Genomic DNA, 93,520 nt, shown 5'->3' on the forward strand with positions numbered 1-93,520 from the left:
ACAAAGTATCGCATGAAGCCTTCCTTTGGCGGAGACAAAGATAGAAAAAATATTTAATTTAATTTGGAATTCAACACAGTACCTCTGTGTTTTAATTTTAGTTCAACTCAGTCTTTAACCGAACCAAACTCTGTGATAAAATCATATTATTATTGCTCAAAAAACATAATTCTGTGCATTATTTCAAAACTTATTCTTGTCAATACCAAGTGTTTGTTTAAATTTGCACCGGAATTAGTTTTGAATTTTGGGTTATGAGTTTTGAGTTCCGTGCGGCATCGCCAACTCAAAACTCAAAACTCATAACTCAAAACTCAAAACTCAATTTAGAAAGTTTCTAATACCAAAATATTAATAAACATGAGTTTGAAAATTGTTGTTTTGGCAAAACAAGTACCCGACACTAGAAATGTAGGGAAAGATGCCATGAAAGCCGACGGAACAGTAAACCGTGCGGCGCTCCCTGCGATCTTCAACCCGGAAGACTTAAATGCACTTGAGCAAGCCCTCCGTTTGAAAGACGCCCATCCAGGCTCTACCATTACCATGTTAACCATGGGACCGGGACGTGCAGCCGATATTATTCGTGAAGGATTATACCGTGGTGCTGATAATGGTTATCTGTTAACCGACCGCGCTTTTGCCGGTGCAGATACACTTGCCACATCGTATGCACTTGCAACTGCAATCCGCAAAATCGGTGATTTCGATATTATCATAGGTGGTCGTCAGGCTATTGATGGTGATACAGCACAGGTAGGCCCACAGGTTGCCGAGAAACTTGGGTTAACACAAATTACTTACACAGAAGAAATCTTAAAGGTTGAAAACGGTCGTATTACAGTAAAACGCCACATTGATGGTGGTATTGAAACTGTTGAAGGTCCGCTTCCTATTGTTCTTACAGTAAATGGCTCAGCAGCGCCTTGCCGTCCGCGCAATGCAAAATTAATACAGAAGTATAAACACGCTAAAACCATTACCGAAAAACAACAAGGTGATCTTGATTACACCAACCTGTATGAAAGATGCGACTATCTCAACCTGGTTGAATGGAGTGTTACCGATGTGAATGGCGATCTGGAACAATGTGGACTATCGGGTTCGCCAACAAAGGTGAAAACAATTCAGAACATTGTTTTCCAAGCTAAAGAAAGCAAAACACTTACCAGCAGCGACCGTGATGTTGAAGATTTAATGGTTGAGCTTTTGGCTAATCACACAATAGGATAAGTAATGAGTAAGGAGTAATGAGTGGTGAGAACGATGCCGTTCCCAATAACTCAAAACTCAAAACTCAAAACTCAAAACTTTTAAATTATGAATAACTTATTTGTATATTGCGAAATTGAAGATAATACCATTGTGGATGTTAGCCTTGAACTTCTTACAAAAGGTCGCTCATTGGCTACCCAACTCAACTGCCAGCTCGAAGCAGTTGTAGCAGGTACTAATCTTAAAGATATAGAAAAACAGGTACTCCCTTACGGAGTTGACAAATTGCATTTGTTTGATACAGAAGGATTATATCCTTATACATCTCTTCCTCATACTTCGATTCTTGTAAATCTTTTCAAGCAGGAACAACCTCAGATATGTTTAATGGGAGCTACGGTTATTGGCCGTGACCTTGGACCAAGAGTTTCATCGGCGTTGCACAGTGGTCTTACTGCCGACTGTACTTCGCTGGAAATTGGTAACCACGAAGATAAGAAAGCCGGAGTAACGTATGAAAATTTGTTGTATCAAATTCGTCCTGCTTTTGGTGGTAACATTGTAGCTACTATCATAAATCCTGAACACCGCCCACAAATGGCAACTGTTCGCGAAGGGGTGATGAAGAAACAAATCCTGAGTCCTGATTATAAAGGAGAGGTGATTAATCACGATGTTAAAGAATATGTATCCGATTCGGATTTCATTGTTAATGTAATCGAACGTCACATAGAAAAAGCAAAACACAATCTGAAAGGTTCACCTATTGTTGTAGCCGGAGGATATGGTGTAGGTTCTAAAGAAAACTTTGATTTACTGTTCGACCTGGCAAAGGTACTGAATGCTGAAGTAGGTGCTAGTCGTGCCGCTGTTGACGCAGGATTTGCCGATCACGATCGCCAGATTGGTCAAACAGGGGTTACAGTACGCCCTAAACTATACATAGCGTGTGGTATATCCGGACAAATACAGCATATTGCCGGTATGCAGGAAAGTTCAATGATTATTTCAATCAACAACGACCCTGATGCACCAATCAATACCATAGCTGATTATGTGATTACAGGTAGCATTGAAGAGGTTGTACCTAAGATGATTAAGTATTATAAGCAAAACAGTAAATAAAGGAGGGAAGGAGTTAAAGGGAGTTAAAGGAGTTAAAGCTTAAAAACAATGTATACTCAAAGTTTTAAAGATATTACTGCTTGGCAAAAAGCACATCAATTTGTATTGATGACTTACCAGACAACAAACTCTTTTCCCAATTTCGAACGATTTGGATTATCTTCTCAATTTCAACGAGCAGCTGTATCAATTGCAGCTAATATTGCTGAAGGGTATAAGAAAAGAGGTAGTAATGACAAGTTGCGTTTCTTTAATATATCTCAAGGTAGTCTCGAAGAATGTAGATATTATATCCTTCTTTCAAAAGATCTAAATTATATTACTGAAAAGAAGTACAATGAATTAACTGAGAGACTGGAAGAAACAAGTAGACTCCTGAATGCCTATTGTAAAGGTATCCAAAAGCTTTAACTCCTGAATGAGCAAAGCGAATGGTAACTCCTTTAACTCCTTCTCTCCTAAAAAAAATAATATGGCTAACTTTTATACCGATACTCCTGAATTGCGGCATTATCTTGACCATCCGCTCATGAAACGGATTGTTGAACTCAAAGAGCGTAACTATGCCGACAAAGATAAATTTGATTATGCTCCTGTAGATTTTGAAGATGCAATGGACAGCTACGATAAAGTACTGGAAATTGTAGGAGAAATCTGTGCAGAAATTGTTGCTCCAAATGCAGAAGAAGTGGACCATGAAGGCCCAACAGTAGCCGATGGACGAGTAACTTATGCAAGTGGTACAGCTAGAAATCTGGATGCTACAACAAAAGCCGGATTAATGGGTATGGCTATGCCACGCCGGTTTGGTGGTTTGAATTTCTCGAATGTACCTTATATGATGGCTGCCGATATGGTGAGCCGTGCTGATGCCGGTTTTGAAAACTTATGGGGATTGCAGGATTGTGCCGAAACAATTTACGAATTCGCTAATGAAGATCAGAAACAAAGATACATCACCCGTGTTTGTGCCGGTGAAACTATGTCGATGGACTTAACCGAACCCGATGCCGGATCGGATCTGCAAGCTGTTATGCTTAAAGCAACTTACAGCGAAAAAGATGGATGCTGGTATCTGAATGGTGTTAAGCGCTTTATTACAAATGGTGATGCTGATATCCACCTTGTACTTGCACGCTCGGAAGAGGGTACTCGTGATGGTCGTGGATTATCTATGTTTATATACGACAAACGTAACGGTGGTGTAACTGTGCGTCGTATTGAAAACAAAATGGGTATCAAAGGATCGCCAACTTGTGAATTGGTTTATAAAAATGCCAAAGCTGAGCTTTGCGGAGACAGAAAACTTGGTCTTATCAAGTATGTAATGGCATTAATGAATGGTGCACGTTTAGGTATTGCAGCACAGTCTGTTGGACTTTGCCAAGCTGCATACAACGAAGCACTGGATTATGCTAAAGACCGTAAACAGTTTGGTAAAGCAATTATTGAATTTCCGGCTGTATCCGAAATGCTTTCATTAATGAAAGCTAAACTGGATGGTGCCCGTAGCCTTTTGTACGAAACAACTCGTTTTGTTGATATCTACAAAGCACTCGATGATATTGCTAAAGAACGCAAACTTACTCCGGAAGAACGTCAGGAACAAAAGTTATACGCTAAGATGGCCGATAGCTTTACTCCGCTTTCAAAAGGTATGAGTAGCGAATATGCCAATCAAAATGCATATGATTGTATCCAGATACACGGTGGTTCGGGATTCATGAAAGATTATGCCTGCGAACGTATTTATCGCGATGCACGTATCACATCTATCTATGAAGGAACTACTCAGTTACAGGTAGTGGCTGCTATTCGTTATGTTACTAATGGGGCTTATCTGGCCCGAATCCGTGAGTACGAAGCGCAAGAAGTAGCTCCTGAACTGGAAGGTTTAAAGAACCGTTTGAAAGATATGGCCAGCAAATATGCAGCCGCTGTTGAACAGGTAACAGAAGATAAAGATCAGGAATTCCTTGATTTCTGTGCACGTCGCCTGGTTGAAATGGCTTCTCATATTATTATGAGCCACTTATTGCTTCAGGACGCTTCTAAGAATAGCGAATTATTCTCTTCTTCGGCTAATGTATACGTTCGTTATGCTGAGGCAGAAATAGAAAAGCATATCAACTTCATTCGTAAGTTCGATAAAGATGCGTTAGCGTATTATAGGAAGTAAAGGAGGTAAAGAATAGAAGGAGGTAGAGTGAGGTAAAGGAACGATGCCGCATGGCTTCTTTACCTCCTTTTACCTCACCTCTACCTCCTTTACCTCACTCTACCTCCTTTATCTACTAATCACCTTCGTATTCAACCTTAAATTAATTCCAAAGCTATAATCAAACTTATTTAGCTTTATATCAAAATAACTTTCCGCCTGCGCACCAATAGAAAATGATTTATGTAACTGCTTAAAATAGGATACTTTAGCAGTAAACAGTTGACGGGTTTTGTGCACTTCATCCGGATATCGCAGATTAAACGAACTGAACAGAGGATCTCCGTCTACACTATAAAATTGGCAGCCATGATAATACCCAGCCATCAGATCAATGTATTTAGTCTCGGCCTTGAAAACAGGATAAACAGCCCATCCATTATCATAAGGGCGAAGTTCTTTGTTCGAAAGTTTATCGTAATAGCCTAATAAATAGGTATCGAACCCTAAAGAGCGAATGGTGCGGCCATGCAATTTCCATTTCATCTTAAGGCCGGTTGCTACATTTCCGGTAACAATCATTTTTTCGTCGGAGGTATCAATCTGTCCACCTTGGTGATAAATTAGCAGTTGAAAGGGTAGTGTCAACTGAAAATCGTTCTCTTCCGGGCTTAACCGTGCAGAAGCCGATAAACCAAAGTTCAATATTTCAGGCACAGAATCACCATGTTCAATATACCGTCGCCAATCAACCCATACATCTGCAAAAAACCGATCGTCTTTGTATATTACCTGCAAACCACTTTCTTGTTTTTCAACCAGTTGATTATCCCATCGGTATAATGGCTCTATTAACCTATGATTGGCACCACCATAAAGATTACCAAAAACCAGATGTAAGTTAGGACGGATAGCATATTGAATCCGGGCATAGAATTCGTTGAATGTAGAAAGTACATCATCGTCTTGATTACCAGAAAGATAAAGACCCAACACCCCCAGCTCAAACCGAAGTTTATTATCAATCTGGTAACCTGCCTTGGGTATAAACCGTATTCCGGGAAAGGTTTGTCCTTTCGATAAAGGGCTGAAGTATTCGTTATTCTTAAAGAACCCAACAGCATCTATATCAAGCGTTAACTTGTTATTATTCTCTTCTTTAATATCCGGAGAGGTAGTCAGAAACTCTGGAATCCATTGCGCATAACCATTAACAACCCAACAAGCAAGTAATAGTAAAATCAATATTTTCTTCATGTAATTTAAGCTTAAGAAAGTTTATGATAAAGAGCCAGAAAGTCATCAATATCTTGTTGGGTAGTATCGAACGAAGTAACCAAACGTATTTCGTTCTTTTCTTCATTCCAGAAATAAAAGAAGTACGACTCCAATAATTTATCAATAATTGCACGAGGCGCTGTTAGAAAGAGCTGGTTACTTTCTACTTTTTGTGTAAAATGTATTTCGGGATATGCTTTAAGTGCAAGATATAAACGATTTGCCATGCTGTTGGCATGAACAGCATTTTTTAGCCAAAGGTTATCTGTGAGATAAGCCGTGAACTGACAAGACAGATAACGCATTTTGGATGCTAACTGTGCTGATTGTTTCCGGATGAATAGTGCTTCCTGTTTTAATGCCGGATTAAAAACAACAACACATTCGCCCATCATTAACCCGTTTTTTGTACCCCCAAAGCTTAGTATATCAATACCACAGTTCACTGTTAATTGGCGTAATGATACATTTAAAGAGGCACATGCGTTTGCTATGCGGGCACCATCCATGTGCACATACATGCCATGTTGATGTGCTAAAGAGGTTATTGCCTGCAGTTCATCTACCGAATAAACTGTTCCCAGCTCGGTACTTTGCGATAAATAAATAATGCCGGGTTGCGAATGATGCTGATCGCCAAAACCATGAAGATAAGGTTTTATAAGATCAGGAGTTAATTTCCCGTCGGTAGTAGCAATCGGCCGAATCTGGCAACCTGTGCTTTTTACAGGGCCCCCACATTCATCTACATAAATATGAGCTGTTTCGGCACATAGAATTGAATTGAATGGGCGGGTAAGGAGTTGTAACGCTATTATATTACTACCGGTTCCGTTAAATACAAAAAATGGTTCACACTCGGCAGTAAATGTTTCTTTAATCTTTGCAGTAGCTTCTACTGTCCATTTGTCATCACCATAGCCAACTGCATGATCAAGATTGGCACTTAAAAGTGCATCCATAACTAAAGGATGAACACCGGAATTATTGTCGGAGGCAAAACTTCTCATAAGATAATTCTAAAATTTCGTTCAAATTTAGGAACTATTTCTTTGAAATGAATTGATATTTCCTTTTTTTTGCGTTCTACGGGCTGTAAGCCCGAGTAAGAGGGTGTGTCAAAACTCCAATCGGTCTTTGATTTAGTTACAGTTTGTAAGCAAGGGCTGTAAGCCCGTTCGATTTAGCCCAGGGTTTTAACCCTGGGTAAGCTATCAATCGCCAACAATGAAGTGCTGTAAGCACGATCCTAGGCTATTCGTTCGTGCTTACAGCACTCTGATTGGTGCTTTTCGTACATACCCAGGGTTAAAACCCTGGGCTAAATCGAACGCACTTTCAGTGCTTAACTTACAATTCGTTACTAACTCTAAGAACACGTTCTATTTTGACACAGCCTCTTATAAATCGTAACTAATTCAAAGAACACTCTCACTTTTGACCCTCTTATAACAGCAACCACGCCCTAACGCCTCACATCGAAAGGTTAAAAGTAAGCTTCCTTATAAGATTGTTTTTAATTTTTCTTTAAGTTTGCAAATAAATTGATACTTCAGCGTATGCTTAATAATATAAACCGGATTTGGCTGATTTTTCTGCTACTAATTTATTCTCTTTATACAGAAGCCTCCGAACGTTCTGTATACAATGTTCTTTTTGTACAATCTTACACAGAGAAAGATACAGGAAGTGAAGAATTATCAGAAGGATTAAAAAATGGGTTTAATGCTAATTCCATATCAGCAAATATTGAGGTTAAATATCTGAATAGCCGGTTGTATAACTCGGACGAGGAAGAAGAACTGATGCGTAAATTCTGTAAAGAAGCTACAGCCCGTGGTGCAGATTTGATTGTTGTATCTAACGATGAGGCTTTGTACAGCTTGCTTAACTGTGGTGACTCTTTGCCTTTTCGGGTTCCTGTGGTTTTCTTCGGGGTTGCTTTTCCCAATCAGCCTTTAATGAGTAAATATAAAAACATTACAGGTACTACCTTGCCACATCCTTATGATGTTGTGCTCGAAACAGCAAAAAAAGTTTTTCCGGAGCGGTACAAAGTTGTAATGGTAAGTGAAGATACTGTATTAGGACGTAAAGGAACCGGAATGTTTCAGCGTTATTGGCCCGATTTCTTCAACAAAAATACAAACTACGAACTACAAACATATAACATAACACATGATCCTTTGACAGATATTCTTGGTGATATTCAAATATCCCAGGATGCACAGAAATCAATTATGGTTGTTCCGTATTGGGGGTTATACATGACTTCAATATCGAAAGTATCAAAAGCTCCCACTTTTACTCTTTGTGGTACAGCCTTACTCAATGGAGTGTTTTGTGCCATAGGTCCGGATATGTATAAGGATGCAGTACAAGCAGCAAACATTGCCAGCCGTGTTTTATTGGGCGAGAAAACGTATAATATTCCAGTAACCGAAAGCAGTTTCCAACTAACATTTGATTATAAGCAATTGAAGTTTTTTAATGTAAAGAAAGATCAGTTGCCCCGTGGAAGTGTGATTATAAATGAACCTTACATAGAAAAGTATGCAGTAATCATAATTCTGTTCTATACTCTTCTTCTGGGTTTACTTGTATTTATTGTAGTAAGGTTGATCTTGAAATATCGTCGCGAATCCCGCAAGCGAATACATGCCCAAACAAAACTGCTTGTTCAAAACAGATTGATTGCACAAAGAAATGAATTCGATCACATCTTTCACTCAATTCGCGATGCTGTGGTTACCTATGGTACCGATTTTAGGATACATTTTGTAAACAAGGCATTGCTACAAATGCTGAATATTCAGGAAGATATTGATGCAGTTCCTTCACGCCCTTTCGAAGGACAGGAGGCACAGACCTTGATTGCTCTCTATAATAATGGTACAGATATCCTTATGCCCTTATTGCAAAAAGTGAGTAAGGAAGGTGTAAATCTAATTATCCCCGAAAATAGTTTTATTAAAGATGTACATAGCAACAATTACTTTCCTGTATCCGGCGAGATTGTTCCTTTATACGATAAAAACAAGCAAACAGGTTTGGTTTTTACTTTCCGTAATGTATCGGAGGTTGCTATGCAGAAGCACTTTTTCAGCTTGGCAGTTGAAGAAAGCTCCATCTATCCCTTACAATATAGTACTGTTACAAATACATTTATTTTTCCTGTGGGTTATATGAACCACATGGGATTTGAAGGAACTTTTCTTTCCAAAGAAAAAATGAACAACAATATTCATCCGGCCGATTTGCCCGAGGTGTTAAATGGTTTTGAGGATATTCTAGGTGGAAAGAGATGTACAAACCGGTTAACTTTCAGGCAACGGAATAATACAGGCAATTATGAATGGTGGGAGTTTCGTCTTTCAGTTCTTTCGGGCTTAACCATAGATTCGCCTTATAGTATTTTGGGCGTTTGTCAAAGTGTACAACGATACAAATCAACCGAAGAAGAATTAATTGCAGCACGAGACAGGGCGTTGGAATCCGATAAATTGAAAACAGCTTTTCTAGCCAATATGAGTCACGAAATACGGACCCCATTAAATGCTATTGTAGGATTCTCCGATTTGTTGAAGAACTATAAAATGTTTACCGATGAAGAGATTCGTGAGTTTGTTGTAATTGTGAATGATAACTGTGAGTTGCTGCTGACACTGATAAATGATATCCTCGACCTGTCGAGAGTAGAAGCTGGGAGCATGGATTTCCAACTATCACCTTATTATCTGCCTCTGATTATGCAGGAAATATACGATTCGCAAAAATTATCCATGCCCCAAGGCGTTGAACTAGTACTGCAAATCCCCGAGAATAGCGAAAGAACAATATTAACAGACTGTGTTAGGCTGAAACAGGTAATCAATAATTTAATAGGTAATGCAATAAAATTCACCTTGCAAGGCTCTATTGAATTTGGATACACCGAAGAGGAAGAGCATTATACTACCTTTTTTGTAAAAGATACAGGGGCGGGTATTTCGCAAGAAGATCAGGAACGTATTTTTGAACGCTTTTATAAAGTAGATAGTTTTACTCAGGGAGCCGGATTAGGGCTTAGTATTTCTCAAACCATTGTAAATAGATTAAAAGGAACCATAAATGTAACTTCGCATATAGGCAAAGGTACCTGTTTCACTGTTAGAATACCCAATAGTTGAAAGTTGATTCTGAACAAACTGTTCATTTTCGGACATGTGGTTCAGATGTCAATGTGCAGATAATTAGTGTGTTATCTTTTTGGCATACCGTTTGACTCATCTTTTTCATAATTAGTAAAACACCGAAATAAATCCATATATGAAAAAGAAGATACTTTTTGCATTGTTAGTTTCGTGGCTTGCATGGCCATCTTATAGTCAAAACGAACGGAAGATAACCTTGCCCGAAGCAATAGCATTGGCTCGTGTACAATCTGTAGATGCAGCAGTTGCGTTAAACGAGTTAAAAACCTCTTACTGGGAATACAGAACTTTCAGGGCCGATTTATTGCCCGAAGTAAATTTTACAGGTACACTACCCAATTACAATAAATCTTATACACGTTATCAGCAGGAAGACGGTTCGTACACATTTGTGCGTAATAATTCTTTAGGCATATCCGGCGAGTTGTCCATCGATCAGAATATATGGTTTACAGGGGGTAAACTGTCAGTGTCGTCGTCTTTAGATTATATCAAGCAAATGGGAGCGAACGGGAAAGAAGTGTTTATGTCTATCCCTATCGGCTTAAAACTTACCCAGCCGATTTTTGGAGTAAATCATCTTAAGTGGAGCCGCCGGATTGAACCGGTTAAATACGAAGAAGCCAAAGCCGGTTTTATAACAGCTACCGAAGAAGTAACTATGCGAACCATTAATTACTTTTTTAATCTTTTGCTGGCTAAAGAAAACCTGGGAACCGCAAAACAAAATGAAGAAAATGCCAATCGGTTGTACGAAGTAGCTGTTGCCAAACGAAGAATGGGACAAATTTCAGAAAATGAATTGCTGCAACTTAAACTAGCTTCGCTTAAAGCTCAGGCATCGTTAACAGAAGCCGAAAGCAATTTAAATGCGAATATGTTTCAATTACGTGCCTTCTTAGGATTGTCGGAAACGGAAATACTTGAACCTGTATTACCCCAATCGGCACCAGCTTTACGAATGGAATATAACGATGTGTTGGATAAAGCTCTGCAAAGAAATTCTTTTGCACAGAATATTCGTCGCAGGCAGTTGGAGGCCGATTACAGTGTGGCCACCGCAAAAGGTAACATGCGCGAAATTAACTTATATGCCAGTGTAGGCTATACCGGACAAGATAAAACGTTATCTTCCTCCTATCGTAATTTGCTGGATAATCAGGTTATTGAGGTAGGTGTTACAATACCTCTGCTTGATTGGGGCAAACGGCGTGGAAAAGTAAAGGTAGCCGAAAGTAACCGGGAGGTAGTGTTATCGCGTATACGTCAGGAGCAAATGAATTTTAATCAGGATATCTTCTTGTTGGTAGAGAAGTTTAATAATCAGTTGGCACAGCTAACCATTGCAGATGAGGCCGACCAGATTGCACAAAAAAGATACAAAACCAGTATTGAAACATTTTTGATAGGCAAAATCAATACACTTGATTTGAATGATGCACAAACATCGAAAGATGATGCCCGCCAAAAACATATACAGGAAATGTTTTATTATTGGTACTATTATTATCAACTCCGTAGCCTCACACTATGGGATTTTGAACGAAACACTCAACTGGAAGTTGATTTTAAGATGAGTATTGAGCTGTGATGAGTATTGAGTTATGAGTTTTGAGTTTTGAGTTTGCTCTGCGGTATGTGTGGTATAATGAATTTAAAACTCAGAACTATTTTGTACTTTTGTACCAACTCATAACTCAATACTCACAACTCAAAACTCACAACTCAATACTCACAACTCATAACTCAATACTCAAAATGATACTAATAATAGATGACGACTCTTCCATACGTTCCTCTCTTAGCTTTATGCTGAAGCGAGCCGGATACGATCGCCATGCAGTTTCTACACCCAAAGAGGCGATTGAAGTTGTACGATCAACCCAACCAGATTTAATATTGATGGACATGAACTTTACCTTGTCTACCAACGGAGAAGAAGGATTAACACTTCTCAGGCAAGTTAAGATTTTCCATCCCGATGTTCCGGTTATTTTGATGACTGCCTGGGGAAGCATAGAACTTGCTGTACAAGGAATGCAGGCTGGTGCTTTCGACTTTATAACCAAACCCTGGAACAATGCTGCGCTGTTGCAACGTATAGAAACAGCTTTAGAATTATCTACTTCCGAGAAAGAGACCACCAAAGAGCAAACCTCCTTGTTAAAAAGAAGCAACATTATAGGAAACTCCAAGGAGCTGAATGATGTTTTAAATACAGTTGCCCGGATTGCTGCTACCAATGCTTCGGTATTAATAACAGGCGAAAGTGGTACAGGTAAAGAACTGATTGCCGAAGCCATTCACAAAAACAGTCAACGGGCCAAACAAGCATTTGTAAAGGTAAACCTGGGAGGTATTTCTCAAAGTCTTTTCGAAAGTGAAATGTTCGGGCACAAAAAGGGAGCTTTTACCGATGCTACATCCGATAGAATTGGGCGCTTTGAACTAGCCGATAAAGGTTCTATCTTTCTGGATGAAATAGGTGATCTGGATTTATCTTGTCAGGTTAAACTCTTGCGGGTGTTACAAGATCAAACCTTCGAGGTATTAGGCGATAGTCGTCCACGTAAAACAGATGTCAGGGTGATAAGTGCTACCAATGCCGATTTACGTAAAATGGTTACTGCCCATACTTTTCGCGAAGATCTTTTTTACCGCATCAATCTGATAACCATACATCTGCCTGCACTTCGCGAGCGTAGGGATGATATACCGTTACTGGCTCGTCATTTTGCTGATAACTTATCAAAAATGAATGGCCTGCCTTTGGTTGAATTTTCATCGGATGCAATAACTTTCCTTACCCGGTTACCCTATTCGGGAAACATCCGGGAACTTAAAAATCTGGTTGAAAGAACCATCCTGATGAGTGGTAAGTCGCGTGTAGACTCTTCCGATTTTGAACAACAGCATATTTATAGGGATGAGCAAGTAGGAAATACCAATCTGGCAGGAATGACATTAGACGAAATTGAACGTCAAACCATTGTTCAGGCTCTTGAACGGCATAAAGGCAACCTTAGTAAGGTAGCTACAGCATTAGGTGTAAGTCGTGCTGCTTTATATCGCAGGCTAGAGAAATATGGGATAAAAGAGGAATAAAAGTAGATAAAGATGATAAAGGACCCCCATGCGTATAAAAGGACTATTCGTTATTTTAGCAATTTTGATTTTAGCAATTATGGGATTGCTGGCATATATCGGTGCCCATTCTAAACTCTGGTTGTTTTATACCATAGAGGCTGTTATATTGATAACAATCGGTTATCTGGTATTCTTTTATCGGAAAATAGTTAAACCGTTGCATACAATAGGAAACGGAATGGAATTATTACGTGAACAGGACTTCAGCAGTCGCCTGACACGAGTAGGAGAGGAGGAGGCAGACCGTATTGTAGCCGTTTTCAATAAAATGATGGAACAACTAAAAGAAGAACGTTTGCGATTGCGCGAGCAGAACCATTTCCTCGATCTGCTTATTGAAGCCTCTCCAATGGGGGTACTTATTGTTTCGATGGATGGTGAGATTACACAGTGTAATCCTATGGCTTTGCGAATACTTGGTATATCCAATACCGAAGTTAACGGCAAATATCTCTCGGAAATAGACTCTCCATTAGCTGCCGAATTGTTAACTATTCCCCGTTCCGAAACCAGAACAGTGCGTTTGAATGATGCTAATATTTATAAGTGTACCCATTCTTCGTTTATTGATCATGGTTTTCCACATCCGTTTTATCTGGTTGAAAGCTTGACTGATGAAGTTATAAAGGCAGAGAAAAGAGCTTATGAAAAAGTAATCCGCATGATAGCACATGAGGTAAATAATACTACTGCCGGCATAACCTCTACATTAGATACAGTAGATGATGCCTTATCGGAAGTAAGTGATACCGAAGATATTCGCGAGGTTATGAGTGTTTGCATTGAACGTTGTTACTCGATGAGTCGTTTTATAACCCGTTTTGCTGATGTGGTTAAAATACCCGAACCTCATTTATCACCGGTTAACCTCAACGATCTTGCTTTTACCTGTAAACGCTTTATGGAAGGCATGTGCGCAGAAAGGAATATAACCATATCTTTAGATACTGCTAAAGTGCCCGAAGTTTATTTAGATCATTCTCTCTTTGAACAGGTATTGGTAAATATAATAAAGAATGCAGCCGAAAGTATTGAAAGCAACGGAGAGATAATTATTCGTACAGCTTCACCTGCATCAATTGAAATAATTGATAATGGAAAAGGTATTTCTAAAGATACAGAAGAGAAAATATTCACACCTTTCTTTTCAACCAAACCAAACGGACAAGGTATTGGACTTATTTTTATTCGTGAAGTTCTTACCCGTCATAATTGTACCTTCTCTCTCCGTACTTACAGCGATGGGTTGACTAGGTTTAAAATTAGTTTTGAGTTTTGAGTTTTGAGTAATGAGTTTTGAGTAGTGAGTTTTGAGTAATGCATGCGGCATCGGTTGGTAACGATGGAAGATTTTGAAGAGTAAAATTAGGCAATGTTGGTTAAAGTCGTTTGGTAAAGTGAGGTAAAGGAGGTAAAGTGAGGTAGAGTAGGTAAAGTAGGCGATGCCGCATGGATTCCCCGCCCTTGAGGGGCGGGGTGGCCTTTAGGCCGGGGCGGGGAGTGAAAACATACCGCATGGAAAATCGGTTGCACAACCTTTGAGTCCCCCCTCTCCGCCCTAAAGGGCACCTCTCCCCTCTAGGGAGAGGAATTCCATGCGGCATCGCACTACTCAACTACTTTACCTCCTCTACCTCACTTTACCTCCTTTCCCCTCTGATTTGAACCAAATATAACTCAAAACGAATACTGCATCAGCAAACTAACACGATTAGCTGAATTTGTTTCATTAAAATCGGTTTTCCATCCTCGCAGATATTCAGCACCAAACTTCATGTTAGAATTAATATTCCAAAAAGTGTTGGCAACCAGATATTGTCCGTAACGGTAAGTGTTGCTGTTGGCTACCGGATATCCGTTGTTCGTATATATACGGGACTGACTGTATGTTCCCGAAACAAATACTTTAGGGGTAATATTGTATTGTAAACCGGCATACCAGCCAAGCATGGGTAAGATCTGCATTCTGCCAGGTCTGTCAGGGTCTGGTACAAGGTCCATATTTAATTTGCCCAGGTCGTTATATGCATAACCTATTCCTTTACCGTAAGTTATCTGTCCAACAAGTTTGAGGTTCTTTAATGGGTAGGTCGACATACCTCCCTGAACACCCCATCCTGTTTGTGAGTATGCCTTTTGATCGATAATACTGCTATACGTCATTGTACGGACGATACCTGCTACCCGGAAATGACTGCTTTTCCCCCAATTGTATTGAATGTATGCAGGGAAATCGGGTGCGCGCTGAGTTTTTACAGTTGTATTATCGTTGGTAATAGCATTTACTTGTGGCACCTCTACTGCAACTCCAAAACTCCAGTTCCTTGAAAGCACCCGTGCATAACGTAATAGAGTTGTGCGATAAAGCACCTGACCGGCAGGTCCTTCAAAATCTACAGTTGCCGGTGCAGCATTGGCATCGGTAAATGTTCCGTAATCGTATCCGGCAGTGAATCCCAGAAAAGCAACATAGGCATGATGTAGCTTGAATGTGCTGTTGCTTCCACGAAAATATCCGTTTACATATACAGTGAAGTTTCCCAATGTTTTTGTTTTACCCACAAGTTTCACAAACAAACTCGATGAAGAGGCATCCATCTGAAATTTATTTCGGGCATAATCGCCGTTGGTACCCGGAGTTGTAATTAACGACGGATAAAAGTCTACATTATCTACCACACCACCAAAATCATATTCGGCCACAGCTCTTACATTTCCACCAATCCCTAATGAAAAATTCCCATTGCTGTCTACTAAAACAAAACGAGGGGCTTGTGGATCGTGAAAACGTATTTGCCGGGTTACATCTGTTACATCAATAACTTCCTTTCCGGCTTTGTTGTACGATTTAAACAAGAGGTAATTGGACTCATTATCATTTTGGGCAAGGCAATTTAACGAGAATAAGCCCATTAGTAGTAATGAGCAAATTATTTTAAATTTTACTTTCATTTCAAATAGGTTTTGTTGTTATAGGGTTATAATAATGGGGCAGGTTAAGTAGATATGGAGGCCAACGGCCTCAGGAATTATTTCTTAGCTTTCCACTCAGCCGCGTACTCATCCAGAATGCTCCTTATCCCTTTACCAATAACTACATAATCCTTTTCATTGAGATTAGCCAATGATGCACGGATGCTCCATTCAGGCCCATCGAATCCGCCACCATTCAGCAGAACCAGTGAGGTTTCGTTTGCCAGGCGGAATACCACATCAACAGGTTCGTAGTTTGCTTTCAGGTATTTAACAAAATCAGTTCCGTATAGTTTCTCGGCCCATACAATCATATCAATTTCGGCATAATATCCTGCACGTAACGGATCATCAGTGAAGGTAAAGCCTGTATTTTCCCAAAGCGCTTTTAACCGGCTTTGGATAATTTCCTGCATCTTGATTTTATATTTATCTTCTTTATCTAACAAAGAGAATGCAGCAAACAAAGTCATCTGAATTTGTTGAGGCAGCGATAAACCGGCTGTATGGTTCAGGGCTATCTGACGGCTGTCGGCTACCATGCGGTCAATAAACTTCATCTTTTCCGGATGCAGTGTTAGGCTCTCGTACCGGTTGTGTAATGCTTGCTTTTTGTCATCGGGCAATTGAGCAATCATCTTATCGTAAATATTGTCTTGATGCAGGGCAATTACAGCATCTCTCCATCCTGTTGCTCCAAAATATTTAGAGAATGAATATACACACAGTGTGTTGTGTGGTAAAACCTTCATGAACGATTTGAAGTGAGGAATAAATGTTCCATAAACATCATCAGTAATAATCATCAGGTTAGGATTATCATTCTTTACAATATCAGCAATTTGTTGCATGGTATCGTTGTCCATAGCATAACTTGGCGGGTTGCTTGGATTGATCACAAAGAGCGCTTTAATCTTTGGGTCCTTTATCTTATCTATTTCTTCTTTGCGATATTGCCATGTGTGGAAACCATCCTTTGTCATTTTATCGGCACAGATTTCAATCATATTGAAGCTGTATCTGCTTAAATGAGGAATCTCAATATACGGTGTAAAGGCAGGTGTAAGAAGTGCTATTCCATCGCCTTTGTTCAATAAGAAGTTCTCCTGCAACGAATCGAAGAGGTAACACATTGCTGCGGTTCCGCCTTCGGTAGCAAATAGATCGAACTTACCTTTAGGCGCTTTACGGTCGCACATTTCCTGAATCAGATAATCGTGAACTATCTGTTCTGTAAATTTCAATATGCGGTCGGGTACCGGATATTGATCACCAATAACCCCTTCGGCCCACTCATGAATAAGATCGTCCGGGTCGGCAGCATGTTCAAGTAACATATAGTTGTAGGCACCAATCAACAACTCGGCACCAGCTTCTTTTTCGTGTTTTTTGATGAATGCTTCGAAACGTGATGCTATTCCATCCTTTTCGGGGATACCTGCAATACCTTCTTTTAACAACATAACTCTTTTACATTCTTCAAGGCCAAACCGGCCAAGAAGGAAAAAGGCTTCTCTGGGTACTGTTGCAATCCAGTTAGGATTACCACGCCCTGCATTAAGCATGGTGCGGGTTATTTTCTTAATACTAACATCTGCCAGTTCAATTAGCTTGTTTTTTAATTCAAATGGGCTAATGCTTTCCATCTGTTTTTGGTAGCTTCTACCTGTAATCTGATTATCCATAATTTTAAAGTTTTTGAGTTGAATTATTCATACTTGTTTGGTTCAGTTAGGGGCTTTTTTGAACTAAAATTAAAACACAGAGTCACAGAAACACTGAGCTTTTCCTTGTGCTGAACACAGAGTTATTGTATGACAAAAGCGAATCCTCGTGAGCTTTGTTTTCTCTTTGCCACGTAGTGGCTATCTGTTCATAGCCCCGTGCGGGAGCGCGGGGTCTTGGTTGTGGCACCTTTCCTTGCGCCCCTATCGGGGTGCTATATGGAAAATAACATAGCACCCCGATGGGGCGCTTGCCATATTTGCTTTTGGGGTCCCCGCGCTCCCGCACGGGTCTATGAACAGATAGCCACTACGTGGCCCTCCGTGTTCAGCACAAGGAAAAGCTCCGTGTTTCTGTGCCTCTGTGTTTTAATTTCAATCGTCTAAATCCCATTACATCATTAATACAATTGCCACTCCCCATATAATTAACAGTGTATTACCTACTGCATAAGTTACGGTATATCCCAGTGCAGGGGTCTGACTTTCTACTGCATCCTGAATAGCACCCAATGCAGCTGTTGTTGTACGTGCGCCGGCAGTACATCCCAGTACATAAGCAGGATGGAATTTAAAAATGTATTTGGCCATTAATAAACCGGCAATAAGAGGTATGGCAGTTGCAAGTGCTCCAACTACAAACAGGCTGATACCTACTTGTTGAAAACCAGCTACGAAACCCGGACCAGCCGAAATACCTACTACAGCAATAAACATATTAAGACCTACATTATTAAGTATCCATTGAGCAGGTTCGGGAATACGACCAAATGTTGGATGCTTACCACGAAGCCAACCAAAGATTAATCCCATAATCAAAGCGCCACCACTGGTACTTAAGCTTAAAGGAACTCCACCAAGGTGTATGGTTAACGCACCAAACAGTCCTCCCAAAAGTATTCCTAATCCAACAAAGATCATATCTGTTTGATTGGTAGGGCGGTCTACATATCCCATTTGTTTGGCGGCTACTTCTACATCTCTTTTCATACCCACAAGTTCAATAACATCACCTGCATCAATAACCGTTTTAGCTAGTACCGGTATTTTTACTCCGGAGCGGTTAATGCTTTTAATGCTTACCCCATGCATAAACTTTTGGCTATTAATGTATTCCACATTCCTGGTAGCACAGGTTTTGCGGGTAACCATAACCGGTAATGTTTCGGCTGGGAAATCTAATAAAAGAGCATCCAATACTTCCGGACCAATCCAATCTTCTTCTCCAATAACAAACTCTCTTCTTCCACTGAGCACTACCTCATCGTTTTTCTTGAGTATCAAATCCGGGCTAACTTCTTTTATGGTGAGTTGTCCTTCCTGTCTTACTCTTTCAACAAAGAGATTCTTGTTTTCTTTCTGAAAATGTTTTTCCAGTTCGGCAATTGTTTTACCATTTCCAAACCAATCGTTTGTTATTTTATAAGCGCGGAATACAACCGGACGTGCAGCTTCCATAAATCCGGGCTCGTCGGCATCCGTTTTTCCCATTTTACCTTCCAGCTCCTTACATGCGGCTTTTACTTTATCTAAACCGCCCAACATACGCGGACCAATGGAAGCTAATATCCATGCCGAACCTGCTGTACCAAAAATGTAAGTTACAGCATACGCAACAGGTATTATATTAATATAGCTGGCTTGTTCGGCGGCACTTAAGCCTAACCCTTTAATCGTGTCTTCGGCTACACCGATAACAGCAGATATGGTTTGCGAACCGGCAAGTAAACCGGCAGCTTCGCCAGCATTGTAACCCATAATTTTTGCTAAAGCCCATGGTGCTAAGAGGCATATAATACACATAAGTGCGGCAAATCCCATCTGTGGCAAACCGTCCTTCTTGAGTCCGCGAAAAAACTGGGGTCCAACTTTATAACCGATTGCAAAAAGAAAAAGAAGAAAGAACACCGATTTTATAGGGCCGTCTACAGTAATGTTTAACTGCCCAACCAATACTCCAACAAGTAATACACTTGTAACTGTGCCCAAGCTGAACTTTCCGATTTTAAGTTTTCCAATCCAGAAACCAGCAAAGATTGTCAGGAATATGGCTAATTCGGGATGTTCTCTGAGTTGATTTACAATCCATTCCATAAATTAAAATTAGTTTGTTATTAGTAGTTAGTACTATAACAGAATAGAATGAAAAGTGTTTGATTGGGAATGAGAAAATATATTGAGATTTTTTTTAGACAGAAGAACAAAAGAACATATAGCCTGAATTATTCATGTTTTTTGTTGTAGGCTAAAAACATTTGCGAAAAACGTGTTTTTGGGATGTATTTGATTATGAGGCAATTATTGAAAACAGGAGAAATTCTTTCGCGAAAAAAAGTTCGCAAGAGGTTTGTTTTATAGGTTTTGAAAAATCTCTTGCGAAAATTAACAAACGTTTGCTAAATGTCCTTTGGTTTAATGTATTGATTATTAAAGCTTTGCGTAAATAGTGAAAAGCCTGTTTTTCGAAAGTGACAGGTGTTACTGCTCTGGCATTGAGCTTTGCGAAAAAAATCTTATTTGTATGCGGTTGATTACCAGATAAATAATGTGTTTGCGACGAATAAAGGGCTTGTTTTATAAGAAAAAATATAGTAGATTTGCGAAAATAACAACAGTAATCTAAATGAGACTGGTATACAGGTGGTTATGAAAGGATTGGAAAATAGTGGTTTTGTTAAGTTGTTGATAATGAGACAGAATGTTGTTGTGACTGCGTAAGCGGTATTGAGACACATAGGGTTAAATGAATATATATAGTTTATATGAATGTTGTTGTGACTGCGTAAGCGGTATTGAGACTAATCCTGCAATAATCAGTACTATTTTTATATTTGAATGTTGTTGTGACTGCGTAAGCGGTATTGAGACTTACTTTCATACACCATTAAGGCTTTCACGCCTTCGAATGTTGTTGTGACTGCGTAAGCGGTATTGAGACTCTTGTCAGAAAGAATCATTGCCTTTCCATCTGGAATGTTGTTGTGACTGCGTAAGCGGTATTGAGACACATACATTGCATTTTTTGCGGTGTTTTTGTTGAATGTTGTTGTGACTGCGTAAGCGGTATTGAGACTCCTCCAAAAACATTTTTGATACTGTTTCAAAACGAATGTTGTTGTGACTGCGTAAGCGGTATTGAGACTAGATTCAACATCTACAATCACTTCCTCAGTTTGAATGTTGTTGTGACTGCGTAAGCGGTATTGAGACTGGACTTGGTTTGCAGTAATATTTCCCTATCTCGAATGTTGTTGTGACTGCGTAAGCGGTATTGAGACGACGATGTAAATATCTCCACAATTATATCCCAGTAGAATGTTGTTGTGACTGCGTAAGCGGTATTGAGACCTCCGAAGAGTCTGTTTGTAACTCCACTAAACGTTGAATGTTGTTGTGACTGCGTAAGCGGTATTGAGACCTTAAAACCCATTGTCCTGCAAGTTTGTGGTTTGTGAATGTTGTTGTGACTGCGTAAGCGGTATTGAGACTCTAACGCTATTTCTTCTTTGAATTCCATATTGAATGTTGTTGTGACTGCGTAAGCGGTATTGAGACGCTAACGTTCTCTTAAAATAAGCGTTGTTGTTTTGAATGTTGTTATGACTGCGTAAGCGGTATTGAGACATAGTTAACAAAATAATAAACCATAACGATTAATATACATGTAACCATCAAGTTTGATTACATTACTATCGGTTCAACCAGAAGGTAGAGACGCAATGCATTGCGTCTATTATCAGAATTATCTGGCAAGGTTATAATCCCACAATGTTAACAGACGCAATGCATTGCGTCTCTACTTTTAAAAATCCCCATCTTCGGGCCGTAGGCCCAGCTCAATTCAGCCCAACGCAACGCGTTGGGTAAGATAACCACCTTATACACAGCGCGTCCTGAAAGGACAGCTCAATAAAAATTATACTATTAATACAACAACCTTTTTGCAATCCCCTACAGAAGATTTATCGCAAAAAAACCATCATAACTATCATAACGTACTTATCGAACTGTATTTCAATATATTACATTATGACAGATGCCCAAAAAGTAAAACATAAGTACCATTCGAAGTATCATAGAACAAAAACAGTTTCATTATAACTTGATCTAAAAAAACAAGTAGTTTCATTTTGTTTTCTACTAATGAAACTATTAGTTTTCTATATAGGAAACAACTAGTTTCATACGTAGAAAACAAGTAGTTTCCTATATAGAAAACAGTTGGTTTCCTACCGTGAAACCGTTGGTTTCCTACTGTGAAACTGTCAGTTTTGTATAGAGAAACAAACAGCATCCTACAGAGAAGCAAAAACCACATAACCGCATAACTAAAATAACCCCAAATACATGAAAGTAATTAGCATAGCCTGAATTATTCATATTCCAGAATGGAAGGAGTTAAAGGGAGTTATCAGGAACTTTGCTCCTTAGGAGTTATAGCAATCACCGGCAAATATAATGCATGTAGTTGTGTATTAGATAGTTAAGAGTGGTTTGTGGCGATTTTGAGTGAATGGTTATGATACTTGCAATGGTACTTATGTTTTACTTTTTGGGTATCTATCATAGTGTATCATATTGAAATTCAGTTTGATAGGTGTGTTATGATACTTATGATAGTTTTTTGGGCAAAAATCTTCTGTAAGCGATAAGGTTTACACAGAAATTCAAAAATTCAAAACGGTTTCTAACCATATTTAGGATGAAAAGAACTATTTTTGTATTCAACAATTTATTATTGGCAAGCAATGAAAGAGGACGAACCATTAGAAGGAGAATCTGGATTAGATATAACTGAAGAGGGCTCTATATATCCAAATACGGAAGTTAGGGTAGAAAAAGCACAGTATAGTATATTGCACTTGCAAACACTGTGCGAAAAAAGAAAAGAACTGATCATTGCTCCGAACTTTCAGCGCAACGAAGTGTGGAAAACCAAACAGGCTTCGGAACTGATTGAATCTATCTTGATGGGGATACCCATTCCACTGATGTATCTTTTTGAGGCAAAAGATGGAAAGAAACAAGTGGTAGATGGACGTCAACGCATTACTGCGATACTGGATTTCATGAATAACAAACTCCGTCTGGAAAATCTAAAGATATTAAACGGTCTTAATAAAAAATATTTCTCTGATCTGGAACCTAAATTGCAAGGCATATTTGAAGATTACCAGCTCTCGTTTTATATCATTCAACCACCAACACCCGAACGAATCAAATATGACATCTTTGATAGGGTGAACCGTGGAGGAACAAAACTAAACAATCAGGAAATGCGCAATGCCCTTTATCAAGGAAAGGCAACAGAACTGATTGATGCCATTTGCGAGTCGGAGGAGTTTAAAATAGCCACTGACTATGGGGTAAATCCGGCACGAATGAGAGATAGGTATATTGTGTTGCGTGCCATTGCCTTTTATTTTTTATTTGACGGAACGCTAAAACATGCCGATGTTGGCGGACAGCCAATAGAATACAAAAGTGACATTGATGATTTTTTGGCTAAAGTGATGATTTACATAAATGAGAAGAAAAGCAATGATGAAATCGAAAGTCTTAAAGACCTCGTTCTTGGTGTATTAAGAGATATACATCTTATTCTTGGAAACAACGCATTCAGGTTTGAGAGTAAAGGAGGCAATAAACGAAGACCGATAAATATGCCATTATTCGAAAGCCTCATTTATTTGTTTCTTTATGAATGGGATATGACAGACAAAGAATATATTCGAAATGAAATAAATAAGCTCAAAAGAAAATTTGATTTAAGTGGTCTTTTCAGCAACACAATAGACTCTACCAACAGTGTAGAATACCGGTTTGGCGAGATAGATCTGTTAATAAGAACTTTATCGGATAAAGAATGATACAAAATATAGAAATAGAAGGGCTTAAAAGCATTGAACAGCAAGAACTTACAATTAAGCCGTTAACAATTCTCACGGGATTGAATTCAACAGGTAAATCTACAGTATTGCAAGCAATACTATTGGTGAGCAAGCATATTACTAAAAATAGAACAGTATTTGATGCGCACAATATACTGAGCTCATTTCAAACCTTACGGAATATTTATAAAAGATCAAAAGAAATAAAGATTGAGTTGAAGATATCAGGCGAGGTTATTCGTCTTGTTTTGAATGATGACGATAGTGTATTGATTCAAGCCAATGAAAACCAGACTCTTTCCGAACTGGAAAAAAACCTCTATTACCTATCTGCTGGTCGAATCGGTCCCGAAGAGGTAGCACGCATGGACAACCAGCACATTTATTGTGGCGAAAATGGTTCGTATCTGTTTGGTACATTCGAGAAAGAGAAATCAACGCCTGTTGCCGAAAAGCTGATTAAAGAAACAAGCTCATACACATTGTCTACCCAGTTAAACTACTGGTTGAGCTACATTCTTGACATAAAGCTGGAACTAAATACAGAAAAACGGACAGAGCAATCTACCGAAGTCAGATTCAAAAGTGATGGTATTCCCAACCTTTTACCAACTCAACTGGGAGCAGGTGTAAGCTATTTAGCCAAAATACTCATCTTATGCCTGCGCGCCAAACCCGACGATACAATTATGATTGAGAATCCGGAAATACATCTGCATCCGGCAGCACAATCACGTTTGGGAGAATTCTTTTCTTTCATTGCCCAGGCAGGCATTCAATTAATTATTGAAACCCACTGCGAGCATCTTATCAATAAAGTGCAGTACGAGATATTCAAAAAAAAGATAAAAGCAGAAGATGTAGCTATCTACTACAAAAAAGGTATTACAATTCCTTATGTAGAAATTGTATTAAACGAAAATGGTAGATTCAATGATGAGTTTCCTGAGGGTTTCTTTGATGCAACTCTGGCAGAACTTTTAGAAATGGAATAAGAAGATGGCAAATGAATATTGTTTAGTACTGAGTGATGAGCTACAGGCCGAATATTATAAATTTGAAAGAGGGGAAACGTGTGATACTGAAATGGTTAAAAGACTTCTGCACTATTACAAAGCTCCTTTTCTTACCAATATAGCCCAGATAGAAAGAACCGGAGTGAAAATCGGGAAAACGCTTGAAGTAGCTCTTCGTAAAGCCGGATTTAAACAACAATCGCTGGAAGACTTAGCAAAGAAAACAGTTTATAAGGTTATACTGACTACAGGCAGTGACCAATTCCCCTATATCAATATATATAACGATAAAATAGAGAATAATTTTTGTGGTTGTTTCTTTAGAAATGAATCGCGCTCAAAAGCTATTGATCATATTAAGGCTTTATGTGAGGATGCATTAGAGATATGTATTTATGACAAATACTTCTCCCAGAAAAACGGAATGCAGAACCTGCGATTATTAAGCAGTTTACTACCCAACAAGAAACTGGAAATAGTGTGTGATAGTAGACATATTGAAGCCGATGATATAGTCTGGTTACAGAGGTATTGCAGCTATTGGGTTTTTAATAAACAAAGATTGGATTCGTATCACGATCGCTACTTGGTAATCGATAAAAGAACAGAGGTTATCCTAACCAGCGGTTTTGACCATCTGGGTAGTACTACCAACGAATTTTCTTATATTGTCCGGCCTGTTTCGCAACAACGTTTCGCTATTTAGCTAGTAGTTAGTAGTTGATTGCAAATTATCATCAGGGCACCCACAGGGGATGCCTACATTGTATATCCATTCTTACATTGTTTATAATCCGCGCTCTACGGGCTGTAAGCCCGGTTTAATTCAGCCCCAGGCATCGCCCAATGTCATCAAGTTAAGAAATCCCGAAGGGATTGAATTTGAATAACCCCCAGTGAAGGGCGAAGCCCGACTGGGGGGATGCGTATCCCTATAACTCACAACGCCGAAGGTGTTGAACCCGCTATCGGGGTTCAGACTGTGTATGTATTGACTTGCCCCCAGTTGGGCTTCGCCCTTCACTGGGGGTTATTCAAATTGAATTCCAAGGGATTCACCATGCGGATAGCATACAATGAATCCCTTAACTTGATGACATTGGGCGATGCCGGCATCGCCTGGGGTAATGGGAAACACTGCCTCTGTGTTTTTACACCAAATATTCCCCTTTGTAGTCGATTATCCACTAGGAAAACACAATTGTCCACCTCATTATGCAATTGTCCACCTATATTTGCGGTGTAGAATTTACACTTAATTTAATTACTAACCATAAACAATCGAGTATTATGAAGACAAGAAAGTGGCCATCACTTCTTCTTACGATGGCAATCTCAGTTTTCTTTTTCTCTTCCTGTAAAGACTGGGGGCAGATGGACCCTCCAGCAGGGAATCAGGTTTATCCTAAATTGGAGAAAGTTGCCAATTACACGTTCGACGAGGAACTTGATCCAACAGTGATCCAATATTTTGCTTATACAAATGGCGAAGCGCCGGATTTGTACAATGACAATGATCGTGGTAGTGTACTTTATTTAAATGAAGGATATGCCCGTATTTCTAATCCATTGAATAATGTGAAAGTGCAAAACGCTGTTTCACTTACTTTTTGGGTAAAGCAAGCTATCCAAACAGACGAAGAAACCAAAGAAGAATTACCTCAGGATTTGGAAGGGGCTCTCTTCTCTTTCCAAAATGAGAATGGTGCACAACGTATGTTTTTCACTGCTAACGGATGGCTTCGTTATGAAGGTTTAGATGGAACTTACGAAGATAATAATCCGGAAATAGATAAAACCGGATTAATCACTGCCGGCGAATGGCACTTTGTAGCAATATCCGTAACCAACAACGGTTATTTTGTGTATGTTGACGGTTTGAAAAAGATTTATCGCAATGTAACTGATTTCGACTGCTCAAAAATTGTTCAGTTTATGGCTTCTGTACCTTATTTATATATAGGATATGGTTCGGATACTCAAACAAACGAGATGATGATTGATGATTTGATGATTTACAGGAATACGATTACAAAAAAAGAGTGGAGTCCTATAATATCAGAAGAAGGTGCATTCGAATACGTTGTGGGTGACCCTATCCTTACTGTAGGAGCAACAGACAATTCGTCAGCTTGGTGGACAACATTCTCTAACTATTTCAGAATACCTGCCGAAAGTAAAATGAATTTCAAATTCACCAACCACACCAACGGTGTTGGCAACTGGAATAACTGGAACTTCTGCCTCAGCACCGATGGTGAACGCGACGGAACCGGCTATACCGAATACTTTGTTATTCGTTCCGACCTCTACGGATGGGGTGATGCTTATGCAACAGGCACATGGACCAGCGAAGGATATGGCGATTGGGATGCTTTCCGTGTTGATATGGAAGGTGCAGAAGTAACTGTAACCATTGAACGCAGTGGCTCCAAAGTAACAGTAGATGCAGTAGCCAAAGCCCTCAACGGCAATGTATATAGAGAAACATTCACTACTGTTTGCGGTGATGGTACACAAGTGGTACGAGGTTTCTTTATCATGGACAGTTCGCACATTGTATTCGACACTGCAGAAACAAGTGTACTCACCAACGTGCCGGTAACAAAAACCACTATCGGCGCCGAAGACTGTTCAGCTCCCTGGTGGACAGAATTCTCAGACTATTTCCAGATTCCTGCTGAACAGAACCTGCATCTCGAATTCGAGAATCACACCAACGGTGTTGGCAACTGGAATAACTGGAACCTCTGCCTCAGCACCGATGCCGAGCGCAACGTAGACGGCTATGCCGAATACTTTGTTATCCGTTCCGACCTCTACGGATGGGGTGATGCTTATGCAGCAGGCACATGGACCAGCGACGGATATGGCGATTGGGATGCTTTCCGTGTTGATATGGAAGGTGCACAAGTTACTATCGACATCTTGCGTAGTGGGGCTACAGTAACAGTCACTGCAATAGCTACCTCTAAAAACGGCAATGTGTATAAAGAAACCTTTGTGACAGAGTGTGGAGATGGAAATCAGATGGTACGGGTATTCCTTATCGTAGATGGAGCTTATCTCAATATAGATAGTTCTAAATGCTATCTGTACGCTCCGTTATTCAAGTAATAACCTTTATAAAATTACTATAATTATGGACAACAAAAAAATCACAATATCAGCAGCCCCGCGTTTAGCGGGTATGCTGCTGGCATTTGCCTTCTTGCTGGCTGGGCAAATAGTTTTTGCCCAAACCAAGAAAGTAACAGGTGTTGTAAAAGATAATACCGGCGAAACCATCATTGGAGCAAATGTAATAGAGAAAGGAACTGGTAATGGTACCATAACCGATTTTAATGGTAATTTTGAACTAACAGTAACTCAAAATGCTATACTCGAAATAAGGTATGTGGGATACAAAACACAGGAAGTTGCAGTAGATGGAAAAACTTTCCTGAGCATTAGCATGAAAGACGACTCCGAAATGCTTGATGAAGTAGTTGTGGTAGGCTACGGTGCACAAAAGAAAGAAAGTGTAGTAGGAGCCATCTCGCAAGTAAGCTCAAAAGAACTGCTCCAGTCGCCGGCTGCTAACGTGTCGCAAGCTATTGCCGGTAAAATACCGGGGGTTATTACATCGCAAACTTCGGGTGCTCCCGGTTCCGACGATACAAAGATTTATATCCGTGGTCGTGCCACATTTGCAGGCGATGCTCAACCACTTGTTTTAGTAGACGGTGTGGAACGTGAGTTTTCTCAAATTGCTCCCGACGATATTGAAACAATTTCGGTACTGAAAGATGCATCGGCAACAGCTGTTTATGGTGTACGTGGTGCAAACGGTGTAATGTTGATTACAACCAAACGTGGTAAAGAACAAAAACCGGAAGTAAGCCTAACAGCAAACTGGCAAATACAAAGTCCAACCCGAACAGATACATACCTGAACTCGTATCAATCTGTTACTTTATTGGAAGAAGCTCTTGCCAACGACGGACTGCCTTCTCAGTTCTCGGCCAATGATATAGAAATGTTCCGCAAATCATCTGCCGGCGAACTGACCGGATTAGATGCAATGTTATATCCTAATGTAAACTGGTACGACGAAATACTGAAGAAATCATCTCCTGCTCAGCGCTATAATATTAGTGTGCGTGGTGGTACCAAACGTATGCGTTATTATGCTTCGGGTGAGTTATACGACCAAAAAGGATTGATTAAGAATTTAAGCAATGATAAATATGGTAATTCGTCAAGCCCAAGTTTCCGTAGATACGCTTTCCGTGCTAACATGGACTTATTCCTGACAAAAGACCTTACCTTCTCTGTTAACTTCGGTACTCGTTTCGAGGAACGTAGAGGCTCCAATACAGCAGAAAGTTCAAACTACAGTCAGATATTCTACGAAATGAATCACACTCCGGGATGGTTATTCCCTGTATCAACAGTAGTACAAAACGGCGAAAAACAGGAAACAATCTATGGAGGTAGCTCGCAATATCAAAATAATATTGTAGCAGCGTTAACAAAAGGTGGATATTACAAAGCTACAAATACCATTAACGAAACCAATTTTATTCTTGATTACAATATGGATTGGTTAACCCAAGGATTAAGTGCAAAAGGTATGGTATCTTTCGACTACAACTCGTACGATAAAACCCTTTACAGCGCAAGTTTCGCAACATACGAATTGAACGATCGCAATGACTATGGTAATATTGATGCTTATAACCGCTTCAACTCCGACGGTGAATTAACTGGTGGTAAAGACTCGTATACCATATATAAACTTTATATGGAAGCGCAGATTAACTATGCACGCACCTTTGGTAAACACGATGTAACAGCCATGGTACTTTACAACCAGAATGATTATCGTTACAGAGCCGATTTGGCAAAACGTTATCAAGGTTTGGTGGGTCGTGCTACTTATGGTTACGACGATCGTTACCTGGCCGAAGTAAACTTTGGTTATAACGGTTCGGAAAACTTTATGCAAGGTAAGCGTTTTGGTTTCTTCCCAGCTTTCTCTCTGGGTTGGCGCATCAGCAACGAATCTTTCATGGAAAATACAAAAGATTGGTTGAACAACCTCAAGCTTCGTGCATCTTACGGACAGGTAGGTAACGATGTTTATACAGTGAATGGAGTAGCTCAACGTTTCCTTTACGAAGAAAAATGGAGCCAGATCAGCAATGATTATATGTTTGGCAAGGACGGTAAACCCGGTATCTACGAAACACAATACCCCAACTATGGTGTTACTTGGGAACGTGCACACAAATATAATTTTGGTGTAGACTTTGGTTTGTGGAACGGATTATTGAATGGTAGCATCGACCTCTTCCACGAAAAGCGTAATGATATCCTGACCAATTACCTCACACGTCCGGAATGGGTAGGGGTAACTATGGCTGCCGGTAACCTGGGAGAAACAGTAAACAGTGGTCTTGAAATTGAATTAAAACACCATAATCGTATTGGTAAAGACTTTTCGTACAACGTAGGTCTCACATTCTCTCATGCAAAAAATGAGATTAAGAACATGGACGAACCTGCTTTGAAAACCGGTTATCGCAAACGCGAAGGTCACCCTATTGGTCAATACTACGGACTGGTATGCGATGGCTTTGTAACCTCTGCCGATTTGGCCGATCCTAACTTCCCTACATCAACCTTTGGTAATGTACAGGTAGGTGATTTGAAATACCGTGATATGAATAACGACGGTTTTATTGACGAACGCGATGAAACATTTATTGGTTACAGCGACGTACCCGAAAATACATACGCACTTACCCTAGGATGCAACTATAAAGGCATTGGTTTTAGTGTAATGTTCCAAGGTGTAGACCATGTAAGTAGATATTACGATGCTGAAGCTATGTTTGCGTTTGTTAATGGTGGTAAAGTAAAAGAACATCACTTGGATCGTTGGAATCCCACAAAATCGGAAGCCGAAAATATAGCAAACGCCAAGTACCCATTGTTGCACTATGATAGTTATGGCAACCACAACCAACGTGGAAACTCTTTCTTCCTGAAGAATGGTGCATTTATGCGTTTGAAGAATATTGAGTTGAGCTATACATTGCCTACAGAATGGATAAAAGTGGTAGGAATGAGCGACTGCCGAATTTACGTAAACGGTAACAACCTCATCACTTGGGATCATCTGGGTGATTTGTGCGACCCCGAGAGCAACGGTTCCAACCGCTATCCGATTATGAAGACTGTGAACTTTGGTGTAAACATTAAATTCTGATAGAAGATGAAAAAGACATTATTATATAGCATTTTTGCTCTGAGCATTGCTTCGGCTACGCTAACTTCTTGCGAAGATATGTTTGGAGACTTCCTCGATAAGCAACCCAGCAATGAATTGACTGGCGAAGAGGTGTTCAGCGACTGGAACTTAATGCAACAGTTCCATATCGATACCTATAACTTTCTGCGTCATGGTGCCGGCCGTATTAATAGTTCGTGGTTAGATGCCGCAACCGATTTGGCAGAGAACAGTTCGGCAAACGGTGGAGTACGTACCACATTTAATATTGGCAACTATTATGGTGGCGGTGGTGCAAGCGAGTTAAGCGGAACCTGGGAGCACTACTACCGCGGTATTCGCAAATGTAACATGATAATTGCACGTATAGAGAGTGTACCTAAAAATCCGGATTTAACGGAAGAAACTTATCTTGTACACAAAGCCAATATAACCTCCGAAGCTCGTTTTCTGCGTGCCTGGTTCTATTGGGAACTCTTCTTGCGCTACGGTCCGATTCCGATTGTAACAGAAGTGCTTGATCCAAACGGCGACTTGTTGAGTAACTATACTGAACGTCCCAGTATAAAGGAATATGTTGTTGATTTCATTCTTAAAGAGTTAAATGAATGCGAAGCCGGATTGATGAGTTATGCAGAAGCTACCGATGTTAGTCTTGCCGGACGTATTGGTCAACCCATGGCAAGTGCGCTTTATAGCCGCATTATGCTTTACATGGCAAGTCCACGTTTCAGCAGCGAGGCAGGCATTACATGGCAACAAGCAGCCGATGCAACTAAAAAGTTCATTGATGCTCACGGTAGTAACTATGAACTGATGCAAGGAACCAATTCAAAATCCGCATTAACAAATGCTTGGTTAGTGGAACCCTATGATAAATCAGCTAACAAAGAAATCATTTTTTACCGCAATGATGGTACTATTTCATGGGGTAGTATTGCAAACGATACTCCGGTAGGCGAAGGTGGTAATGGTGGTCTTTGTCCATCGCAGAACCTGATTGATATGTACGATATGATTGATGGTAGTTCACCTTTTCAGGGGTACGATGCAACAGGTGCTCCTATTTACAATGGCGTGAACCCAACTGTTAACACAACAAGTGGCTACAGTGATGCCAATATGTGGGCGAATCGTGACGGACGTTTGGCGGCATCTATACTTCATCATGGAACAACATGGAATAACAGTGTGATCAATGTAATTAAAGGCCAACGCGATAATCCGGTAGGTAACGCCAATGCAACTCCTACTGGTTATTACGTACGCAAATATATTCCCGAAACAATTTTGAGTGCTAACCATACAGGTAGTTCACGTCGCCTTTGGACTATTATTCGCTATGCAGAGATCTTATTGAACTATGCCGAGGCGTTGAACGAAGTACAAGGTCCATGTGAGGAAGTATATGGCCTGCTCGACCAGATTCGTCACCGTGCAGGTATCACAGGAAACGTTGCAGACCGTACCGATTTGAATACTAAAGAAAGCATGCGTAACTTTATTCATAAGGAACGTACAATAGAATTGGCATTCGAAGAACATCGCGCATGGGATGTACGTCGTTGGAATGTAGCCGAAGAAGCATTAGGACGCGACATCATTGGTATTGATGTAGCTGCCAATGGTACTATTACCCGCAAGGTAGCCCAGAACCGTGTATTCCAGAAGAAGATGTACCTTTATCCTATTCCTGAAGGAGAATACTGGAAAACAGGAATTGAGAACAATCCAGAATGGTAATCCTTAAATCGTATAATAGAATATGTATAATTTAAATCATATCATAAAGAAATTAACAGAAGCAGGCAAAGTCTTGCTACTGGTTACTTTACTTTTAGCAACCGGTACTGTTTATGCACAGAACGCCCAGACACTGAGAGGCCGTATTGTGGATGCTGATGGTAATCCCATTGCCGGGGCAGTGGTGAATATAGCCGAAGAAAGCCGTATTGCACTGTCTGATGTAGATGGCTATTTTGAATTGAAGCTTGTTAGAACTTCCGACGAAATCTGTGTCAGCAGTGTGGGATACAAAAACATACAAGTACCAGTTAACTTTACGCCCGGTTTCGAGGTTGAATTGGAATCCGATCTTGATGAGTATCTTCATACTACACCTGTGGCTTTTGGACGCAAAACCAAGAAACTGGTAACCGAAGCTACTTCTGTAGTAACGGGCGAAGAACTTCAAAAGCACCCTATAACTGTGCTTCAGAATGCGTTTACCTCTACCGTTACTGGTATGCAAACCTACGAATGGTCTAGCGAACCGGGGTGGACAGAAACAGCTATGTATATTCGTGGTATCCGTACCATGAACAGTGGTGCCCGTGCTCCGTTGGTTATGGTAGACAATGTGGAACGCGACCTTTCGTTTCTTGATGCATTCCCAATTGAAAACATTACTATACTGAAAGATGCTGCCGCCACTGCTATTTACGGTATGCGTGGTGCCAATGGTGCTATTGTGGTAACAACCAAACGTGGTAGTGCCGGAAAAACCAACATTGATTTTACACAAGAGGTAGGTTTCCAGATGTTGAGTAACAAAATGGAAAACCAAAACTCCTACAACATGGCACTAACACGTAACCAGGTAAAATACCTGAGCGGGCAAGATCCAATGTACACCGACGAACAGATTGAAATGTATCGCCGGGTGTCAAATGGCGAGAAACTGGAAGGTATTGACCAATACAGATACTTCAACACAAATTGGTTTGATGAACTTTATCGCGAAACAGCTCCAATGTATAAAACCAACCTGCAAATAAATGGTGGTAATGAAACTGCCCGCTACTATATTTCGTTCTCTTACCTCCGTCAAGAAGGTATGTGGAACGATAAGTGGACCGGTTACAGTAAGAATTACAATACCGGGCACACATTGAATCGCTGGAACTTGCGTTCAAACATCGACATTGATGTAACAAAACACTTGAATGTATCTCTTGATTTAGGTGGACGTATCGACAACATTACACAGCCTACCGAAGGGGTATTTAACTTAACTACTTTCGGAGCAGTTGAGGCCAATCCGATGGAGCCGGTATATACACCCGATGGCCGAATTTACGCCTCGAGTACAGCAACAAATGCGGGCCGTTTACTAGCATCTTCTGGTCAGGAAAAAAACCGTCGTCGTAATTTATACTCTACAGTAAACATCAATGGCGATTTAAGTCCTATACTGGAAGGGTTAAAAGTGAATGCAACTGTAAGTTTCGACTCATACGAAACATTTGAGTCTACTCAGAGAAATGCTGTTAATTCGTACAACTATGATTATATGAATATGGATGTAACCGATCCGTCGCAGTTTAAATACGCCCAATTCTCTACCTATTCGGCATTAAGTGATCCAACTCCTAATCAGCGTGAGTTTTATTACAATTTGAATTTAATCGGTGGTTTGAGTTACAGCAACAAGTTTGGTCAACACGCTATCGAAGCCCGGGCCTTTGCACGTGCTTATCGTAATCAAACAAAAGCGTATGAGTCTTCCAATCGTTATCTTTCATACAACGCACAGGTAACATACGATTATGCCAACCGTTATGTGTTTTCCGGAAATATAGCACGTATGGCTTGCGACAATTTCAGTGAAGACGAACGTTGGGGTACTTTCTATGGTGCATCTGCCGGTTGGATTGCTTCCGAAGAAGCATGGTTAAAGAATGAGAATATCAATCTGTTGAAACTCCGCGCCTCTTATGGTCGTGCCGGACAATCTACCACTGGTGGAGGTCGTTATGCATATCAAAACACATACGGCTCGGCTACTGGCTATGGTTTTGGCTATTCGGGTTCTTATGTTAATGGATTCTCGGAAACAATGGCGGGTAATTCCAATAACAAATGGGAAATATCAGACATGTTGAACGTTGGATTGGAATTTGATTTCTGGAACAAAAAACTTTATGGTGAAGTAGATGTATTTAAAGAATGGCGTTCGAATATCCTGGTTACCCGCAACAGTGTACCATCACTCTTAGGTATTTCTGTAGCAAAAGATTCTTATGGAAAAGCCGAAACAAAAGGTTTTGAAGTAAGCCTTGGCCATCGCAACCGTATTGGTGATTTCAATTATTATGTAGAAGGTATGCTTACCTACAACACCAATAAAATTACCGAAATGGACGAAACTGAACCCAATGTGGAATGGCAACGTAAAACAGGGAATCGTATTTATGACTACACCTCTGTTATCGGTTTATACGAAAGTTCGTTCAACAATGGTATTGGTGGTTGGAACCGCTACAAATTTACACAATGGGCCAGCGATCCCAGTTTGATTGCAACCAGTCAGCAAGATGCTATTGATCATCCGGAAAAATATCCGTATAACACAGCATCTAATGGGTCGCAACAATTGGGTACAGCTGTATTCAAAGATTTGAATGGCGACCGCCAGATTGATGCTAACGATATGGTACCGGATACCTATACCATTATCCCCGAATTGATACCAACACTTACACTTGGTTTTGAGTGGAAAGGTTTCGACGCACGTGCTGTACTCACAGCTTATATGAATCGTGATGTATTCCTTTCGCCGGCAGTGTCTTGGTCGGGATGGGGTAATCAAGGTACACACGAAGTTGTTAACGCATGGGGTTATTACACCGACGATCCACTTGATTCGCGTAACATAAATGCCAAATACCCACGTCCGGCTTATGGTAGTTTCAATGCCATTGACAGCGACCGCGATACAGGTACTTATCAAAACGATATTTGGATTGTAAACGGTAATTTCTTATCTCTTCGTAACGTTGAAGTAGGATACTCATTACCCAAACGATTGATAGCAAAAGCCAACCTAACCAAATGCCGTCTTTATTTCAGCGGTTATAACCTTTGCACATGGAGCAGCTTACCCGATGGCGTTGATCCGGAAAAGCCGATGAGTTATGTGTGGTGGTATCCTAAAACCCGGACATTTACATTTGGTATAAACATTGGTTTCTAATCATATAAAATAGAAAACATGAAAAAGATATTCAAATATATGGCAGCCGCACTGCTGGCTGTAAATATTACTTCTTGCAGCGATTTCTTAGACAAAGAAGTAGACTTGACTTTGGATGCAGAACAGGTGTTCCAGAAATTTGAAAACACCCGTGGTTACCTGGCAAACATCTATACTTACCTGCCCGATGCGTTTGTTGGATATACAGATGGACAGTACCGCGGTGCATCACGCGACTGTATGACTGATAATGCGCTTTCTTTTTGGAGTGCGCATTTCTACCACAGTGTATTAACCGATGCTTATGCAGCAACCAATCATTCGCTTGCTAATGATTTGTGGCCTAGAAACTTCAAAGGTATTCGTGCAGCCAATTCATTCTTGAAATATGCCCGCGAAAGTGTAGTGAAAAACACAGAAATGGAAGGCGACGACAATCGCTTGTACGATCGTTATATGGCCGAAGCCCGTTTATTGCGTGCTATTTTTCACTTTGATTTGTTGGGCTGGTTTGGCGATATTCCTGTAATTGGTGAAGACGAAGAGGGTGTACCCATTATTTTTGAATACACCAAACCCGAGGAGATGAACATGGCGCGTACCAATACTGCCGAAGCATTGAAATGGATTGCCGACGAGTGTGATAAAGTAAAAGATGTATTACCTTTCAGATACACACAAGAAGAATTGAACTGGGGCCGTGTGAATGGAGCTGCTGCGTATGCTTTAAAAGCCAGAGCTTTGTTATACAGAGCATCGGCTTTGCATAATCCAAGTAACGAGGCTTCCAGATGGAGAGAAGCAGCAACAGCTGCAACAGATTTTATAGCTAAAAATAAAACTATAAATAATCCATACAAGCTGTACACTACTACAGACAATGATCCAAATCAAAACTATTACCAATGTTTTATTTCGACCCCTCACTTGAATAACGAATATATTCTGAGTCGTTCGGAGTGGCAGACTCGCGAGATTGAATTGTTTCTAGCTCCTTGTGGATTCAGTGGAAACGTAAATTCAACAGGACGTACCAATCCAACACAAAACCTGGTAGATAGTTATGAAACCATAAAAGGGTTGCCTATTGATCAGGATCCATCTTACGACCCACAAAATCCTTATGCAAACCGTGACCCTCGTTTGGAACAAACCATTCTGCACCACGGTTCTGTTTGGGGAGATGCAAAACAAGATGAAGAACGTGAAGTAGATGTAACCTATGGATCGGGTAAAGATTACCAGGAATTGCATGGCGGAACACTCACAGGTTATTATACAAAGAAATTCCTGAACAATATGTCGTTCAAGAGTCCGAGTACATATACACATGCCTGTCCTATCTTCCGTTATGCCGAAGTATTGCTGAATGCAGCCGAAGCTATAAACGAAGCAGATGGTCCGGAAAAAGCTTATCAATATGTAAATGAAGTACGTGGGCGTGTAGGTATGCCTGCTTACAGTGGAATGAGCCAAACACAGCTTCGCGAACGTATCCGCAACGAACGTCGTATTGAACTTTGTTTTGAAGATCACCGCTTCTACGACGAACGTCGTTGGAAGTTGTTTGAAGGAAAAACTGCTGCCAGCGAAAAGAATCAGCCATACTACCAACAAGTTTATAACATTTATGGAGTATCGGTAACACCTTCGCAGGGTACCATGTTTAATTATGGTCCGGCCGAAATGCATAAATCACGCGCATTCAACAGTCCGAAGAACTACTTCTTCCCCATACCGGATGCCGAAATCAAAAGATTACCTAACTTAAAACAAAATCCCGGCTGGGAATTAGGTTCGAGTTCGGGTAGTGGAAACGAGACTGAAGAATCTGCAGAATAATTTAAAAACGTTCAATTATGAAAATGAATAAATGGTTAAATATACTATTGGTGAATTGTTTATTATTGACCGGCTTTACAGCTTGCAGTGATGACGATGATCCTACCGAACTATCTTTTAATGTACCTGTACTAACTGATATTGTTACTCCAACTGCTGTAGTTACAGCTGATCTAATTGTAAATCAAGATGATCTGGACGAAGGTCGTATCAGGGTTATGAGTTATGGTTTCTGTTACAGTACCTCAAATAATCCTACAATTTATGATGCCACTGTAACAGCTGCTCCTGAAAATAAAAAGATGGAAGCAACCTTAACAGAACTTGAGGACAATACAGTATATTATGTACGTGCTTTTGCTACTTTATATCCCAATGGTGTAGTATATTCGCCAGAAGTAGAAATGAAAGTAGGGGTAATTGAAATACCTTCTGAAGAAACACCTGCAGAATAAGACTTGTAAATCACCCGCATGGATTGAGGGTGTTAAAAGTGATCGTTCTTTAAGTTACGATTTATAAGCAATTACCCCGAAAGGGGGCTGTTAAGTTCTCTGCTCTGAAAGAGCATCCTTTCGATAACCCCGGACAAGCTTGCCTTGCGTAGTCCGGGGTAGATAAACATCAAAAGCATTAAAACTCTGAAAGAGTTTCCCTCCTTATTCAGGGACAACTCCTTCAGAGTTGAACTCACTTTGGCATGTCGCCACCCCGGACTGCGCAGGCAGGCTTGTCCGGGGTTATCGAAAGGATGCTCTTTCAGAGCAGAGAAAACTTTACTAAACAAAGAACTTAACAGCCCTGCCCTTCGGGGTGGTTGCTTATATGAGTTTAACCAGTATTACCTATAAAAAATCATTTATGAAACTCTTCCCCAAATGGACATTACTGATTGCTTGTATTGTTCTATCAATATCATGTAGCAGTGACAGCGATGATCCCGATCCGGTAGATACAGCAATTTCTATTTCAACCCCTTCTGTAACAAATATAATAGAAGATAAAGCAACTGTAACTGCAACTATCACAACAAATGCCCCATCGGTTATTGTAAAGAAAGGCATTTGTTATGATACTCAGGCTAACCCAACAATTGCCAGTCAAACAGTTGAAATGAATAGTGCAGGGTTATCACTAAACTTAACACTAACAGTACTTAAACCCGAAACCAAATACTACGTCAAAGCTTTTGTTACTGTAGCAAATGGAAGCCCGGTTTATTCGTCGGAAATAACATTTACCACAACAGGCAGTAGTACTATACCCGAGTTAGATAACTACACCCCCCCAACCTACCCAGACTATTACATCAACATTGCCGGATGGAACCAACGTAACCAATGGAACCTGGCTAATGTGCACGATCCTACAGTTGTTTTGGCCGAAGATGGATACTACTATATGTATCAAACAGATGCTTCGTATGGTAATGCACATACAGCAGGTGGTCATTTTCATGGCCGTCGCTCCAAAGATCTGGTTAACTGGGAGTATCTGGGTGGAACCATGCAATCGCTACCCAACTGGGTTATCCCTAAGTTAAACGAAATTCGTAAAAATATGGGATTGAGCGAGGTTCAGCCGGATGTTAATAACTTTGGCTACTGGGCACCTTGCGTTTATAAGGTAAGAGACGGACTTTATCGTATGTACTATTCCATCGTTTGCCCCGGCTTGATTGATGGTGAAGGTACTTGGAGCGAACGGGCTTTTATCGGCCTGATGGAAAATACAAACCCTTCTAACAACGATGGATGGGAAGACAAAGGCTATGTTATTACCAATGCTTCGGACAAAGAATTAAACTTCCATGTAAAAGCAAACGATTGGGCAAATTGTTACTTTAAATGGAATGCCATCGACCCCAGTTATATTATTGATAAAGAAGGAAAACACTATTTGGTTTATGGCTCATGGCATAGCGGCATAGCCATTCTTGAAGTAGATGCTGCCTCAGGAAAGCCAGTAGCAGAATTGTCCAATCCTTGGGGAACGAACAATGACATAGCTTCTTATGGACAGTTAATCTATACCCGTAGGGCCGGCGACCGTTGGCAAGGCTCCGAAGGACCAGAGATTATTTACAATGAAAAAACCGGTTATTACTACCTGTTCATGGCTTACGATGCACTCGATGTACCTTACAACACCCGTGTGGCTCGTTCGAAAAGCATAACAGGTCCATACCTTGGTATCGACGGAGCCAATGTTACTGCCGGAGCCGATATGTATCCTGTTGTAACCCATCCCTATAAATTCAGTAACGATTATGGTTGGGTAGGCATTTCGCACTGTGCAGTATTTAATGATGGCAACGGAAACTGGTATTATGCTTCGCAAGGACGTTTGCCGGCTAACATTTATGGAAATCAGTACAGCAACGCCATTATGATGGGCCATGTACGTAGCATCCGTTGGACATCAACCGGCTGGCCTGTTGTTATGCCCGAACGTTACGGAGCAGTGCCCGAAGTAAAAATCAGCGAAGCCGAACTGGTAGGAAATTGGCAACACATAGATTTGTCTTACAGCTACGGCAAACAAAAAGAAGCAACTACAATGACCTTTACTGCCGATCATAAAATAACTTCCGGCCCATGGAAAGGTGGAACATGGAGCTTTGATGCAGAGCAACAAATTCTTACTGCTAATGGAGTAGAGTTGTGTATTCAACGCGAAACCGACTGGGAAGCCAACCCAAGAACCCACACCATTGTGTATGGTGGATACAATGGGCAGAAAACTTATTGGGGAAAGAAGGTGAAGTAAAGAAGTAAAGGTAGGATTGTATCATGCCTATGGTACAAAAGTACCACGCTTGTGGTACAAAAGTGTCTTAACTGAGATACTTTTGTCTCACCCTGCGTGGTACTTTTGTTTCATGCTTAAAATAATCAGTGAAACTTTTGTACCAGCGTTAAAAAATCGGTGGTACTGTAATTTGCTGATTTTCAGATAGATATTCCGTTTGCCGCATAGTGGCTTCCTGTTTTCCTGTTCAGCACTACTCAACTACTTTACCTCCTCTACCTCACTTTACCTCCTTTTAATTAGGGAATGCCTGCATTGTCCAATAAATTCCTTTACCTCATTATTTTATTGTAATTTTCTTTCTTCTTTAGCTCAAACTTCTTTCTTTTGCCTACGTTTATATATAAGAATGGAAGGAGTTAAAGGGAGTTATCAGGAGCTTTGCTCCTTGGGAGTTATAGCTCTAAGATACTTCAGGGCATCTAAAGCATTTAACTCCTTTAATTCCTAGCGAAGCGATAACTCCTTCCATTCTTAAATAGTATTAATTAAACCGAAAGAAGAATGAGATTATCAGAATTTGTAACTCGAATGGCTATTGAACATCGGCGTCTGGGACGCCATCGTACAGCCGAAACCTATTTGTGTACTTTACGTAGTATGTTATCTTTTCAAGGTGATAACATTCGTTTGCGTGTTTGTTTTACCAGTGAGTGGCTTTTTGCCTATCAAAACCACCTGATTTCTTTGGGGCTTACCCATAACACCATTGTATTTTATATTTCGCGTATCCGTTCGGTTTACAACAAGGCGGTTAAAGCAAAGCTGGTAAAGTTGCAGGATGGACTTTTCGATCACCTTTACACCCGTAGCATGTCCACTGCTAAGCGTGCTCTTTCGCACGAGACGATTTCTTTAATCAGTGAGGGCGATCTTAGCGAACACGCTAATCTTGAGTTTGCTCGCGACATGTTTATGCTCAGTTTTTACCTTCAGGGTATCTCTTTTGTCGATTTGGCCCACCTGCGTAAAACCGATGTTTACGACAATACCCTTGTTTATCAACGTCGTAAAACCGGTGGTACCATTCGTTTGATTATTGAACCGGTAGCATTGGATATTATTCGTAAGTATGCCAGTAAAGCCACTGGTCCCTATTTGTTGCCTATCTTCACTAATCCCAATCCGGACAACCTTAAACGGCTGTATTCCAATGCGCTTCGCACTTTAAACCGTCGGTTGAAGAGAATAGCTTCTTTGCTTGGTATTCAGGAAAACCTAACCTCGTATGTGTCACGTCACAGTTGGGCCACTATTGCCTACCACGAAGGTGTTGGTACTGCAATGATAAGTCAGGCTATGGGGCATCACAGCGAAAAGGTTACGCATGTTTATCTTAGGTCTTTCGATCAGTTGGCCCTTTCCCGGGTCAATAAAGTGGTTATAAATGCTGTATCGAAGTCGAAAAAGCAGCAATCCAACAAACGCAAACAACAACTTGTTTCAGAAACACAAAAAGTTAGTGCTGGTGGTTAATTATGTTTACTTGTTGGGTGTCTGTCTCTTAATAGGAGAGGGACATTGAATCTGTTGCAAAGATAGGGTAAATCATTGAATTATCCAAAAGGTAGCAGAAAAAGCATGTTTTTTGTAAAAGTAGAGTTAGGTAACAAGATTATACAGTTAATTGCTATCCTTATATTGTATTGTCTAAACTGAAGAAATATGAATACAAATATAATCTTTTCGACTTCATTCTTTAACTAATATTAACTCTGTAAGTTGTATTATCTCTCTTTTTCCTTCCGTTTATCGCATACTTTCCCTTACCCAATAGTTACTTGAGCATATTGTTAACAAAACGAATGGTAAAATGTTCGTTTTGAGTACTAATTATATACAATAAGGTTGTCGTTTTAAGTACTTATTGTACTTGTTGTTTGCGCCTCTGTCCCTCTCCTATTAAGAGACGGACTTTTAAAACGACTAACGACTGATAGACATGATGCTTAACGAAAAAACCTTGTACTTAATTTATTTGCTTCATAGAGCTAATACATTGTGTACGGATACAGATTTGTCTATGTTCCGTACCGAGAAGCAGCGCAATACAGTTTTAGAACGTGTTCGTTTGCGTAGTTACCTTGAAAGTTCTAAGAGCAATATTGACAATAAATCATTGAGCAAAATTCTTCTTAGTTTGCGCAAAGTGGTTGACTCTCCCTTTATACCAGCCGAATCAAAGCGTGAGTTTCCCCGTAGTGTGTTGCAGTTTAACCGTGCTTTCAATCGCTGGTTATCCGAAATAAAATAAATTAAATCTTCTTCAAGAAAAGAATAAAATAGTAAATAATCTTATGACTCGAATCATACTGATATTCATCCTTGTTTTCACGCTGGCCCCGGGGGTAGTTCGCAGCCAGGAAGTTTTTCCTTATCGCCTTTACGATCCTATTCCAAATATCGCAGTGAAGAGTAATCTTCTTTACGATGTTAGCTTGGGACTTAATCTGGGTATTGAGTTTAAACTTAGTAAGCGTTTTACCCTCGATGTGCCGGTAATTTATAATCCTATTGATTTCAAGGACAACACCAAGTGGAAGAACCTCACCGTTCAGCCCGAAGTTCGCTACTGGTTCAGCGAGTCGTTTGTGGGTCACTTCTTCGGTATTCATACTCACTATTCCGATTTTAATGTAGGTAACATTGGCTTTATCAGCAGTTTGAAAGATCACCGTTACCGCGGTTGGTTAGCCGGTGCAGGTGTTTCGTGGGGGTACCATTGGTTGCTCTCTCCCCGCTGGTCTATGGAAACCACTATTGGTTTTGGCTATGCATATATTGATTACGAAAAGTTTGAAGCACCCAAATGCGGGTTGAAGCTCGACGAAGGTACTACACACTATGTGGGACTCACAAAGGTTGGGTTGAGCTTGATTTATTTTTTGAAATGAAAATGAAGCTACTGATTTTTGAAACGCAGATTAACGCGGATTAACGCAGATTAATCTCTAATTCGTAATTGACGAAGTAATTATGAACACTTACTTAAATTAAATAATCTGCGTTAATCCGCGTTAATCTGCGTTTCAAACAAAAAAATAACATGAAGATGAAAAATAAAAATAAACTGAGTCGTTACCTACCATACGGCATCGTAACTCAAAACTCATTACTCAAAACTCAAAACTTTATAGCCTTTATAATCTTTATAACCTTTTATGCTGTTCCCGCCGCTGCCCAAAACTACAAAGGCTCCGTTTACGTAGAGTCGACCGAGTTTTCCGAGCGTAACGACAGTTTAATTGTTTGTTTCGACATAAAAGTTGAATCCAACGCCATTCCCAATTATTCGGGAATGTATTTTACTCCCGAGCTTCGGAATGGTAAAAAAACGGTCGATCTTCCTTATGTGCAGTTAAATGGTAAAACCCGCAGTAAAATCAATAGCCGTTGGTTTATGCTTGCCAGCAACAAGTGGTTGGCTCTTTATGATGCCCCTCAAATAATAGTAAATACAGGTAAGTTTACCGATGAGTATATGCACTATCAGGTATTCCTGCCATACGAAAGTTGGATGGATAATGCCAGTCTTTACCTGCGTCAGGAGCTGGTAGGCTGCCGTGGAGAGGTAAATATATACACTTATAAGTTGAGCGATCGTGTAAAACTCGCTCCCCGTGCTCCTTACCAAGTGCAACCACAAGTAGCCCTTGCTGTACCTGCAGCCGAAGTGAAAACCCGTAACCGCCAAGGAAGTGCGTTTCTAGACTTTCAGGCTGGGCGTTCGGCTATTCTTCCCGACTTTCGTCGGAACCCGGTTGAGCTAGGTAAGATAAACGATGCTTTTCTTGCAGTAATGGCTGATCAGGATGCTGAAATTACCAGTCTTTTTATCGAAGGCTATGCCTCGCCCGAAGGTAGATACGCTAACAACGAAAAACTAGCCCGCGACCGTGCTATAGCCCTGAAAGATTATATTAAAAATCGCTATATGTTGGCCGAAAATCTGTTCTCTGTACGTTCGGTAGGCGAAGATTGGACAGGACTGCGTGCCAAGGTCGAAGAACATAATGTATCTCAGAAAGATCGCATTCTTGCCATTATTGATAGTAGTTCCGAACCCGACAACAAAGAAGCTCAATTGAAAAAACTGTCGGTTTACAGTTCGCTGCTTCGTGATATTTTCCCTGAGCTACGGCGCGTAGAGTATCAGATTGATTATGCGGTTCGTAGTTACAGTACAGCCGAGGCACGCAGCTTAATGAATACCAATCCGGGAAATCTTTCGCAGCTGGAACTTTACAGTGTGGCTCTTGAATATGGTAAAGAAAGTTCAGAATATCGTAAAATTATTATAGAAACCATTCCTAAATATTTCGACAGCGACCCTGTTGCTTTGAACAATGCTGCTGCACTGCTAATAGAGAATGGAGAGGAAAACACAGCTTTGCGTCTATTAGAAAAGGCTCCCGCTTTGCCTCAAGCCTGGAACAACCTAGGCATAATATATATGATGCGTGGCGAGTTAGATAAAGCCGAAGACTTGTTGAACCAAGCTTCTATTGGTGGAGTAACCGAAGCTGCACACAACTTGAAAGAGTTAGCAAAGAAAAGAGAAGACGAAATAAAGCGGGCTAACCACTAAAATTTCGCTTCGAATAAAAAATGTTATCAATTGCCGTCTGCTTTAGCTGACGGCTTATAAAAAAAACAATTCCGGCTTTAGCCAAAAGCAATCATTTGGCTAAAGCCTATTAAAAAGAGCTTATTTAATCCGTCCGCTAAAGCAGACGGCAATTGATTCGGTTTGTGAATTTATATTTATGAGAGAGAAAAAACTACTATACTTATTTAGTTTGTTGTTTATGTTTTGGGCATGTACCAGTAATAGCACCCACAAACGGCACCTTACCGAACGTTTGTTTCTGGAAAGGAGTCAGATTAGCATCACCCATCCGGGCAATCGCCCCGGGCAGGGTGGCAACCAAAGTGCTATGGTGTTGAACGAACAGGTAAACTACAATCAATTGCAACTTGCTGATAATAAAAAAAATGAAGCAGATGATGCCCGTTTGGATACCAATAAAGTATATACACTGTCTCAAGTAACCGTTACTTCACAAGCACGGTTTGCTCCGGTAAGGGAAGGCCAGGTGAACATCGATTTTATTATCCATGTTCCTGAGGCTTACCTTTCGGACGATTTTCAACTAACGCTTACTCCCGAACTGATAACCCCCGACTCGGTAGTTAATCTTGAAGATGTTGTGTTACGTGGTAAAAACTTTATTGAGTTGCAGAAACAAGACTATGAACGCTTTGATAATTACCTGAGTGGCATTATCGATCCTTCGGCCTACGATTCGGCATTTGTAGATCGTCGTGGGGTGAATCGTGAATTGGGTCGGCGCCGTCAAACAGAACTTGATTCTTATTACGGTAAATGGTCTTTGATGCAGGAATACCGCGATTGGCGCAACACCGAACAAGCCAAATACGATGCTTATAATGTAAAGCACGCCGAGGCACTTCGGCAGAAATTGATGACACACGATATTAAATACCGTTCAATGTTTAACCGTAAGCTGGCTATGCGTGCCGATACTACCAATCTTGGTATCAAGTACCGCAAAGAACGCAAAAAAATCATAGCATCTTCGCCCGTTAAAAGGCAAATTACGCTTGATGCCGTTCCGGCTAAGTATCGTAGTTTCTACCTTAAAGGCATTGGGCCTGAGGATCTTGAGCCATTACTGCCCAAAGAGAAAGACTCTATTGCTTTGGTGAACGAATACCTTTTACACGAAAAAATAGCAGTAAACGAAACAAAAGGCTCTCGCCAGGAAGAAGTGTTTAGGTACATGGTACCTAATCCTTATCGGCCCGATGCCCATTATAGTGCAACAATTGTTCCGGGCAAAGCTTACAGCTATCGGTATACACGTACCTACCCGGTAACGGCTGGTCTTAAAACCCTGAAGCTAACCCTTGGAGGCACTATAACAGCCACCGATCGTAGTTATTACAAGATTCAGCGGGTAGACACATTGCATTACATCATTTCTTCTATGGACGAGCTGGCCGATGGCAGTCTGTTGGGCAACCCCGAATTCACGGCCGAGCAGCGAACAGAATATATGCACGCCCTGAAGCTGTTGAAAAATCGTGAATACCAACGTGCCTTAAACATCCTGAGCGATTATGACGATTACAATACAGCAGTAGCCTTAACCTGTTTAGGCTATGATGGTCGGGCATACAATCTGCTTGCCACACTGCCACAAACTGCAAATACACATTATCTGGCAGCTGTTTTATGCAATAGGTTGAAAGAAATGCAGGCTGCGGTTGATCATTTAATGGAAGCCTGCCGGTTAGATCCCGGTAAAATAAACAGAGCACATCGGGATCCGGAGATAAGTAAAATAATACAGGACTATAACCTCCAACTAGAATAAAAAAGACAACAAAGTAATTGTCAATTGTCAATTATCAATTGTCAATTAAATATTAATTATTAACCAATAAACAAAAAGATGAAAATGAAATTTAAATTTGTAAGTGTGTTAACTTGTATGGCCTTGATGGCTGGTTTTACAAGTTGTAGTAACAGCGACGACGACAAAGACATTGCTCCAGAACATGGAACACGTGCAGTAACTCTGAAAGCCAACATTCTGGGTGCTTCTGATACCCGTCATGTAGACGACGAATTGGCTGGTGGATTGAAACCGGCTGTACACGATTTATGGGCTGTTTTCGTAACATCGGGTGCCAATATACAGAAGGTAATAAAATTGGATAATACTGAAGTAACTTCGGCTACCGGTCAACGTGTGGAAGATATTCCTAATGCTGCCGATGCTGTGTATATCATTGGTAATACTTCAAAGTTTAAACTTGATGGAGGTGCGGAAATAGTAGACCTCAATGCGATTACGAATTCGGAAGGCGATTTGAAGGACCTGATGTTTAACATTGCCAACCAGTACGATGCTGCAGGTACCGGTGTTAATAAATCTGATCCTCGTCAGGTAAACATCAGTGGTTATACTAACTACGACAACACTACAGGTAGTGTAACTGTAAATGTTGATGTTAGACCTTCTGTAGCTCGTTTGGAAATTGCTAAAATTTCGGCAACAGATGATAGTGATTCCCCTCTAAATGTAGAAGTTACTCATGTGTTTGTTGACAATACCTATACAAAAATAGGTTTGGATTACACTGTTGTTCCTACTGATGCATTAGATATATTAGCTTTTAACTCTGAGTCGCCCGAGTGGACTACAACCCCAGCTAATTATCCTCCTAATTTCTGCGATGCGATTACCGGTGCTGCTGCCTCTGAATTTACTCCTGCTGCACCAGCTAACGTTTGGTCTTACTATGTAACTCCAGGTGCTAATCACCCAGTTATCAAAGATGCAAGTGGCAACGTTATTGCTTTAAATGCTACTCCGGTTATTGTGGTAAGATTGAAAGATCCATCAACTACAGGAGCATTCAGATATGTAACTGTTCGCCGTATGAAAGAAGCAAATGGTACTATTGTAAACGAGTTTAAGCCAGGTTATTCTTATTACATTAAAGACTTGAAATTTAAAATTGGTCAAACTACAACTGTACCACTTGACCCAAAAACTACATACGATTGTGATGTTGTGGTTGAAATTAAACAATGGGTACATGTAGATATTGAACCAGAAATTTAATATTATTCTTTCCATCCTATTAGAAGAGGGATCTTCTCCCTCTTCTTTTCCCCCATGATTTTTAACCATTCAAACCTTTTTAGATGAAGCTGCTGAAAAAGATTTCCTCTTTCTTCTTATTAACCTGTTTATTAAACAGTTGTATAGGAGACGATTTGAGTTCATGTGCTCATACTATGCTTTATTTTGAGTATCCGGATTTCCCTACCCGGATTGAACAAGTACATATCGGTATTTATAATCAAGAAGGTGTTTCTGTTTATTATAACTTGATAAACAAAGCTTCTTTGCAGCAATTTCAAGGTGTTGCTGTTCGGCTTCCCGAGGGTGAATATACAAGCATTTGCTGGGGTAATGCTTTCGAGGAAACCAATCTGTTGGGATTAAAAACAGGAGCGCAATTAGATGACCACATTTTGCGGCATCCCGCTTCTGATACAGGCGAATCAATATGCACCAACGATTCAATTTTTTATAATCAACACACTTTTGTAGTTCCCCATTCGCGCGATAGCGAAGAATACCTTCCGTTTGTACCTGCCCACATCACTTTTTTAGTTTATATACAAGGTATGGAGCAAATTTACGGAAATACACGCACACCGGCAGATGAATTACCCTACATACGGTTTAACAATTTATATACCGAGTATGATTGGCAGATGATTACTTGTGGCTACCAACAAAGCTATTATCCACGTATGGAGTATCAACCAGAACTTGGCATGGCACAAACAAAGCTACACGTGTTGCGTTTTGAAGATGAAAACAAGATAGAAGTAGATTTAGTAGATAATACTACGTCGAACCAAACACTATATACATTAAACTTACAGGAATTTCTTACTTATCATGCCATATCTATCGAACATGGTAAAGAATACACCATTCCCATCACTTTTGTTTTCGAAGATGGTAACATTCGTGTTATAATGGATACTTGGGGGAATGTTCCGCTTGAACCGGAAATTTAACGAATTAAAAAACTGAAATATGAAAAGAATATTACTCTTACTGTTTACCAGTTTGGTTTTACTGCTGTCTTCGGGTTGTAGTGAAGAGGATTCGAATAGAACCATTACCCCTCCCAACAAAGGAGAAACCTCTACAGAAGTTGAACTCACGTTGCGCATTCCAAGTATAACGAATCCTGCCACGCGTTTCATTGGCGAGAAAGAAGAGTGCGAAATTAAAGAAGTGAGCGTACTTATATTCATTGATAGAGACGACGGAAACGGCGAAGTTTACTTTGCACATTATTATGGTCGTGAAATAGGAGTGGATAAGGCAGCTACGCCTGACGGAGGTGCTACTTATAAATTTAAAACACAGCTGAAAAACAGTGAAAATGCCACCGATAAATATCGCTTGGTAGTAATAGCCAATATGCAAACAGCTATACAGAAATTGCTCAACGCTGGTTCAATCAACACTTCACTAAAAAAAGCACAAGTGCTGGAACTAATACAGTACGAAGTACCAGAAGACGACGGGTGGAATGCCACCTCTACAACTAACTATACTCCTCTGCCTTTTTGGGGAGAAACGGGTAAAATCGATTTACCTACCTCGGTACAAAACAATAAGTTAGGTACAATTTATTTATTACGTGCAGTGGCACGTGTAGATGTAGGTTTGAATTTTTTGAAAAACGGAAACAATAAAATTGATGAAAGCTCTGAGCCGCAAGGATTAAGCAACTTTAAACTGGAAGAAGTATATGTATATAATGTGAACAAAAAAGGATATGTAGCTTTGGTAAATGGAGCCAATGTAAATACATACTCTGCCACACCCCCTTCTATACCTGCGGAAGGAAAATATGATACTCCGCTTTCGTATGACATTGCTGACGGCGAATACGGATTGAAGCATACAATTTATATTTCGGAGGCAAATTTAAACGCTGCTTCTATGACTTTTGCCAATGCCACCTGTGTGGTGTTGGGAGGTAAATATAATGAAGAAGGCGAGTATGATGGAGAAGACATTTCTTACTACCGGGTTGAGTTTTTTGATCCGACTGTTACTGATGCCGACAAGTGGCTGGATATTATTCGGAACCATCGTTATACAATCAATATAACAAAAGTAAATGGATCGGGATACGATACGAAAGAAATAGCCTTTAAATCGCGTCCGATTAATATGGAAGCCGAAATAGTGGAATGGGAAGAAGGACAGGTTGGTGACGTTATTTTCGATGGGCAATACTATCTATCGGTGAACCCTAAGACGGATTTCATCTTTTACAAAGATGGAGATGCAGATGAAGATGCAGATGAGGTGTATATAGAAACCGATGTAGAAGAAGGCTTTCGGGTGATAGCGATTACCGAAATAGACGAAACAACACCGAACGGCTGGCTTACTATTGGTATTGGTGATGATGACACAGCCGACATTCTTGCAGATGGACAGTATTATGGAATAGGCAAAAAAAAGGAAACAGTTGATATTATGGTAGAACAAAATCCTACCAGTGTAGAACGTAAAGGATATATCTTTATTAAAGCCGGACGGTTGAAGGCTAAATTAACTGTAACGCAAAGAGCATACAATAAAAGAAATTCGGTGTTTAGATTTATATCTTTCTTTACCAACTATGCTGAGGATGATCAGATACTGCCTCCGTTAAATGGAACAATAACAGCGAAAGTGCATACCAATATGGATTGGAAATTCTGGACTGATATTAGCGGTGCAAACAATGAAATGACGTTACCAACTTCGGTTACACCTCAAGATTATACTTTGGATGTAGATGTTCCAGATAATAAAGCATGGGGTACAGAAGACATTGAGGTTTGGATTGAGTATCAAAATTTGATTATGCAAAGAATGGTGTATAAACAATTAGGATATTATATAGCAGAGGCTACAGTAAACCAAACAGTTCTTGAACCTCACAATAGTACAACTGTAACATGTAGCTTAAGAGGTGTTTACCCTGCAGATGAAGTTAATGTGCGGGTATGGGATACTACCAACGATAAAGAATTGGTGTCTGAAGCCTCAATTGCCACCGATCATAGCGACAGCGAAGGTACTGGCACAGTAAATATGATTGTTCCTCCCAATGATACATGGACTGAACGTGATGTTACATTCCAATACTATAATCCCGAAACATCTGAGTGGGTTGATTTTTCTACAATAACACAAAAAGGCTACAAGGTTACCGATGCCCAAGCAACCGTAGTATATAAAACAGAAGGAGGAAGCTCTTTTGTTACCATAACAGGTTATCGTCCGGTGCTTCACGTGCGGGCATATGATGATGATAGTGATAAATCCTTGATCGTCGAAACCATGGCAGCCGGAACACCAAATAGTACAGGTAGCACAACTTTAGTCATTCCTTATGCAACAAGTAACCGTACGGTTATTATCGAATGGTCGACAGATGGCACTGTATGGAATACAATTAATGATTTTAGGCAGTATGCATCCATGGCTTCCGTCTTTGCCAAAAGCAACATTGTGTGGACCGGATCAAAACTGACGTTTGCTACAACAGAGGCCGAAAATAAAATTATCCCCGCTAACTCTCAAGGGGTAATCTTTAAATGGGGATCATTGGTAGCAATGAACCCAGTGGTAGGACGTGTAGATGAAAATATTATATATAACCCAGCGGATGCTACTTATTCAACATGGGACGCTATTCCTTATGCAGACGAAATGACTGTATTCGGTAATGATGTGGAGGAAGAGGATGATTTTGCCACCTATAATAATAATACCGGGTATGATGAAGCTATCAATAAAGGTGATATCTGTCGGTATATATCTGATCAAGGTTGGGTTGCTGATGATTGGCGCCTTCCAACAGCGCATGAATGGAGGCAGTTATATGAAGAAAATGAAGATAAAGCAGGTAAAGTTGGTAATTTCTGGCAAACTTCTCCCAGTGTTAGTTATGGCTTATTTGCGGTTGGATCGGGTTATTGGATGGGTGATGGAACAAAGTATTGGGGTGGCGATGAAACAGCACCAAGCTTTGGGTTGTATCTTCCTACCAGTGGTTTATATAGGAAAGACAACACCGATTCGGCTAAATATCAGGAAATGTACGTAGGTACAAATATGATGTATTACTCGGGTACATCTGATGGTAATGGGAGTGTTTATGCTGTATTAAATATGCTGGATGCCTTTTATGGCATGACGCGCGCCGGTACGGGCAATGACGGCTATGCTGTACGTTGTATCCGAAAATAGGATGAACTTTATTTGTTAAAAGTATCAATATTAACCACGGATTAATAGATTACACTGATTTTTTAATTCTCAGATTATTCTGTGTAACCTGTTAATCTGTGGTTATTTTGAAAACAGTCTTTGTTAATAATCCAAATTAAGGCGAAGACTTATATCTCTTATAATTGCTGGGCGACATCCCAGTCATTTTTTTGAAGAACTTACCAAAGGATGATTGATCGGGGAAATATAATTTGTCGGCAATCTGCTGAATGTTATTCTCGGTAGAAAAAAGCAGAAGTTTGGCTTCGCCTAACAGCATTTCGTCAATCCATTTACTTGCACTCATTCCACTTAATTCCTTTAAAACAGCCGAAATATATTGTGGTGTAAGACATAACTGGTTGGCATAAAATGTAACACTGTGCTCTTTCCGGATATTCTCGCGCAAAAGATTCAGGAACTTTTTGTATAAATTCTCTTTGTGCGAAAGTAATAGGGAGGGCTTTTCTTCCATTCGCTTGTAAATGTATCCTGTTAGCTCGTAAAATAAAGCCATGATAAGACAATGAAAAACCCTTTCTTTCGAACTGCTTTGAACCGATTTTACTTTCCTTTTAATAAGAAAAAATAATTCCAGAATCTCTTCTACCTCTGATGGCGTTAGCTGAAAAACCGGATGTTGACGCACATATAAATAAGTATTTGGAGAAAACCCGGTGATAGTAAGATTAAGCAAATCCCGGTTTACACTGATTATTTTTCCATGAAAATTATCACTGATACTTTTTAATGATATAAGGTGTTCGGGAATTGTGCGAATAACCATGTTGGGGCCTGCAATATGTGTTTCCTGATCAATAATAACCGACAGCGTGCCCTGTGTTACAATTAAAAGTGTAAGTGTATCTTGTTTTATAAGATTATGAACAGGAGCAAGAGTGGCAGGGGTTATTTCTGCAATTATAAAATTGTTTTGGTTAAACTCTTCTATCAGCCTGTTTTCCGGTTCGAGGAATAAAAAATTGATGTCTCTTATTTCATTCATACTTTCTTAAAATCATTTAGTCTACATTATATTATTTGGTTCAAATCAGATTCGAGGAACACGTTGTAGGGGCATCCCTTGTGGGTGCCCTGATAATGGTTTGCAATGTATCCTATGCATATATTAACCATGCGGCACACATCAGGGCACCCACAAGGGATGCCCCTACAACGTGTATCTTTTGTTTCAAATCAGATTGGAGTTGAAATATAGACCCCTCTGCCCTTTGAGCACCTCCCCTTTGCAGGGCTGTTAAGTTCTCTGCTCTGAAAGAGCATCCTTTCGATAACCCCGGACAAGCTTGCGTAGTCCGGGGTAGATAAACATCAAAAGCATTAAAACTCTGAAAGAGTTTCCCTCTTTATTCAGGGACAACTCTTTCAGAGTTGCACTCACTTTGGTATGTCGCCACCCCGGACTGCGCAGGCTTGTCCGGGGTTATCGAAAGGATGCTCTTATCAGAGCAAAGAAAACTTTACTCAACATAGAACTTAACAGCCCTGCCCTTTGCAGGGGAAGACGCTATGCAGCACATATTCCATGCCACAGGTTACATCGCACAGCCGTCCTCCCCTTTGCAGGCAGGGCTGTTAAGTTCTATCAATTGCCGTCTGCTTTAGCTGACGGTTGTTAGAAAGATTTCTCTCTTGGCTTTAGCCAAAGTTGATTTAGTTTGGCTAAAGCCCAAATTGTTATATCTTTTAGACCGTCAGCTAAAGCAGACGGCAATTGATAATTACTTAATCAACTTAGAACTTAACAGCTCTGCCTGCAAAGATGCCCAAAGGGCGGAGGGGTCCGTATACACAGCCCCAAACTGAACCCAAAACACTAAAATTTATCCCCTCCCAGAAGTTTAAAATGCAAAATTTGTCGTCATTCAACACGCGGAGGCTTTATTGCTTTGATTAACAACCTGTTAAAGCGTGCTGGCAAAGTGTGCTGGCAAATATTTTTACAGCACTATCAACACGCGAGATGCGCATGAAACAACTAGTTTCATTCTTGTTTTATGCAGTGAAACAAGTAGTTTTCTATGTAGAAAACAAGTAGTTTCATGCATAGAAAACAAGTAGTTTTCTATATAGGAAACTGTTAGTTTCCTACCGTGAAACCGTTGGTTTCCTACCGTGAAACTGTTGGTTTCCTACCGACAAACTTTTACCCTCATCAAAGCGTGACGAAATATTTGTAACAACATTCTCAACACGCCATTCAACACGCGTTTAACGCTCTGTTAATCAATGAAATAAAACCTCCGCGTGTTGAATGACGACAAAATTTGCATTTTAAACTCCTGGGAGGAGGGGTTTTGGTTCAAATCAGATTGGAATTGAAACGCTGAGTTACGCTAAGTTACGCGGAGTTTTTATTTCGATGCCGCATGGAAAATTAAAACTCCGCGTAACTTAGCGTAACTCCGCGTTTCAACTCAGCCCCTAACTGAACCAAACTCCTAGCGAAGCCTTACCTCCTTCCATTCTTGAATATAAATCATTTAGATAGCAAAAATAGACAAAATTTCATCTTATTTATTAAAATGACTAAAATATATTCGTTTTTGACCAATTTACCCATTAAAAAGAACTTCACTATATTATTATATTTATCTAGTTTTGCGAGCAATTGAGTTTTTAAGTCTCAAAAAACTCACGAATTTAAAAATTACAAACTCAAATCATTAAATAACGAAGTAAAATGAAAAATGAAATTAAACCTGCTAAAGGCAAATTGGGGGCTTTGATAGTAGGACTTGGGGGAGCAGTTTCATCAACATTTGTTGTTGGTACTTTGGCTGTGCGTAAAGGTTTGTCTAAACCTATCGGCTCAATCACTCAATTGGCAACAATGCGTTTAGGAAAGAGAAACGAAAATAATTTTCCAAAAATAAAAGATGTAGTTCCATTAACTGATCTGAATGATGTTGTTTTTGGTGGTTGGGATATATTCTCGGATAATGTATACGACTCGGCCGTACACGCCGAAGTGCTTACAAAAGATGATTTGGACGGTGTAAAAGATGAGTTGTTGGCAATTAAACCAATGCCGGCTGCTTTCGATCAAAACTGGGTGAAACGTTTACATGGAACACATGTAAAGCAAGCTACCAGCCGTTGGGATTTAATGGAACAAATCCGTAAAGATATCCGCGACTTTAAAGCAGCCAATGGTTGCGATAGAGTAGTGGTATTATGGTCGGCAAGTACCGAAGTTTATCTACCTCTTTGCGACGAACATCAATCATTAGCTGCTTTAGAACAGGCAATGAAAGATAACAAAGAAGATAAGATAGCTCCAAGTATGTGTTATGCCTATGCGGCTATTGCCGAAGGTGCTCCGTTTATTATGGGTGCTCCTAACCTTTGCGTTGATACTCCTGCAATGTGGGAATTCTCCGAAAAAATGGGTGTAGCTATTGCCGGTAAAGACTATAAAACTGGTCAAACCATGCTTAAAACAGTTCTTGCACCGATGATTAAGACTCGTATGCTGGGATTGGATGGATGGTTCTCTACAAATATTCTTGGAAACCGCGATGGTGAAGTATTAGACGATCCGGATTCATTCAAAACAAAAGAAGTTAGTAAACTATCTGTAATTGATACTATCCTTCAACCCGAATTATATCCTGAGTTGTATGGTAATGTATATCATAAGGTACGTATCAACTACTATCCACCTCGTAAAGATAACAAAGAAGGTTGGGACAATATCGACATTGTAGGCTGGATGGGATATCCTATGCAGTTGAAGGTAGATTTCCTTTGCCGCGACTCTATATTGGCCGCTCCTTTGTGTCTTGACCTTGTATTGTTTGCCGATTTGGCACAACGTGCAGGTATGAGTGGTATTCAAGACTGGTTGTCTTTCTACTTCAAGAGTCCGATGCACGATTTCGAACATGTGCCCGAGCACGATTTATTCATACAATATACAAAACTTAAAAACACATTAAGACAAATGATTGGTGAAGAAACACTCGATTATTTGGATTAAATAGAACTCAATTCATAAGTTTTTTATAATTTTGTAAACTTTCTCTTTTCATGGCAAAAGAGAAAGTTTATTTGTTTTATTAGAAAATTATTGATGGACAAACTGCATAAAAAGCCACCATTCTTTCATTTACTTATCGCATCGGGATTCGGATCGGGATTTTCGCCGGTTGCCCCGGGAACGGCAGGAGCCCTGTTAGCAACAGTGATTTGGTATATTCTTTATTGCTTTCTTCCTTTCAATGTGCTTTTTGGGGTAACCCTAACACTTGTACTCCTTTTTACTGTATTAGGAATACATTCATCCAATGTTCTTGAACCCTATTGGGGAGAAGATCCGTCGCGGATTGTTGTCGACGAAATGGTGGGTGTATGGATACCTCTTTTGGGTGTTCCTGCAGGAAATTACTGGTTTGTGATATCGGCATTTGTGTTATTTCGCTTTTTCGATATTCTGAAACCTTTGGGTATAAGGAAGATGGAGAATCTGAAAGGAGGAATAGGTGTGATGATGGATGATATTTTATCCGGTATATATAGTTTGATTATTATATTGATTGCAAGATGTGTAATTGGATAAGAAATCTGGCTACTTCGATTTCGAAAAAAGGAGGGATATTTATGTTTATCCGTGCCCAATTCTCTTCGCAGTTGGCTAGTATATCCGATTTTGTTATTACCATTTTACTTGCAAAACTATTCAACTTTTATTATGTATATGCTACTCTGCTGGGATCGGTTTGTGGTGGTATAATTAATTGTATAATAAATTACAAATGGACATTTAAAACCACCGATCTTAAAATACAACATGTAATGGTGAAGTATTTTATTGTGTGGATAGGCAGTATAGCATTAAATACATGGGGTACATATTTGATGACAGAGGCTTTGATGCGTATTCCCTGGCTGGTAGATTTTTTAAAACATTATGTTGATGATTTGTTTATTGTTTCTAAAATAGTTGTGTCTTTGCTGGTTGGTTATTTCTGGAATTATAACCTACACCGGCATTTTGTATACCGAAACAGGAAAATTAAACAGTTCTTTTCTAAAAATAAAGCAGATAACTATTAAGATATTATATATGAAACTCAGAGATTTAGGTCAACAGTTTATTTACAAAATCATTGATCCTTTTATAAAAGGAATGATTAAAATAGGTATTACTCCTAATTTTATAACAACTACCGGTTTAGTACTAAATATTGTTGCTGCTGCTGTTTTTATGGTAGGAGGGTATCATGGTGAACGCGGTGATTTTTCGTATGTAGGCTGGGGTGGATTTATCATTCTTTTTGCCGGTTTATTCGATATGATTGACGGACGTTTGGCTCGTGTAGGCAACATGAGCTCTACCTATGGTGCCTTATACGACTCTGTATTAGATCGTTATAGTGAGTTGATTACGCTTTTCGGAATTTGTTATTACCTTATTCTGCAAGGTTACTTTCTTAGTTCCATGTTTGCATTTGTTGCCCTGATAGGTTCAATGATGGTAAGTTATGTGCGTGCCCGTGCCGAGGGATTAGGTATTGAATGTAAAGTAGGATTTATGCAACGTCCAGAACGAGTTATATTAACCGGAGCAGGAGCAATGCTGTGTGGTATATTTTATTACTTTGCCGGCAATGTAGAAATAACAGTAGATTTTCTTCCTTTTCCTGTTTTCGAAACAGTGGCAATCTTTGTAATACCTATAGTTATTGTTGCTATATTCTCAAATATTACTGCTATTTCCCGTCTTATCCATTGCAAGAAAGCTTTAGATTAGTAGCTAGTAGTTAGTAGCTAGTTAGTAGCTAGTAGTTAGTAGCTAGAATCCATGCGGTATTAGTAGCTAGTAGTTAGTAGCTAGTAGCTAGAATCCATACGGTATCTGCTAACTACTATCTACTAACTACTATCTACTAACTACTATCTACTATCTACTAACTACTATCTACTAACTACTAACTACTATGCATAAAAATATATTATTCCCAAGCAGAAAGGAAATTTGTATTGTATTGGGTATTACAATTGCCTTTCTTCTGTTAACAGCTACTTTTGTTGGGCTGCGAACAGAACATGTTTTAATGGCTGGTCTTTTTTTGATTTTGTTCTTTCCTAACCAGGAAACGCGTAAACTTGCAGTTGCATTACTGCCATTTATAATCTTTGGTGTTTCGTACGATTGGATGCGGGTATATCCCAACTATATGGTTAACCCTATTGATGTAAAAGGGTTATATGATGCCGAGAAATCTTTATTTGGAATTGATGTGGATGGTGTACGAATGATTCCATGTGAGTATTTTGCTATTCATCATAACAATATAGGCGATTTTTTTGGTGGTATATTCTACCTAACCTGGGTACCTGTACCTATTGCCTTCGGGTTATGGATGTATTTTAAAAAAGACAGGAATCTCTATCTTCGTTTTGCCATTGTGTTCCTGTTTGTTAATCTGTTAGGTTTTGCAGGTTACTATATTCATCCTGCCGCGCCACCCTGGTATGCTATAAATTATGGTTTCGAGCCCATATTAAACACGCCCGGCAATGCCGCGGGATTGGCACGCTTTGACCAGTTATTAGGGGTTACCATATTCGATTCTATCTATGGCCGAAACGCCAATGTTTTTGCTGCTGTACCATCTTTACATGCCGCTTATATGCTTATAGCTGTGGTTTATGCAATTATTAAAAAATCGCATTGGCTGCTAACAACCATTCTATCTATATTATGTGTTGGTATTTGGTGGACTGCGGTGTATTCCAGCCATCATTATCTGATAGATGTGTTACTGGGGATAGGATGTGCTTTACTTGGAATCTTTATCTTTGAAGTAATCCTGATGCGGTTAGGCTTTTTCAAGCGGTTTATAAATAAATACACTGAATATATTAGTTGAAAATTAAATATGGAACACAGAGACACAGAGGCACAGAGTTTTTTTAATAAAATTCTCCATGAAAAACTCTGTGCCTCTGTGTCTCTGTGTTCTAATTATTATTAATAGATGAAAAATAAATTCCGTAATATATTTCTGGCATTCGGTATTGTTGCCGTTATTATTATGATGTTCACTTTCGATATGGACTATCAGGAGTTGTGGGCAAACATAAAGAGAGCCGGATACTACTTTCCGTTGGTTATACTGTTGTGGGCTTTTGTATATATGCTCAATGCTTTATCCTGGTATCAGATAATACGCGATGGTAAGAAAACGTATGTTCCCTTCTGGAATGTTTATAAGTTTACTATTACGGGTTTTGCACTCAATTATGTTACTCCGGTGGGTTTAATGGGTGGTGAGCCTTATCGCATAATGGAACTGAAACCCTATATTGGGGTAGAAAGAGCTACATCATCTGTTATTCTCTATGTGATGATGCATATATTTGCCCATTTCATATTCTGGATTGTTTCCGTATTTCTGTATATCACTTTTTACAAGGTAACTATGGCAATGGGAATTGTTTTGGCTTTGGTTATAGTCTTCTGCTCGTTCTTTGTAACTCTTTTTATCAAAGGATATAGAAATGGTATGGCTGTTGCATTTATGCGGGTAGTTGGGAAAATACCTTTCTTGAAGAAGTATGCAATAAGCTTTGCCGAGAAACACAGCGATAAATTGCACGAAATAGATAATCAGATAGCACTATTACATCAAAAACGGAAACGGACTTTTTATGCAGCCCTTGCAATTGAGTTTATTGCCCGTGTATTGTCCTGCCTTGAATTATGGCTAATTTTGAATATACTAACTTCGAATGTTAGCTTTATTGATTGCATTTTAATTGCTGCTTTTTCTTCTTTATTTGCTAATTTGTTGTTCTTTCTTCCCATGCAACTAGGGGGTAGGGAAGGAGGTTTTGCTATTGCTGTAGGCGGACTGTCTATGTCGGGCGCGTATGGGGTATATACTGCACTTATTACTCGTTTGCGCGAAATGGTTTGGATTGTAATTGGGTTGTTGTTGATGAAAATAGGGAATAAGAAATGAATAGAATATGGACGTATTTAAATCAGCCTGCTCCATTAGCTAAGAAACCGTGGTTGGTGGTTGTTGTATCGTCTTTACTAATTTTTTTTCTGTTGGGAGTATTTCAGCCTTTCGGATTAAATGCTTTTGAGCCTATTTATAAATGGTTAATAATATCAGGATTTGCATTTGTAACTGCTATATCAACCGGAATTATCGGATATATATTTCCTGTACTGTTTAAGCGTTTTTATAATCCGGAAAACTGGACCTATTGGAAAAGCATAATTAATATTTTTATCATTATGCTGGTAATTGGATTAGGAAATTTCTTTTTCGATTGGATATTAACCAACCGGGCACCCGAAACATTTTTCCCTTTATTACGTACCTATCTTATTATTACTTTTCTTATAGGTCTTATTCCTGCTATCATATCAACAATCATTATACAAAACAAAAATCTCAGGCAAAATTTATCAGAAGCCCGTGAATTAAACAGGCGTCTGGCTCAAAACTTACAGGAGAATAAGTCATGTCCTTTGCATAAAGGGAATCCTATTCTCTTATCAGGGAGTACAAAAGACGAAATTGAGTTGTATCCGGAAAATATTATTTATATCGAAGCATTGGGGAATTATGTAGTGATTCATTATTTAAATAGCGTTAGTGAAGTAAAACAAAAGCAATTGCGGACAACTATCACACTAATGGAAAAAACATTGGAATCATTTGCTTACCTTGTAAAATGCCACCGGGCATTTATTGTAAATACATTAAACATTACCAATATAGAAGGGAATTCTCAGGGATTTCTATTGAACCTTTGCCATACTCAAAAGCTTATTCCGGTTTCGCGTACTTATTCCAAAGATTTTAGAAAGATACTATCTGCCCGGAATTGAAGTGTTTCATCACAAAAAAGTGTGATAAAGTGCACTTAAATAGTATTTCATCCCATTTTAAGCAGTATATCCCTATTGTTTGTGCCATCAATTTCACGACTTTATATTTGCACTATAAACGTAAATAAACGAAGTTATGAAAAAGATTATTGTATTATTGATTACTGTGTTTTTAGTGAATAGTATTGCAGCACAAATGGATGAAAAATTTTATCATCCTGATAAAAAATGGATACCTATTAGTATTTCTAACTATTCGGAAATGACTCTTGTTGCAGAGCAAGATACTTTATACCCAGCAGTGATTAAACCAGTAGATAAACCCAAAGCGAATATCCTTTATTTTCATGGAAATGGAAGCAATATTTCCAAGTGGATTGATCATGTTAAACCTTTGGTAGATGATGGCTATCAGGTTTACATGCTTGACTACCGGGGATATGGTAAATCTACCGGAAAGCCTACACACCTTAATATCGCTCATGATGCCCAGCTATTATTGAATACCTTGTTGCAAGAACCCGGATTCACTGATCTTCCTCTCATTGTATATGGAGTTTCGATTGGTACACAGGTAGCAACTCATATTACATGTAATAACAATGATAAAGTTTCGGCGCTAGTTTTAGATGGAATGATGTCTTCGTTTACAGATATTGCTTTAGCAACATCGCCCGAGGAGTACCACCTATATATAAAACAATTGTTGGTTTCTCCTTATTCGGCTAAAGAAGATATTCAGCACATACAAAATATTAATCTGCTTGTTATTCATTCGGAAGAAGACCTTATTCCCATCTCCGGAGCACGTTCTGTTTATGAAAGTGCAGTATGTACCAAAAAGTTCTGGTTATATGAAGGCAAACATGTGGAAGCAGCTCTTAAATATCCGGTAGAAATGGTTCGTTACATAAACGAATTGATAACTAGCAATTAATAAAGGCGGCCTCACCTGGCCGCCTTTATTATTTAATTTCATGTTCTTCCTTCATGTCGATGTCTTCTCCATCTTTATCATAAAAAACATATTGGAGAAGTGCCAGACTTTGGTCGGGAATGATTTTGATGCCTAATCCGTACATCATGCGCCATTTCCATTTCAGAGAAACTACCCCCTGGTTGATGTATGCGGCAACATACGGATGTATGTGTAACGAGAATTTCGTTATCTTCAGTTTATTAACAAGATAGTCAATTTTACTCTCTAGTGTATCAGTGAAAAGAATAGACGACTGGATTTTACCTTTTCCAAAACATGTTGGGCATGTTTCGGCAGTGTTTACATCCATGGCCGGACGAACCCTTTGGCGGGTAATCTGCATCAGTCCGAATTTGCTGAGAGGCAGAATGTTGTGACGTGCCCGGTCTTTCTGCATGTTAGCAGTCATCCGTTCATAAACTTTTTGACGGTTTTCGGCCGAGCTCATATCAATGAAGTCTACCACAATGATACCACCCATGTCGCGTAATCGAAGTTGACGAGCCAATTCATCGGCTGCTCCCAGATTCACTTCAAGTGCGTTAGCTTCCTGCCCGTTGGCATTCTTGGTGCGATTACCGCTGTTCACGTCTACTACGTGAAGCGCCTCAGTATGCTCAATAATCAGGTAAGCACCACTTTTGTATGAAATCGTTTTACCAAACGACGATTTAACTTGTTTAGTGATACCAAAATTGTCAAAAATAGGAAGTTGACCTTTGTAGTGTTTAACAATTCCAACCCGGTCGTGTGCAATGAGTGAAACATAGTCTTTAATTTCATTGTAGACTGTTTCATCGTTTACATAGATGTTTTCGAAAGATGGGTTGAAAAGGTCACGAAGCATAGCAACAGCACGGCTTGTTTCTTCATAGATCAGCGTAGGATATTTTGTAGCCTTTTGTACTTTTACTAAGCTTTCTTCCCAGTGTTTAAGTAAAACTTTAAGTTCCGAATCAAGTTCGGCTACGCGCTTACCTTCGGCCACCGTGCGTACAATAACCCCAAAATTCTTGGGCTTAATGCTCTGGAGCAATTGTTTAAGGCGTGCACGTTCTTCGCTTGATTTAATTTTTTGCGAAACAGAAACCTTATCATTAAAAGGAATAAGAACAAGATACCTGCCGGCAAAAGAAATTTCTGAAGTCAGCCGGGGTCCTTTTGTTGAGATAGGTTCTTTGGCTATCTGCACCACTACTTCCTGCCCTGTTTTTACTACATCGGATATCGATCCGTCCTTGTCAAGGTCGGGCAGCAGTGTTGCTTTACTGATAGGATTTAATTTTTTCTTGTCGCTTAAAGTTTGCTTAACGAACTTTTCGAGAGTGTTAAATTGAGGACCTAAATCTAAATAATGAAGAAAAGCGTCTTTCTCGTAGCCCACATCCACAAAACAAGCATTCAGCCCGGGCATAACTTTCTTTACCCGTCCTAAATACAAGTTGCCCACCGAGAAAGAAAGACCTCTTCCTTCGCTTTGAAGTTCAACAAGGCTCTTATCTTCGAGAAGAGCTATCGAAACTTCTTTGGGCTGAACGTTTACTACTAGTTCACTGGTCATTATTAATATTTTTAGGAGTTGAGGAGGTAAAGTCAGGTAAAGAAGGTAAAGTTTATAAAGTACTACTTTACCTCCTTTACCTCACTCTACCTCCTTCTTTACTTATTTCTAACACAAAGAACAAACCAGAAAGGTATATCCCTTTACAAGTTTGTTCTCTGTATCTGATATTCAGACTTAAAAATTACTTCTTATTTTTATGTCTGTTCTTTCTTAGTCTTTTTTTCCGCTTGTGCGTAGACATTTTATGTCTTTTTTTCTTTTTTCCGCTTGGCATAGCTTTACGTTTTTGGGGTTAATACTCTATTTTATTATGATTATTTTTTTATCATTTCCATAAATGTTTTGGAAGGCTTGAATGAAGGAATGTTATGCTCTGGAATGATGATAGTTACATTCTTCGAAATATTTCGCGCTGTTTTCTGAGCTCTTTTCTTCACCACGAAACTACCAAATCCGCGGAGATAAACATTTTCTTCTCTTGAAAGAGAGTCTTTTATCGTTTCCATGAATGCCTCAACCGCAGTAAGAACTGTTTGTTTGTCAATACCAGTGTTTTTGGTAATTTCGTTAACGATATCTGCTTTAGTCATCTTGTTTCAGAATAATAATTATTACTATTTAAATCTTTAATTTCGGGTCTAAAATTTTGGAATGCAAATATATAGCTTTTTGGCTAGCCAAAAAAATATATCAATAGATTTTTTAATAGCTGTGAGTTGAAAGTTGAAAATTGAAAGTTAACTTTGCACACCAATTGGATTCGATGATGAAAAATAACTCTCAACTCTCAACTTTCAACTCTCAACTAATAATGTGGTATGAAGAAAATAAAAGGGAATTGCCCTGGCGAAATACCACAGACCCGTATAAAATTTGGATATCCGAGATCATCCTGCAACAAACACGTGTAGCTCAGGGCTATGATTACTTTGTGCGTTTCATAGAAAGATTCCCTGATGTGCAAACTTTAGCAGCAGCCAATGAAGATGAAGTTCTGAAATACTGGCAGGGATTGGGCTATTATTCGCGTGCTCGTAATCTGCATGCTGCAGCTAAAAGCATGAATGGAGTTTTCCCATCCACTTACCAGGAGGTAATTAATTTGAAGGGAGTTGGCGAATATACTGCGGCTGCAATCTGTTCCATATCTTATGGAATGGCTTATGCCGTGGTCGACGGCAATGTTTACCGGGTTCTTTCCCGTTACTTCGGTATTGATACCCCTATTGATTCAACCGAGGGGAAAAAGATTTTCAAGGAACTGGCGCAGGAGTTGATAGATAAGGAACAACCGGCCTTATATAACCAAGCGATAATGGAGTTTGGAGCATTGCAATGCACACCTGCATCGCCCAATTGCACATTGTGTCCGGTAGCCGACGGATGTTTGGCATTGGCCAATAATACAATAAAGCAACTGCCTGCTAAACAACATAAAACAAAAGTAACCAATCGTTATTTTAACTATATATATGTTCGCGCGGGCGGATGTACCTTTATAAAGAAACGCACAGGGAACGACATTTGGAAAAACTTATTCGAGTTTCCTTTAATTGAAACACCAGAGCAGATATCCGAGGAAGAACTTTATTCATCTCCCGAATTTCAATCATTGGTTGGCTCGGATCATTTATCAGTAAAATTATTGCTTGGTAATGTAAAACATGTACTTTCTCATCGAATCATATTTGCTAATTTTTATCAGGTTGATTTACCCGATGGTAAAACTTTATCCAACGATTATATTCGGATAAAACAAGAAGAGTTAGAAGGGTATGCCATATCTCGTTTAACACAGATATTTCTGGAAAAAAATAAAAGCTAGCCTGCAAATTTGGCTCAAATAAGATTTTGAACCGCAGAGTTACGCGAGTTACGCAGAGTTTTAAGTTTCCTGCATGATAAAAACTCTGCGTAACTTTGCGGTTCAAAACAAGGATGTTTTTATTATTTATACTAAAAACTTCTTGCTTTCTCTTTTAATTCTCATTATTTTTGAACCCGGATAGAATAATGAGTGTTTACTCATTCAATTCATTATTCAAAATTTATAATTCATAATAAGATACAACATGTCTGTAAATAAAGTAATTCTGTTAGGAAATGTAGGTAAAGATCCAGAAGTACGCTATCTGGATAGTGGAATTGCTGTGGCAACATTTCCTTTGGCAACTTCCGATCGTGCATATACACTGGCTAATGGTACCCAGGTACCTGAAAGAACAGAATGGCATAACCTGGTATTGTGGCGTGGATTAGCTGAAACTGCCGAAAAATATGTTCACAAAGGAGATAAATTATATATTGAAGGGAAAATAAGAACACGCTCTTACGACGATCAGGCAGGTGTTAAACGCTACATAACCGAAATATTTGTAGATAATATGGAGATGCTGACCCCTAAAGCAACAAATGCCGGATATCAAGCTCCGCAACAAACAGCGCAGAATGCATCACAGCCAATTCAACCGGCACAGGGTGTAAACGACAATCCTGCTGATGATTTACCCTTTTAGTTAGTATTAACTTAAAAACCATATCCTTGGACTCAGACTATCATTTATGCCTCTCGGCATCTTTTTTAAACAGTATTACAGTTAATGCGCCTACAATATCCGAAATTGTGGCGATAATTCTTGCAGCTCTATTATTGCTTGCTTCCGGTTTTGCTTCGGCATCCGAAATAGCGTTCTTTTCACTTTCTCCTTCGGATAAAAATGAAATAGAAGAGAATAAAAACTCATCCGATGCGAAAATACGTAAATTACTTGATAATACAGAACGCTTACTTGCTACCATACTGATTACCAATAATTTTGTGAACGTTACAATTATTATGCTTTGTAACTACTTCTTTATGGGTATTTTCAGTTTTTCTTCGCCACTGGCAGAATTTATCATTCTTACCGTACTCCTTACTTTTTTACTTTTGCTATTTGGTGAGATTATGCCCAAAATATTCTCAGCACAAAAAACATTGTCTTTTGCCCGTTTCGCGGCATCAGGTATTTTGTTTTGTGAGAAAGTATTTTATCCGCTTGCTTCTGCATTAATGAAATCATCCACATTCCTTAATAAACACATGGTTAAGAAAGGGCGGAATATTTCGGTTAGTGAATTGTCACAGGCGCTGGACCTAACAGATAAATCCGAGCTATCGGAAGAAAATACAATTCTGGAAGGAATCGTACGCTTTGGAGCCGAAACTGCCAAAGAGGTAATGACCTCTCGGTTAGATGTGGTTGATCTGGATATAAAAACTCCTTTTAAAGAAGTTATTCAATGTATCATTGAGAATGCTTATTCGCGAATACCCATATATTCAGGCTCAAGTGATAATATAAAAGGTGTTCTTTATATAAAAGATCTTTTACCCCATATAAATAAGGGAGATAATTTTCGTTGGCAGTCATTAATCCGTCCGGCCTATTTTGTTCCGGAAACAAAGATGATTGATGACTTGTTGCGCGATTTTCAGAAGGAGAAAATCCATATTGCCATTGTGGTTGATGAGTTTGGAGGAACTTCCGGGATTATTACCATGGAGGACATCATTGAAGAAATTGTTGGAGAGATCCACGATGAATACGATGATGAAGAACGTACATACACTATGCTCAATGATCATACCTGGATATTTGAAGGCAAAACCCAACTCATCGATTTTTATCGGGCAGTGGGTATTGACGAGGAACTCTTTGAACCCGTATCCGGTGATGCCGATACTATAGCAGGACTTGTATTAGAGATAAAAGGAGAATTCCCTAAACTACACGAAAAGCTGCTTTATGAAGGTTACGAGTTTGAAGTTCTGGCAATGGATAACCGGAGGATTTTAAAAATCAAATTCACTAAAGTTTGATTTGTAATAGACACGGATTGCACGGATTGGCACGGATAGGCTGTTAAGTTCTAATATTTTAACCGCAGAGTTTCGCGGATTAACGCGGAGTTTTTAATTTCTATGCAGCATTGAATCTTAAACTCTGCGTATTCTGCGGTTTAAATTAAATCTTTTTAAACAAATCCTGTATGAAAATTTATTCAGTATTGAAACTTGTATCAACAGATCTTGATGACACCATAAAACATTATCAATCAGATAACTTTCAACTTTCAACTTTCAACTTTCAGCCATATCCTCTTTCCTTTCTGGAAGCCAACTCTCAACTCTCAACTCTCAACTCTCAACTAAAAAGTGAGCACCGTAAAAGAGAATGGTTGGCAGTTCGGGTATTACTGTATAAAATGACAGGAGAAATTAAAGAAATTAGTTATTTAGAAAGTGGCAGGCCTTATTTAATAGATAATTCTTATCAAATCAGTATCTCGCATACGCGTGGTTATGTAGCTGTAATATTGAGTAAAACGCATCGGGTTGGTATTGATATTGAAGTGCTTGGTGATAAAGCAATGAAAGTGGCTCATAAGTTTGTTGATGAAAAGGAACTTATTTATCCGGAAACAGACAAGATAACCAAAGCCGAAATGCTGACTATGATATGGAGTGCCAAAGAAACCATGTATAAATGTATGGATAGCAGAGAGATACTTTTCCGTGAGGAGCTACATATGGATGTTAATATCCCATTATTTGAGCAATCTTATTTCCCAGCGCATGAAACACATACACCTAACAGGCAAAACTTTGAAGTTTATTATATGTTGCAGGCGGATGAGTTTGTGATGACGTATGCAATGGTGTAAACATCATACAAAACAGAATGAGGATACGTTATTAAGCGTTAATTGAGATTTGGATATCTCACACAAAAACCGTATCTTTTGTATAGCAAAGATATACGGAAAGTATACAGAATACAGGCGGGCAACCATTGGTTTTCCGCCTTTTTTAGTTTTCGCCAATCTAGCAAAATGGTTACCATTATATGCAAAACGGTTACCATTAAAGATCACCACAGTTACTACTGAATGTATTTGTGGTAACCACTAAGGTTTATTGTGGTAACCACTTTAACTAAAATAGTAGAAATTGAAAGCTTTCTTGCTTAAAAGAATGATTCTGTTTGTTAAACCGTTTTTTTATTGTTGTAAAAATGGAAATGAAGTATTTTTAAAAAGAGCAGGAGAGTTAATAGTTCATAAAAAACACTGCTGGGAATGTATTGATGGCTGTTTGAATTTCCTTACAAGTGAAAAACGCCATACAGCATCATAGATTTCAAATTTCACTAAACTTCAAACTTTCAACTAAAAAAATTTTGAAGTTTAGGATAAAGGGCTTACTTTTGCATCGTGAATCAGGGAATAGGTGTCTCTTTATGCCTTTTAGCTCTGTTTTCACATAGATTGTCCGACTAAATTTCTACATTTAACAATAGGAATTCTGTATCGAACAACTAGCGTAGCTGTATTACAAATAAAAACTAAAGAATTGCTTTAAGACTAATAAATGGCTGATGAACAAGAGTTTTGGTTTGCTGCCCGCACTCGGGCTAATCAAGAATTAAGCCTGCGCAATTCTTTAAGAAAAATAGAAATTACCCATTATTTACCCACTCATGTTGTTACCCGCAGAATAAGCGACCGGGTAAAACGAGTTGAGGTTCCGGTTATAAACAATCTTATTTTTATCAAAGCAACCAAGCAAGTAGCTTTTTCGCTCATCAAGGATCATGGTTTGAAGATTTCCTATATCCGTAACAGTGAAAACAACAGTATGCTTGTTGTGCCCGAAAAACAAATGGCCGACTTTATGTTTGTGATGGATCTGGATCCAGAATCTATAAAACAATGTACGGCCGATTTTGTTCCAGGAGAGAAAGTCAGAGTAATAAAAGGCAGTTTGACTGGAGTAGAGGGAGAAATGGTACGCATTGAAGGTAAAACACATGTGTTGTTGCGAGTACCCCAAATTTTGGCTATCAGTGTGAAGGTGCCAAAGGCGTATTTGGAAAAGATGAAATGAGGAACTTTGTAACACATACTGCTGGTACACTTTTTTTCGAGGTGAGGAAATTTCGTTCACTGTTCGTAAAGATTATGTTGAATATGTTTTGAAAGCCGGGCAAGGAGTCTATGGCATAGTCAATTTTATAATAACAGGTGACACACAAATTACTTTATTCTGTTCGTGGGGAAATTTCTTTGATCGTGTAACCAAGCATGAAGATGTGAATAAACTATTCAAAATGCTTGAAAAAAGCTGCCCCACCCTTATCAAACTTTTTACTGGTGGTACTGATTTTACATGTATTACTTTAGCACATGAAAACAATATCGGTGGTATTTCTATGGAGATAAGTTTGGATACCAGAGTGCCTGTGATACAACTATTAGCTCACCCGGATGTGTTTGGTGCAGTGGATAAATTATTTAGCTTTAATTGCAAACTTTATAATGAGATAAGTACCTCTTGTCCTTTTGAGGGATGGAAAAAAGGATTAAGGGAGCTTTAATACAAAATTACTACAACAATTAGTTTAACTATAGATTTTCCATAAATCACAAGCCTAATTGTATTACTTCCAATATATTTTCAATCGTACATTGTACATCGTTTAATCGTGATTATGACAGAATGCTTTCTGCTTTTAACCGATTTGTCGCGTTCATTTCTGAATGATGATAGAGACGGAGATTCAAAAGGTATTGGACCGTTCGTATCAGGTGCTGAAGGAACCGGATAATTCGGTGGCTACCGGATGGTAGAGGAAAAAGAATTGTTGGATGAGGCGAAAGAGGTGATAATGAGCTGGGGCGGCAGGGAGCTGACTGGGGATGAGGTGAGGATGATGGAACTATATAATTTGCTTGTTGCAGATAATTAAGAGGTAATTTTCAATTGTAAATCGTAAATATGAAAGGAATCGTTTTAGCAGGAGGTTCAGGTACACGTTTGTATCCATTAACCAAAGCGGTTAGTAAGCAACTGCTTCCTGTTTATGACAAGCCAATGATATATTATCCAATATCAGTTTTGATGTTGGCTGGGATTCGTGATATCCTAATTATTTCTACTCCTATTGATTTACCTTCTTTTCAACGTTTGCTGGGTGATGGCTCTGATTTTGGAGTTCATTTTGAATATGCAGAACAACCCAGTCCAGATGGATTGGCACAGGCTTTTATTATTGGTGAAGAATTCATTGGTAATGATTCTGTGTGTTTGGTACTTGGTGATAATATTTTTTATGGTCAGGGTTTTACAGCCATGTTGCAAAATGCTGTTCGGTTAGCCGAGGAAGAACAAAAAGCTACAGTGTTTGGCTATTGGGTAAGTGACCCTGAACGATATGGTGTGGTTGAGTTTGATGAGAATGGAAATGCATTGAGCATTGAAGAAAAACCTGAAACTCCTAAATCGAATTATGCAGTGACAGGATTATACTTTTATCCAAACAAAGTGGTTGAAGTTGCTAAAAGGGTTAAACCTTCGGCAAGAGGGGAGCTGGAGATAACTACGGTGAATGCTCATTTTCTGATAAATAAGGAACTCCATGTTCAAATGTTGGGACGTGGGTTCGCGTGGCTGGATACGGGGACGTTTGATTCGTTGTCGGAGGCAAGTCATTTTATTGAGGTGATTGAGAAAAGGCAAGGGTTGAAGGTGGCTTGTCTGGAGGAGATTGGGGAGAGGATGGGGTGGATAAAAACACATTAGAAGATAAGTTTAAACTTATCTTCTCCAATTCTTATAAACAATAATGAAAAAAATCGTAAGGTTCAGTTTTTGTAAATGGGGAATGTTTCAAATAATAAAAGAGTAACTCAAAATACTTTATATTTATATATACGGATGTTTGTTACAATGTTTGTAACATTCTATACATCTCGTATAGTTCTAGAATATCTGGGTGTTATTGATTTTGGTATTTATAATATTGTTGGTGGCGTAGTCGTTCTTTTTTCTTTTTTGAATACGGCAATGACTACATCCACACAACGTTTTTTAAACATAGAATTAGGTAAAGCAAATAATGCAGGGGCAATCAAAATATTTTCGATGAGTATAACAATCCATTTTTTTTTGGCTATTATTATTTTAATATTAGCTGAATCAATAGGGTTGTGGTTTTTAAATTCTCAAATAAATATACCTGAAGATCGTATTGAAGCGGCTAATTGGGTATATCAATTTTCCTTGTTTACTTTTTTGGTTCAAATATTAAGAGTTCCTTATAATGCTTCAATAATAGCAAATGAACGTATGTCTTTTTATGCATATGTCACTATTGCCGAAACAATTTTCAAATTATTAATTGTTTTCTTATTGATTGCGTTTGGTGGTGATCGATTAATAATGTATGCTTTCTTGGTATTATTCGTAGCAATTCTTATTTATATTATATATTATATCTATTGTAAACGATATATATGTTTCTGTCGTTATTGTTTTTTTTATGATTATACTTCATACAAGGAATTATTAACTTTTTCCGGTTGGAGTATTTTTGGTAATATTTCTAATGTATCAGTTCAACAAGGTTCAAATATACTTTTAAATATCTTTTTTGGGGTTTCAATAAATGCTGCAACTGGAATAGCTAATCAGATTACCCATGCAGTATATAACTTTGTTTCAAATTTTCAAATAGCTTTTAACCCTTTTCTAACAAAAATATATGCTGAGAATAAAATTGATGAATTGAAAAATAAAATAATTCAATTATCTAGATTTTCGTTTTTTTTATATTTCATTATTGCTTTTCCTTTATTCCTCACCATAGATTTTGTATTGGAAAAATGGTTAATTGATGTACCTGAATATACAGATATATTTGCACGTTTTATTATTGTTTATTTAATATTTGATGTTGTTTCTTCTCCTTTATGGATTACTGCACAAGCTATTGGAAATATACAGAAATATCAAATCATAATAGGTATCGTAACATTGGTAAATCTCCCTTTATCTTATATCTTATTACAATACTATGATTATCCTCCACTAGTATGGATTATAAGAATATTTATTGCTTTCTTTTTATTTGGATACCGGATTCGATATGTGAATGAGAAAATAGGACTTCCTATTATTTTATTTTTCAAAGAAGTAATATTTAAAAATATACTACTGTTGATTTTGGGCACAGTATTTCCGATAATTATGTTTTGTTGGATAGGGAATAACTCATGGATGTCATTTATTATAACTTTTTTTATAGCTTTTATTTCATCATGCTTATCTGTATATTTGTTAGGATTAAAAAAACAGGAAAGAAATCACATTGCATCATTTATATGTAACAAAATAATAAAAAAATGATGTTGAAGAAAATAAGAAAATATGGTTTTAAAAGAAGTTTATTTGTTGTACTGAATCGTTCGATGTCAGGGTTTATTATTCTCTTAAAGAAAATAATTAATTTAAAATATAGAAATAATATAGTTTTAATAAAGTCATCTATTACCCCATTGTCTCATAATTGGGGTGATGATGTGAGTACGGTTTTAGCCCAATTATTATCACCTAACAAGAGAATAATACCCTCCATCTATTATTGTAATTTTAAGAAAAAGGAAGAGTATTTATGTATTGGCAGTATTATATCCTGGATGACAACGCCTAATTCTATAATATGGGGATCAGGAGTGGTTTATCCAGAAAAAAAAATCTCATCTAAACCTTTAAAAGTTTTAGCTGTACGTGGACCTTTAACAAGGAAATATCTTTTAGATCAAGATATACCTTGTCCCGAAGTATATGGAGATCCAGCTCTGCTTTTTCCTCGTTTTTATAAACCCATTGTTAAAAAGAAATTTAAAGTAGGATTAATTCCTCATATGCGTGATTTTAGGAATGGATTATATAAGGAAATAAGTGCAAGAATAGAAAATATATCAATAATTGATGTGCGGGATGTTGAAAATTGGCATTCATTTATTGATAAAATAAATGAATGTGAGTTTATACTATCCAGTTCCTTGCATGGAATTATAATTTCAGACGCATATAATATCCCTAATTGCTGGATTGAATTTGAGAAAGGAGAAAAAAAACGATATGCATTCTATGATTATTATTATTCAATCGGTAAAAACGATGTTTCTCCTTATATTATAACTGAAGATGTTAATTATTGGGATATTTTGAAGCATAAAGACTCTTGGGTTAAACCTATTTTGGATTTAGATAAACTTATAAATTCCTGTCCTTTTTATGAATCAAGTACTTTTTGATGGTGCCGCTACACAAACTAATGATAATGTAAAATTTAGTGGTGGAGCAGAATATGCAAAATTTATATTAAAAAAATCTATAGAGAATGGATATCATTTTGATGTGTTTTTTTATGAAGAAATGTCAATAGATCCGGAACTTTTAATGTTACTTGAAAAGAATAATTTTAACATCATAATGGTTAAAAACAAATCAGATTTATATAATTTATTAAGAGGTGGACAATATGTGAAATTTTATTCTGCCTTACCATATAAGTATCAAGATTTTGATATTTATAGTGTAACTTTTATAATTGTTATGCATGGAATAAGGCCTATCGAACTTCCATGGGATTATTATCGTTTTAAATATATTTCTGGTTTTTTGAAACGTTTTATCTATTATTTTATTTCTCAATTCAAATTTCTTCAAGAAATAAAACGGAAAAGACATATTAAGAATACAAGTAAATTGTTGTCAAAAAAAAATATTAAAATTGTTACAGTTTCAAATCATTCTAAATATTCATTATTGTATTTTTATCCTTTCCTTAATAAGGAGGATATCCATGTATTTTATTCTCCTTTTGATTTTGGTATTCCACCCTCGGGGAATTATACAAAAGATTATTATTTAATAATTAGTGCGAATAGATTTGAGAAAAATGTATATAGAACTTTATTAGCATTTGATTCTCTTATTTCAAATGGACATTTAAAAGAAAAGAGAATAGTTGTTTTGGGAAGTAACAAACTAATGGAGAAATGGATATCAAATAAATTAAAATTTGAGTTTCATTCTTATGTATCTCAAGAAACATTGGATTTTTTTTTTAAAAATGCCTTTTGTTTTGTTTATCCATCACTAAATGAGGGATTTGGTTATCCTCCTTTAGTAGCCATGTACAACAATATACCGGTTATTTCTTCATGTTCCACTAGCATACCGGAAGTATGTGAGAATGCAGTTTTGTATTATAATCCGTATAAGATTGATGAAATATCTAATCGCATCTTACAAATCGAAACAGATAAAGAATTATATAACTTATTTGTAGAAAGAGGAAATAAAAGAGTTAATGAGTTAATTACTAAACAAAATAATGACTTATATAAGATATTAAGTTTTATATATGATTGCAATTAATCAAAATCAAAAAATATCATTTTCTCTTTTTTTATTTTCTGTATTTTTTATACTGGTAATAGATAATACTTCCCTATTCTCTTATTGTTATTCTCTTCTTCTTTTTTTTGTCTTATCATTAAAAATTGAGAAAAAAAAGAAATTTGAAAATTATATATATTTCCATTTCTATTTGCTTTGCTGTTTAATAATCTATTTAGTTCAAATATATACATTACCTAATTATTTAGGTTTGACGGGTCCAGAAGGTGGCGTTGGAACAGACGATGTTCGATATTTTGCTCAGTTAGTTGATTTTCGACTGCCATATACACCCACAGTAATAGCAGATAAAACATATCCTTATGTTACTTTTCTTAAAGTATTATATCCATTCTCAATAAATTCTCCGCTTAATATTTTGATTCCTAATTTATTGGGAATTTGTTTTTTGCCTTATTTGACATACAAGTTTACTCAGTTATTATTAAATAATGAGAAAATTTCATTTTTGGCACAAAGATTGGTACTATTTTGTCCATTTATTATTGCAAATGGAATTATCCTAATGAGGGATGCTTGGATTGTTACCTTTTTGCTTCTTTCTTTCTGCTCTTTTTTAAATAAAAATTATATTGTACTAATATTTAGCTTACTTTTAATTTCGTATATACGCTTTGGCTCAATTGTTTTTGCAGGAGTTGGCATCTTTATTTTATCTCGTGATATATTTTATAATAAATTGAAAACAAAAAAACAAGCAAACTTAATTTATATTATTACTTTTATAGTGTTTGTTTCTTTTTTTGTATTAATTATGCCTTTTCTTATTGAGATTTCAGCAGGTAAATTTGAAGGATTATTTAGAGAAAGTTATTTACGTACATTAGCGCAAATAGATGAAGATTCAACCTTAGTAAAATTAATGTTACTGCCTAAAATTATAGGCATACCATTACTTGCTGCTTTTTTTTTATTTTCTCCTTTTCTGAATTTTGAGATATATACATCAGGAATATTTAATTTAAGATATTTTTTATCTACAACCTTATGTGCTTTATATTTAATTTTTTGTTGGAGATATATATTTGCAGGTTTACTTATATCGTTCAATAAGAAGAATATACAATATGTATCATTAATTATATTGGTATATTCATTGCTTCTTGGTACTATATCTTTGCAGTTTAGACATAAAACAATAATGATGCCGTTTCTCTATATTTTAACGGCGTATGGTTTTTATTCATGTAAATCAAAATTTAATAATTTCCTTTCAATCTCAATGTCAATATTCATACTATTTATTCAACTCTATTATTGGTTGAGATAGTTATGGGTATGTATTTAATCTACAAAATATGCGTGTATTATTTGTTCATGACCATCGTTTTTTTAAGAAAAATAATCTTTATTATTCAACATCTGGTTTACCTAAAAGTGTATGGAATAGATATTTATTAGATGGTATGAATTCACTTTCAATTTATGCGCGTGAAATAAGTTCTTCGAATAAAGGAGTTGTTTCATCTTATGAAGGGGTTTCCTTTAATCTTTCCCAGATATACAAGAGTCCTCTCGATATTTTATTTAAGAAGAGATTAATTAATGAAGAAATTTTGGCTAATCTTGAAAATACAGATGTAGCAGTTATCCGTTTACCAAGTATATTGGGATTGGCAGTTATTGAAAAGTGTAAAAAACTTGATAAGCCTTATATTATTGAAGTTGTTGCAAATGCCTTTGATGCGTATTTTTATTATGGGACTTTATTTGGAAAAATTTTGGCTCCTATTATTCATAAAAGACTAAAAGAGGTTGTGGCCGAATCATCTTATGTATTATATGTAACTCAATATTATTTGCAAAATATATATCCGGCAGCTAAAGTGATTTATACAGTATCTTGTTCAAATGTATTTATAGAGTTATTTAAAAGAAAAAATCGTGAGGATTTTAACAAAAAGAATACATTTATATGTGGGCAGATAGGGAACTTGTCAGTTAAATTTAAAGGGTATCATATAATGTTAAGAAGTATTGCGCTTTTAAAAGAAAAATATGGTATTCAGATTTATTATAAAATAGTAGGCGCTGGTGATTCTTTAGACTTAATAAAAATAGCAAAAAAACTAAATATATTGGATTTAATCGAATTTGTTGGTCCATTAAGTCATGAAGAAATCTTTGATTTTTTAGATTCTCTAGATCTGTATGTTCATCCGTCTTTCCAAGAAGGTTTACCAAGAGCAATTATTGAGGCAATGAGTAGATCTTGTGCTTGTGTTGCGTCTTCTGTTGCAGGAATTCCGGAATTATTAGATAGTGAGTATTTGCATGAGAAAGGTAATTATATAAAATTGGCAGAAGATATATATAAATTATATATAAATGATGATTTAAGATTCGAACAAGGAATAAATAATTATTCTACTTCTCGGAAATATTCTTATAACAACCTGGAAAAAAAACGTATGGATTTTTACACTAAAATATTTAATAGTATTTGATATGGGTAAAAGTGGGCGTGATTTTTTTTCCAAATACAATAAAATTATCAATATATTAATAAATATATCGAAAGTTTTCCCCAGAAGTTTTAATAAATATTTATTTAAAGTATCTGCTAATTTTGATTCGAAATTGGGAGCTTTAATAAGATTTATTCTTTGTTCGGTTTTGGCAAAAGATTGTGGTACAAATGTATATATTGCTCCACGGGTTTTTATTTATCATATAGAAAATCTTTCGATAGGTTCTAATGTTAGTATACATCCTATGTGTTATCTGGATGCAGAGGGAGATATTCGCATAGGCAATAATGTTTCGATAGCACATTCAACATCAATTTTAAGTTCAAACCATACATGGGACGATCAGGATTTGCCTATAAAATATAATCCAATGAAGCAAGAAAAAGTTTTGATAGAGGATGATGTGTGGATAGGTTGTGGGGTTAGAGTTTTATCTGGTGTTAATATCGGTTCTCGCTCAATAATTGCTGCTGGGGCAATTGTTACGAAAAATACACCATCAAATGTGATAGTGGCTGGTTCTCCAGCAAAAAAAATAAAGGATATTTAAACAATTACTTAATGAAGCTCTTTATTGTAGTTAACGTTGATTGGTTTTTTTTATCGCATCGTAAGGACATAGCTATCCAATGTAAAAAAAAAGGTTATGATGTAATTATAATAGCAAAAGACACAGGAAAAAAGCAAGAAATTGAGAAAATGGGTTTGAAATTTATCGATTTACCTATGAATCGCTCAGGCCAAAATATATTTCAAGAACTCAATACTTGCTATTTTCTATATAGATTATATAAAAAGAATAAACCAGATATTGTACATCATGTAGGATTAAAAACTATTCTATGGGGTACACTTGCTGCTAAGTGGGCTAAAGTAAATGGGGTGGTAAATGCTATAAGTGGTTTAGGTATTTTCTTTTCAGATGAAAATAAATCATTAATAGCTAAAGTGCTTCCTAAAATATTGAAATATTCTCATCATCAGCAAAACTTGTTGGCTATTTTTCAAAATGATGAAGACAAATCTTTATTTATAAATCATCATATAATAGATGATACACAATCCCGTTTGATTAAAGGGTCAGGGATTGATTTGAATCTGTTTTATTACACTCCAGAGCCTGAAATCGGTAAAATAACAATTTTGTTTACTGCACGAATGATTATTGAAAAAGGGGTTTTTATTTTAATTGATGCGGCTTTAAAATTGAAGAAAGAATATAATGATAAGGTGAAGTTCCTGTTGTGTGGTGGATTGGACGATAACCCTAAAGCAATAAAAAAAGAAGAGTTAAAGAGTGCATGTGATGGAGAATATATTCAGTGGCTAGGCTATAGATCTGATATTTTTCATTTGCTTCAAAATGCACACATTGTAGCTTTTCCATCTTATTATAAAGAAGGACTGCCAAAATCTCTTATTGAGGCGACTGCTGTGGGGCGCCCTATTATAACTACAGATTCTATTGGCTGTAGAGAAACTGTTGAAAACGATCTGAATGGTTATTTAATACCAATAAAAAACAGTGATATCTTGGCAGAAAAACTCAAAAAATTAATTGATGAGAAGAAATTGAGAATTCGAATGGGGAAACATTCCAGAGCATTGGCGGAAAGGGAATTCTCTATTAAAAATGTTATAAATAAGCATTTGGAGATTTACACAACTTTATTAGAAAATAAATAATGAAAATATTAGTAACAGGTGCCGCAGGTTTTATAGGTTCGTATGTTTCTAAAAAACTTTTGGAAAATGGAAATGTGGTAATAGGGGTAGATAGTATAAATGATTACTACGATGTCAATTTGAAAAATGATCGATTGCTTTCATTAGGAATCAATTATGAGGACATAAAATGGAATCAAAGCATACAGAGTACATCATATCCTGATTTTCATTTTTTACGTGTTAATCTGGAAGATAAACTCCCAATGGAGAATCTTTTTGCAGAGGAAAATTTTGATTGTGTTTGTCATTTGGGCGCCCAAGCTGGAGTAAGATACTCTCTTGAGAATCCACATGCTTATACTGATAGTAATATCAATGGATTCTTAAATATTTTGGAAGGCTGTCGGAATAACCCTGTCCAACATTTAGTATATGCGAGTTCAAGCAGCGTGTATGGTTTAAATAAAAAAGTTCCCTTTTCTGAGAAAGACAATGTCGACCATCCGGTAAGTCTTTATGCAGCAACAAAGAAATCAAATGAATTAATGGCTCATACTTATAGTCATTTATTTGGATTACCAACTACTGGATTACGTTTCTTTACTGTTTATGGGCCTTGGGGAAGACCTGATATGTCACCATTCCTTTTTATTGATTCAATATTAAGAGGAAAAACAATAAAAGTTTTTAATGGTGGTAATATGTTTAGAGACTTTACTTTTATTGATGATATAGTGGAAGGTATTATTAGGACTATTAATAAAATACCAACATCAGATCCTTCGTGGGATGGAGAAGAAGCTTTTCCTAATAGATCCTCAGCACCTTACCGGATTTATAACATAGGGAACTCAACGCCAGTAAAACTTATGGATTATATTAAAACTATTGAAGAATCTATTGGGTGCGAAGCTAAAAAAGAATTCCTTCCTATGCAGCCAGGAGATGTGTATCAAACTTATGCAGATACTTCTTCTCTGGAAAAAGCGGTAGGATTCAAACCTAATACTCCTTTAAGAGTAGGGATAGAAGAAACAGTTAAGTGGTTTAAAACATATTATAATTTGTAAAATATGAATATTGCAATTGTAGGAACCGGCTATGTTGGTTTAGTAACAGGAACATGCTTTTCAGAAATGGGAGTAAATGTTATTTGTGTAGATGTTTTGGAAAAAAAAGTGGAAGATCTTAAAAAAGGAATTATTCCCATATATGAACCAGGATTAGAAGAAATGGTTCATAGAAACTATGCCGCTGGTAGATTAAAATTTACCACATCTTTAGAGTCCTGTTTAGATGGGGTAGATATAGTGTTCAGTGCAGTTGGAACCCCTCCTGATGAAGATGGCAGTGCCGACCTAAAATATGTCTTAGAAGTGGCTAGAACTATAGGTAAAAATATGAATAAATATGTTCTTGTTGTTACTAAGAGTACAGTTCCAGTAGGTACAGCGCAAAAAGTAAAAGCTACAATACAGGAAGAACTTGATAAGCGTGGAGTAAAAATAGATTTTGATGTGGCTTCTAATCCGGAATTTTTAAAAGAAGGAGATGCTATTGATGATTTTATGAAACCGGATCGGGTTGTTGTAGGAGTTGAATCGGAACGTGCAAAGGATTTGATGGAAAAGTTATATAAGCCATTTATGATGAATAATTATCGGATGATATTTACTGATGTCCCTTCAGCTGAAATGATTAAATATGCAGCTAATTCCATGCTTGCAACCCGTATTAGCTTTATGAATGATATAGCAAATCTCTGTGAAATCGTTGGCGCCGATGTCAATATGGTACGTAAAGGTATCGGTTCAGATAGTCGTATTGGAAATAAGTTTCTTTATCCAGGATGTGGATATGGTGGATCTTGTTTTCCAAAAGACGTAAAAGCACTTATAAAAACAGCCGAAAAAAATGGTTACTCAATGAAAGTATTGCAAGCTGTTGAAGAAGTTAATGAATCTCAGAAAAGTATTCTTTTTGACAAGCTTATGAAATATTTTAATGGTGATATATCAGGAAAGACAATTGCTTTATGGGGATTATCCTTCAAACCAGAAACCGATGATATGCGTGAAGCTCCTTCACTAGTACTTATTGATAAAATAGTAAATGCTGGTGGTAATGTTAAAGCATATGATCCTATTGCAATGGAGGAAACTAAAAGAAGAATTGGAAATAAAATTAAATATGCTCAGGATATTTATGATGCGGTTTTGGATGCTGATGCACTTATGCTTGTAACAGAATGGAAAGAGTTTCGTTTGCCAAGTTGGGCAGTAGTAAAGAAAGCTATGAATAATCATTTGATTCTTGATGGTCGTAATATTTATGACAGAAAAGAGCTGGAAGAATTAGGCTTCGATTATACTTGTATTGGTAGATAATATTATGAACATCCTCATCACCGGCCTCCACGGCTTCGTCGGTTCCAACCTACTAACTACCTTGAAAGCCAACCATCAAATCTATGGACTCGACATTGTTGCCCCTGACAGAGATGGAGTTGTAAAAACATTCAAATGGGCTGACCTTAAAACAAAAGATCTCCCTCATTTCGACACCATCATCCACCTTGCCGGCAAAGCCCACGATACCAAGAACCAATCAAAAGCAGAGGAATACTTTTCTATCAACACTGAACTAACAAAAAAAATATTTGATTTCTTCAAAGAATCTTCGGCTTCAAAGTTTATATTCTTTAGTTCAGTAAAAGCAGCAGCCGATTTTGTTCCAGGTGATATCTTAACCGAAGACATAATCCCAGCTCCAAAAGGTCCTTATGGTGAGAGTAAAATTGCAGCAGAAGAATACATAAACTCTCAACTCTCAACTCTTAACCCTCAAAAAAAGGTTTATATATTTAGGCCTTGTATGATACATGGTCCTGGAAATAAAGGAAATCTAAATTTGCTATATAGTGTTGTTAGTAAAGGAATTCCATGGCCATTAGGAGCATTTGAAAATAGACGCTCTTTTGTTTCTATAGATAATTTGTGTTGTGCTGTAGATGGTTTCTTAAATAAAGATATCGAATCCGGCATCTATCATATTGCAGATGATGAAGCATTATCCACAAATGAACTTATTGAAACCATATGTGAAGATATGGGAAGAAAAGCACATATCTGGAAAATAAATAAAAGCTTTATGACTACATGTGCAAAAATAGGAAACTTGTTGCATCTGCCTTTGAATACCGAAAGACTCAATAAGTTGACCGAAAACTATGTAGTTTCAAATGCGAAGTTGAAGAATGCTTTAGGTATTAATAGAATGCCTGTACAAGCGAAAGATGGCTTAATTAAAACAATCAAATCTTTTTCAAATAAGTAATGTATTACCCCCTAATCCTCCTCCTGCTCTTCCTCGCAGAACTCCTATACTTCAAAATCGCCGATAAATTCAACATCATCGATAAACCCAACGAACGTAGCTCCCATACCCGCATAACCCTGCGTGGTGGAGGGATTATTTTCTTTCTGGGTGCTATAGCCTTCTTCATTAGCAATAGCTTTGCATACCCTTGGTTTATTGGGGGATTATCCCTAATCACCCTGATTAGCTTTGTCGACGATATCCACCCCATATCCCAGAAAACTCGATTAGTATTTCACTTTAGTGGAATGGCACTCATGTTTTATCAATGGGGATTATTCAACATGTCTTGGTACTGGCTGATTATAGCATTGATTGTTTGTACAGGAATAATAAATGCCTATAACTTTATGGATGGAATAAATGGTATAACCGGAGGGTATTCGTTGATTGTCCTGTTAGCTTTGGCTTACATTAACCATTATATAACAGCTTTTGTTGATCCGGCGTTTATCTATATAATGATTCTGGCAGTATTGGTTTTCAACTTTTTCAATTTCCGGAAGAAAGCCAAATGTTTTGCCGGCGATGTAGGGTCAGTAAGTATAGCATTTATCATACTTTTCTTTATCGGAAAATTAATTTTGATAACGAACGATTTTAGTTACTTTATTTTGCTAGTTGTTTACGGAGTAGATTCTATATTAACGATTATACATAGAGTAATGCTTCACGAAAACATCGGGTTGCCACATCGAAAACACATGTATCAGCTCATGGCAAACGAATTGAAAATGCCACATATTGTAGTGTCATCTTTATATATGCTTGTTCAAGCAGTTATTGTAGCAGGATATATCTGGATACATCCATTAGGATATGGCTATTGGTATTTCTTAGGGGCGATATTATTACTAAGCATTGTATATATTGTTTTTATGAAGAAAAATTTTCATCTGCACGTTGTGCCTAATTGAAAATTGAATTGCCATCCCATGTGGGATAACTTTCAATTTTCAACCTTCAATTTTCAATTATAAAATAATTCCCGGTTACGGTTAAAGTAATCGGGAATTATTTTATACTTTTGTTTTTTATACTCAAATAAGTCGCAATAATATGCACTACCTATGCATTAGATAATAAAGAAATTAGTGAAAGCAAATTAACCTGAATTATTCATATTCCAGAATGGAAGTAGTTAAAGGGAGTTATCAGGAGCTTTGCTCCTTAGGAGTTATAGCTCTAAGATACTTCAGAGCATCTAAAGCTTTAACTCCTTTAACTCCTAGCGAAGCGATAACTCCTTCCATTCTATAGTATGAATAATGTAGGTTAGATGAAATGTAAAAAGTAATATTAATTATGTCAAAGAAAAAACAAAATAAAGCCCAGCCCAAGCCCCAACTCTCGCCTGAGAAATACATTCAAACAAAAGCCCGAAATCTTCCTATCGAAAAATGTCTTATAAACAAAGACTGGCAGGAAGCAGGAGTTGCCTCTATTGTAGTTGTACGTCAGCATAAGTCAGGGAATCGTACATTGGGAATTTTTTTGGTTGATCTGTATTGTCTTGGAATAAAAGATGCTTTTTATTACTTCAATATAGACCCTATTGATTATGAAGAAATAGAAGACAGATTTTTTGATTCGGTTGAAATAGCTTATAACGAAGTACATAATATAATTTATGGTGGTATGGCCTATGCCGAAGAGTTAGGAATAGAACCGGTAAAAGGCTTTTCGTTAGCGCAATATATTCTTGAAGAAGACACAGAAGAAATTCCGTTGATTGAATATGAGTTTGGAAGAAATGGTAAACCTTTTCTCTTTGCGAAATCACAACTTCAGGCATCACAATATATCCCTATCCTCGAAAAAAGTGTAGGGGTTGGTAACTTTGAATATACTATTGGTCTGGATGATGATGATGATGAATATGATGATGAATATTATGACGACGAAGAACTATTTTCCAGGAGAAACCTTGTTTTTACCGACTACAATTATCAATACCCTGATTATCCAACAGAATTAGTTTACAAGCATCATGAACTGGATCTCCTTTTCGATCCGGAAATGCTTAAGTTAGAAAAAGAAACAATTGATAAAATACTGGCCATAGACCGCGATGAGTTATTAGCGGATCTGGAAAACATATTACTGTACGAAATAGGTCGTACCTGTGATGATATATCCGACGAATGTTGGGAAGAACCACCAACTTATTTAGTAATACATATACTATTTATCTTTGGTGAGTTACGTGCAACAGAAAAACTGAATCTTGTATTGGAGGTGTTACGACAAAATAGGCAGTTCAAGGATTTTCATTTTGCAGGTTGGTCAGAAAAAGTTATTCCATTAACGTTGTATTATGTAACAGGAAACCAGCTGGATACCCTGTTTGAATATATGGAAGAGCCATCACTGGAACCGCATTTACGTATTTTTGCTGTTGAATCAATGATTTGTGCTCTTGAAGATAAACCCGAAAAACGCGAAGAGGTTATAGCATGGCTCAGGAAATTATTAGTATTCTATTTAGAAAACATATCCAATACTGAAGTCTTTGATTCAACTTTACTTGGTACAATAATGTACTCGTTGATTGTGATAAAGGCAAAGGAGTTGTTACCAGAAATAGAAGCATTGTATAACACCAGATTGGTGGATGTTGATATGTGTGGAGATTATGAAGAGATGGAAGGAAATATACTATTTGGAAATACCTCATTTCTTTACAGATATAAACCAATGAATATTTACGATAGATATGAGAATCTCCTAAAATAATGTATATTTGCACAGCTTAAAACAAACCTACAATAAAATGAAGCAAAACATTTTCCGTAAGTACCTTTCGGCCAAAGTGTTACCGATTTGGACTGTTCTTTTGATCGATGTATTTATTATCATCGTTTCATCTTTTTTAGCTTATTCTTTACGATATGATGTGCGGAGCATCTTTTTAGAATATTCTACTGCTGGCCGAACAATACTTAGCGCTGTATTTGTGAATCTGATTTTCTTCCGTGTGTTCCGTACATATTCAAATGTACTTCGTTTCTCCTCGTTTGTTGACATTATGCGTATTTTCGGTTCTCTAACTGTATCATATGGTGTGGTAATGTTGGCAGCATATCTTTTGGATTTCCACTTTGGCATTAAGATTGGTTCTGTAAGTGTTATATTTATAGCTTATGTGATAAATTTTGCTTTAATGGCTTTCTCTCGTATTGTGGTAAAGATGTTTTTTGAAGTTATCAATTTCGATGATAGCCATAGTGCCAATGTGTTTATTTATGGAGCAAAAGAAGCGGGAGTGAATATTGCAAAATCACTTAGAGTAAATCTTAAGAACCGTTATCGTTTAAAAGGTTTTATTGCCGATGAACCGGAACTAATAAACAAAATAGTGATGGGGGTACGTATTTATCCGCTGAATGATAAGATATTTGATATCCTAGAGCGTAAAGAGGTTAAAACAATCATTGTTTCGCCGGCTAAGATGGATAAAATGAAAGACTCTGAATTTACTGATGAGCTACTTTCACGAAATATAAAGTTGCTGACTGCCCCACCATTAAGCGAATGGAAAGGACAAACACTAAATGTTGCCGATTTAAAAGAAATACAGATTGAGGATTTACTGGAGCGTGATACAATTGAAGTTGATTTAAAGAAAATAGCTTCGCATCTGGAAGGCAAACGTGTAATGGTAACAGGAGCAGCCGGTTCTATTGGTAGTGAAATTATGAGACAGGTTGCACAATTTAACCCTTATAAACTTATACTTGTTGACCAGGCAGAAACGCCTTTACACGATATCCGTTTAGAGTTGCAGGATCGTTGGCGAAACATAGATGCAGAAACGATTGTAGCAGATGTATCTAATGCCAACCGCATGCGATCTATCTTTAATCATTTCCAACCGCAATACATTTTTCATGCTGCTGCCTATAAACATGTTCCTATGATGGAAGATAATGTATCTGAGGCAATACAGGTAAACGTACTTGGTACAAAAATTTTAGCAGATTTGGCTGTTGAATATAATGCAGATAAGTTTGTAATGGTTTCTACCGACAAAGCAGTTAATCCAACTAATGTAATGGGGTGTTCTAAACGTTTGGCTGAGATTTATGTACAGTCTCTTGCCAAGAAACTCCAGAAAGACAGTAAACCTTCAGTAAAGTTTATAACTACCCGTTTTGGCAATGTATTAGGCTCAAATGGTTCGGTAATTCCCCGTTTCCGCGATCAGATACAGAGAGGTGGCCCTGTAACTGTAACTCATCCCGAAATAATCCGTTATTTCATGACTATTCCTGAGGCTTGCCGGTTGGTGTTAGAAGCAGGTTGTATGAGTAATGGTGGCGAAATTTATATCTTTGACATGGGTAAGGCAGTGAAGATTCTCGATCTTGCACGCAGAATGATTAGCTTATCCGGACGTCCTGATATTAAGATTGAGTTTACAGGATTACGCCATGGTGAAAAGTTGTACGAAGAACTGTTAAATGTAAAGGAAACCACCAAACCTACTCACCATGAGAAAATAATGATAGCTACAGTACGCGAATATGATTATAACGAGGTGAAAACACGAATTCAGAACCTGATTGACTTAAGCTACACTTACAATCAAATGAAAATAGTAGAAGCCATGAAGGAAATTGTTCCGGAGTTTATTAGTAAAAATTCCGCGTTTGAGAAGTTAGACGAAAAGAAATAAACCACAAGTTAGGTGAAAGTAAAGGAGGTAAAGAAGTTGAGTATAACTCAGTCTTCTTTACCTCCTCTTTTTTATTTATTATATCTTTTTCTGATTAAGCCAATTTTCTTGATCCGTCGGAAATAACAACGTCGTAAACTTTCGGGTATTTGCCATATTTTTCATTGTAAGCTTCTTTAGCTTTAGCAATGAAGCCATCATACAATTCATCTTTAACAAGATTGATTGTACAACCACCAAATCCACCACCCATTACGCGCGAACCTGTAACACCACATTCTTTAGCAATATCGTTAAGGAAATCAAGCTCTTCGCAGCTAACTTCGTAAAGCTTGCTCATACCGTGGTGAGTTTCAAACATCTTTTGGCCTACAGTTTCGTAGTCTCCTTGTTCCAAAGCATCCGAAACGTCTAATACACGTTGAATCTCTTCGATAACATATTTAGCACGTTTGTAATCAACTTCGCTTACCTGATCTTTCACAGCTTCCAACATTTCCATATTGGCATCGCGAAGGAACATTACATGAGGATGTTCTTTCTGCATAACAGCAACAACAGCTTCGCAAGATGCGCGACGTTTGTTGTATTCGCCATCAACCAATGCATGTTTAACTACCGAATCGAGCAGAACCAAGCGGTATCCTTGTGGGTTGAATGGGAAATAGTTATATTCAAGTGAACGACAGTCTAAACGAATCAGGTTACCAGCTTTTCCAAATACAGAAGCAAACTGGTCCATGATACCACAGTTAACACCCACATAGTTGTGTTCTGTTGCCTGTCCGGCTTTAGCCAATTCAAATTTGTCTATTTTGTTATCACCAAAAAGTTCGTTAAGTGCAAAAGCATATGTACTTTCTAATGCAGCAGATGAAGACATACCTGCTCCAAGAGGCACATCGCCGGCAAAAGCAGTATCAAATCCTTTAACATCTACACCGCGCTTAATCATTTCACGGCATACACCGAAAATGTATCTGGCCCATGTAGTGCGTGGCTTATCTTCTTCGTTCAATCCAAATTCAACCCAATCTTTAAGGTCGATAGAGTAAGCACGTACTTTATCTGTTCCGTTTGGTTTGATTTCGGCCACAATACCTTTGTCTACTGCACCGGGGAATACAAATCCGCCGTTATAATCGGTGTGTTCACCAATCAGGTTAATACGACCAGGTGATGCATATACTGAACCTGTTGCACCATCGAAATGCTTTGCAAAACGGCTTCTTACATGATTAATGTCCATAAGTTATCCTTTCTTTTTTAATTAGTATTGAGTTTTGAGTATTGAGTGATGAGTATTGAGTGATGAGTTTTGAGTTTTGAGTAATCCGCATGGATACTCATTACTCATTACTCAAAACTCATCACTCATTACTTATTATTATTCCACAGGAATGTCTTTGTTTACATTTTTGTGACCGATCCGGCTATAATATAAAATGTATACCAACATGGCTATAACAAGCCAGTAACTTGTAATCGGGTTAGTTGCTTTGGCAATAAAGTCCTGGATTAATGGCATTACGCCACCACCTACAACCATCATCATGAACAAGCCCGATGCAGCAGCTGTATATTTACCCAAACCTTCTACAGCCAGGTTAAAGATACCACCCCACATAATGGATGTACACAAACCGCATGCAGCAATCAGAAAACATTTTACTGGAATGTCGTTTCCTTTAAATTGTACAACAATAGTGTCTGGCATAAAGATACCAATAAGGAGTAATGCTATTGCTAGCCCGGATACGATAGTCATTTGTGTAGTAGTAGATACTTTTCCACTGATAATACTACTTGATGCACGGCCAATCAACATTAAAAACCAATAGGATGCAGCTAGTGTACCACCTACTGCAGCCGAACCTTCAAAACCTAATCCGGTAATGTAGAAGTTAAGTTGTGCAGGAATACCGATTTCAATACCTACATAGAAGAAGATAGCAATAATACCCAATAAACAATGACGGAAAGCCAATGGGCTGTGCTCGTATTTTTCGTTTTTCTTTTGCTGAGGTTCTACTATTTTAACAAAAGAAATGATAATGAATGATAGAACAAATACACCAATACCGATGAACAATAACGGAGCAACATCGCTCATACTTGTTTTTTCAGTTACTTGACCAATCAAAACACCTACCAACAACGGAGTCAGTGTACCAGTGAGTGAATTCAATGTACCACCAATTTGTATCAACTGGTTTCCTTTGTTTCCACCTCCACCAAGATAGTTCAACATGGGGTTTACTACAGTATTAAGCATACATACGCAGAAACCGCAAATAAATGCTCCTAGTAAATAAATAATAAGATTTAATGCTACTATTTGTTCGTCATAAGTAAATGTGGCTACATCTGCACCATATTCGCTGGATAAATATTGTACAAGAAGCCCCACAACACCTACTCCCAATGCCATTAGAGCAGTTTTCTTGTAGCCGTATTTTACAAGCATTTTACCGGCAGGAATTCCCATAAATAGATACGCTGCAAAGTTCATCATATTACCCATCATGCCTGCCCAGCTATAGGTGTGACCCCATATATTGCCAAAAGGGGCAGCCATGTTAGTTACAAATGAAATCATAGCAAAAATAAAACACATCGTAATAATGGCAATGAGATTACCATTTTGTTTTTTTTGTTCCATAATTGTTTTAAATGGTTAATTATAAATCAGGTTAAAGAATTTACTTTGTTAGTCTCTTACATCGAACTTGTAGACTGTTAGTTGTTGGTATTCTTCTCCAGGCATTAATGTAGCCGTGGGGAAATGTGGTTTATTGGGCGTATCGGGGAAACGTTGAGCCTCAAAACAAATTCCGCTTCTTGCCGGGAAAGTTGCACCATGGGCACCTTTAAAACCATTTAACCAGTTTCCGGTGTATAACTGTACTCCCGGTTCGGTAGTATAAACTTCCAGTGTACGTCTACTTACAGGATCGGTGCACAATGCAGCAAAGCTAAGTTCACCGGCTTCGGCTTTATTTAATACATAACAATGGTCGTATCCGGCACCATAAACAAGTTGCTGAAATTTATCGTTAATGCGCTCACCTACCAAATGCGGATTGCGGAAGTCCATGGGTGTTCCTTCTACTTTCAGAATTTCTCCGGTTGGGATAGATACCTCGTCAACAGGAGTGTAATAATCGGCGTTAATAGTAACAATGTTGTTTTCTATGGAAGGAGATGGGTTGGCAATACCACTGAGGTTGAAAAATGCGTGGTTGGTGAGGTTTACCAGTGTCGGTTTGTCGGTAGTTGCTGTGTAATTAATTAGCAGGGCGTTATCATCGTCATCTAGCTGATAGAGTATGGAAACATCTAATGTTCCGGGGAATCCTTCTTCGCCATCGGCAGATGTGTAATTGAACTGAATAACAGTATCACTAATCTGCTCGGCATCCCACACGCGAGCATGAAATCCGGTTGGTCCGCCATGCAAGGAGTTAGGCCCATTATTGATAGTTAAACTATACTCTTCTTCGTTCAAGGTGAATTTACCGTTTGCTATGCGGTTTCCGTAGCGTCCGATTACTGTACTGAGGAAAGGTTCCGGGCTGTTGATTACATGGTCAATGCTATCGTGTCCTAAAACTACGTTACTGTATTTTCCATCTTTGTCGGGAACCATTATTGAAAGGAGCGTACAACCATAATTGGTAACCGCTACTTCCATACCATTGTTATTTCTTAGGATGAATAGATCGGTTTTTTTTCCATCCACTTCTGTTTGAAAATCCTCTCTTTTTAAAGCAGAAAGATTTCCCTCTGTGGGTAAGGCGTTATTCATGATATGTTTTTTATTAAATTTCCCTGCAAATAAAGAGAATTTCTTTCTTTTCTACAAGTTATTTGCCTTAAGTTTTTAAAAACTATGCTAGTTAGAAACATGTGATGCAAATAAGCTATGTAGGGATCATCCAAAAATGCAGTTCATTTGCACCTCAAATGCAGTTCATTTACACCTCAAATGCAGTTCATTTAGCATGCAAATGCAGTTCATTTAGGGTGCAAATGCAGTTCATTTGAGTTGAGAGTTGAGAGTTGAAAGTTGAGAGTTACGATGCCGCATGGAACCCTCAACTCTCAACTCTCAATTCTCAACTAGAGTATCAGCAGTAGCAGTTTCTTTTTTATCTTTTTCTACTGATGTTTTCTCTTCTTTTCTCTTCTTTTCTTTTGTTGCAACGAAATTCAACGGCCGTTGCTTTTTGTACCTTTTTATTTGTCTGGACTTTTCTTTCCATGTTCGCAGCAATGCAACGTGTTAATGGCATAATTGCACATAACCCGTGTAGCATATTCAGACGAAATCAACGGGTTGTCATTTTCCATTCTATCTACAGTGAATAAACCGTGGTTGTACAATACATCATCAATCTATTTACAACGAATGTTATACTTATGTGCGATTCTGTGTGAGGCGTGAGACATCAGAATGGAGATGTTTCATTGTAAAACAATCTTCCTTTCCATAATCTCTCTTTTTTCTTTTCCCGCTTAAACTTCTTTTTTTTGCTTACGTTTATTGAGAATAACTAAAATAATAAAGAGGATGAATCTATCAGAATTTGTAACTAAAATAGCTGACGAATATAAGCGTGAAGGGCGTTGTCGTACAGCTGAAACGTATTTGTCTACCTTGCGTAGTATGTTATCTTTTCATGGAGACAGTATTCAATTGTCCAGTTGTTTTACTCATGATTGGCTTTGCTCTTATCAGGAATATCTGATCACTTCCGGCTTAAGCCATAATTCTATCGTTTTTTACATTTCCCGTATTCGATCCATGTATAATAAAGCCGTTAAACAAGGGTTGGTCGAATTGCAGGGCGGATTATTCGAGCACCTTTTTACCAAAGCAATTCCTACTATGAAACGAGCAGTGTCTAACAAAACAATTTCTCAAATCAATGAGGCAGATCTCAGTCAGTATCCCAGTTTGGAGTTTGCCCGCGATATGTTTATGCTAAGTTTCTATCTTCAGGGAATCTCGTTTATTGATCTTGCCCATTTACGCAAAACCGACATCTATAACAATGTGATTGTTTATCAGCGGCGTAAAACCAGTTCCACAGTTAATATCGCAGTTGAACCAATGGCTTGGGAAATTATTCGGAAGTACGAAAGCCAGACTGCCGGTTCTCCCTACCTCTTACCAATTGTTTCGGGCATCATTTCTGCCGATATGCAACGTGTGTACACCAATGCGCTTCGTACGCATAACCGGCGTTTGAAGAAAATAGCTCTTTTGATAGGAATAAAAGAAAAGCTAACCTCGTACGTATCCCGGCACAGTTGGGCCACAATAGCCTATCACGAAGGAGTTCCTACGGCGGTTATCAGTGAGGCTATGGGACATCAAAGTGAAGAAGTTACCCATGTTTATCTGAAGTCTTTTGATCAATCTGCTTTATCCAAAGCAAACAAAATGGTTATTAGTGCTATTTTGAAAGTAAGTGAGAAGAACCAATTACAGCGAAATAGCCTGAAAAAGGTACATCACTTTGATAAGCACGAACGATTGCGTGGTGGTTGAATTTACTTACAATATGGAGGTCTTTCTTTTCTTAGGAGAGGGACATTAATCTGATGCAAATGTAGATCAAATAGACGAATTATCCAAAAAGTAGCAAAAAAAACTCTTTTCAGAATGAAATAAGGTTTAGTAACAAGATTATACAGAAGTATAATACATTAGAACAAAATATTGAAATAAAGGAAATTTCATTACAAATAAGTTATTTCGCCATGTGGTATTTTAACCTATATTAACCTTATGCTTGCTTTTTCCCTTTCCTTTCTATAAATTTCCCCTTACCCAAAGACTTTTCCGGATAACAGTGAAAGAATCAAAATCAAAATGAATCTTTTAGTTGGAAATTATTTACAAATGATTGGAGTGATTTATTAAGTCGCTAAACAGGCTTTGTCCCTCTCCTAAGAAGAGACGGATCATAAAACGACTAACGACTGATAGACGCGATGCTTAACGAGAAAACCTTGTATTTGATTTATCTGCTACATAAAGCCAATAGATTATG

65 protein-coding genes, 1 pseudogene and 1 CRISPR repeat array are annotated in these 93,520 nt (G+C 38.1%); of the genes and pseudogenes, 55 read left to right on the top strand and 11 right to left on the bottom strand.

Features of this window, described 5'->3' with window-relative positions:
• Window positions 1-360 precede the first annotated feature (360 nt).
• The 4 genes from D0T85_RS19165 (at window position 361) to D0T85_RS19180 (ending at window position 4,519) form a co-directional block, all read left to right on the top strand.
• Window positions 361-1,233, top strand: coding sequence for an electron transfer flavoprotein subunit beta/FixA family protein (locus D0T85_RS19165; protein WP_163215120.1), 873 nt, complete (start codon window positions 361-363; stop codon window positions 1,231-1,233).
• Between the two features lie 87 nt (window positions 1,234-1,320).
• Window positions 1,321-2,340 carry an electron transfer flavoprotein subunit alpha/FixB family protein gene (locus tag D0T85_RS19170; protein ID WP_163215121.1) on the top strand — a complete coding sequence of 340 codons (1,020 nt, stop codon included), beginning with the start codon at window positions 1,321-1,323 and terminating at the stop codon, window positions 2,338-2,340.
• Between the two features lie 48 nt (window positions 2,341-2,388).
• A complete protein-coding gene (locus D0T85_RS19175; protein WP_163215122.1) occupies window positions 2,389-2,751 on the top strand; it encodes a four helix bundle protein in 363 nt (120 codons plus the stop codon).
• Window positions 2,752-2,812: 61 nt separating this feature from the next.
• Window positions 2,813-4,519, top strand: coding sequence for an acyl-CoA dehydrogenase family protein (locus tag D0T85_RS19180; protein ID WP_163215123.1), 1,707 nt, complete (start codon window positions 2,813-2,815; stop codon window positions 4,517-4,519).
• A 108-nt stretch (window positions 4,520-4,627) separates the two neighbouring features.
• Here the strand turns inward: D0T85_RS19180 and D0T85_RS19185 are convergent, their stop codons facing one another.
• Both D0T85_RS19185 and D0T85_RS19190 read right to left on the bottom strand, forming a co-directional pair.
• Window positions 4,628-5,755, bottom strand: coding sequence for a hypothetical protein (locus D0T85_RS19185; protein WP_163215124.1), 1,128 nt, complete (start codon window positions 5,753-5,755; stop codon window positions 4,628-4,630).
• A gap of 11 nt (window positions 5,756-5,766) precedes the next feature.
• Window positions 5,767-6,786, bottom strand: coding sequence for a low specificity L-threonine aldolase (locus D0T85_RS19190; RefSeq protein WP_163215125.1), 1,020 nt, complete (start codon window positions 6,784-6,786; stop codon window positions 5,767-5,769).
• 549 nt (window positions 6,787-7,335) lie between these two features.
• On the opposite strand from D0T85_RS19190, the gene D0T85_RS19195 reads away from it, so the two are divergent.
• From D0T85_RS19195 to D0T85_RS19210, 4 genes are all read left to right on the top strand, one after another.
• A complete protein-coding gene (locus tag D0T85_RS19195) occupies window positions 7,336-9,945 on the top strand; it encodes a sensor histidine kinase (protein ID WP_163215126.1) in 2,610 nt (869 codons plus the stop codon).
• Between the two features lie 139 nt (window positions 9,946-10,084).
• Window positions 10,085-11,560: a TolC family protein gene (locus D0T85_RS19200; protein WP_163215127.1), complete on the top strand. Its 1,476-nt coding sequence runs from the start codon at window positions 10,085-10,087 to the stop codon at window positions 11,558-11,560.
• A 167-nt stretch (window positions 11,561-11,727) separates the two neighbouring features.
• Window positions 11,728-13,074: a sigma-54 dependent transcriptional regulator gene (locus D0T85_RS19205; protein WP_163215128.1), complete on the top strand. Its 1,347-nt coding sequence runs from the start codon at window positions 11,728-11,730 to the stop codon at window positions 13,072-13,074.
• A gap of 28 nt (window positions 13,075-13,102) precedes the next feature.
• The gene (locus D0T85_RS19210) at window positions 13,103-14,395 is read left to right on the top strand and encodes a PAS domain-containing sensor histidine kinase (protein ID WP_163215129.1); all 1,293 of its coding nucleotides are present in this window, start codon (window positions 13,103-13,105) and stop codon (window positions 14,393-14,395) included.
• A 398-nt stretch (window positions 14,396-14,793) separates the two neighbouring features.
• On the opposite strand, the gene D0T85_RS19215 is transcribed toward D0T85_RS19210, so the two are convergent.
• The 3 genes from D0T85_RS19215 to aspT all read right to left on the bottom strand — a co-directional run bounded on the left by D0T85_RS19215 (window position 14,794) and on the right by aspT (window position 19,907).
• On the bottom strand, window positions 14,794-16,068 hold the full coding sequence (locus tag D0T85_RS19215) for a DcaP family trimeric outer membrane transporter (RefSeq protein ID WP_163215130.1): 1,275 nt from the start codon (window positions 16,066-16,068) through the stop codon (window positions 14,794-14,796).
• A 77-nt stretch (window positions 16,069-16,145) separates the two neighbouring features.
• Window positions 16,146-17,774 carry an aspartate 4-decarboxylase gene (aspD, locus tag D0T85_RS19220; protein ID WP_163215131.1) on the bottom strand — a complete coding sequence of 543 codons (1,629 nt, stop codon included), beginning with the start codon at window positions 17,772-17,774 and terminating at the stop codon, window positions 16,146-16,148.
• Window positions 17,775-18,206: 432 nt separating this feature from the next.
• Window positions 18,207-19,907 carry an aspartate-alanine antiporter gene (aspT, locus tag D0T85_RS19225; RefSeq protein WP_163215132.1) on the bottom strand — a complete coding sequence of 567 codons (1,701 nt, stop codon included), beginning with the start codon at window positions 19,905-19,907 and terminating at the stop codon, window positions 18,207-18,209.
• Window positions 19,908-20,509: 602 nt separating this feature from the next.
• Window positions 20,510-21,437: a CRISPR direct-repeat array (repeat unit 35 nt; unit sequence GAATGTTGTTGTGACTGCGTAAGCGGTATTGAGAC).
• Between the two features lie 1,124 nt (window positions 21,438-22,561).
• Between aspT and D0T85_RS19230 the strand changes: the two genes are divergently transcribed.
• The 18 genes from D0T85_RS19230 to D0T85_RS19315 all read left to right on the top strand — a co-directional run bounded on the left by D0T85_RS19230 (window position 22,562) and on the right by D0T85_RS19315 (window position 52,507).
• Window positions 22,562-23,683, top strand: a complete 1,122-nt coding sequence (locus D0T85_RS19230; RefSeq protein WP_163215133.1) for a DUF262 domain-containing protein — start codon at window positions 22,562-22,564, stop codon at window positions 23,681-23,683.
• Complete coding sequence (locus D0T85_RS19235) at window positions 23,680-24,699, top strand: DUF3696 domain-containing protein (RefSeq protein WP_163215134.1); 1,020 nt, start codon at window positions 23,680-23,682, stop codon at window positions 24,697-24,699. The genes D0T85_RS19230 and D0T85_RS19235 overlap by 4 nt, the downstream gene beginning before the upstream one ends.
• A gap of 4 nt (window positions 24,700-24,703) precedes the next feature.
• Window positions 24,704-25,426, top strand: coding sequence for a hypothetical protein (locus D0T85_RS19240; RefSeq protein WP_163215135.1), 723 nt, complete (start codon window positions 24,704-24,706; stop codon window positions 25,424-25,426).
• A 584-nt stretch (window positions 25,427-26,010) separates the two neighbouring features.
• Window positions 26,011-27,837 carry a LamG-like jellyroll fold domain-containing protein gene (locus D0T85_RS19245; RefSeq protein WP_163215136.1) on the top strand — a complete coding sequence of 609 codons (1,827 nt, stop codon included), beginning with the start codon at window positions 26,011-26,013 and terminating at the stop codon, window positions 27,835-27,837.
• A gap of 73 nt (window positions 27,838-27,910) precedes the next feature.
• The gene (locus D0T85_RS19250) at window positions 27,911-30,976 is read left to right on the top strand and encodes a TonB-dependent receptor (RefSeq protein ID WP_203558526.1); all 3,066 of its coding nucleotides are present in this window, start codon (window positions 27,911-27,913) and stop codon (window positions 30,974-30,976) included.
• A 6-nt stretch (window positions 30,977-30,982) separates the two neighbouring features.
• Window positions 30,983-32,740 (top strand): RagB/SusD family nutrient uptake outer membrane protein, encoded by a 1,758-nt coding sequence (locus D0T85_RS19255; protein ID WP_163215138.1) that lies wholly within the window; start codon window positions 30,983-30,985, stop codon window positions 32,738-32,740.
• 22 nt (window positions 32,741-32,762) lie between these two features.
• Window positions 32,763-35,972 carry a TonB-dependent receptor gene (locus D0T85_RS19260; RefSeq protein WP_163215139.1) on the top strand — a complete coding sequence of 1,070 codons (3,210 nt, stop codon included), beginning with the start codon at window positions 32,763-32,765 and terminating at the stop codon, window positions 35,970-35,972.
• Between the two features lie 18 nt (window positions 35,973-35,990).
• The gene (locus D0T85_RS19265; RefSeq protein ID WP_163215140.1) at window positions 35,991-37,814 is read left to right on the top strand and encodes a RagB/SusD family nutrient uptake outer membrane protein; all 1,824 of its coding nucleotides are present in this window, start codon (window positions 35,991-35,993) and stop codon (window positions 37,812-37,814) included.
• 17 nt (window positions 37,815-37,831) lie between these two features.
• Window positions 37,832-38,269: a hypothetical protein gene (locus D0T85_RS19270; RefSeq protein WP_163215141.1), complete on the top strand. Its 438-nt coding sequence runs from the start codon at window positions 37,832-37,834 to the stop codon at window positions 38,267-38,269.
• A 406-nt stretch (window positions 38,270-38,675) separates the two neighbouring features.
• Window positions 38,676-40,583, top strand: a complete 1,908-nt coding sequence (locus D0T85_RS19275) for an arabinan endo-1,5-alpha-L-arabinosidase (protein ID WP_163215142.1) — start codon at window positions 38,676-38,678, stop codon at window positions 40,581-40,583.
• Window positions 40,584-41,129: 546 nt separating this feature from the next.
• The gene (locus tag D0T85_RS19280; protein WP_163215143.1) at window positions 41,130-42,101 is read left to right on the top strand and encodes a site-specific integrase; all 972 of its coding nucleotides are present in this window, start codon (window positions 41,130-41,132) and stop codon (window positions 42,099-42,101) included.
• A gap of 466 nt (window positions 42,102-42,567) precedes the next feature.
• The gene (locus D0T85_RS19285; RefSeq protein ID WP_163215144.1) at window positions 42,568-42,879 is read left to right on the top strand and encodes a hypothetical protein; all 312 of its coding nucleotides are present in this window, start codon (window positions 42,568-42,570) and stop codon (window positions 42,877-42,879) included.
• A 43-nt stretch (window positions 42,880-42,922) separates the two neighbouring features.
• The gene (locus D0T85_RS19290) at window positions 42,923-43,519 is read left to right on the top strand and encodes a DUF3575 domain-containing protein (RefSeq protein ID WP_163215145.1); all 597 of its coding nucleotides are present in this window, start codon (window positions 42,923-42,925) and stop codon (window positions 43,517-43,519) included.
• A gap of 158 nt (window positions 43,520-43,677) precedes the next feature.
• Window positions 43,678-45,213 (top strand): DUF3868 domain-containing protein, encoded by a 1,536-nt coding sequence (locus D0T85_RS19295; RefSeq protein WP_163215146.1) that lies wholly within the window; start codon window positions 43,678-43,680, stop codon window positions 45,211-45,213.
• A 178-nt stretch (window positions 45,214-45,391) separates the two neighbouring features.
• Window positions 45,392-47,026 (top strand): hypothetical protein, encoded by a 1,635-nt coding sequence (locus tag D0T85_RS19300; RefSeq protein ID WP_163215147.1) that lies wholly within the window; start codon window positions 45,392-45,394, stop codon window positions 47,024-47,026.
• Between the two features lie 84 nt (window positions 47,027-47,110).
• Window positions 47,111-48,283 (top strand): hypothetical protein, encoded by a 1,173-nt coding sequence (locus tag D0T85_RS19305; RefSeq protein WP_203558525.1) that lies wholly within the window; start codon window positions 47,111-47,113, stop codon window positions 48,281-48,283.
• A gap of 83 nt (window positions 48,284-48,366) precedes the next feature.
• Window positions 48,367-49,257 (top strand): FimB/Mfa2 family fimbrial subunit, encoded by an 891-nt coding sequence (locus tag D0T85_RS19310; RefSeq protein WP_163215149.1) that lies wholly within the window; start codon window positions 48,367-48,369, stop codon window positions 49,255-49,257.
• Between the two features lie 19 nt (window positions 49,258-49,276).
• A complete protein-coding gene (locus D0T85_RS19315) occupies window positions 49,277-52,507 on the top strand; it encodes a BACON domain-containing protein (protein WP_163215150.1) in 3,231 nt (1,076 codons plus the stop codon).
• Between the two features lie 136 nt (window positions 52,508-52,643).
• Here D0T85_RS19315 and D0T85_RS19320 read toward each other — a convergent pair whose 3' ends face one another.
• A complete protein-coding gene (locus D0T85_RS19320) occupies window positions 52,644-53,534 on the bottom strand; it encodes an AraC family transcriptional regulator (RefSeq protein ID WP_163215151.1) in 891 nt (296 codons plus the stop codon).
• 1,698 nt (window positions 53,535-55,232) lie between these two features.
• On the opposite strand from D0T85_RS19320, the gene D0T85_RS19325 reads away from it, so the two are divergent.
• From D0T85_RS19325 to D0T85_RS19360, 8 genes are all read left to right on the top strand, one after another.
• On the top strand, window positions 55,233-56,531 hold the full coding sequence (locus tag D0T85_RS19325; protein ID WP_163215152.1) for an inositol-3-phosphate synthase: 1,299 nt from the start codon (window positions 55,233-55,235) through the stop codon (window positions 56,529-56,531).
• A 93-nt stretch (window positions 56,532-56,624) separates the two neighbouring features.
• Window positions 56,625-57,110, top strand: coding sequence for a phosphatidylglycerophosphatase A (locus tag D0T85_RS19330; protein WP_163215153.1), 486 nt, complete (start codon window positions 56,625-56,627; stop codon window positions 57,108-57,110).
• A complete protein-coding gene (locus tag D0T85_RS19335) occupies window positions 57,095-57,607 on the top strand; it encodes a GtrA family protein (RefSeq protein WP_163215154.1) in 513 nt (170 codons plus the stop codon). Before D0T85_RS19330 ends, D0T85_RS19335 begins: the two co-directional genes overlap by 16 nt.
• A gap of 10 nt (window positions 57,608-57,617) precedes the next feature.
• Window positions 57,618-58,304, top strand: coding sequence for a CDP-alcohol phosphatidyltransferase family protein (locus D0T85_RS19340; protein WP_163215155.1), 687 nt, complete (start codon window positions 57,618-57,620; stop codon window positions 58,302-58,304).
• Between the two features lie 187 nt (window positions 58,305-58,491).
• Window positions 58,492-59,427 (top strand): phosphatase PAP2 family protein, encoded by a 936-nt coding sequence (locus D0T85_RS19345; RefSeq protein WP_163215156.1) that lies wholly within the window; start codon window positions 58,492-58,494, stop codon window positions 59,425-59,427.
• A 108-nt stretch (window positions 59,428-59,535) separates the two neighbouring features.
• A complete protein-coding gene (locus D0T85_RS19350; RefSeq protein WP_163215157.1) occupies window positions 59,536-60,522 on the top strand; it encodes a lysylphosphatidylglycerol synthase transmembrane domain-containing protein in 987 nt (328 codons plus the stop codon).
• Window positions 60,519-61,406, top strand: coding sequence for a LytTR family DNA-binding domain-containing protein (locus tag D0T85_RS19355; RefSeq protein ID WP_163215158.1), 888 nt, complete (start codon window positions 60,519-60,521; stop codon window positions 61,404-61,406). Before D0T85_RS19350 ends, D0T85_RS19355 begins: the two co-directional genes overlap by 4 nt.
• A 136-nt stretch (window positions 61,407-61,542) precedes the next feature.
• Window positions 61,543-62,343 (top strand): alpha/beta hydrolase, encoded by an 801-nt coding sequence (locus D0T85_RS19360; RefSeq protein ID WP_163215159.1) that lies wholly within the window; start codon window positions 61,543-61,545, stop codon window positions 62,341-62,343.
• Window positions 62,344-62,371: 28 nt separating this feature from the next.
• On the opposite strand, the gene D0T85_RS19365 is transcribed toward D0T85_RS19360, so the two are convergent.
• Window positions 62,372-63,946, bottom strand: a complete 1,575-nt coding sequence (locus D0T85_RS19365; RefSeq protein ID WP_163215160.1) for an Rne/Rng family ribonuclease — start codon at window positions 63,944-63,946, stop codon at window positions 62,372-62,374.
• Between the two features lie 317 nt (window positions 63,947-64,263).
• Window positions 64,264-64,539 carry an HU family DNA-binding protein gene (locus tag D0T85_RS19370; protein ID WP_163215161.1) on the bottom strand — a complete coding sequence of 92 codons (276 nt, stop codon included), beginning with the start codon at window positions 64,537-64,539 and terminating at the stop codon, window positions 64,264-64,266.
• A 176-nt stretch (window positions 64,540-64,715) separates the two neighbouring features.
• Between D0T85_RS19370 and mutY the strand changes: the two genes are divergently transcribed.
• The 20 genes and pseudogenes from mutY (at window position 64,716) to D0T85_RS19470 (ending at window position 87,458) form a co-directional block, all read left to right on the top strand.
• A complete protein-coding gene (mutY, locus tag D0T85_RS19375; protein WP_163215185.1) occupies window positions 64,716-65,774 on the top strand; it encodes an A/G-specific adenine glycosylase in 1,059 nt (352 codons plus the stop codon).
• A 247-nt stretch (window positions 65,775-66,021) separates the two neighbouring features.
• Window positions 66,022-66,465 (top strand): single-stranded DNA-binding protein, encoded by a 444-nt coding sequence (locus D0T85_RS19380; protein WP_163215162.1) that lies wholly within the window; start codon window positions 66,022-66,024, stop codon window positions 66,463-66,465.
• 26 nt (window positions 66,466-66,491) lie between these two features.
• Complete coding sequence (gene gldE, locus D0T85_RS19385) at window positions 66,492-67,811, top strand: gliding motility-associated protein GldE (RefSeq protein ID WP_163215163.1); 1,320 nt, start codon at window positions 66,492-66,494, stop codon at window positions 67,809-67,811.
• Window positions 67,812-67,981: 170 nt separating this feature from the next.
• Window positions 67,982-68,656, top strand: coding sequence for a 4'-phosphopantetheinyl transferase superfamily protein (locus D0T85_RS19390; RefSeq protein WP_163215164.1), 675 nt, complete (start codon window positions 67,982-67,984; stop codon window positions 68,654-68,656).
• Window positions 68,657-69,362: 706 nt separating this feature from the next.
• Complete coding sequence (locus D0T85_RS19395; protein WP_163215165.1) at window positions 69,363-69,878, top strand: UpxY family transcription antiterminator; 516 nt, start codon at window positions 69,363-69,365, stop codon at window positions 69,876-69,878.
• A gap of 223 nt (window positions 69,879-70,101) precedes the next feature.
• Window positions 70,102-70,368 carry a hypothetical protein gene (locus D0T85_RS19400; RefSeq protein ID WP_163215166.1) on the top strand — a complete coding sequence of 89 codons (267 nt, stop codon included), beginning with the start codon at window positions 70,102-70,104 and terminating at the stop codon, window positions 70,366-70,368.
• Between the two features lie 401 nt (window positions 70,369-70,769).
• Window positions 70,770-71,561, top strand: a pseudogene (gene rfbA / locus D0T85_RS19405) (glucose-1-phosphate thymidylyltransferase RfbA); the annotation flags it as partial.
• A gap of 87 nt (window positions 71,562-71,648) precedes the next feature.
• On the top strand, window positions 71,649-73,178 hold the full coding sequence (locus tag D0T85_RS19410) for a lipopolysaccharide biosynthesis protein (RefSeq protein WP_163215168.1): 1,530 nt from the start codon (window positions 71,649-71,651) through the stop codon (window positions 73,176-73,178).
• On the top strand, window positions 73,175-74,092 hold the full coding sequence (locus D0T85_RS19415) for a polysaccharide pyruvyl transferase family protein (protein WP_163215169.1): 918 nt from the start codon (window positions 73,175-73,177) through the stop codon (window positions 74,090-74,092). Before D0T85_RS19410 ends, D0T85_RS19415 begins: the two co-directional genes overlap by 4 nt.
• Complete coding sequence (locus D0T85_RS19420) at window positions 74,073-75,221, top strand: glycosyltransferase (RefSeq protein ID WP_163215170.1); 1,149 nt, start codon at window positions 74,073-74,075, stop codon at window positions 75,219-75,221. Before D0T85_RS19415 ends, D0T85_RS19420 begins: the two co-directional genes overlap by 20 nt.
• Complete coding sequence (locus D0T85_RS19425; RefSeq protein WP_163215171.1) at window positions 75,208-76,533, top strand: hypothetical protein; 1,326 nt, start codon at window positions 75,208-75,210, stop codon at window positions 76,531-76,533. Before D0T85_RS19420 ends, D0T85_RS19425 begins: the two co-directional genes overlap by 14 nt.
• A gap of 28 nt (window positions 76,534-76,561) precedes the next feature.
• Window positions 76,562-77,710 carry a glycosyltransferase family 4 protein gene (locus tag D0T85_RS19430; protein WP_163215172.1) on the top strand — a complete coding sequence of 383 codons (1,149 nt, stop codon included), beginning with the start codon at window positions 76,562-76,564 and terminating at the stop codon, window positions 77,708-77,710.
• 1 nt (window position 77,711) lies between these two features.
• Window positions 77,712-78,284 (top strand): acyltransferase, encoded by a 573-nt coding sequence (locus D0T85_RS19435; RefSeq protein ID WP_163215173.1) that lies wholly within the window; start codon window positions 77,712-77,714, stop codon window positions 78,282-78,284.
• An 11-nt stretch (window positions 78,285-78,295) separates the two neighbouring features.
• The gene (locus D0T85_RS19440; RefSeq protein ID WP_163215174.1) at window positions 78,296-79,420 is read left to right on the top strand and encodes a glycosyltransferase family 4 protein; all 1,125 of its coding nucleotides are present in this window, start codon (window positions 78,296-78,298) and stop codon (window positions 79,418-79,420) included.
• Entirely contained in the window at window positions 79,420-80,472 is a 1,053-nt protein-coding gene (locus D0T85_RS19445; RefSeq protein ID WP_163215175.1) for an NAD-dependent epimerase, read from the top strand. Before D0T85_RS19440 ends, D0T85_RS19445 begins: the two co-directional genes overlap by 1 nt.
• A gap of 3 nt (window positions 80,473-80,475) precedes the next feature.
• Window positions 80,476-81,789 (top strand): UDP-glucose/GDP-mannose dehydrogenase family protein, encoded by a 1,314-nt coding sequence (locus D0T85_RS19450; RefSeq protein WP_163215176.1) that lies wholly within the window; start codon window positions 80,476-80,478, stop codon window positions 81,787-81,789.
• Between the two features lie 4 nt (window positions 81,790-81,793).
• A complete protein-coding gene (locus D0T85_RS19455) occupies window positions 81,794-82,738 on the top strand; it encodes an NAD-dependent epimerase/dehydratase family protein (RefSeq protein WP_163215177.1) in 945 nt (314 codons plus the stop codon).
• Window positions 82,738-83,697 carry a glycosyltransferase family 4 protein gene (locus tag D0T85_RS19460; RefSeq protein WP_163215178.1) on the top strand — a complete coding sequence of 320 codons (960 nt, stop codon included), beginning with the start codon at window positions 82,738-82,740 and terminating at the stop codon, window positions 83,695-83,697. Before D0T85_RS19455 ends, D0T85_RS19460 begins: the two co-directional genes overlap by 1 nt.
• A gap of 388 nt (window positions 83,698-84,085) precedes the next feature.
• Complete coding sequence (locus D0T85_RS19465) at window positions 84,086-85,516, top strand: DUF1186 domain-containing protein (RefSeq protein WP_163215179.1); 1,431 nt, start codon at window positions 84,086-84,088, stop codon at window positions 85,514-85,516.
• Between the two features lie 37 nt (window positions 85,517-85,553).
• Window positions 85,554-87,458: a nucleoside-diphosphate sugar epimerase/dehydratase gene (locus D0T85_RS19470; protein WP_163215180.1), complete on the top strand. Its 1,905-nt coding sequence runs from the start codon at window positions 85,554-85,556 to the stop codon at window positions 87,456-87,458.
• Window positions 87,459-87,552: 94 nt separating this feature from the next.
• On the opposite strand, the gene galK is transcribed toward D0T85_RS19470, so the two are convergent.
• From galK to D0T85_RS19485, 3 genes are all read right to left on the bottom strand, one after another.
• On the bottom strand, window positions 87,553-88,707 hold the full coding sequence (galK, locus tag D0T85_RS19475) for a galactokinase (RefSeq protein ID WP_163215181.1): 1,155 nt from the start codon (window positions 88,705-88,707) through the stop codon (window positions 87,553-87,555).
• Between the two features lie 138 nt (window positions 88,708-88,845).
• Window positions 88,846-90,120 carry an MFS transporter gene (locus D0T85_RS19480; protein WP_163215182.1) on the bottom strand — a complete coding sequence of 425 codons (1,275 nt, stop codon included), beginning with the start codon at window positions 90,118-90,120 and terminating at the stop codon, window positions 88,846-88,848.
• Window positions 90,121-90,168: 48 nt separating this feature from the next.
• Window positions 90,169-91,266, bottom strand: coding sequence for an aldose epimerase family protein (locus D0T85_RS19485; RefSeq protein ID WP_163215183.1), 1,098 nt, complete (start codon window positions 91,264-91,266; stop codon window positions 90,169-90,171).
• Between the two features lie 765 nt (window positions 91,267-92,031).
• Here D0T85_RS19485 and D0T85_RS19490 point away from each other — a divergent pair.
• The gene (locus tag D0T85_RS19490; protein ID WP_163215184.1) at window positions 92,032-93,015 is read left to right on the top strand and encodes a site-specific integrase; all 984 of its coding nucleotides are present in this window, start codon (window positions 92,032-92,034) and stop codon (window positions 93,013-93,015) included.
• The last annotated feature ends 505 nt before the right edge of the window (window positions 93,016-93,520 follow it).

The sequence above is a fragment of the Bacteroides sp. 519 genome, assembly GCF_010500955.1.
Classification (GTDB): Bacteria; Bacteroidota; Bacteroidia; order Bacteroidales; family Bacteroidaceae; genus Bacteroides.

Bases quoted from the DNA above. Each gene is read 5' to 3' on its own strand.
- D0T85_RS19165 (WP_163215120.1), top strand. From the start codon at position 361: ATGAGTTTGAAAATTGTTGTTTTGGCAAAACAAGTACCCGACACTAGA.
- D0T85_RS19170 (WP_163215121.1), top strand. From the start codon at position 1,321: ATGAATAACTTATTTGTATATTGCGAAATTGAAGATAATACCATTGTG.
- D0T85_RS19175 (WP_163215122.1), top strand. From the start codon at position 2,389: ATGTATACTCAAAGTTTTAAAGATATTACTGCTTGGCAAAAAGCACAT.
- D0T85_RS19180 (WP_163215123.1), top strand. From the start codon at position 2,813: ATGGCTAACTTTTATACCGATACTCCTGAATTGCGGCATTATCTTGAC.
- D0T85_RS19185 (WP_163215124.1), bottom strand. From the start codon at position 5,755: ATGAAGAAAATATTGATTTTACTATTACTTGCTTGTTGGGTTGTTAAT.
- D0T85_RS19190 (WP_163215125.1), bottom strand. From the start codon at position 6,786: ATGAGAAGTTTTGCCTCCGACAATAATTCCGGTGTTCATCCTTTAGTT.
- D0T85_RS19195 (WP_163215126.1), top strand. From the start codon at position 7,336: ATGCTTAATAATATAAACCGGATTTGGCTGATTTTTCTGCTACTAATT.
- D0T85_RS19200 (WP_163215127.1), top strand. From the start codon at position 10,085: ATGAAAAAGAAGATACTTTTTGCATTGTTAGTTTCGTGGCTTGCATGG.
- D0T85_RS19205 (WP_163215128.1), top strand. From the start codon at position 11,728: ATGATACTAATAATAGATGACGACTCTTCCATACGTTCCTCTCTTAGC.
- D0T85_RS19210 (WP_163215129.1), top strand. From the start codon at position 13,103: ATGCGTATAAAAGGACTATTCGTTATTTTAGCAATTTTGATTTTAGCA.
- D0T85_RS19215 (WP_163215130.1), bottom strand. From the start codon at position 16,068: ATGAAAGTAAAATTTAAAATAATTTGCTCATTACTACTAATGGGCTTA.
- aspD (WP_163215131.1), bottom strand. From the start codon at position 17,774: ATGGATAATCAGATTACAGGTAGAAGCTACCAAAAACAGATGGAAAGC.
- aspT (WP_163215132.1), bottom strand. From the start codon at position 19,907: ATGGAATGGATTGTAAATCAACTCAGAGAACATCCCGAATTAGCCATA.
- D0T85_RS19230 (WP_163215133.1), top strand. From the start codon at position 22,562: ATGAAAGAGGACGAACCATTAGAAGGAGAATCTGGATTAGATATAACT.
- D0T85_RS19235 (WP_163215134.1), top strand. From the start codon at position 23,680: ATGATACAAAATATAGAAATAGAAGGGCTTAAAAGCATTGAACAGCAA.
- D0T85_RS19240 (WP_163215135.1), top strand. From the start codon at position 24,704: ATGGCAAATGAATATTGTTTAGTACTGAGTGATGAGCTACAGGCCGAA.
- D0T85_RS19245 (WP_163215136.1), top strand. From the start codon at position 26,011: ATGAAGACAAGAAAGTGGCCATCACTTCTTCTTACGATGGCAATCTCA.
- D0T85_RS19250 (WP_203558526.1), top strand. From the start codon at position 27,911: ATGCTGCTGGCATTTGCCTTCTTGCTGGCTGGGCAAATAGTTTTTGCC.
- D0T85_RS19255 (WP_163215138.1), top strand. From the start codon at position 30,983: ATGAAAAAGACATTATTATATAGCATTTTTGCTCTGAGCATTGCTTCG.
- D0T85_RS19260 (WP_163215139.1), top strand. From the start codon at position 32,763: ATGTATAATTTAAATCATATCATAAAGAAATTAACAGAAGCAGGCAAA.
- D0T85_RS19265 (WP_163215140.1), top strand. From the start codon at position 35,991: ATGAAAAAGATATTCAAATATATGGCAGCCGCACTGCTGGCTGTAAAT.
- D0T85_RS19270 (WP_163215141.1), top strand. From the start codon at position 37,832: ATGAAAATGAATAAATGGTTAAATATACTATTGGTGAATTGTTTATTA.
- D0T85_RS19275 (WP_163215142.1), top strand. From the start codon at position 38,676: ATGAAACTCTTCCCCAAATGGACATTACTGATTGCTTGTATTGTTCTA.
- D0T85_RS19280 (WP_163215143.1), top strand. From the start codon at position 41,130: ATGAGATTATCAGAATTTGTAACTCGAATGGCTATTGAACATCGGCGT.
- D0T85_RS19285 (WP_163215144.1), top strand. From the start codon at position 42,568: ATGATGCTTAACGAAAAAACCTTGTACTTAATTTATTTGCTTCATAGA.
- D0T85_RS19290 (WP_163215145.1), top strand. From the start codon at position 42,923: ATGACTCGAATCATACTGATATTCATCCTTGTTTTCACGCTGGCCCCG.
- D0T85_RS19295 (WP_163215146.1), top strand. From the start codon at position 43,678: ATGAAAAATAAAAATAAACTGAGTCGTTACCTACCATACGGCATCGTA.
- D0T85_RS19300 (WP_163215147.1), top strand. From the start codon at position 45,392: ATGAGAGAGAAAAAACTACTATACTTATTTAGTTTGTTGTTTATGTTT.
- D0T85_RS19305 (WP_203558525.1), top strand. From the start codon at position 47,111: ATGAAATTTAAATTTGTAAGTGTGTTAACTTGTATGGCCTTGATGGCT.
- D0T85_RS19310 (WP_163215149.1), top strand. From the start codon at position 48,367: ATGAAGCTGCTGAAAAAGATTTCCTCTTTCTTCTTATTAACCTGTTTA.
- D0T85_RS19315 (WP_163215150.1), top strand. From the start codon at position 49,277: ATGAAAAGAATATTACTCTTACTGTTTACCAGTTTGGTTTTACTGCTG.
- D0T85_RS19320 (WP_163215151.1), bottom strand. From the start codon at position 53,534: ATGAATGAAATAAGAGACATCAATTTTTTATTCCTCGAACCGGAAAAC.
- D0T85_RS19325 (WP_163215152.1), top strand. From the start codon at position 55,233: ATGAAAAATGAAATTAAACCTGCTAAAGGCAAATTGGGGGCTTTGATA.
- D0T85_RS19330 (WP_163215153.1), top strand. From the start codon at position 56,625: ATGGACAAACTGCATAAAAAGCCACCATTCTTTCATTTACTTATCGCA.
- D0T85_RS19335 (WP_163215154.1), top strand. From the start codon at position 57,095: ATGTGTAATTGGATAAGAAATCTGGCTACTTCGATTTCGAAAAAAGGA.
- D0T85_RS19340 (WP_163215155.1), top strand. From the start codon at position 57,618: ATGAAACTCAGAGATTTAGGTCAACAGTTTATTTACAAAATCATTGAT.
- D0T85_RS19345 (WP_163215156.1), top strand. From the start codon at position 58,492: ATGCATAAAAATATATTATTCCCAAGCAGAAAGGAAATTTGTATTGTA.
- D0T85_RS19350 (WP_163215157.1), top strand. From the start codon at position 59,536: ATGAAAAATAAATTCCGTAATATATTTCTGGCATTCGGTATTGTTGCC.
- D0T85_RS19355 (WP_163215158.1), top strand. From the start codon at position 60,519: ATGAATAGAATATGGACGTATTTAAATCAGCCTGCTCCATTAGCTAAG.
- D0T85_RS19360 (WP_163215159.1), top strand. From the start codon at position 61,543: ATGAAAAAGATTATTGTATTATTGATTACTGTGTTTTTAGTGAATAGT.
- D0T85_RS19365 (WP_163215160.1), bottom strand. From the start codon at position 63,946: ATGACCAGTGAACTAGTAGTAAACGTTCAGCCCAAAGAAGTTTCGATA.
- D0T85_RS19370 (WP_163215161.1), bottom strand. From the start codon at position 64,539: ATGACTAAAGCAGATATCGTTAACGAAATTACCAAAAACACTGGTATT.
- mutY (WP_163215185.1), top strand. From the start codon at position 64,716: ATGAAAAATAACTCTCAACTCTCAACTTTCAACTCTCAACTAATAATG.
- D0T85_RS19380 (WP_163215162.1), top strand. From the start codon at position 66,022: ATGTCTGTAAATAAAGTAATTCTGTTAGGAAATGTAGGTAAAGATCCA.
- D0T85_RS19390 (WP_163215164.1), top strand. From the start codon at position 67,982: ATGAAAATTTATTCAGTATTGAAACTTGTATCAACAGATCTTGATGAC.
- D0T85_RS19395 (WP_163215165.1), top strand. From the start codon at position 69,363: ATGGCTGATGAACAAGAGTTTTGGTTTGCTGCCCGCACTCGGGCTAAT.
- D0T85_RS19400 (WP_163215166.1), top strand. From the start codon at position 70,102: ATGCTTGAAAAAAGCTGCCCCACCCTTATCAAACTTTTTACTGGTGGT.
- D0T85_RS19410 (WP_163215168.1), top strand. From the start codon at position 71,649: ATGGGGAATGTTTCAAATAATAAAAGAGTAACTCAAAATACTTTATAT.
- D0T85_RS19415 (WP_163215169.1), top strand. From the start codon at position 73,175: ATGATGTTGAAGAAAATAAGAAAATATGGTTTTAAAAGAAGTTTATTT.
- D0T85_RS19420 (WP_163215170.1), top strand. From the start codon at position 74,073: ATGAATCAAGTACTTTTTGATGGTGCCGCTACACAAACTAATGATAAT.
- D0T85_RS19425 (WP_163215171.1), top strand. From the start codon at position 75,208: ATGATTGCAATTAATCAAAATCAAAAAATATCATTTTCTCTTTTTTTA.
- D0T85_RS19430 (WP_163215172.1), top strand. From the start codon at position 76,562: ATGCGTGTATTATTTGTTCATGACCATCGTTTTTTTAAGAAAAATAAT.
- D0T85_RS19435 (WP_163215173.1), top strand. From the start codon at position 77,712: ATGGGTAAAAGTGGGCGTGATTTTTTTTCCAAATACAATAAAATTATC.
- D0T85_RS19440 (WP_163215174.1), top strand. From the start codon at position 78,296: ATGAAGCTCTTTATTGTAGTTAACGTTGATTGGTTTTTTTTATCGCAT.
- D0T85_RS19445 (WP_163215175.1), top strand. From the start codon at position 79,420: ATGAAAATATTAGTAACAGGTGCCGCAGGTTTTATAGGTTCGTATGTT.
- D0T85_RS19450 (WP_163215176.1), top strand. From the start codon at position 80,476: ATGAATATTGCAATTGTAGGAACCGGCTATGTTGGTTTAGTAACAGGA.
- D0T85_RS19455 (WP_163215177.1), top strand. From the start codon at position 81,794: ATGAACATCCTCATCACCGGCCTCCACGGCTTCGTCGGTTCCAACCTA.
- D0T85_RS19460 (WP_163215178.1), top strand. From the start codon at position 82,738: ATGTATTACCCCCTAATCCTCCTCCTGCTCTTCCTCGCAGAACTCCTA.
- D0T85_RS19465 (WP_163215179.1), top strand. From the start codon at position 84,086: ATGTCAAAGAAAAAACAAAATAAAGCCCAGCCCAAGCCCCAACTCTCG.
- D0T85_RS19470 (WP_163215180.1), top strand. From the start codon at position 85,554: ATGAAGCAAAACATTTTCCGTAAGTACCTTTCGGCCAAAGTGTTACCG.
- galK (WP_163215181.1), bottom strand. From the start codon at position 88,707: ATGGACATTAATCATGTAAGAAGCCGTTTTGCAAAGCATTTCGATGGT.
- D0T85_RS19480 (WP_163215182.1), bottom strand. From the start codon at position 90,120: ATGGAACAAAAAAAACAAAATGGTAATCTCATTGCCATTATTACGATG.
- D0T85_RS19485 (WP_163215183.1), bottom strand. From the start codon at position 91,266: ATGAATAACGCCTTACCCACAGAGGGAAATCTTTCTGCTTTAAAAAGA.
- D0T85_RS19490 (WP_163215184.1), top strand. From the start codon at position 92,032: ATGAATCTATCAGAATTTGTAACTAAAATAGCTGACGAATATAAGCGT.